The sequence below is a fragment of the Corynebacterium faecale genome, from assembly GCF_030408735.1.
Lineage (GTDB): Bacteria > Actinomycetota > Actinomycetes > Mycobacteriales > Mycobacteriaceae > Corynebacterium > Corynebacterium faecale.
This window is the reverse complement of the sequence record NZ_CP047204.1, coordinates 575503-690845: the sequence shown is the minus strand read 5'-3', so window position 1 is coordinate 690845 and position 115343 is coordinate 575503. Positions and strand designations below refer to the sequence as shown.

The 115343-nt window shown below is 60.9% G+C and carries 107 protein-coding genes (1 of these 107 running past the window's edge); 50 read left to right on the top strand and 57 right to left on the bottom strand.

Annotated elements, in window-relative coordinates; translation table 11 throughout:
* Nucleotides 1-23 precede the first annotated feature (23 nt).
* Nucleotides 24-377 (bottom strand): hypothetical protein, encoded by a 354-nt coding sequence (locus CFAEC_RS03210; protein WP_290278761.1) that lies wholly within the window; start codon nucleotides 375-377, stop codon nucleotides 24-26.
* 207 nt (nucleotides 378-584) lie between these two features.
* Between CFAEC_RS03210 and CFAEC_RS03205 the strand changes: the two genes are divergently transcribed.
* On the top strand, nucleotides 585-1355 hold the full coding sequence (locus tag CFAEC_RS03205; protein ID WP_290278759.1) for a hypothetical protein: 771 nt from the start codon (nucleotides 585-587) through the stop codon (nucleotides 1353-1355).
* Nucleotides 1356-1436: 81 nt separating this feature from the next.
* Here the strand turns inward: CFAEC_RS03205 and manA are convergent, their stop codons facing one another.
* The 4 genes from manA to CFAEC_RS03185 all read right to left on the bottom strand — a co-directional run bounded on the left by manA (nucleotide 1437) and on the right by CFAEC_RS03185 (nucleotide 5879).
* Nucleotides 1437-2621, bottom strand: a complete 1185-nt coding sequence (manA, locus tag CFAEC_RS03200; protein WP_290278757.1) for a mannose-6-phosphate isomerase, class I — start codon at nucleotides 2619-2621, stop codon at nucleotides 1437-1439.
* On the bottom strand, nucleotides 2622-3608 hold the full coding sequence (locus CFAEC_RS03195) for a MurR/RpiR family transcriptional regulator (RefSeq protein WP_290278755.1): 987 nt from the start codon (nucleotides 3606-3608) through the stop codon (nucleotides 2622-2624). It abuts the gene before it with no gap.
* Between the two features lie 196 nt (nucleotides 3609-3804).
* Complete coding sequence (locus CFAEC_RS03190) at nucleotides 3805-5181, bottom strand: phosphomannomutase/phosphoglucomutase (RefSeq protein ID WP_290278753.1); 1377 nt, start codon at nucleotides 5179-5181, stop codon at nucleotides 3805-3807.
* A gap of 302 nt (nucleotides 5182-5483) precedes the next feature.
* The gene (locus CFAEC_RS03185; RefSeq protein ID WP_290278751.1) at nucleotides 5484-5879 is read right to left on the bottom strand and encodes a DUF3499 domain-containing protein; all 396 of its coding nucleotides are present in this window, start codon (nucleotides 5877-5879) and stop codon (nucleotides 5484-5486) included.
* Nucleotides 5880-5996: 117 nt separating this feature from the next.
* Here CFAEC_RS03185 and CFAEC_RS03180 point away from each other — a divergent pair, with 117 nt between their 5' ends.
* Nucleotides 5997-6452 (top strand): metallopeptidase family protein, encoded by a 456-nt coding sequence (locus tag CFAEC_RS03180; protein ID WP_290278749.1) that lies wholly within the window; start codon nucleotides 5997-5999, stop codon nucleotides 6450-6452.
* Between the two features lie 150 nt (nucleotides 6453-6602).
* Here CFAEC_RS03180 and CFAEC_RS03175 read toward each other — a convergent pair whose 3' ends face one another.
* The 4 genes from CFAEC_RS03175 to CFAEC_RS03160 all read right to left on the bottom strand — a co-directional run bounded on the left by CFAEC_RS03175 (nucleotide 6603) and on the right by CFAEC_RS03160 (nucleotide 10366).
* Nucleotides 6603-7103, bottom strand: coding sequence for a hypothetical protein (locus CFAEC_RS03175; protein ID WP_290278748.1), 501 nt, complete (start codon nucleotides 7101-7103; stop codon nucleotides 6603-6605).
* A 179-nt stretch (nucleotides 7104-7282) separates the two neighbouring features.
* Nucleotides 7283-7531 carry a WhiB family transcriptional regulator gene (locus CFAEC_RS03170; RefSeq protein ID WP_290278747.1) on the bottom strand — a complete coding sequence of 83 codons (249 nt, stop codon included), beginning with the start codon at nucleotides 7529-7531 and terminating at the stop codon, nucleotides 7283-7285.
* Nucleotides 7532-8179: 648 nt separating this feature from the next.
* Complete coding sequence (manB, locus tag CFAEC_RS03165) at nucleotides 8180-9274, bottom strand: mannose-1-phosphate guanylyltransferase (protein WP_290278746.1); 1095 nt, start codon at nucleotides 9272-9274, stop codon at nucleotides 8180-8182.
* 180 nt (nucleotides 9275-9454) lie between these two features.
* Nucleotides 9455-10366 carry a glycosyltransferase family 2 protein gene (locus CFAEC_RS03160; RefSeq protein ID WP_290278743.1) on the bottom strand — a complete coding sequence of 304 codons (912 nt, stop codon included), beginning with the start codon at nucleotides 10364-10366 and terminating at the stop codon, nucleotides 9455-9457.
* A 167-nt stretch (nucleotides 10367-10533) separates the two neighbouring features.
* Here CFAEC_RS03160 and lcpA point away from each other — a divergent pair, with 167 nt between their 5' ends.
* On the top strand, nucleotides 10534-12096 hold the full coding sequence (lcpA, locus tag CFAEC_RS03155) for an arabinogalactan--peptidoglycan ligase LcpA (RefSeq protein WP_290278741.1): 1563 nt from the start codon (nucleotides 10534-10536) through the stop codon (nucleotides 12094-12096).
* 7 nt (nucleotides 12097-12103) lie between these two features.
* On the opposite strand, the gene CFAEC_RS03150 is transcribed toward lcpA, so the two are convergent.
* Nucleotides 12104-12718: a LysE family translocator gene (locus CFAEC_RS03150; protein WP_290278740.1), complete on the bottom strand. Its 615-nt coding sequence runs from the start codon at nucleotides 12716-12718 to the stop codon at nucleotides 12104-12106.
* A gap of 59 nt (nucleotides 12719-12777) precedes the next feature.
* Here CFAEC_RS03150 and CFAEC_RS03145 point away from each other — a divergent pair, with 59 nt between their 5' ends.
* The 8 genes from CFAEC_RS03145 to CFAEC_RS03110 all read left to right on the top strand — a co-directional run bounded on the left by CFAEC_RS03145 (nucleotide 12778) and on the right by CFAEC_RS03110 (nucleotide 20905).
* On the top strand, nucleotides 12778-13431 hold the full coding sequence (locus tag CFAEC_RS03145; protein WP_290278738.1) for a TIGR03089 family protein: 654 nt from the start codon (nucleotides 12778-12780) through the stop codon (nucleotides 13429-13431).
* A 44-nt stretch (nucleotides 13432-13475) separates the two neighbouring features.
* A complete protein-coding gene (locus CFAEC_RS03140) occupies nucleotides 13476-14480 on the top strand; it encodes an ABC transporter ATP-binding protein (RefSeq protein WP_290278737.1) in 1005 nt (334 codons plus the stop codon).
* A gap of 129 nt (nucleotides 14481-14609) precedes the next feature.
* Nucleotides 14610-15884: an ABC transporter substrate-binding protein gene (locus tag CFAEC_RS03135; protein WP_290278735.1), complete on the top strand. Its 1275-nt coding sequence runs from the start codon at nucleotides 14610-14612 to the stop codon at nucleotides 15882-15884.
* A 108-nt stretch (nucleotides 15885-15992) separates the two neighbouring features.
* A complete protein-coding gene (locus CFAEC_RS03130; RefSeq protein ID WP_290278734.1) occupies nucleotides 15993-16478 on the top strand; it encodes an SRPBCC domain-containing protein in 486 nt (161 codons plus the stop codon).
* Nucleotides 16479-16575: 97 nt separating this feature from the next.
* Nucleotides 16576-17616, top strand: a complete 1041-nt coding sequence (locus CFAEC_RS03125; protein ID WP_290278732.1) for a carbohydrate ABC transporter permease — start codon at nucleotides 16576-16578, stop codon at nucleotides 17614-17616.
* Nucleotides 17613-18449, top strand: a complete 837-nt coding sequence (locus CFAEC_RS03120) for a carbohydrate ABC transporter permease (RefSeq protein ID WP_290278730.1) — start codon at nucleotides 17613-17615, stop codon at nucleotides 18447-18449. The genes CFAEC_RS03125 and CFAEC_RS03120 overlap by 4 nt, the downstream gene beginning before the upstream one ends.
* A 24-nt stretch (nucleotides 18450-18473) precedes the next feature.
* A complete protein-coding gene (locus CFAEC_RS03115; protein ID WP_290278729.1) occupies nucleotides 18474-18686 on the top strand; it encodes a hypothetical protein in 213 nt (70 codons plus the stop codon).
* A 380-nt stretch (nucleotides 18687-19066) separates the two neighbouring features.
* Entirely contained in the window at nucleotides 19067-20905 is a 1839-nt protein-coding gene (locus CFAEC_RS03110) for a GmrSD restriction endonuclease domain-containing protein (protein ID WP_290278727.1), read from the top strand.
* Nucleotides 20906-20927: 22 nt separating this feature from the next.
* Here the strand turns inward: CFAEC_RS03110 and CFAEC_RS03105 are convergent, their stop codons facing one another.
* The 5 genes from CFAEC_RS03105 to CFAEC_RS03085 form a co-directional block, all read right to left on the bottom strand.
* Nucleotides 20928-21374, bottom strand: a complete 447-nt coding sequence (locus CFAEC_RS03105; protein WP_290278726.1) for a YdcF family protein — start codon at nucleotides 21372-21374, stop codon at nucleotides 20928-20930.
* 11 nt (nucleotides 21375-21385) lie between these two features.
* A complete protein-coding gene (purE, locus tag CFAEC_RS03100; RefSeq protein ID WP_290278724.1) occupies nucleotides 21386-21886 on the bottom strand; it encodes a 5-(carboxyamino)imidazole ribonucleotide mutase in 501 nt (166 codons plus the stop codon).
* A 138-nt stretch (nucleotides 21887-22024) separates the two neighbouring features.
* Nucleotides 22025-23263, bottom strand: a complete 1239-nt coding sequence (locus tag CFAEC_RS03095; protein ID WP_290278720.1) for a 5-(carboxyamino)imidazole ribonucleotide synthase — start codon at nucleotides 23261-23263, stop codon at nucleotides 22025-22027.
* A 35-nt stretch (nucleotides 23264-23298) separates the two neighbouring features.
* The gene (locus tag CFAEC_RS03090; protein WP_290278718.1) at nucleotides 23299-23790 is read right to left on the bottom strand and encodes a hypothetical protein; all 492 of its coding nucleotides are present in this window, start codon (nucleotides 23788-23790) and stop codon (nucleotides 23299-23301) included.
* Nucleotides 23791-23800: 10 nt separating this feature from the next.
* Entirely contained in the window at nucleotides 23801-24622 is an 822-nt protein-coding gene (locus CFAEC_RS03085; protein ID WP_290278717.1) for a biotin--[acetyl-CoA-carboxylase] ligase, read from the bottom strand.
* A gap of 491 nt (nucleotides 24623-25113) precedes the next feature.
* Here CFAEC_RS03085 and CFAEC_RS03080 point away from each other — a divergent pair, with 491 nt between their 5' ends.
* The 5 genes from CFAEC_RS03080 (at nucleotide 25114) to CFAEC_RS03060 (ending at nucleotide 30574) form a co-directional block, all read left to right on the top strand.
* The gene (locus tag CFAEC_RS03080; protein ID WP_290278715.1) at nucleotides 25114-26745 is read left to right on the top strand and encodes an acyl-CoA carboxylase subunit beta; all 1632 of its coding nucleotides are present in this window, start codon (nucleotides 25114-25116) and stop codon (nucleotides 26743-26745) included.
* A 417-nt stretch (nucleotides 26746-27162) separates the two neighbouring features.
* Nucleotides 27163-28776 (top strand): acyl-CoA carboxylase subunit beta, encoded by a 1614-nt coding sequence (locus tag CFAEC_RS03075; RefSeq protein ID WP_290278713.1) that lies wholly within the window; start codon nucleotides 27163-27165, stop codon nucleotides 28774-28776.
* 54 nt (nucleotides 28777-28830) lie between these two features.
* A complete protein-coding gene (locus CFAEC_RS03070) occupies nucleotides 28831-29070 on the top strand; it encodes an acyl-CoA carboxylase subunit epsilon (RefSeq protein WP_290278712.1) in 240 nt (79 codons plus the stop codon).
* 74 nt (nucleotides 29071-29144) lie between these two features.
* On the top strand, nucleotides 29145-29738 hold the full coding sequence (locus CFAEC_RS03065; RefSeq protein ID WP_290278711.1) for a Maf family protein: 594 nt from the start codon (nucleotides 29145-29147) through the stop codon (nucleotides 29736-29738).
* Nucleotides 29739-29752: 14 nt separating this feature from the next.
* The gene (locus tag CFAEC_RS03060; protein WP_290278709.1) at nucleotides 29753-30574 is read left to right on the top strand and encodes an endonuclease/exonuclease/phosphatase family protein; all 822 of its coding nucleotides are present in this window, start codon (nucleotides 29753-29755) and stop codon (nucleotides 30572-30574) included.
* A 22-nt stretch (nucleotides 30575-30596) separates the two neighbouring features.
* Here the strand turns inward: CFAEC_RS03060 and CFAEC_RS03055 are convergent, their stop codons facing one another.
* The gene (locus tag CFAEC_RS03055) at nucleotides 30597-32708 is read right to left on the bottom strand and encodes an acyltransferase family protein (RefSeq protein WP_290278708.1); all 2112 of its coding nucleotides are present in this window, start codon (nucleotides 32706-32708) and stop codon (nucleotides 30597-30599) included.
* Nucleotides 32709-32783: 75 nt separating this feature from the next.
* Between CFAEC_RS03055 and CFAEC_RS03050 the strand changes: the two genes are divergently transcribed.
* Nucleotides 32784-33200, top strand: a complete 417-nt coding sequence (locus tag CFAEC_RS03050) for a DUF3151 domain-containing protein (protein WP_290278706.1) — start codon at nucleotides 32784-32786, stop codon at nucleotides 33198-33200.
* A gap of 76 nt (nucleotides 33201-33276) precedes the next feature.
* On the opposite strand, the gene CFAEC_RS03045 is transcribed toward CFAEC_RS03050, so the two are convergent.
* Nucleotides 33277-34338: a Cj0069 family protein gene (locus tag CFAEC_RS03045; protein WP_290279792.1), complete on the bottom strand. Its 1062-nt coding sequence runs from the start codon at nucleotides 34336-34338 to the stop codon at nucleotides 33277-33279.
* A 352-nt stretch (nucleotides 34339-34690) separates the two neighbouring features.
* Here CFAEC_RS03045 and CFAEC_RS03040 point away from each other — a divergent pair, with 352 nt between their 5' ends.
* The 3 genes from CFAEC_RS03040 (at nucleotide 34691) to CFAEC_RS03030 (ending at nucleotide 38100) form a co-directional block, all read left to right on the top strand.
* Nucleotides 34691-35584, top strand: a complete 894-nt coding sequence (locus CFAEC_RS03040) for a sulfurtransferase (protein WP_290278704.1) — start codon at nucleotides 34691-34693, stop codon at nucleotides 35582-35584.
* A gap of 267 nt (nucleotides 35585-35851) precedes the next feature.
* Complete coding sequence (locus CFAEC_RS03035; protein ID WP_290278702.1) at nucleotides 35852-37627, top strand: acetyl/propionyl/methylcrotonyl-CoA carboxylase subunit alpha; 1776 nt, start codon at nucleotides 35852-35854, stop codon at nucleotides 37625-37627.
* Between the two features lie 95 nt (nucleotides 37628-37722).
* A complete protein-coding gene (locus tag CFAEC_RS03030; protein ID WP_290278700.1) occupies nucleotides 37723-38100 on the top strand; it encodes a hypothetical protein in 378 nt (125 codons plus the stop codon).
* Here CFAEC_RS03030 and CFAEC_RS03025 read toward each other — a convergent pair.
* The 6 genes from CFAEC_RS03025 to CFAEC_RS03000 form a co-directional block, all read right to left on the bottom strand.
* Nucleotides 38097-39245 carry a bifunctional 2-methylcitrate synthase/citrate synthase gene (locus CFAEC_RS03025; protein ID WP_290278698.1) on the bottom strand — a complete coding sequence of 383 codons (1149 nt, stop codon included), beginning with the start codon at nucleotides 39243-39245 and terminating at the stop codon, nucleotides 38097-38099. The two genes, CFAEC_RS03030 and CFAEC_RS03025, sit on opposite strands and share 4 nt — an antisense overlap.
* 18 nt (nucleotides 39246-39263) lie before the next feature.
* Nucleotides 39264-40172 carry a methylisocitrate lyase gene (gene prpB / locus CFAEC_RS03020; RefSeq protein ID WP_290278697.1) on the bottom strand — a complete coding sequence of 303 codons (909 nt, stop codon included), beginning with the start codon at nucleotides 40170-40172 and terminating at the stop codon, nucleotides 39264-39266.
* Entirely contained in the window at nucleotides 40169-41677 is a 1509-nt protein-coding gene (gene prpD / locus CFAEC_RS03015; RefSeq protein ID WP_290278695.1) for a 2-methylcitrate dehydratase PrpD, read from the bottom strand. Before prpD ends, prpB begins: the two co-directional genes overlap by 4 nt.
* Nucleotides 41678-41928: 251 nt before the next feature.
* The gene (locus CFAEC_RS03010; RefSeq protein ID WP_290278694.1) at nucleotides 41929-45348 is read right to left on the bottom strand and encodes a pyruvate carboxylase; all 3420 of its coding nucleotides are present in this window, start codon (nucleotides 45346-45348) and stop codon (nucleotides 41929-41931) included.
* A gap of 440 nt (nucleotides 45349-45788) precedes the next feature.
* The gene (locus CFAEC_RS03005) at nucleotides 45789-47198 is read right to left on the bottom strand and encodes an NAD(P)H-quinone dehydrogenase (protein WP_290278692.1); all 1410 of its coding nucleotides are present in this window, start codon (nucleotides 47196-47198) and stop codon (nucleotides 45789-45791) included.
* A 140-nt stretch (nucleotides 47199-47338) separates the two neighbouring features.
* The gene (locus CFAEC_RS03000) at nucleotides 47339-48526 is read right to left on the bottom strand and encodes a M20 family metallopeptidase (protein ID WP_290278690.1); all 1188 of its coding nucleotides are present in this window, start codon (nucleotides 48524-48526) and stop codon (nucleotides 47339-47341) included.
* 104 nt (nucleotides 48527-48630) lie between these two features.
* On the opposite strand from CFAEC_RS03000, the gene CFAEC_RS02995 reads away from it, so the two are divergent.
* Nucleotides 48631-50223, top strand: a complete 1593-nt coding sequence (locus tag CFAEC_RS02995; RefSeq protein ID WP_290278688.1) for a phospho-sugar mutase — start codon at nucleotides 48631-48633, stop codon at nucleotides 50221-50223.
* Here CFAEC_RS02995 and CFAEC_RS02990 read toward each other — a convergent pair.
* Nucleotides 50220-50660: a helix-turn-helix domain-containing protein gene (locus CFAEC_RS02990; RefSeq protein WP_290278686.1), complete on the bottom strand. Its 441-nt coding sequence runs from the start codon at nucleotides 50658-50660 to the stop codon at nucleotides 50220-50222. The two genes, CFAEC_RS02995 and CFAEC_RS02990, sit on opposite strands and share 4 nt — an antisense overlap.
* Nucleotides 50661-50724: 64 nt before the next feature.
* Nucleotides 50725-51360: a uracil phosphoribosyltransferase gene (gene upp, locus CFAEC_RS02985; RefSeq protein ID WP_290278684.1), complete on the bottom strand. Its 636-nt coding sequence runs from the start codon at nucleotides 51358-51360 to the stop codon at nucleotides 50725-50727.
* Nucleotides 51361-51477: 117 nt separating this feature from the next.
* Here upp and CFAEC_RS02980 point away from each other — a divergent pair, with 117 nt between their 5' ends.
* The 4 genes from CFAEC_RS02980 to CFAEC_RS02965 all read left to right on the top strand — a co-directional run bounded on the left by CFAEC_RS02980 (nucleotide 51478) and on the right by CFAEC_RS02965 (nucleotide 55351).
* Complete coding sequence (locus CFAEC_RS02980; RefSeq protein ID WP_290278682.1) at nucleotides 51478-51753, top strand: hypothetical protein; 276 nt, start codon at nucleotides 51478-51480, stop codon at nucleotides 51751-51753.
* On the top strand, nucleotides 51750-52694 hold the full coding sequence (locus CFAEC_RS02975) for a C40 family peptidase (protein ID WP_290278680.1): 945 nt from the start codon (nucleotides 51750-51752) through the stop codon (nucleotides 52692-52694). Before CFAEC_RS02980 ends, CFAEC_RS02975 begins: the two co-directional genes overlap by 4 nt.
* A 100-nt stretch (nucleotides 52695-52794) precedes the next feature.
* Nucleotides 52795-54024: a SatS C-terminal domain-containing protein gene (locus CFAEC_RS02970; protein WP_290278678.1), complete on the top strand. Its 1230-nt coding sequence runs from the start codon at nucleotides 52795-52797 to the stop codon at nucleotides 54022-54024.
* Between the two features lie 55 nt (nucleotides 54025-54079).
* Nucleotides 54080-55351, top strand: a complete 1272-nt coding sequence (locus CFAEC_RS02965; protein WP_290278676.1) for a D-alanyl-D-alanine carboxypeptidase family protein — start codon at nucleotides 54080-54082, stop codon at nucleotides 55349-55351.
* Here CFAEC_RS02965 and CFAEC_RS02960 read toward each other — a convergent pair.
* The 3 genes from CFAEC_RS02960 to trpS all read right to left on the bottom strand — a co-directional run bounded on the left by CFAEC_RS02960 (nucleotide 55348) and on the right by trpS (nucleotide 58571).
* On the bottom strand, nucleotides 55348-56229 hold the full coding sequence (locus CFAEC_RS02960; protein ID WP_290278674.1) for an RDD family protein: 882 nt from the start codon (nucleotides 56227-56229) through the stop codon (nucleotides 55348-55350). The genes CFAEC_RS02965 and CFAEC_RS02960 overlap by 4 nt on opposite strands.
* Nucleotides 56230-56309: 80 nt before the next feature.
* Nucleotides 56310-57395 (bottom strand): YhjD/YihY/BrkB family envelope integrity protein, encoded by a 1086-nt coding sequence (locus tag CFAEC_RS02955; RefSeq protein ID WP_290278672.1) that lies wholly within the window; start codon nucleotides 57393-57395, stop codon nucleotides 56310-56312.
* 135 nt (nucleotides 57396-57530) lie between these two features.
* A complete protein-coding gene (gene trpS, locus CFAEC_RS02950; RefSeq protein WP_290278670.1) occupies nucleotides 57531-58571 on the bottom strand; it encodes a tryptophan--tRNA ligase in 1041 nt (346 codons plus the stop codon).
* Nucleotides 58572-58774: 203 nt separating this feature from the next.
* On the opposite strand from trpS, the gene CFAEC_RS02945 reads away from it, so the two are divergent.
* The 3 genes from CFAEC_RS02945 to CFAEC_RS02935 are packed head-to-tail and all read left to right on the top strand — an operon-like array spanning nucleotide 58775 to nucleotide 61607.
* Nucleotides 58775-59761 carry a FecCD family ABC transporter permease gene (locus tag CFAEC_RS02945; RefSeq protein ID WP_290278668.1) on the top strand — a complete coding sequence of 329 codons (987 nt, stop codon included), beginning with the start codon at nucleotides 58775-58777 and terminating at the stop codon, nucleotides 59759-59761.
* Entirely contained in the window at nucleotides 59758-60564 is an 807-nt protein-coding gene (locus tag CFAEC_RS02940; protein ID WP_290278666.1) for an ABC transporter ATP-binding protein, read from the top strand. The genes CFAEC_RS02945 and CFAEC_RS02940 overlap by 4 nt, the downstream gene beginning before the upstream one ends.
* 32 nt (nucleotides 60565-60596) lie before the next feature.
* Nucleotides 60597-61607, top strand: a complete 1011-nt coding sequence (locus tag CFAEC_RS02935; RefSeq protein ID WP_290278664.1) for an ABC transporter substrate-binding protein — start codon at nucleotides 60597-60599, stop codon at nucleotides 61605-61607.
* Nucleotides 61608-61783: 176 nt separating this feature from the next.
* On the opposite strand, the gene CFAEC_RS02930 is transcribed toward CFAEC_RS02935, so the two are convergent.
* From CFAEC_RS02930 to CFAEC_RS02915, 4 genes are all read right to left on the bottom strand, one after another.
* Entirely contained in the window at nucleotides 61784-61975 is a 192-nt protein-coding gene (locus CFAEC_RS02930) for a hypothetical protein (protein ID WP_290278662.1), read from the bottom strand.
* Nucleotides 61976-62140: 165 nt separating this feature from the next.
* Complete coding sequence (locus CFAEC_RS02925) at nucleotides 62141-62809, bottom strand: trimeric intracellular cation channel family protein (protein ID WP_290278660.1); 669 nt, start codon at nucleotides 62807-62809, stop codon at nucleotides 62141-62143.
* Nucleotide 62810: 1 nt separating this feature from the next.
* Nucleotides 62811-63728 (bottom strand): exodeoxyribonuclease III, encoded by a 918-nt coding sequence (locus CFAEC_RS02920; RefSeq protein WP_290278658.1) that lies wholly within the window; start codon nucleotides 63726-63728, stop codon nucleotides 62811-62813.
* 35 nt (nucleotides 63729-63763) lie between these two features.
* Complete coding sequence (locus tag CFAEC_RS02915) at nucleotides 63764-65029, bottom strand: MFS transporter (RefSeq protein WP_290278656.1); 1266 nt, start codon at nucleotides 65027-65029, stop codon at nucleotides 63764-63766.
* A 195-nt stretch (nucleotides 65030-65224) separates the two neighbouring features.
* On the opposite strand from CFAEC_RS02915, the gene CFAEC_RS02910 reads away from it, so the two are divergent.
* From CFAEC_RS02910 to CFAEC_RS02880, 7 genes are all read left to right on the top strand, one after another.
* Complete coding sequence (locus CFAEC_RS02910; RefSeq protein WP_290278654.1) at nucleotides 65225-66271, top strand: iron-siderophore ABC transporter substrate-binding protein; 1047 nt, start codon at nucleotides 65225-65227, stop codon at nucleotides 66269-66271.
* A 6-nt stretch (nucleotides 66272-66277) separates the two neighbouring features.
* Complete coding sequence (locus CFAEC_RS02905; protein ID WP_290278651.1) at nucleotides 66278-67276, top strand: FecCD family ABC transporter permease; 999 nt, start codon at nucleotides 66278-66280, stop codon at nucleotides 67274-67276.
* Entirely contained in the window at nucleotides 67273-68298 is a 1026-nt protein-coding gene (locus CFAEC_RS02900) for a FecCD family ABC transporter permease (RefSeq protein WP_290278649.1), read from the top strand. The genes CFAEC_RS02905 and CFAEC_RS02900 overlap by 4 nt, the downstream gene beginning before the upstream one ends.
* Before the next feature lie 2 nt (nucleotides 68299-68300).
* Nucleotides 68301-69119 (top strand): ABC transporter ATP-binding protein, encoded by an 819-nt coding sequence (locus tag CFAEC_RS02895; RefSeq protein WP_290278647.1) that lies wholly within the window; start codon nucleotides 68301-68303, stop codon nucleotides 69117-69119.
* Nucleotides 69116-70039, top strand: a complete 924-nt coding sequence (locus tag CFAEC_RS02890; protein WP_290278646.1) for a siderophore-interacting protein — start codon at nucleotides 69116-69118, stop codon at nucleotides 70037-70039. Before CFAEC_RS02895 ends, CFAEC_RS02890 begins: the two co-directional genes overlap by 4 nt.
* 85 nt (nucleotides 70040-70124) lie before the next feature.
* Complete coding sequence (locus CFAEC_RS02885; RefSeq protein ID WP_290278645.1) at nucleotides 70125-72314, top strand: NADP-dependent isocitrate dehydrogenase; 2190 nt, start codon at nucleotides 70125-70127, stop codon at nucleotides 72312-72314.
* Nucleotides 72315-72407: 93 nt separating this feature from the next.
* Nucleotides 72408-73133 (top strand): hypothetical protein, encoded by a 726-nt coding sequence (locus CFAEC_RS02880; protein ID WP_290278643.1) that lies wholly within the window; start codon nucleotides 72408-72410, stop codon nucleotides 73131-73133.
* A 229-nt stretch (nucleotides 73134-73362) separates the two neighbouring features.
* Here the strand turns inward: CFAEC_RS02880 and CFAEC_RS02875 are convergent, their stop codons facing one another.
* Together CFAEC_RS02875 and CFAEC_RS02870 are read right to left on the bottom strand one after the other, a co-directional pair.
* Nucleotides 73363-73566 carry a YbdD/YjiX family protein gene (locus CFAEC_RS02875; RefSeq protein ID WP_290278640.1) on the bottom strand — a complete coding sequence of 68 codons (204 nt, stop codon included), beginning with the start codon at nucleotides 73564-73566 and terminating at the stop codon, nucleotides 73363-73365.
* Between the two features lie 13 nt (nucleotides 73567-73579).
* A complete protein-coding gene (locus CFAEC_RS02870; RefSeq protein WP_290278638.1) occupies nucleotides 73580-75772 on the bottom strand; it encodes a carbon starvation CstA family protein in 2193 nt (730 codons plus the stop codon).
* Nucleotides 75773-76223: 451 nt separating this feature from the next.
* Here CFAEC_RS02870 and CFAEC_RS02865 point away from each other — a divergent pair, with 451 nt between their 5' ends.
* Both CFAEC_RS02865 and metX read left to right on the top strand, forming a co-directional pair.
* Complete coding sequence (locus tag CFAEC_RS02865) at nucleotides 76224-77540, top strand: O-acetylhomoserine/O-acetylserine sulfhydrylase (RefSeq protein ID WP_290278637.1); 1317 nt, start codon at nucleotides 76224-76226, stop codon at nucleotides 77538-77540.
* 199 nt (nucleotides 77541-77739) lie between these two features.
* A complete protein-coding gene (gene metX / locus CFAEC_RS02860; protein ID WP_290278635.1) occupies nucleotides 77740-78873 on the top strand; it encodes a homoserine O-acetyltransferase MetX in 1134 nt (377 codons plus the stop codon).
* Nucleotides 78874-78964: 91 nt separating this feature from the next.
* Here metX and paaZ read toward each other — a convergent pair whose 3' ends face one another.
* On the bottom strand, nucleotides 78965-81082 hold the full coding sequence (gene paaZ, locus CFAEC_RS02855; RefSeq protein WP_290278633.1) for a phenylacetic acid degradation bifunctional protein PaaZ: 2118 nt from the start codon (nucleotides 81080-81082) through the stop codon (nucleotides 78965-78967).
* Between the two features lie 135 nt (nucleotides 81083-81217).
* Between paaZ and CFAEC_RS02850 the strand changes: the two genes are divergently transcribed.
* Nucleotides 81218-81610 (top strand): PaaI family thioesterase, encoded by a 393-nt coding sequence (locus tag CFAEC_RS02850; RefSeq protein WP_290278631.1) that lies wholly within the window; start codon nucleotides 81218-81220, stop codon nucleotides 81608-81610.
* Here the strand turns inward: CFAEC_RS02850 and CFAEC_RS02845 are convergent.
* The 10 genes from CFAEC_RS02845 to paaI form a co-directional block, all read right to left on the bottom strand.
* On the bottom strand, nucleotides 81607-82485 hold the full coding sequence (locus CFAEC_RS02845; protein ID WP_290278629.1) for a 3-hydroxyacyl-CoA dehydrogenase family protein: 879 nt from the start codon (nucleotides 82483-82485) through the stop codon (nucleotides 81607-81609). The two genes, CFAEC_RS02850 and CFAEC_RS02845, sit on opposite strands and share 4 nt — an antisense overlap.
* A gap of 15 nt (nucleotides 82486-82500) precedes the next feature.
* Nucleotides 82501-83292 (bottom strand): enoyl-CoA hydratase/isomerase family protein, encoded by a 792-nt coding sequence (locus tag CFAEC_RS02840; protein WP_290278627.1) that lies wholly within the window; start codon nucleotides 83290-83292, stop codon nucleotides 82501-82503.
* A 2-nt stretch (nucleotides 83293-83294) separates the two neighbouring features.
* Nucleotides 83295-84500 (bottom strand): thiolase family protein, encoded by a 1206-nt coding sequence (locus CFAEC_RS02835; RefSeq protein WP_290278626.1) that lies wholly within the window; start codon nucleotides 84498-84500, stop codon nucleotides 83295-83297.
* Nucleotides 84501-84573: 73 nt separating this feature from the next.
* A complete protein-coding gene (locus tag CFAEC_RS02830; RefSeq protein ID WP_290278624.1) occupies nucleotides 84574-85344 on the bottom strand; it encodes an enoyl-CoA hydratase/isomerase family protein in 771 nt (256 codons plus the stop codon).
* 12 nt (nucleotides 85345-85356) lie between these two features.
* Complete coding sequence (paaE, locus tag CFAEC_RS02825) at nucleotides 85357-86508, bottom strand: 1,2-phenylacetyl-CoA epoxidase subunit PaaE (protein WP_290278622.1); 1152 nt, start codon at nucleotides 86506-86508, stop codon at nucleotides 85357-85359.
* Nucleotides 86508-87050 (bottom strand): 1,2-phenylacetyl-CoA epoxidase subunit PaaD, encoded by a 543-nt coding sequence (gene paaD, locus CFAEC_RS02820; protein WP_290279791.1) that lies wholly within the window; start codon nucleotides 87048-87050, stop codon nucleotides 86508-86510. Before paaD ends, paaE begins: the two co-directional genes overlap by 1 nt.
* 67 nt (nucleotides 87051-87117) lie before the next feature.
* Nucleotides 87118-87954: a 1,2-phenylacetyl-CoA epoxidase subunit PaaC gene (gene paaC / locus CFAEC_RS02815; RefSeq protein ID WP_290278620.1), complete on the bottom strand. Its 837-nt coding sequence runs from the start codon at nucleotides 87952-87954 to the stop codon at nucleotides 87118-87120.
* Complete coding sequence (gene paaB / locus CFAEC_RS02810) at nucleotides 87951-88238, bottom strand: 1,2-phenylacetyl-CoA epoxidase subunit PaaB (protein WP_290278618.1); 288 nt, start codon at nucleotides 88236-88238, stop codon at nucleotides 87951-87953. The genes paaC and paaB overlap by 4 nt, the downstream gene beginning before the upstream one ends.
* Nucleotides 88239-88270: 32 nt before the next feature.
* On the bottom strand, nucleotides 88271-89248 hold the full coding sequence (gene paaA / locus CFAEC_RS02805) for a 1,2-phenylacetyl-CoA epoxidase subunit PaaA (protein ID WP_290278616.1): 978 nt from the start codon (nucleotides 89246-89248) through the stop codon (nucleotides 88271-88273).
* Nucleotides 89249-89478: 230 nt separating this feature from the next.
* Nucleotides 89479-89928, bottom strand: a complete 450-nt coding sequence (gene paaI / locus CFAEC_RS02800; RefSeq protein ID WP_290278615.1) for a hydroxyphenylacetyl-CoA thioesterase PaaI — start codon at nucleotides 89926-89928, stop codon at nucleotides 89479-89481.
* A 152-nt stretch (nucleotides 89929-90080) separates the two neighbouring features.
* Between paaI and CFAEC_RS02795 the strand changes: the two genes are divergently transcribed.
* The 4 genes from CFAEC_RS02795 (at nucleotide 90081) to CFAEC_RS02780 (ending at nucleotide 94968) form a co-directional block, all read left to right on the top strand.
* Nucleotides 90081-90692 (top strand): TetR/AcrR family transcriptional regulator, encoded by a 612-nt coding sequence (locus CFAEC_RS02795; protein ID WP_290278613.1) that lies wholly within the window; start codon nucleotides 90081-90083, stop codon nucleotides 90690-90692.
* 300 nt (nucleotides 90693-90992) lie between these two features.
* Complete coding sequence (locus tag CFAEC_RS02790; RefSeq protein WP_290278611.1) at nucleotides 90993-92306, top strand: AMP-binding protein; 1314 nt, start codon at nucleotides 90993-90995, stop codon at nucleotides 92304-92306.
* Between the two features lie 233 nt (nucleotides 92307-92539).
* A complete protein-coding gene (locus CFAEC_RS02785) occupies nucleotides 92540-93790 on the top strand; it encodes an MFS transporter (protein WP_435384271.1) in 1251 nt (416 codons plus the stop codon).
* A gap of 161 nt (nucleotides 93791-93951) precedes the next feature.
* Nucleotides 93952-94968 carry a DUF3500 domain-containing protein gene (locus CFAEC_RS02780; protein WP_290278607.1) on the top strand — a complete coding sequence of 339 codons (1017 nt, stop codon included), beginning with the start codon at nucleotides 93952-93954 and terminating at the stop codon, nucleotides 94966-94968.
* Nucleotides 94969-95092: 124 nt separating this feature from the next.
* On the opposite strand, the gene CFAEC_RS02775 is transcribed toward CFAEC_RS02780, so the two are convergent.
* The 3 genes from CFAEC_RS02775 to CFAEC_RS02765 form a co-directional block, all read right to left on the bottom strand.
* The gene (locus CFAEC_RS02775; RefSeq protein WP_290278605.1) at nucleotides 95093-96514 is read right to left on the bottom strand and encodes an IS1380 family transposase; all 1422 of its coding nucleotides are present in this window, start codon (nucleotides 96512-96514) and stop codon (nucleotides 95093-95095) included.
* 184 nt (nucleotides 96515-96698) lie between these two features.
* Nucleotides 96699-97010, bottom strand: a complete 312-nt coding sequence (locus tag CFAEC_RS02770) for a DUF3017 domain-containing protein (RefSeq protein WP_290279790.1) — start codon at nucleotides 97008-97010, stop codon at nucleotides 96699-96701.
* 46 nt (nucleotides 97011-97056) lie between these two features.
* Nucleotides 97057-97911 (bottom strand): bifunctional methylenetetrahydrofolate dehydrogenase/methenyltetrahydrofolate cyclohydrolase, encoded by an 855-nt coding sequence (locus tag CFAEC_RS02765; RefSeq protein WP_290278604.1) that lies wholly within the window; start codon nucleotides 97909-97911, stop codon nucleotides 97057-97059.
* Nucleotides 97912-97945: 34 nt separating this feature from the next.
* On the opposite strand from CFAEC_RS02765, the gene CFAEC_RS02760 reads away from it, so the two are divergent.
* Nucleotides 97946-98419 (top strand): tRNA (cytidine(34)-2'-O)-methyltransferase, encoded by a 474-nt coding sequence (locus tag CFAEC_RS02760; protein ID WP_290278602.1) that lies wholly within the window; start codon nucleotides 97946-97948, stop codon nucleotides 98417-98419.
* Here CFAEC_RS02760 and CFAEC_RS02755 read toward each other — a convergent pair.
* The 3 genes from CFAEC_RS02755 to CFAEC_RS02745 all read right to left on the bottom strand — a co-directional run bounded on the left by CFAEC_RS02755 (nucleotide 98416) and on the right by CFAEC_RS02745 (nucleotide 100465).
* On the bottom strand, nucleotides 98416-98901 hold the full coding sequence (locus CFAEC_RS02755) for a nucleoside deaminase (RefSeq protein WP_290278600.1): 486 nt from the start codon (nucleotides 98899-98901) through the stop codon (nucleotides 98416-98418). The genes CFAEC_RS02760 and CFAEC_RS02755 overlap by 4 nt on opposite strands.
* An 83-nt stretch (nucleotides 98902-98984) precedes the next feature.
* Nucleotides 98985-99632, bottom strand: coding sequence for a hypothetical protein (locus CFAEC_RS02750; RefSeq protein ID WP_290278598.1), 648 nt, complete (start codon nucleotides 99630-99632; stop codon nucleotides 98985-98987).
* Between the two features lie 68 nt (nucleotides 99633-99700).
* The gene (locus CFAEC_RS02745; RefSeq protein ID WP_290278595.1) at nucleotides 99701-100465 is read right to left on the bottom strand and encodes an NAD-dependent deacylase; all 765 of its coding nucleotides are present in this window, start codon (nucleotides 100463-100465) and stop codon (nucleotides 99701-99703) included.
* A gap of 171 nt (nucleotides 100466-100636) precedes the next feature.
* Between CFAEC_RS02745 and CFAEC_RS02740 the strand changes: the two genes are divergently transcribed.
* Entirely contained in the window at nucleotides 100637-101458 is an 822-nt protein-coding gene (locus CFAEC_RS02740; protein ID WP_290278593.1) for a metal-dependent hydrolase, read from the top strand.
* Nucleotides 101459-101614: 156 nt separating this feature from the next.
* Here CFAEC_RS02740 and CFAEC_RS02735 read toward each other — a convergent pair whose 3' ends face one another.
* The 4 genes from CFAEC_RS02735 to CFAEC_RS02720 all read right to left on the bottom strand — a co-directional run bounded on the left by CFAEC_RS02735 (nucleotide 101615) and on the right by CFAEC_RS02720 (nucleotide 105302).
* Nucleotides 101615-102295 (bottom strand): metal-dependent transcriptional regulator, encoded by a 681-nt coding sequence (locus CFAEC_RS02735; RefSeq protein ID WP_290278591.1) that lies wholly within the window; start codon nucleotides 102293-102295, stop codon nucleotides 101615-101617.
* 4 nt (nucleotides 102296-102299) lie between these two features.
* Nucleotides 102300-103958 carry a PH domain-containing protein gene (locus tag CFAEC_RS02730; RefSeq protein WP_435384253.1) on the bottom strand — a complete coding sequence of 553 codons (1659 nt, stop codon included), beginning with the start codon at nucleotides 103956-103958 and terminating at the stop codon, nucleotides 102300-102302.
* A complete protein-coding gene (locus CFAEC_RS02725) occupies nucleotides 103955-104404 on the bottom strand; it encodes a PH domain-containing protein (RefSeq protein ID WP_290279788.1) in 450 nt (149 codons plus the stop codon). The genes CFAEC_RS02730 and CFAEC_RS02725 overlap by 4 nt, the downstream gene beginning before the upstream one ends.
* Before the next feature lie 61 nt (nucleotides 104405-104465).
* Nucleotides 104466-105302, bottom strand: coding sequence for a glycosyltransferase family 2 protein (locus CFAEC_RS02720; RefSeq protein WP_290278589.1), 837 nt, complete (start codon nucleotides 105300-105302; stop codon nucleotides 104466-104468).
* Nucleotides 105303-105386: 84 nt separating this feature from the next.
* Here CFAEC_RS02720 and CFAEC_RS02715 point away from each other — a divergent pair, with 84 nt between their 5' ends.
* Nucleotides 105387-106814, top strand: a complete 1428-nt coding sequence (locus CFAEC_RS02715; RefSeq protein WP_290278587.1) for a cryptochrome/photolyase family protein — start codon at nucleotides 105387-105389, stop codon at nucleotides 106812-106814.
* On the opposite strand, the gene CFAEC_RS02710 is transcribed toward CFAEC_RS02715, so the two are convergent.
* Nucleotides 106807-108351: an SDR family oxidoreductase gene (locus tag CFAEC_RS02710; RefSeq protein ID WP_290278584.1), complete on the bottom strand. Its 1545-nt coding sequence runs from the start codon at nucleotides 108349-108351 to the stop codon at nucleotides 106807-106809. The genes CFAEC_RS02715 and CFAEC_RS02710 overlap by 8 nt on opposite strands.
* 203 nt (nucleotides 108352-108554) lie before the next feature.
* Here CFAEC_RS02710 and CFAEC_RS02705 point away from each other — a divergent pair, with 203 nt between their 5' ends.
* Complete coding sequence (locus tag CFAEC_RS02705; RefSeq protein ID WP_290278582.1) at nucleotides 108555-109205, top strand: lipocalin family protein; 651 nt, start codon at nucleotides 108555-108557, stop codon at nucleotides 109203-109205.
* Between the two features lie 83 nt (nucleotides 109206-109288).
* Here the strand turns inward: CFAEC_RS02705 and CFAEC_RS02700 are convergent, their stop codons facing one another.
* Nucleotides 109289-109777, bottom strand: coding sequence for a MarR family winged helix-turn-helix transcriptional regulator (locus tag CFAEC_RS02700; RefSeq protein ID WP_290278581.1), 489 nt, complete (start codon nucleotides 109775-109777; stop codon nucleotides 109289-109291).
* A gap of 311 nt (nucleotides 109778-110088) precedes the next feature.
* Between CFAEC_RS02700 and CFAEC_RS02695 the strand changes: the two genes are divergently transcribed.
* The 4 genes from CFAEC_RS02695 to CFAEC_RS02680 all read left to right on the top strand — a co-directional run.
* Entirely contained in the window at nucleotides 110089-111237 is a 1149-nt protein-coding gene (locus tag CFAEC_RS02695) for a polyprenyl synthetase family protein (protein ID WP_290278580.1), read from the top strand.
* A gap of 151 nt (nucleotides 111238-111388) precedes the next feature.
* Complete coding sequence (locus CFAEC_RS02690; RefSeq protein WP_290279787.1) at nucleotides 111389-113569, top strand: MMPL family transporter; 2181 nt, start codon at nucleotides 111389-111391, stop codon at nucleotides 113567-113569.
* Nucleotides 113566-114507: a phytoene/squalene synthase family protein gene (locus tag CFAEC_RS02685; protein ID WP_290278579.1), complete on the top strand. Its 942-nt coding sequence runs from the start codon at nucleotides 113566-113568 to the stop codon at nucleotides 114505-114507. The genes CFAEC_RS02690 and CFAEC_RS02685 overlap by 4 nt, the downstream gene beginning before the upstream one ends.
* Nucleotides 114504-115343, top strand: the 5' portion of a protein-coding gene (locus CFAEC_RS02680; RefSeq protein WP_290278578.1) for a phytoene desaturase. 792 nt of this gene lie beyond the right edge of the window; 840 of the gene's 1632 nt are visible here — the first part of the coding sequence; the start codon lies at nucleotides 114504-114506; its stop codon lies beyond the right edge, outside the window. Before CFAEC_RS02685 ends, CFAEC_RS02680 begins: the two co-directional genes overlap by 4 nt.

Sequence of the window (115343 nt, the reverse complement as noted above, 5' to 3'; positions counted from 1 at the left end):
CATCCGCAGGGAGCGTGGTGAGGTCAGCTCAAGGCTTCCAGGTAGGCCTCGAGGTCATAATCCACATCAGATTCCTCCAGTACCCGGGTTGCCGCCGCCCGGAGGGATTCAGATCCCTCTCCGATGAGGGCTCGGATGAAGGGGTAATTCTCCACCACCTCACCCGCGGAGTACGGCGCCCCGGACAGGATGGCGGCGATGGTGGCGGCTGCCTGTCCGTTGAGGTGTTCATCCTCGGTGGCCTTGTCCTGGTTGATCACCAGCAGACAGGCATCTTCGAGGGCCTCGAGAATTTCGGCATCCTCAAGTTCAGAAATCTCATCGAGGTAATCGATGTTGATCTCCTCAGTGAGGATGGCATCATCCCATGCACCCATGTCTCCCAACCTTTCCAATCATGTTTCGCAAATATTGTTTATTTCTCACGAGCTTGTTTATTTCCGCAGTTGAAAGCAAGATCCTCAGAGTTTTCCGACATTTCTATCACCTTCTACCTACGCACTAAGGCGAGAACGTGATATTGTCGTTATTAACTTGTTACCTTTAATCTTTATTTCGACCACGACGTACCGGAGGACCAGCGGATGAAATCTGAGAAGCACAGAGCTCTCACCTTCATCGTCGTTGGATGCATCGGCGCTTTAGCTCTGGGGCTCATTGTCTGGCAGGCATCCAGCCCGGACCGACCCACCCTTGATATTGCCATGCACAGCACCCCGTCGACCACCCCAGCCCCTGCACTCTATGAAAACCCAGGTGGGGGCACTGATCTGCTCCCCGCCCCCGAGCGGACCCAGAAGCCACTTGCAGCTGTGGACACCGCCGACCCCTATCTTCCACCCAATGCCTACGTACCCCCTCCGGCACAGGTGAACCCGGGCGGACCGAGCGGACCGTCAGCGCGTACGACCTCACCACAACCAGTCGGCCCCGTCGGACAGACAGTTCCGGGAACCACCGCCGCAGCTCCCGCACAAACCCCATCCGAGGAGCCCGGTGATCCCACGACATCGGCGACCCCCACCAGCTCCGAAACATCAGGCGACTCCACCACCCAGACCCCGGAACCTCCACTTCCTGATCTGCCCACCGACCCACAGGTGACGCCACCTCAAACCACGGATACCAGCGAGGACACCTCGACGACAGAGGATGTGGAGGACAGCACCATTCCACTGGTCCCCGTCGAGCCGACTCCCGAACCCACCGAGCCCGAGCAGACGACATCCGGTTCCCCGACAGAGGACACACATCAGTCCACCACACCATCGGAACCCACTCCGACAGACTTCGTCGATGAGCCCACCGCCCCGCTGAATCCTGAGACACCGGCCGATCTGACACCGGTGCCTTAAACCGGTGGCGATCCCACCAAAAAGCTGGGCCCCATGCAGTTTAAAACCGCAGGAGCCCAGCTTTTTTCAGTGCCTGTCAGCTCAGACAGTGGCGATAAACACCTCTGCACTGTCGGAGGTCAGTCCGATCACCCCATCCTCAGCGGGGATCCAGGCCGCATGACCCGCGCTGAGGTCGATGGACTGATCTCCATGTGTGAGGGTGACGGCGCCGTCGGTGCACAGGATGATCATGGGGCCATCGTGTTCAGCGGTGTGGGTGCCATCAACCCGCACCCGGTCCATGGTGAATTCGCTGACCGGGACAGGATAGTGGTGGATATTGCCGTCGGTGACAGAATCCACGACCGCGTTGCTCAACGATTTGAAGTTGAGCACCCGCACCAACTCCGGGACATCCACATGCTTGGAGGTCAACCCGCCACGGAGAACATTGTCAGAGTTGGCCATGATCTCCACACCAAGGCCTGAGATATAGGCATGGAGATTGCCTGCATCCAGGAAGATGCCGTCGCCAGGCTTGAGCTCATAGAAATTCAACAGCAGAGCACCCAGCACACCCACATCGCCGGGATAACGGTCGTGGAGCTCAATGATATGGGAGAGAATAAAGCGGAACTCCGCGTCCGCGCCGCCGCCGTCGATATAACGGTGAGCGGAGGCGAGCAGGGCGTCGAGAAGCTCATGGCGCTTGCCCACCGGAATGGTGATCCAGGTGGTGAACAGGGCCCGGAGACTCTCCTCCTCGGTGTCCACCGACAGCATGCTGAGATAATGGTCCAGCTCATGGCAGTCGATGGCATCAAAAAGTTCGAGGGTGCGCTTTAGCGGGCGGAAGCCAGCCATGGCGATAAAATCCGTGAGTGCGACGATGAGCTCAGGTTTGTGATTGGCATCCCGGTAGTTACGGTTGGGCGCATTGAAGGCGATGCTGGCGTTATTCTCGCGGGAGTAGCCGTCCTTCGCCTGCTCGAGCGAGGGATGTGCCTGGAGTGACAGCGGCGCGCCCGCAGCGAGGATCTTCATCAGGAAAGGCAGCTGTCCGTCGAACTCCCGCGCGACGCGCTCACCCAACATCTGCTGTGGGTTCTGTTCGATGAGTTGATCCAGTGCGGTGCCGTTGATCGTCGATGGGGCACCCGGATGCGCACCGAACCAGAGCTCCGCTTCAGGCCTGCCCGATGGGGACTCATGTCCGCGCAACTCGGGGATCAGGGTGCGTGAGCCCCACGGGTAGGCGCGCAGTGTGCCCTCCAACAGCTCCATTTACACATCCCTTTCTTCTACGGCATAGACAGTCGCTGACTGACCACGGACAATCAGACGCAAGGTCGAGGCAAGTGGCCCCCTGCCGTTGAAATCGCAGAACTGCGCCACGGCATCGGGGATTCCAGGCTCTTCCTCCGCCCAGACAACAGCCCTAAACGGTACCATCCGGGCATCCTCATCCAGGAACGGGTCGTGGAAGATGTCCGGTTGCGGACCACGCAGATCAGGCAATGCCATAAAAAGTTCCTCTCCGTCGAGGGCACCACAAACCAGACCACGTTTGTTCCATAAACCGGCTACGACGTTGGCGATTGCATTCCCCCACTCGGTTCGGCCGGTGTGAACAATGCGGAATCCATCTGCGACCATGCGCAACTTCCTACCCGGATTGACTAGTTCATCACGTTCCGGTGACAACGATTCAATTTCCTCATCCACCGAATCCGCTACATGCGCCATGCGGTCGGCCACGATCCTGGGATCTTCCTCCAACAGATCAAGGATCGCCGTGAGCGAAGCAATAGTCCGGGAGGGAGACGCTGCTGTCGCGGTGGGCAGCGTGGGCACCATGATCACATCTGAAGGGGCTTCCTCCACCAGGGGCCCATCGACCGGGCCGACCAGAACCGTGGTCGCACCACGTTGGGTGGCGGTGATCAACGCCTTGAGGGACTCTTCATCCCCTCCGTCATCGGTCACCACGATGACCACATCCAAAGCGCCCACATAACTGGGGAGAGCCGCAGTGATAACGAAGGGCTGCCGGAGCGGGGCATGCAGCGCCTCGACCATGCGGGCACAGCTCTGATTGATCTGGCCACTGATCAGTACCACCACGCTGCGGGGCCGGAGCCCCTCCAGCGGGGCGAGTGCTCCGGATTCGACGAAACTGCCGATCACCCGAACCTGTGCCCCCTCATAGGCCACATCATAAAATCTGACTGTTTCCTGGTTATAGGAAGAACCGTCATAGAAAGAATCCACCACTGGGAATCAATCACCCTTTCATCGTTACCTCAAGGATAAGGACTTTGATCTCTCCGGTGGTGGATACTCAGCAGGTTCAGCAGGGTTCTAGCAGAAATCCTCAAGCTTTCTGCAGCCCTTGCCTAGCCCCTTGTCTAGCCCCCGGCCTGCGAACCGGTCTACAGATCGGCCTGCGGAACAAGGCAGGAAACCGCTATGCGCGGATGATGCCCAGGATCTCCTCCACGAGGGCGTCCACTTCCTCCTGGCTGGGAGCCTCCACATTGAGACGCAGCAATGGCTCGGTGTTGGAAGCCCGGACATTGAACCACGCAGGCGTGCCCGTCAACTCCACAGTCACCCCATCCAAGCGATCGATGCTCTCGGTGCGGTCGGCGAAGGCATCCAGCACAGCCTGGGTCCGCTCCGCCTGAGCCTCGGCATTGGCCAGGCGTGAGTTGAGCTCACCGGAAGCTGCATACCGATTGTACTGCGCCATCATCTCACTCAGCGGCTGGTCCTGACCTCCCAGTGCCGCCAGGACATGCATCGCGGCGAGAATACCGGAATCGGCGTTGAAGAACTCCGTGAAGTAATAGTGCGCAGAGTGCTCGCCACCGAAGACAGCACCGTGATTGGCCATCTCATTTTTGATGAAGGAGTGACCGACCCTGGTACGCACCGCGGTGCCACCGTTTTCAGCGATGACCTCTGGCACGGACTTGGAGGTGATGAGGTTGTGGATGACCGTGGAACCGGGCTTCTGCTCGAGGTAGCGTTCCGCCACAATCGCGCAGACAGCCGATGGGCTGACCGGATCGCCGTTTTCATCCACCACGAAACAGCGGTCAGCGTCCCCGTCGAAGGCAAGTCCGATATCCGCGCCGGTCTCAACGACAAACTTCTGCAGATCAACAAGGTTCGCGGGTTCCAGTGGGTTGGCCTCGTGGTTGGGGAAGGAGCCATCCAGTTCGAAGTAGAGCGGTTCGATCTCGAGGGGCAGACCCTTGAATACCTCGGGCACGGTGAACCCACCCATGCCGTTGGCCGCGTCCACAGCCACCTTCAGGGGACGGATGTCGGACAGGTCCACCAGCTCATTGAGGTACGCGGCATAGGCGCCGAGCAGATCCTTCTCGCTGAGTGATCCCTTCTCGCCGTCATAGTCAGGCACGCCGTTGACCAGATCATCAATGATGGTGGCCAGTCCGGTTTCCTGTCCGACGGGGCGTGCTCCCTTGCGGCAGAGTTTGATGCCGTTGTATTCCGCCGGGTTGTGGGAGGCGGTGAACATCGCGCCGGCGCAGTTCAGTGTGCCGGAGGCGAAGTACAGCCCATCGGTGGAGGCAAGCCCGATGTGGACGACATTGAGCCCCTGGGCGATAGCGCCCTCGGCGAAAGCCTGGGCGAGCCCCGGGGAACTGTCACGCATATCGTGTCCGATGGCGACGGTGTCCTCGCCCTCGCTGCGCATCAGGCGGGCGAACGCGGCGCCCGTCTCGCGGATGAAGTCAGCATCCAGCTCAACACCGACGATGCCACGGACATCATATGCCTTGATCACGGCTGTTACAGATTCACGGGTACGCATAGATCCTCACCAGGTAGAGAGCAATTGATTCCCGGCAATCTTACTCCACGTGCCGTCTGTAGAGAGACATCGATTGAGATAGGACCCAGGTCCCCATCTGATCCCATCCGGTCTCAGCAGTGCTAGCCGTGACAGCAGAAGCGCCGACACATACCCTCGCCTTCTGATCATGAGACGACGACAGTATTAGATGACAGTATTAATAGCCCTCATCAGGGATCCACGAATGGACCTGAAATATTGAGCGGCGTTTCAGGCGTGTCCATCGGTCAACACCGGCACCACCTCAGCGGAGCTGAGGATTATTGGTCCTCAGGCTCCGGGACCACATAGAGATGTCCGCGGCGGTGTGCACGGTATTCGGCACGCTTCGCTGAACGGTTGACCGGATGGTTGCCACCTACCTCCTCCTCGGAGGCGACCAGGCCGCTGGCGTTGCGCCCGGCTTCACGGACGGCTTCAGCCAGTGCGGTGAGATCCTCATCATCTTCCGGGAAGATGTCATTGACGCGCAGCATCTCCCAACCGAGGGGCGCGGTGATGCGCTCGGCATGGTGCTCACAGAGATCCCAGCTGTGCGGTTCCGCAGCGGGGGCGAGCGGACCTACGACAGCAGTGGACTCTGAGTACGCGTAGGTGAGGGTGGCGACGGCAGGCTTGCCACAACCGGGGCGGGAACAACGACGGAACTGACTCACGATGTCAAAGTTTAGACCCTGGGTTGAGGTTTGGATAGTCACGACCCGCTCTTCCCCACTGGTTGTTCCGGCGTGCCATCGTTTTTCAGCAGCTCACAGGGTTTAGAATCTGGGCTTATGCATTCGAGAACTTTCCGCGACAGGCGTGGCCGTGGGCTCCGGGGACCGCTTATGCCGACAGAGGTGCCGCGACATGCTTCTCGTCGTAAAGCTTTTGACCGCGCCGTCCTGGAGGCATACGGGCCGCTCTATGCGGCCTATCGTAAAGAGCTGACCAATCTGGATATCGCGGTGGATACCGTGCCGCGCATGCGTCTGAGTGCTGACATGACGATCCTGCCCGATGAAATCACCGCGGACGGCCCCGTCCCACTGGGGCGGGTGATCCCACCGGCCGTCGACCCGCAGGGGAATCCGACTCGCGCCCGCATCGTCATCTTCCGCATGCCCATCGAGCAGCGGGTGACCAGCAGCGCTGAACGCCACGAACTTCTCACCCACGTTCTGATCTCGCTCGTGGCGAACTACCTCAACGTGGAACCGCAGGATATCGATCCCGGTTTCAACAGCTAGACAGCACCAGCTAGACAGCAACCGTTAGCCAGCAACCGTTAGACAGACAGCGCGACCCCGGGTAACAACTGCTTGTCGACGAAAAACCCGCCTCGGGTTCCACACGATGCGTGTGGCCCCTTGGCGGGAAATCTTCACTGCTGAAAGGTGTTATGCAAACAGAGCCCAGAGACCCGGCTCCACCTTTGTCAGTGGAAGCATGGAACGGGAGTCAAACAGACCGGTCATCGGGGTGAGGCACAGCTCCACCTTGGAGGAGTCGATCTTGTCATAGTCAACGCCGCCATCCGCATTCATCAGCGCGATGTAGCTGACTCCGGAAGGGACACCTTCCTCACCAAGTTCCAGGGGTGCCAGTTCACTCTCGCCGATGCCGTAACCCTCAGCGATGCTGTCCGGGGTCTCCCCCGCACAGATGATGCCAGCGGCCACATACTCCGGACCATAGATATCAGCGAAGGCGAACGCTGTGACATTGAGTCCCATGTTCTCCACCCCGAGGACATTCCGTTCGAGAGCTCCCGCGGTGGACGCGGTGGAGTTATCCCCGGCCTGCGTCATGGCTGTGGCTGCTACCAGCCCGGCTATCACGATGAGCCAGACGGCGACGATTCCGGCGACAAGGCCCTTGGCCTTTGATGAGAGGGTCACTGAGGAGCCCACCTTTCATACAGATTATTTTCAGACCCGGATTATCCTAGGCCATGATGCTGCTGAATCGCTTCCCACAGGCTGGGGGTTTAAAAGGAGAGGGCAACCCCATCTCCCGGGCACACAAAAAACGGGCCCCACACCTCAAAGAGGTCCGGAGCCCACTGAATGTTGGCTATTTAGATGATTTCACGCTTGAGCCGGCGGCGTTCGCGTTCTGAGAGGCCACCCCAGATGCCAAAACGTTCATCATGCTCGAGGGCGAACTCGAGGCAGTCATCCTGCACCGGGCATGCCTGGCAGATCCGCTTGGCTTCCCGGGTGGAACCACCCTTCTCCGGAAAAAACGCCTCCGGATCCGTCTGCGCACACAGCGCCTGTTCCTGCCATTCCTGCTCCGCAGCGCCGAACAGTTCATCCAGAGTCATTTCCAATGCGGAAAGAGTCTGTGACTTTGCGATATGCAATGCAGGCTGTTCTGCTGAATCTTTCACTCACTCGCCCCCTCTCGCATTTCAAGCCGGTCATTCCGGCCTCGGATCAAACGCATTCTAACGCTCAACCCGGTTTGGTTACACACTCCGATTACACACGTGGCAATGTTAGGCCGTCAACCGTTATTCAAAAAATCATCAAAAGCGGCGCCCGCCACTTTCACACCAGTCACATAAGCAACACCAGCCACGAAGCCCCCATCGCGGGGGTGGGCGGCGGGGGTACGAGATATGGGTATCAGGTGGGCGGATGAAACCATCCAGGCACTACATCGGCGTGTCGCACACATGTCACGGGAATAATTTGGTTTCAGGATTGTATCGGAAGCAGAAACAGCTCAACCGGGCAACAATTGACATCACGGCAGACCCCCTCGCCATCACGTACCCACCATGTCCACACCGAGCAACCAGCATCCCCAATAACAGGGCCGCCCCCTGCCCCACTACACAACCGCGCACCCCCAGGATGCCGAAGAACCCGGCACCCCCGGTGTCCTGCCTTGCCGCATGGATCACCCCGCGGGCGGACATCGTACTGGTAGCCCGCCCCTCCCCCGGCAGGCTCCAGCTCGTGAGACTTTATTGATCAGAAGAGAAGCGGATCCCGCCGTCGGGAATCACCACTCCGGGGAAGACACGCATTCCGCCTGTCAGTTCACAGCGGGCACCGATCTGGGCGCCTTCACCGATCACGCAGTTGGAGATATGGGCGTTAGCCCCGATCTTCACGCCGGAAGCAATGATGGAATTCTCGATGAACGCACCCGGTTCGATGGTGACCCCGTCGAAGACCACGGTGCCGTCGAGTCGGGACCCCGCACCGATTTCCGTACCCCGTCCCACAACGGTGCCGCCCAGTAGGATCACGCCGTCGCGGACACCAGCGGAAGGATCGACCAGTCCCTCACCCGTACGCCCATCCAGCAGCGGTGAAGGGGCGATGCCACGGACCAGGTCTCCGGAACCCCGGATGAAATCATCAGGGGTGCCCATGTCGCGCCAATAGGAGGTGTCCACGTGGCCGACAACTTTCTTGCCCTCCTGCAACAGCTGCGGAAAGGTTTCGCGCTCTACGGACACAACGCGGTCAGCGGGGATCGCCTCGATGAGTTCCTTCTGGAAGACATAACAACCCGCATTGATCTGATCCGTCGGTGGGTCTTCCGTCTTTTCCAGAAATTCCAGGACCCTGCCGTCAGCGTCGGTGGGGACACATCCGAAAGCCCGTGGATTAGGGACGCGGACCAGATGCATCGTCAGATCCGCCTCCTTCTCACGGTGGGTTTCAAGGATGTCACCCAGGTCCGCACCGGAGAGCACGTCGCCGTTGAACACGATCGCGGTGTCATGGCGCAGCTTGTCGTAGACGTTGCGGATACCACCACCGGTGCCCAGAGGCTGATCCTCCACCACGAATTCAATCTCGAGTCCAAGATCCGAGCCGTCGCCGAAGTAATCCTCGAACACCTCGGCTTTGAAGGAGGTTCCAAGCACGACGTGGGTGATGCCCGCAGCTTTGATCCTTGCCAGGAGGTGCTTCAGAAACGGGTGTCCAGCTGTCGGGAGCATGGGCTTCGGGGTGTTGTTTGTCAACGGACGGAGACGGGTTCCCTTACCTCCGACGAGGATGACCGCATCCACATCCACCGGGCTCGGACTTTCAGAACTAGACATAAATTCCTTTTTCACTCTCTGCTCAATGTGAGGACGGTGGGGCTGGGCACGTCCCCGAACCGTTTTATCAGGCACAGCTTTTACGCTATTTTCCGCGCCAAACTCTGTAAATACTAAGCCCACAATGGACCCGGATCGAACTCAGGCATGACAATCCGGTTGTGCACCCGTCGGGATATTTTAATCCCCTGACCGTGTACGTGACAGTCCTGACATGAAAATCACCAGCGCAGCCCTCGCCTTCAGCCCGACCCGGAGCGCGAGCCTGATCGGCGCCAACGCAGGACCGGACAGTCGATCGGCCTGGAAACGGTACGCGCTCTCGTGATGTGCAGGCAGCAGGATCTCCGGGTGCTTATCCGCAACATGCCCCTGGGCATGGGCGATTTCCGCGGATGGACAAAACACATTGTCATATCCGGCGCGAACCAGCCGATCGCCCAGATCAACGTCCTCCATGTACATGAAGTAGCGTTCGTCGAAACCACCGATCCGGTCGAAGGCGTCCCACCTGATCAGGAGGCAGGAACCGGAGAGCCACCCGGCAGTCCGCTCGGAGCTCATGTCCTGGTCGTTGCGGTAGGCAGTTGACCATGGGTTTGATTTCCAGATGGATCCGAACAACGCATGCCCGATGCCATTGCTCAGCGTCGGGATGGCGCGGGCGCTGGGGTACGCCGAGCCGTCCGGCTCGCGGATGAGTGGTCCGACGCTGCCTGCTGCTTGTCGACGACCCGCACACCCAATCAACTCATCAATCGACCCTTCGCCGAATACGACATCAGGATTGGACACGATGAAGTATTCGTTATCAATTTCCCCGGCCTCCCGACGCTTCTTCAGAGCCCGTGCGGCAACATTCACCCCGGTTCCATATCCGAGGTTGCCACCTGTCGGAAGGAATTCAACGTTCTCCCGCTCCAGCGCCGCTCTTTCAGGAACACCGTCGACAGAACCGTTATCCGCCATGATGACCACGGCATCACGTTCCGTGGATCCGGCGATGGAATCTAGGAAAGACGCCAGATGTTCTCCGGGGGAATACGTCACCGTGATCACGGCAATGGGTGGCTTAGGATTACTCACAGCCATCAGAGCTTAGTCGTTAGTGGCAACCGGGGGTCACCGCCACTCCCGATAGCTGTTGAGGAAATAGCCACCCGGTGGCCTAGAATCCCTAGACAGTATCTTTTATCAGGCGCCCCCTGTCCCCCACATGGGTGCCGCCCACGATCCATTTGCGAAGGGTTTGCACCGCCGTGACCGAAAAGTACCGCCCAGTTCGGGATATCCAAGCAGCTCCCGCAGCAGTACAGTCCACGAAGCAGGCCGGCCCGGTCTTCATCAGAGCTGTGGTGGCTTTCCTGTCAGTGTTGGTGTTGGCGATCTCCGGACTGGGATATTTCGCCGTGGGAAGCATCAATGATGTGGCCAATGCGGGCAATCTCACACTCGGCGGTGGTGAGGGTGTCAAGGATGGTCAGGCCCGGGATGGTGCGACCGATATCCTGCTCGTGGGTTCTGATTCCCGTTCAGATGCCCAGGGCAACACTCTCTCCGACGAGGAACTCGCCATGCTCCGTGCCGGTGATGAGGAAAATGACAACACCGACACGATCATGGTGATCCGTGTCCCCAATGACGGTTCCTCCGCCTCGGCTGTCTCCATCCCGCGTGATACTTATATCCGCGATGATGAGTACGGCAACATGAAGATCAACGGGGTGTACGGTGCCCACAAGGATGCCCGGCGCGCAGAGCTGGCGGAGCAGGGTTTCACCAATGAGTCGGAATTGGAGTCCCGTTCCAAGGAGTCCGGCCGTGAGGGTCTTATCGATGCGGTCTCCGACCTCACCGGGGTCACCGTTGACCACTATGCTGAGATCGGTCTCCTGGGCTTTGTGCTGCTCACCGATGCCGTCGGTGGCGTCGATGTGTGCCTCAATCAGGCGGTTAACGAGCCACTGTCGGGTGCGGATTTCACAGCTGGCCGTCAGACCCTGGGTGGTTCCGACGCGCTGTCGTTTGTCCGCCAACGCCACGGACTCCCGCGTGGTGATCTGGATCGTATCGTCCGCCAGCAGGCCTTCATGGCCTCATTGGTTAACCATGTCCTTTCTTCCGGCACCCTGACCAACCCGGCGAAGCTCTCCGCCCTGGCAGATGCCGTCATGCGTTCAGTGATCATCGATGAAGGCTGGGATGTCATGAGTTTCGCCACCCAGTTGCAGAACCTCGCCGGTGGCAATGTCACCTTCACCACCATTCCGGTGACCTCCATCGATGGTGTGGGTGATTATGGTGAATCTGTGGTCACCGTGGATGTCAGCCAGGTCAACGCCTTCTTTGAGGACGCCCTCGGGAACACCGAACCGGTGGAGGAGGAACGCTCCGATGAAGACCAGTCCGTTCCACAGGGGCCGAACAACGCGGACACCATGATCCATGTCCTCAACGGCTCCGGGACCGCCGGGCTGGCGGGCAACGTGGCAGCGCATCTTGAAGCCCTCGGGTACACCATTGAGGTCACCGGCAATGCTGCCGAGGGCCTGTACTTCGAATCTCAGGTGCTGGCGGCGGATTCCTCCGATCCACAGGCCCTGGCCATCGCTGAAGAACTGGGCGGGCTCCCGATTGTGGCCAATTCCTCCCTCGATGCTGACACCATCATCGTGATCCCGCACATCGATTACACCGGCCCCACCGCCGAAGTGGCGGCGTCCCCGTCGTCTGTCGGACAGCCCGGCATGGGTGCGTCCGGGGATCCGATCCTCAGCCCGGAGATCGACGCCGGTGGTGACGGACCCCGCTGCGTGAACTGACCAGTGCTCAGAACAGTCTCTCCACCAGCATGAATCCACCGATGAGGATCATGAGTCCACCGGAGAGATACGAGACGATGCGGGCGGCCCCCGGCCGTGTACGTAACAAGGCACGTGCGAAATAACCCACCGCGGAGTACACGATCACTGTGTTGATGAGATGTACAACGCCGATCACCAGCATCTGCACACCCACGGGTACCGGCATGGTGGCGTTGGTGAACTGCGGCAGGATCACCAGGATGAGAAGAAACACCTTGGGGTTGAGTCCGCTGATCGCAAACCCCTTGGCCACCTGCCCAGTCACGGAATCCCCCATGGCTGCCTCGCCCCGGCGGATCTCCGGTGGCCTACGGATCATGCCGAATCCCAGCCACATCAGGTAGAGGGAGCCCAGTACCGTCATGAGGGTCAGCAACCAGGGCAGACCGGTGATCACGATCCCGACGCCCGCGGCAACCACCAGAATCACCAGGAGGTGGCCACCCAGCATCCCCAGGATGGCCGGGATGGGTGACCTGTTCTTCAGAGCCGCGGCAATCGTATACGCCCAATCGGCCCCGGGTGTGCAGGCCAGAGCCGCTGACACTCCCCAGAAGGCGAAAACCAAACCCAGATCCATGAGGACACAGGGTAGCCCCCACGCCACACTGGTGGTGCATTTTCCCTACCCTGGGTCATATGGAACTGCTCTCCCACCTTCTTAAATCAGACCCCGCCGCGCCGCGTCTCACCGTTTATAACGAGAACACCGGTGCGCGCCTCGATTTTTCCGCCATCACCCTGGATAACTGGGCCTCCAAGGTGGGAAATATGCTGTTGGAGGAACTTGACCTGGATGAGGATTCCACGATCGCCATTGACCTGCCCATCAGTTGGCAGGCCGCAGTGATCGTGCTGGGCGCACTGGCAGCTGACGTGAACGTGGTCTTCGGGGCTCACGGGGCGGATGCCGTCTTCACTTCCCCGGATCGTTTCAGCACCAGCCGGGACAACGGTGATGTGGTTCTGGTCAGCGATGATCCCTTCGGGCGGGGTGTGGTGGAAAGCGGCGGCGAACTACCCCGTGGTGCCATTGATTTCGGCCCGACGGTCCGTTTCTACGGCGATCAGTTTTTCAATCCCACCCGCACGCTGTCTGAGATTGTCGGCGCCACGGATGCCACCCCGGGGGCCAGGGTGCTCAGCACGGGTTGGTCGGACAAGGACAGTTTCATGCGGACTGTTCTGATGCCACTGGCGGTGGGGGGTTCTGTGGTGGTGGTGTCCGGTCTGGCTGACACGGAGCGCCTGGACCAGATCGCGCAATCTGAAAAGGTCACCGCACGCATCTGACCAGTGATGCCAAAGATGGTGTGGCACTGCTAACTTCTTTAGTTATGGCCACCGTTTCCTTTGACAACGTCTCCATCCGCTACCCCGGCGCGGAGCGCCCCACCGTCCACGAGTTGGATCTTGAGATCGCCGATGGTGAATTCCTGGTTCTCGTGGGCCCGTCAGGGTGTGGTAAATCGACCACCCTGCGTGCTCTCGCAGGGTTGGAGGAGGTTGAGTCCGGCGTGATCCGGATCGATGGCCAGGATGTGACGGATCAGGAACCAGCTGACCGCGACATCGCCATGGTGTTCCAGAATTATGCGTTGTATCCGCACATGTCGGTGGCCAAGAACATGGGTTTCGCCCTGAAACTGGCCAAGCTGCCTCAGGCTGAGATTGATGCCAAAGTCAATGAAGCAGCGGATATTCTCGGTCTCACTGAATTTCTCGACCGCAAGCCAAAGGACCTCTCGGGTGGCCAGCGTCAGCGTGTGGCCATGGGGCGTGCACTCGTCCGCAACCCCAAGGTGTTCCTCATGGATGAGCCGCTGTCCAACCTGGATGCCAAGCTGCGGGTGCAGACCCGCGCGGAGGTCGCTGCACTGCAGCGCCGGTTGGGCACAACCACGGTCTATGTCACCCATGATCAGGTGGAGGCCATGACGATGGGTGATCGGGTTGCGGTTCTCAAAGACGGGTTGCTGCAGCAGGTGGCACCACCCAGAGAGCTTTACGACGCCCCGGTCAACGCCTTTGTCGCTGGCTTCATCGGGTCACCGTCGATGAATCTGTTCCCCCACGACGGCGTGACCCTGGGGGTCCGCCCCGAATCGATGGTGGTGGTCACAGGTGAGGTGCCCGCCGGATACATCGTGATGGAGGGTGTGGTGGACATCGTTGAGGAGCTGGGATCGGAATCCTATGTCTATGCCTCCATCGGTGGGGACCGCCTGGTGGCAAGATGGGCGGAGACTGTGGTCCCCGCACCCGGTGACACCATCAGCTTCGCCTTCGATCCTGCGGTGGCACACCGCTTCGATCCAACCAGTGGGGATCGCATCGGGTGACGGGTGGCGCGGGGGTGGCGTCGATAAGCACCGCCCCCGGCAACGGGGGTAATTTCTGGCAAATCAGTGCGAAATAGTGGCCAAGGTCATTAGATTTAAGTCATCTGTTGCTAAGAAAGGTGACCTTTAATGTCCACATTTTCCCGCAAGACCGGTGTATCACTGGCCGCAACCAGCCTGATCGCAGCGATCGCCCTGGCCGGTTGTGCTTCCGAGTCCGATGATGCCGAGACCACCACCACCGCAGCCTCGGGTGAAGAGGGCCGTGGCCCCATCACCTTCGCCATGGGTAAGAATGACACTGACAAGATCATCCCGGTGATCGACAAGTGGAATGAGGAGAACCCGGATGAGCAGGTGACGCTCAATGAGCTCGCCGGTGAAGCCGACGCACAGCGCGAAACCCTGGTCCAGTCACTTCAGGCGGGCAACTCCGACTATGACGTGATGGCACTCGACGTGGTCTGGACCGCGGACTTCGCTGCCAACCAGTGGCTGGCACCTCTCGAGGATGACCTCGAGGTTGACACTTCCGGACTGCTCGAGTCCACCGTCGACTCCGCAACCTACATGGGCACGCTCTACGCCCTCCCGCAGAACACGAACGGCCAGTTGCTCTTCCGCAACACCGATATCGTTCCTGAGGCACCAGAGAACTGGGCCGACCTGGTCGAGTCCTGCACCCTGGCTGAAGAGGCTGAAGTTGACTGCCTGACCACCCAGCTCAAGCAGTACGAGGGTCTGACCGTCAACGCCGTCGGTTTCATGGAAGGCTGGGGCGGCTCCGTCCTGGACGATGACGGCAACGTGGTCGTTGATTCCGATGAGGCCAAGGAAGGCCTGCAGGCGCTTGTCGACGCCTACGAGGACGGCACCATCTCCTCCGCGTCCACCGCCGCCACCGAGGAAGAGACCAACCTGGCCTTCACCGAAGGCGAGACCGCGTACGCCATCAACTGGCCCTACATGTACACCAACGCCGAGGATTCCGAAGCAACTGCCGATAATTTCCAGGTCCAGCCACTCGTGGGCAAGGACGGCGTGGGTGTATCCACCCTCGGCGGTTACAACAACGGCATCAACGTGAACTCCGAGAACAAGGCCACCGCCCGTGACTTCATCGAGTTCATCATCAACGAGGAGAACCAGACCTGGTTCGCCGACAATTCCTTCCCACCGGTACTCGCCTCCATCTACGATGACGAGGACCTGATCGAGCAGTACCCATACCTGCCCGCACTGAAGGAATCCCTGGAGAACGCCGCACCACGTCCGGTCTCCCCGTTCTACACCGCCATCTCCAAGGCCGTCCAGGACAACGCCTACGCAGCCCTCAACGGCAATGTCGATGTTGACCAGGCCACCGCCGACATGAAGGCAGCCATCGAGAACGCCTCCAGCTAGCAGGCTGATTCTCTCCACCCCTCACAATCCTCCGGTCACCTCAGGTGGCCGGAGGATTGTTGTTGTGCTGTAGTTCAGTTGTCTCGCCTTCCCTACAGAGGAGTCACCATGTCACACCAGCAATCTTCCGGCACCGTTGAAGAACTCTCATTCAGCACCTATGGCTTCATCTCCCGTTGCCCCGAACAGGTCTATGAGGCCATCGCGGATCCCCGTCAACTCTCCCGGTATTTCACCACCGGCGGTGCTCAGGGCCGCATGGAATCAGGCGCTACCCTGACGTGGGATTTCGCTGACTTCCCGGGAGCATTCCCGGTGTCCGTTGTGGAGGCTGTCCCCTCCCGCCGCCTGGTGCTGGAATGGGCAGGCACCGACACGGTGACCGACAGTGGCACCACCACCATCACCTTCATTTTCGAGGCTGCTGATGACTACACCCGGACCCGGGTCACGATCACCGGACAGGGCTGGCGACCCACACCGAACGGCTCCCTGGATGCGTTCGGCAACTGCGCGGGATGGACCGACATGCTGGCTGCCCTCAAGGTGTGGCTGGAACACGGCGTGAATCTGCGGGCGGATTTCTATAAATAGCCAGGTGACTGTTCCCTCACCAGCACCGGGGTTCTATGATCCACATAACACGATAATTACTCTGTCCATCCGTCCCCGATAAAGGAGTGCTGGGAACATGGCGAAGATGAAACAGGCGCGATCAGCCATGTGGTTGATCGCGCCTGCCATGATTGTTCTGGCGGTGGTGATCGGATATCCCATCGTTCGCGCCATCTGGTTGTCCTTCCAGGCGGACAAAGGCCTGGACCCCGCCACCGGGTTGTTCACCGACGGTGGTTTCGCCGGGTTCGAGAATTACCTCTACTGGCTCACCCAGCGCTGCATGGGCGCCGATGGCACCGTAGGCACCTGCCCACCCGGCACCCTGGCCACCGATTTCTGGCCGGCGCTGCGCATCACCCTCTTTTTCACCGTGGTCACCGTGACCTTAGAAACCATCCTGGGCATGTGCATGGCACTGATCATGAACAAGGAATTCCGTGGCCGTGCCCTGGTGCGCGCCGCGGTCCTGATCCCCTGGGCAATCCCCACCGCTGTCACCGCAAAGCTGTGGCAATTCCTCTTCGCACCCCGCGGAATCATCAATGAGTTATTCGGATTGAGCATCAGCTGGACCACCGACCCGTGGGCAGCCCGTGCTGCGGTCATCCTGGCCGATGTCTGGAAGACCACCCCGTTCATGGCTCTCCTCATCCTGGCTGGGCTTCAGATGATCCCCAAGGACACCTACGAGGCAGCGCGCGTCGACGGCGCCACCCCCTGGCAGCAGTTCACCAAGATCACACTGCCACTGGTGAAGCCCGCACTGATGGTGGCGGTGTTGTTCCGCACCCTGGACGCGCTGCGCATGTATGACCTGCCCGTGATCATGATCTCCGCGTCATCCAACTCCCCAACCGCTGTGATCTCCCAACTGGTGGTGGAGGACATGCGCCAGAACAACTTCAACTCCGCGTCGGCCCTGTCCACGCTGATCTTCCTGCTCATCTTCTTCGTGGCCTTCATGATGATCCGTTTCCTCGGGGCGGATGTCTCCGGTCGGGGCGGGGGCAGGAAATCCCGCCGAAGAAAGACCGGATCCAAGCAGCCAGAGGTCGCAACAGCAGGAGTCGGCATCACCGGTGCCGCTGTAGCAAATGAGGTGGCATCATCATGAAGAAGAAAACCAGGGCTCTGATCCTCAATTACGCAGGTGTGGTGTTCATCCTCTTCTGGGGCCTGGCCCCCTTCTACTGGATGGTGGTGACGGCACTGCGCGATTCCCGCCACACCTTCGATACCACCCCGTGGCCAACCCATGTGACCCTTCAGAATTTCCGGGATGCACTGGCCACCGACAAGGGCAATAACTTCCTGGCGGCAATCGGTAACTCGTTGATCGTCAGTCTCACCACAACCATCCTCGCCGTGGTGGTGGGTGTCTTCACCGCCTATGCGCTGGCTCGCCTGGACTTCCCCGGCAAGGGTATCGTCACCGGCATCATCCTGGCTGCATCGATGTTCCCGGGCATCGCGCTGGTGACGCCGCTGTTCCAGCTCTTCGGTGATATCGGGTGGATCGGCACCTACCAGGCGCTCATCATCCCGAATATCTCCTTCGCCTTGCCCCTGACCATCTACACCTTGGTGTCCTTCTTCCGGCAGTTGCCGTGGGAACTTGAGGAGGCCGCCCGTGTGGACGGCGCCAGCCGGGGCCAGGCGTTCAGGAAGATCCTGCTTCCCCTCGCCGCTCCAGCACTGTTCACCACCGCGATTCTGGCATTCATCGCCTCATGGAACGAGTTCATGCTGGCTCGTCAGTTGTCCACCACCGCGACTGAACCCGTCACCGTCGCCATCGCACGCTTCTCTGGACCGAGTTCCTTCGAGTACCCCTATGCCTCGGTCATGGCCGCCGGCGCGCTGGTCACCGTTCCACTGATCATCATGGTGCTCATCTTCCAGCGACGCATTGTCTCCGGCCTGACCGCAGGTGGTGTGAAGGCATAAACCCACTGACCTAGAGTGGTGGACATGAGTAACCACGACCCCCGGGACCCCTCCGAAGCGAAACGCACCAGCCTCCAGCTGGATGCCTTCATCGGATTCCTGGGGTTCTTTGCCTTCATCGCCCTCATCCAGGCAGTGATCAATGTGTTTCAGCCCGAGCCGAAGGTCTGGCCTGCGTTGCTGGCACTGGTGCTTGTCCTGGCAACAGTGAGCATGTGGCGGGCAAGACGCCAGTAGGACCGCGACGAAACCGGGGGGCGGACTCGGCCACATCACTTGCACAGGGCTTCTCTCCACTCGTAGTTTCCCCAGATAATCGGAGATTATTGGGGAATGTTGTATCTGAGTATTCTCCTTGGTGTCCACAGCACCGTGGCTGATTGTCACTCGACCCGATCATCCTTCCTATGACATTGGCGACTGCCCAGCTAATGATTCCGCTCCACTGCCATGTGTCTCTGGGATAATTAATGGGCTGCCAACGAAGAGTGGTTTCCATTTCTCCCCTGCCAGATCGTCGACCGTTCCTCCCCGTGCAGAAAACATATATGCCGAGATCTATCCGGGGATAGAGTGGGAATAGCTCGATAGATCATTCGACATACAGGAGATTAACGATGGGTTTCCAAACACCGATGTACTCGCTTCAGACGTATCTCTCGGAAACCCTGGCTGGAAAAATCCAGCTACCGGATTTCCAACGTGGTTATAAATGGGATGATGAACGAATCCGCCAACTCCTGATTACAGTTCTTCGGGGGCATCCTCTTGGAGTGGTGATGCTCCTAGAGACCGGTAATTCACAGGTTCGTTTCAAACCACGGTCAATCATGGGAGTAACTCTTGAAAAGGGAACAGAGCCCGAGAAGTTGCTACTTGATGGGCAGCAACGCCTCACCTCTCTCACCCAGGCACTAACCGGGGACGGCGTTGTCCACACAAAGAATACTTCCGGAAAACTTTTGGAGCGGAGATATTTTCTCAATATTGAAACGGCAGTGACTGATCCTTCTCGAATGGATGAAGCAGTTATTTCAATTCCTGCTGATGGCGTCATTCGAGAGAATTTTGGGCGAGATATTGTCCTCGACCTCAGCACAATTGAAAAGCAGTGTGCGGCCGGGTATTTCCCGCTCAATCTTTTGGTCGATCCGAACAATGTCGACTGGATCTTGGAGTATGGGAATTCTGAGTTCAGAAAACTTCTTAACAAGGAAATAATTCAGCCGGCCCTGAATTATAAGATTCCTGCAATCGAACTCGATCGGCATACCGATAAAGCCGCCGTAGCCACTGTCTTTGAGAAAGTAAATATCGGGGGTCTACCTCTCAATGTTTTCGAGTTATTGACTGCACTGTATGCCGGAGATGCATCTTATTACGCCCAGAGCGGTGAAGATTTCCGTCTCAACGATGACTGGAGGGAGACACAACATTTATTCGCGGAAGAACCGGTGCTAAATAAAGTGGAAAGTACCGACTTCCTTCAGGCAGCGACGATGCTCGTAACTAGGAAGAAGAATCTATCGAGCACTGCAGCTCGTCGCCCGCAGATTTCGGCTAAACGCGAAGATGTCCTGGATTTGGAGCTCAATGACTACCTCGAATTCCGAGATGCTCTCCGGGAAGCATTTCTCTGGTCGGCTAAGTTCCTAGCCGATCTGCACATCTTCAACGCTAACGACATCCCTTATCCAAAACAGCTGGTTCCGCTAGCTGCCATCCGGGTTGTCATGGGTAAGTCTGCGGAAAACCAAGGACCCACGCAGCGATTGGTCCGCTGGTTCTGGTCGGGTGTGATCGGTGAATTATACGGAGGCGCCAGTGAAACTCGTTTCGTGCGCGATCTCGAAACCGTACCCGCATGGGCCTTGGATGAGACTCAAGCTCTCCCCCGCACTGTGCTTGATGCAAATTTCGTCGAGTCTCGCCTTCACTCCATGAGAACCCGCAATTCTGCTGCTTATAAAGGGGTTTATGCGCTTATTATGGGACAGGGCGCGCGTGATTGGATGGAGGCTAAACAGCTCGGTGCCTCACAGTATTCGAATTTAGCCATCGATATCCACCATATTTTTCCAAAAAAATGGTGCTACGAGAACGGCATTGACGATGAACATAGAGAGTCCATCGTCAATAAGACTGCCATCAGTGCCCGAACCAACCGGATAATAGGCGGGGTGGCACCATCCCTGTACTTAGGAAAAATTCAGAGAGATGCCGGAATTCAGGCCGAAACGCTGAATGAGAATCTAGCTTCCCACCTAGTCGATCCCATGGCACTCCAGCATGATGACTTTGAAGGATTCTTCGCTACGCGCAGGGAAAATCTATGCCAGCTAATCGAAACCGCGATTGGGAAGACTGTCCAGCGAGATTTGAGCTTGGGGCATGCCCAAGAGGATTCCTCTAAATTTGATCTAGAAGATCTGACAGAGGATGAGCAGGACGCTTAGCAAACCAGATTCCCCCATCGGCTCAGCCCACGATCTTGCGCCACACCACCCTCAGTGCGGAATGGGGCAGCGCGATCATCTCGCGGAGAAACATCTGGGTACGCACGCTCAGCGGGGTTCTGGCGGTGATCACGGTGATCGGGATGCCGAGGTGCCAGGCCCAGAGATAGGTGCGCCAGGCGTGGAAATCGCTGGTGACCACGGTCCACTGACGGGTATCGGGCAATAGGGCGTGGGCTTTTTCCAGATTCTCATTGGTGCTGGTGGCCTGAGGTTCCTCGATGAGGTTCTGCACGCCGAGCCCACGCAGGTAATCGGCCATGGGCGCAGCCTCCCCGAGGCCACTGACCACCACGGGTGTGTGAGGGTCCCGGCCACTGAGTTCGGCGGCCCGGTCCAGGCGGGAGGCCAGCAGCGTATCCACCCGGCCATCCACTACACGGGAACCGAGCACGAGAATCGGGTTCATGGCAGGGATGTCTATCCGCCCATGAGGCGCTTCTTCAGGGCCTCATCCTTTGCTTCCACCTGGGAGGCCATGTCGGCCTGGTAGGCAGCCATCTTCTTCATGAGGGCAGGGTCACCCGCGCCGAGGATACGGACCGCGAGCAGGCCGGCGTTCTTGGCACCTCCGATGGAGACGGTCGCCACCGGGACACCGGCGGGCATCTGCACGATGGAAAGCAGCGAGTCCATGCCGTCGAGGTCCTTCAGGGCGCGGGGGATACCGATGACCGGCAGTGGGGTGGCTGCGGCGACCATGCCGGGCAGGTGGGCGGCGCCACCGGCACAGGCGATGATGACCTTGAGCCCGCGTTCCTGTGCGGAAGTGGCATAGGCCAGCATGCGCTCCGGGGTGCGGTGGGCGGACAGTACGCCCACTTCGAAGGGGATACCGAATTCGGCGAGTGCCTCGGCGGCGGGCTCGACGGTGTCCCAGTCCGAATCAGATCCCATGATGAGTCCGACGAGTGGTGCCATGATGTTTCCTCCAGGTGCGCGGCTGAGATTTTTAGTTTCCCTGTGAAAGTCTAATCGGCCCCGGCGGAGCCGACCAACAACCGTGCCATCAAGGACACGGTTGGGGAGTGCAGGGGGTGGGCGTCGATAAGCGCAGGTTTAAGCCCAGGTGGCGTGGACCAGGTAGTGGGCGGCGGCGGCGGCCTCTGCGCGGACCACCGCAGGGTCCGAGCCCACCATGTTCACGTGACCGATCTTGCGGCCAGGACGGAACCCCTTGCCGTAGAGGTGGATCTTGGCATTCGGGTAACGTGTCCACACCTCAGCCATGCGACGGGCCATGGGCTGCTCGGGGTCCACGTCGGCGGCGAGCATATTAGCCATGACGGTGACATCTGCGAGCGTCTCGGTGGAGCCGAGTGGATAATCCAGCACCGCGCGCAGGTGCTGTTCGAACTGGCTGGTCACGCAGCCGTCCTGGGTCCAGTGGCCGGTGTTGTGCGGGCGCATGGCCAGCTCATTGACAAAGATCTCCGGCTGCCCGTTGGCATCGCGGGTCTCAAACAGCTCCACGGCGAGCACCCCGGTGACACCGAGTTCCGTGGCGATGCGCTCAGCCAGCGCGCGGGTGGATTCCTGCAGCTCAACCGACAGATCGGGGGCTGGTGCCACCGCTTCGGCGCACACGCCTCCGCGCTGCACGGACTCCACCACCGGCCAGGCGGCGGTCTCACCCGACGGGGTGCGTGCGACCATGGCGGACAGCTCGCGGGACAGCGCGACCTTCTTCTCCGCCATCAGCGCGGTGCCGGCGTCAAGCAGCTTTGCGACGAGTTCCCGAAGCTCTTCCAAATCAGCCGGGAACCAGACACCATGTCCGTCATAACCGCCCCGGCGGGCCTTGAGGCACACCTGACCATCAACCGCATCGAAGAACCCTTCAGCATCCTCGACACTCTCAATCGCGGCGAAAGGCGGAACCGGCGCACCGAGTTCACGCAGTCGCTTACGCATGACCAGTTTGTCCTGGGCATTGACCAGTGCATCCGGACCCGGCTGCACATTGACGCCCTCTGAGATCAACTGGCGCAGATGCTCGGTGGGCACGTGCTCATGATCGAAGGTCATCACATCTGCACCCTTGAGGGCGCGACGGAGATCATCAATGTTGGTGTAATCACCGATCACCACATCGGCGGCCACCTGGGAAGCGGAAGCATCCCTGGCCCCGGCCAACAGGCGAACCGACTGGCCGAGCTCGATGGCCTCGGTCTGCATCATGCGGGCCAGCTGGCCATCACCGATGACGGTCACCACCGGCATACCCGGTGCATGAGCCGCCGGATTGCCATCAACGTGGGAAGGGGTTGGGCTGGTGTCTGATTCATTGGAAGTCACAACGCCTAACTATAGCCAGCGCCGACCCTGTTTCCCTACCAGTGCTGCAGATCTTTGAGCACTGACTCCACCTTGCGGACCTTGGGCACATTGTTGATCACATAGGGACGGCTCTGGCCCCCCACGCCCAGTATGAGGGTGTTGCGCCGACGCTGCACGCCCCGCATATAAGTGATCGGGATGGAGTCATACCTCGACCGGAGGCCGGATGGACGGACCAGAAGCTTCCGGTCGGTCACCGTGATCCGGAAACGGCGTTGACGCCACAGAGGAAGCCCGAAACGCCAGGCACTCAAGGCCGCCCAGATGCCAAGGATGAGTTCGCGCGTTCCCGGAGGAAAATCCGTGGCGGGTGTGTACCCGAACATGTCGGGCAGGCGGTCCATATAACCGATGCCCATCCAGCACACACCGGTGATGACAATCAGCTCCAGGACGGGAAAGAGCATGGTGGACAGCGGTGAGGTCAGGTCCACATACACCTGTTCCCCACTGTTGACCTTCCTGCTCATTGCTTTCCCCGGCATGTTTTCCACCCTACTGCAGACGCAGGTGGGTCACCTCACCGGCGTTGAGGGTGTGGGTTTCATTGTCACCGTCCCGGACGATCAACTGGCCTCCCTCGGCGATACCGACGGCCACACCGAGCAGTTCACGCTCCCCTGGAAGGATCACGCGCACATCCTGACCCAGGCTGGAACACACCGCCCGGTAATCATCCAGCCAGACCTTCTCACCGCGTTCCCAATCCGACAGCCTGCGGTGGAGATGGCCGAGCACTTTGATGAGGAAATCCGTGCGGTCAACCGGAATGCCCTCCAGTGCGAGGGAGGTTGCATGGGCCACCGGCAGCTCCTGCCCGGTGAGGTTGAGATTGACACCGATGCCGATAACCACCGCCGGGTCCGAATCCAGGGAGGCCGCCTCCACCAGGATTCCACACAGCTTTCCGCCATTGACCAGGACATCGTTCGGCCATTTCAGACCCGCGTCTGTCACACCGAGCTCTTCCAGCGTGTCCATCAGGGCGAGGCCACACGCCAGGGGGATGGTACCCAGGTGTTCCAGGTGGGAGCGGTCAGGGCGGAAAAGGAGGGAGAAGATGGCCTGCGACCCCGGCGGCGCGGTCCAGGGCCTCCCGAGACGACCTCGTCCACTGTCCTGGTAATCAGTGGTGGCCACGGTCCAATCCGGGGCACCCTCCCGATCTGCATCCAGCAGATCAGCGTTGGTGGATCCGGTTGAGGTGGAATAATCCAACCGGGCATAGGGTCCCTGCTCCACCAGTGCGGCGTGGAGACGATCCTCATCGAGTGGACGACGAGCGTGAAGGGTGCTGGCGGTGGAGTCATTGGTCATGGTGGCCAATCTAGTCGCCTGACTGACCGGCGTTCAATAACTGGCATGGGGCCCGCGAGGGCAGGACAGTGGAGGGCGGGGTGCGCGCAGGACGTGCGCAGGAGCCCTGCATGAAGGAGACCGCAGTGTGTCCCGGCGCATCCCCGCTCATCACAGGCGGTGACGGGCAGCAGCAGGTCTGCACGACCGACCACGGGCGGTTGCGCAACTCCGAGGTGCCCACATGTATCCCCCGACACAGGTTTCCCCCTTATCGGGGCAGGTCACTGCTTGAAAAACCCTCCCCCACCTGCCCACATGCGAGGTTTGAGGCGCAGAAAAGTACACACCAGCACCGCCTGCAACCGCCGACGACATGTGATCCACGCGACACGCGATAAAAAGTTTCAGGGATAAAAACTATCGATAAGCAGGGAGAACGCTAACTGTGACCTAATTCACCAGGAAATGATTGTGGACGATACCCCCGCATCCGGCTACCATTCCAAAACATGACCATTTCCTCACCTTTGATTGACGTCGCCAACCTGCCAGACATCAACACCACCGCCGGCAAGATCGCCGACCTCAAGGCCCGTCGCGCGGAAGCCCACTTCCCCATGGGCGAAAAGGCCGTAGAGAAGGTCCACGCGGCCAACCGCCTCACGGCCCGTGAGCGCCTTGACTTCCTGCTTGATGAGGGTTCCTTCATCGAGACCGACCAGCTCGCCCGCCACCGCACCACCGCCTTCGGACTCGGCACCAAACGCCCGGCCACCGACGGCATCGTCACCGGCTGGGGCACCATCGACGGCCGTGAGGTCTGCATCTTCTCCCAGGACGGCACCGTCTTCGGTGGCGCCCTCGGTGAGGTTTATGGCGAGAAGATGATCAAGATCATGGAGCTGGCCATCGATACCGGTCGCCCACTGATCGGACTCTACGAAGGTGCCGGCGCCCGCATCCAGGACGGTGCGGTCTCCCTCGACTACATCTCTCAGACCTTCTATCAGAACATCCAGGCCTCCGGTGTCATCCCTCAGATCTCCGTGATCATGGGTGCCTGTGCAGGCGGCAACGCCTACGGCCCGGCTCTGACCGACTTCGTGGTCATGGTGGACAAGACTTCCAAAATGTTCGTCACCGGCCCGGACGTGATCAAGACTGTCACCGGCGAAGAGATCACCCAGGAGGAGCTCGGCGGAGCAACGACCCACATGGTCACCGCGGGCAACTCCCACTACACCGCTGCCAGCGACGAGGAAGCCCTGGAGTGGGTCCAGGATTTGGTTTCCTTCCTGCCGTCGAACAACCGCTCCTTCGCACCAATGGAGGATTTCGACGAGGAGGAGGGCGGAATCGATGAGAACCTCACCGCCGATGACCTCAAGCTCGATGAGATCATCCCCGATTCCGCAACCGTCCCCTACGATGTCCGCGAAGTCATCCAGTGCCTGACCGATGACGGCGAGTACCTGGAGATCCAGGCTGACCGCGCCGAGAACGTGGTCATCGCCTTCGGGCGCATCGAGGGCCAGTCCGTGGGCTTCGTCGCCAACCAGCCCACCCAGTTCGCCGGCTGCCTGGACATTGATTCCTCCGAGAAGGCCGCCCGCTTCGTGCGCACCTGCGACGCTTTCAACATCCCGATCGTCATGCTGGTCGACGTCCCCGGCTTCCTCCCCGGTGCCGGACAGGAATACGGCGGCATTCTGCGCCGTGGCGCCAAGCTGCTCTACGCCTACGGCGAGGCAACCGTTCCGAAGATCACCGTGACCATGCGCAAGGCCTACGGTGGCGCCTACTGCGTCATGGGTTCCAAGGGTCTGGGTTCCGATGTGAACCTCGCCTGGCCCACCGCACAGATCGCCGTCATGGGCGCAGCCGGTGCGGTCCAGTTCATCTACCGCAAGGAACTCATGGCTGCTGACGCCAAGGGACTGGACACCGTCGCCCTGGCACAGTCCTTCGAGCGCGAGTACGAAGACCACATGCTCAACCCCTACCTGGCGGCTGAGCGCGGCCTCATCGACGCGGTCATCCTCCCGTCTGAGACCCGCGGCCAGATCGCGCGCAATCTACGACTGCTCAAGCACAAGAACGTCACCCGCCCTGCGCGCAAGCACGGCAACATGCCGCTGTAACAGCGTCAAACACACCGAACGCCCGTCCCACGTTGTGTGTGTGGGGCGGGCGTTCGCGATGTTCCCCGCGCTGTGCTTGTCGACGTACGGACAACGAACATGTATCCCCCATCTCCCCCTATCCCCTGGGGGGACCGGATCACACCGTGGTGAGCTGGGGAAATGGCGGAAAGTGAGAAGTCTGACTGGTGAAATGTGGGAAATACGGTGGCTAGTGAACTAGCATTCCGGTTAACGAAGGGTAAGAATCGCTTAACCGAGCGATATCCCAACCGGTCGTCCATTCATCCATCGCCACAATATTTTCCATCAGGGGTATCGGGTAACCGATAACACCACACCCATTGTGGCGTAAATTTCCGTGAACAAGTCCCAGCATTACTCACGAACGCACACCAGGATTTAGACTAAGAAACCATGACTGCAGCATTGACAGCACCTGATCTCACGACCACCGCCGGTAAATTGGCTGACCTCCGCGCACGCCTTTCTGAGGCACAGGCTCCCATGGGCCAGGCTTCAGTAGAGAAGGTTCACCAGGCGGGCAAGAAGACCGCCCGCGAGCGCATCGAATACCTGCTTGATGAAGGCTCCTTCGTCGAGGTCGACGCCCTCGCACGCCACCGCTCCAAAAACTTCGGCCTGGACGCCAAGCGTCCGGTCACCGATGGTGTTGTCACCGGTTACGGAACCATCGATGGCCGTAAGGTCTGCGTCTTCTCACAGGACGGCGCCGTCTTCGGCGGTGCACTTGGTGAGGTTTATGGCGAGAAGATCGTCAAGATCATGGACCTTGCCATCAAGACCGGTGTCCCACTGATCGGTATCAACGAGGGTGCCGGCGCACGTATCCAGGAGGGCGTTGTCTCCCTGGGCCTGTACTCACAGATCTTCTACCGCAACACCCAGGCTTCCGGTGTCATCCCACAGATCTCCCTGATCATGGGTGCCTGCGCCGGTGGCCACGTGTACTCCCCTGCCCTGACCGACTTCATCATCATGGTGGACAAGACCTCCAAGATGTTCATCACCGGCCCAGACGTGATCAAGACCGTCACCGGCGAAGAAGTCACCCAGGAGGAACTGGGCGGTGCATTCACCCACATGACCCAGTCCGGTACCTCCCACTACACCGCTGCGGATGATTCCGATGCTCTGGACTGGACCCGCGAGCTCGTGTCCTACCTGCCGTCCAACAACCGTGCGGAGACCCCGCGTGAGGACGCCGAGATCATGGTGGGATCCATCAAGGAGAACCTCACCGAGACCGATCTCGAGCTGGACACCCTGATTCCGGATTCCCCGAACCAGCCGTACGACATGAAGGATGTCATCACCCGCATCGTCGATGACGCCGAGTTCTTCGAGATCCAGGAAGCCTACGCAGAGAACATCCTCTGTGGCTTCGCCCGCGTTGAGGGTCGCGCCGTCGGAATTGTGGCGAACCAGCCGATGCAGTTCGCCGGCTGCCTGGACATCAAGGCATCCGAGAAGGCTGCCCGCTTCATCCGCACCTGCGATGCTTTCAACATCCCGATCATCGAGTTCGTGGACGTCCCAGGCTTCCTGCCCGGTACCAACCAGGAGTTCGACGGAATCATCCGCCGTGGCGCCAAGCTGCTCTACGCCTACGCTGAGGCAACCGTGGGTAAGATCACCGTGATCACCCGCAAGTCCTACGGTGGCGCCTACTGCGTCATGGGTTCCAAGGACATGGGCGCCGACCTGGTCTTCGCATGGCCGACCGCACAGATCGCCGTCATGGGCGCCTCCGGCGCCGTCGGCTTCATCTACCGCAACGAGCTCAAGAAGGCCCACGCCGCTGGCGATGATGTTGCCGCACTGATGAAGCAGTATGAAAAGGAGTACGAGGAGACCCTGGTCAACCCGTACATGGCTGCTGAGCGTGGTTACGTCGACGCCGTCATCCCACCATCAGAGACCCGTGGTCAGATCATCGAAGGTCTGCGACTGCTTGACCGCAAGGTGGTCAATGTCCCGGCCAAGAAGCACGGTAACATCCCGCTGTAATCTGCCCCCTTTTGGCAGGCAGACGTTCCACCCCGAATTTCTACAAGGAGAATCATGTCCGAAGAGACCACCACTGAGGCACCACAGAAGCCATTTCTTCAGGTTTTGTCCGGTAATCCGGATGCCAGCCAGGTGGCTGCCCTGACCGTCCTGTTTGCAGGTCTGGCCTCTTCGGCGGCAGCATCCCAGGACGCAGCCGAGAAGGATCGCAACAGTTGGGGAAGCCTGGAGGAGCGTCTGCAGCGCCCCACCACCTACAACCCCAACGCCTTCCAGAACGTGAGCTTCTTCTAGGGGTTTGTCTCTCCCACTAAGGCGCCGTGATCTGATCACGGCGCCTTAGTGCTTGCCTACTAGACTCGGATCCCATGCAGATCGTCCTTGCCTCCCAGTCCCCGTCCCGTCGCATGATCCTCCGCCAGGCTGGTGTGGAACCACGTGTCCAACCGGCCCATGTTGATGAGGATGCGATCATCCAGACACTTGCCGGGGCAACCCCGGAGGAGATCGTCACCGAATTGGCGTTAGCCAAGGCCCGCGCCATTGCACCTGACTTCCCGGAGGACGTGGTGATCGGCGGTGATTCCATGCTCCTGCTCAACGGTGAGCTGCAGGGCAAACCCCATACCCCGGAGGCGACGATCGAGCGGTGGCGGCAGCAACGGGGCCAGACGGCACACCTGATCACCGGACACGCAATTCTCCTCGGCACCCAGCAGGTCGTGGAGGCATCGAGCACCAGAATCCATTTCGCTGACGCCTCCGATGCCGACATCACCGCCTATGCCCACTCAGGCGAACCCCTTCAGTGCGCGGGTGCCTTCACCTTGGAGGCACTCGGCGGCTGGTTCATCGATTCCATTGAGGGGGATCCCTCCTCAGTGATCGGGTTGTCACTGCCCGTTGTCCGCAAGGCCCTCTACAGCTTCGGCTTGAACGCCAGCGACTTCTGGGCCAGCTGATGCTCCGGGGAATCGTGATTTCCCTTGCTCTGCTCTGGTTGCTCACACCGGTCATTCCCCTGGTGCATCCACTGATGATCGGGCTCCAGGCGACCGCATGGATCGCCGTGGTAATCCTGGTGCTGTTGATCCTGCCCGGGTGGAGGACACGCATCATCGCGGTGGTGGCTGTCCTGGGATTGATTGAGTTACCCCACCTGCGTACCCCACCGGAATCACCGCCGGAGGCGTCACGGGTGGTGGTGATGAACACCCAGTACCAGCGGACGGATCCCGACAAGCTGTCCGCCACCATCGCAGATCTCGGGCCCGATGTGGTCATCCTCGCCGAGACCACACGGGCAGAGGCGGATGCCGTGGCTTCGGCTTCTGATCTCACCGTCAGCGGCCCACCGATCAAGTCGGGCGGACGTGGTGTGGCAATCTTGATGCGGGAGGGAGCAAGGGTGAGACCGGAGCTGAAGGGTTCACTCCACCAGCTGCCGGTCGTCGAGAAGCAGGGTGTGACCGTGGTGGGTGTGCACACGGTGGCGCCGGTCAATGCGCGGCAGGCCGACTTCTGGCGTGCGGATTTTCAGCAGCTGAACAGCGTGGCTGAGAGAACCGGCCCGCTGATCATGGCCGGGGATTTCAATGCAGGTGTTCTCCACCCCACGATGCGTTCGCTCGGGTTGCGGGGTTGTGGCCCCGTGACACCGACGTGGCCGTCGTTCGCGGCGGTGATCCGGATTGATCACATCCTGGTCCGGGATGCCTCGTGTGGTGCCTCAGGTGCGTTCCGGGTGGCGGGAACCGATCATGTGGGGGTCTGGGCGGATGTGCTTATCAATCCTTAACATCAACCCTTGACATCAACCCTTAACGCAGCAGGATCCTGATCTGCTCCCAGAGCAGCGGCGCCAGGGACAGCGCATAGTCATCGGACATGTGGTTGCCGTCGCGGTAGACATAGATATTGCCGATCACCGGCGGGCAGAAATCATCGGTACAGAACCAGTTGGAGGTATCCACCGCCAGCATGTTGGGGCGCGCCGCGAGTTCAGCCGCAGCCGGATCCTCCGGGGAATAGATGACATCCCTGTCCAGTCCGCAGGCCACCAGGTCCTGTTCTTCATCGAAGCACTGCGACACCATCCACGGGGCACCGCCCTCCCGGATGAACCACGGATTATCCCGCAGACCCAGGAACGGGATGTTCAGCCCTCCGAGGAAGTCCCAGAAGGTCGGGTAGGAGGCCGGCACCTCATCAATACCACTGCCCTTCTCCAGGAGGGGGCGGGTGGAATTGGAGATCACCAGATCGGGCTGAACCTCAGCGAGGCGTCGGAGCATCTCCTCGTTGAACTGGGCGCATTCATCCGAGAAGATCCCGTCGAGGTCGTCCACGAACGCCGGGCAGGACTGACGGACCAGCGGGATCACCCGGAATCCGTGCTGTTTGCCCAGGGCATCAAGGGGCGCCATCCATTGCTCCGCATGGGAACCGCCCACCAGATACACCTGCCGCTCGGCCGCTATGTCACCGAAGGTGCAGAATTCCGGGTCATATCGATCCACGGCGAGTTCCCGTGGATCCTCACCGAACACGGACATGCAACCCTTGGCCCAGGCCGGTGAGACAGTGTCGGCGAGAATATAAGGGTCGGGTTGGGGTTCAGCCTCGGGTACGGCGACGCCGGCGAAGGCCAGGGCACCCGGGTAGATTCGGGGATCCAGGTTGGTGTCCTGGGATTCCAGCACACGGTTATGCAGGATCTGCGGGGTGCTGGTCATGGATAGTCCCACCACGGTCACCATCACTCCGGCCAGTGCACGCCAGCGGGCAGCCGGGTTACTGCGCAGCCCACTGATGGCCGCGGCACCCCGCGATTCACGGGATACCGGGCGTTTACCCCGCTGCTGAAGAGGCTTCTCCACAAACTTATTGGTCAGCCACGCCAACCCGACCGACACGGCGATCACGGCAGTTCCGAAAAGGACTGACACCTCATCGAGCTCAAAGTAAGCCATGCCCACGATGAGCAGGGGCCAGTGCCAAAGATAGAGCGGGTAGGCAATATCCCCGAGCCACCGCATGAACCTGGAGGACAGGAACACCGACACCCGGCCATCCCCGAGGATGATCAGGCAGGCACCGATCAGCGGATATAACGCAGGTGGGCCGGGGAAGGTCTGGGCCCCATCCAGGATCAAGCCGGTCGACAGCACCATGAACAGACCGACGAAACCGAAGATCTCGCGTGTTCTCGCCGACAGGATCACCTTCGGGGCGTACAGCACGAACAGCGCGCCCAGGCCCAGCTCCCAGAACCTGGTGAAGGTGGAATAGTAGTTCATCGGCTGATCAACGAAGTACCACAATAGTGCCAGGAAGAAGGACAGTGAGGTGAGTACCGCCAGCACCGGGGTGGCGATCCGCATGGCACTGATCTCCGGGCGGTAACGCCGGATGAGCACCACCGCGATGCTCAGTGCGATGGCGAACAGGTAGAACTGCCCCTGCACCGACATCGACCACAGGTGCTGGAAAGGACTCACCGCCGCGGAGGCCGCCCCGTAGTCAGCCCCCTGGCTCGCAAGCTCCCAGTTCTGGACATAGAAAAGACTGGCCACCACCTGATTGGCGATATGAAGTCGCTGCAGGCTGGGCACAAAAGCCAGCACCACCGCCATGGTGGCTCCGAGAACAAGCACCAGAGCAGGCAGGAGCCGCCGCAACGTGCGCCAGAACGGCCACCAGGGGTTGAGTGAGGCATTGTTCCGGTCGGCATAACGCAACTGGGAACCAAGGAAGAAATAGCCAGAGAGCAGCAGGAATACATCCACGCCACCGGATACACGGCCCACAAACACGTGGAAAATCACCACGAAGGCGATGGCGATGCCGCGCAGACCATCCAGATCAAAACGGTAGGAGGAACGGGGAACCTGAGGCAGCCTGGCCGCCTTTCGGGCAACATCCCTGTTCACTTCACAACCTCTTCCTTTGAGCATCTACAACTTCTTGATCTTCCCACATCCGATCAAATGGATAGGATGAGGGCCATGGTTCAAATTAACGATATGCTCGCGCCCCCACCTGTCAACCTGCCGGAGGATCCCGCATCCGGCGCGGATCCGACACAGACCGACACCGCTCTGCAGCACCCCGACAGCCCCCTCGTGTGGGCGGTGCGCGCAGAGGCAGCCCTGTCCTCGGCATCCACAGAGGAAGAGAAGATCACCGCCTACGCCTTCGCCCGGACAGGTTACCACCGCAGCCTCGACCGTCTGCGTGCCAACGGATGGAAGGGCTGGGGTCCTGTCCCTTACGACCACGCCCCCAACCAGGGTGTCCTCCGCGCGATCGCGTCCCTGGCGCGCGCTGCACAGCTGATCGGCGAGACCGATGAGTATGACCGCTGCCGCCAGATGCTCTCCGATGCAGATCCGGCGTCCGTGGCGATCCTGCTGGACAACTAAAAGACACGCTTATCGACGCCGCGCCTACCGCACATGGTGCGGTAGGCGCGGAGGGGTGCGTCGACAAGCGTTGTAGTTAGTGCCCTGCTGCGGTCTCCACACGCCGGATGGCTTCCTGCGCCACCAGCTGCTGGATGCCCATGTCCAACTCAGAGGTGAAACCGACGCAGGAGCAATTGATCTCACCGAGGACATATGTGTCGGTGCCGTCGGGTGCGGTATCGAGCATGAAGTCGGCGGTCCAGATCAGGGGGATGTTGTCACCACCGAGCTTCTCTGCGATGACCGGGCGGGCATCGGCGAACATGTCCACCAGGTCCTGCCAGTCCTCGGGCCGGTCATAGGTGTACTTGGCTCCGGAGAAAAGAGTCGCGGAGAAGTTGTCCTCGCCCTCGGCCGGCTTCTTGTGCACCACGAACACCGGGTGCGGTCCGACCAGGAGGATGCGGATCTCCCCTTCGACGATGCGCGGCATGAAGCGCATATCCACCAGCATGCCGTTATCACCGACGATGTACTGGTCACAGAAATCCATGAACTCACCCAACTGACGGATCTCCGTGTGGTTGTCCACCGCCTCGGTGCACTTGATTTCGGTATCCAGTGGAAGTGCGGTGCCGGGTTCCACGGAGGCGGCGAGCTTCTTGTCACGGATCTGCACACGCCAGATGCCGGTGCCGGTGGAGCCACGGTTCTGTTTGAGCACACGCTCACCATAAGACAACGAGGATGGGAAGGTCTGGTGGAAAGTCTCCACATCGTAGTAGGCGTGGGTGTCGGTGGGCACCAGATCCGTGGAGGACAACTTGACCAGCGCATCCTTTGCTCCATAGGCCATCATCTCCTCCGGGGTGGACATGCCCACCAGTCCGGCCTCGGACAGGCGGGTCAGGAGATCGAAATAACCCCGTTCACCACCTGGAATATTTCCCGGGTTCACGCGTGAGATATACCCGTCGAACCGTGCGGTGGCGTAGTCGATGATGTCCTCGGTCCACTCGGGACGGTAGTAGACCACCTCGGCCTGCCAGCCCATGGATCGGATGGATTCCACGACAGGCATGGTGTCCCGGCGGTGTCCATCCAGGTACTTGTCCGACCCGCCTTCGACTTCGAAAAAGACAATATTTCTGAACATGGTGGTGTATTTCACTTTCTCGAATGCTCCCCTGGCCGGCACGCGGCACCTGGGTGTGGCTGATCCGCGTGTCCCTGATGTGGGTTGCAACGACGCGGCCGGAAATGGGGAGGGCGGGAATCAACAGAATAGAAGAGGCGGACAACATGGGAAACCCTCACTGTGGGGTTGATTCACTTAAAACTCAGAAAGTCGGGTTTTCCCGTTGACATCAAAGAGAATAAAGCACGAACGATGAAGCGGCGGACTCAGGGATCACAGGAGTAATTAAGGACACAACCGGGTTGAACCAATATGCTGGGTAACGCAATACATCGAAGCTCCATCAAATCACGGAAGGCAGCGACCTCACATGGCAGCACCGTTCGACCCGTTCCCCCCGTTCCAGGACTACGCGCATCCCGAGAGGATCGTCTCCGCATCCTGGCTCTCCGCCCGACTGGGCTCACCGGGTCTTAAGGTTGTCGAGTCCAACGAGGATTCACTCCTGTACGACATCGGTCACCTTCCCGGAGCCGTCCGCATCGACTGGGACAAGGACCTCAATGATCCGGTGACCCGCGATTTCATCGATGGTCAGGCCTTCGCCGACCTGATGAACCGCAAGGGCATCCACCGCGATGACACCGTGGTTATCTACGGCGATAAATCCAACTGGTGGGCCGCGTTCACCCTCTGGGTTTTCGAACTCTTCGGCCATGCCGACGTCCGCCTCCTCAACGGTGGCCGCGATGCCTGGATGACGGAGGAACGCGACACCTCCTACGCCGTCCCCGATTACCCACCGACCAACTATCCGGTGGTTGAGCGTGTCGACGAAAAGCAGCGAGCCTTCGTGGCCGGGGTCCTGGACTCCCTCCAGACCCCTGGTGAAATGACGCTTGTCGACGTCCGCACCGTCAAGGAATACCGCGGCAGGGACGACCATGGCCAGACGGTCACCGGTGAGGGTGTGCTCCGCGGAGGACATATCCCCGGGGCTGTGCACCTCGACTGGGAACAGGCTGTCCTCCCGAACGGAAATTTCCGCAGTCGGAAGGAACTGGAGAAGATCTACGGTGATCTCAACCCGGCCGATGACACCGTGGTCTACTGCCGTGTCGGCGACCGCGCCGCCCACACCTGGTTCGTGCTGAAATTCCTCCTCGGTTTTGACAATGTCCGCAACTACGACGGTTCCTGGGCGGAATGGGGCAACATGGTCCGGATGCCGATCGTTCAGGGTGAGGAACCCGGTTCCCTCTGAAATCCTGTGGGATTAGGCAGGTGACCCCGGGGATAACCCCGGGGTCACTTTGCTTGGGAAATAACCATCCACTACCGTAATCCAGGGATGTTATTGGAGTCACAGGGTACACCTGAATCCTGTGTCTTTAACGTTGTTAGCGGTATTCGCTCATAGATCACCCGGCGAGTGTGCAAGAATATTGCTTATCGCAGAGACACCCGAATGAAATCAATTGACAACCGGGGGTGTCTTGTTGTGAAGAAAATCAAAACCAGGAGGGTTTTAGTGTCAGTCGAGACCAGGAAGATCACCAAGGTACTTGTAGCTAACCGTGGTGAAATCGCAATTCGCGTGTTCCGCGCAGCTCGCGATGAAGGTATCGCTTCCGTTGCTGTATACGCAGAGCCGGATGCAGACGCACCATTCGTTGACTATGCAGATGAGGCCTTCGCCCTCGGTGGCCAGACTTCCGCAGAGTCCTACCTCGTCATTGATAAAATCATTGACGCTGCCCGCAAGTCCGGTGCAGATGCAATCCACCCAGGCTACGGCTTCCTCGCAGAGAACGCTGATTTCGCCGAGGCTGTCATCAACGAGGGCCTGATCTGGATCGGCCCATCACCGGAGTCCATCCGCTCCCTCGGTGATAAGGTCACCGCACGCCACATCGCGCATGTCGCCGATGCGCCAATGGTGCCCGGCACCAAGGAGCCGGTCAAGGACGCCACTGAGGTTGTCGCCTTCGCCGAGGAGTTCGGTCTCCCGATCGCCATCAAGGCTGCCTTCGGTGGCGGCGGACGTGGCATGAAGGTTGCCTACAAGATGGAAGAGGTCGCTGACCTCTTCGAGTCCGCAACCCGTGAGGCAGTCTCTGCCTTCGGTCGCGGCGAGTGCTTCGTTGAGCGTTACCTGGATAAGGCACGCCACGTTGAGGCGCAGGTCATCGCCGATAAGCACGGCAACGTGGTTGTCGCAGGCACCCGTGACTGCTCTCTTCAGCGTCGTTTCCAGAAGCTCGTGGAAGAAGCCCCAGCCCCATTCCTCACCGATGAGCAGCGCGAGCGCATCCACTCCTCCGCAAAGGACATCTGCCGCGAGGCTGGCTACTACGGTGCCGGCACCGTGGAGTACCTGGTTGGCTCCGACGGACTGATCTCCTTCCTCGAGGTCAACACCCGCCTGCAGGTGGAGCACCCGGTCACCGAGGAGACCACCGGTCTCGACCTGGTCCGTGAGATGTTCCGCATCGCCGAGGGCGCAGAGCTGTCCATCAAGGAAGACCCGGCTCCACGTGGTCACTCCTTCGAGTTCCGCATCAACGGTGAGGACGCAGGCTCCAACTTCATGCCTGCACCGGGCAAGATCACCAAGTACCGCGAGCCATCAGGCCCGGGTGTCCGCATGGACTCCGGCGTTGTCGAAGGCTCCGAGATCTCCGGACAGTTCGACTCCATGCTGGCCAAGCTCATTGTCTGGGGACAGACCCGTGAGCAGGCACTCGAGCGTTCCCGTCGTGCACTCGGCGAGTACATCGTCGAAGGCATGCCGACCGTCATCCCATTCCACTCCCACATCGTGTCCAACCCGGCATTCGTGGGCAACGAGGACGGCTTCGAGATCTACACCAAGTGGATCGAAGAGGTCTGGGACAACCCGATCGAGCCATTCGTCGACGCCGCTGAGCTTGACGACGAAGAGAAGACCCCAGCGCAGAAGGTCATCGTTGAAATCGACGGCCGTCGCGTCGAGGTTGCCCTCCCAGGCGATCTGGCACTCGGTGGCGGCGCAGGTGCTGCCAAGAAGAAGGCTAAGAAGCGTCGCGCAGGCGGCGCCAAGGCTGGCGTCTCCGGTGATTCTGTCGCAGCTCCGATGCAGGGCACCGTGATCAAGGTCAACGTCGAGGAAGGCGCTGAGGTTGCTGAAGGCGACACCGTCGTCGTTCTCGAGGCCATGAAGATGGAGAACCCCGTCAAGGCTCACAAGTCCGGTACCGTCACCGGCCTGACCATCGCCGCTGGCGAGGGTGTAACCAAGGGCCAGGTCCTCCTGGACATCAAGTAACACTCCCCCTCTTATTTGAGTTGAAGCACCCACATCCATGTGGGTGCTTCACTCGTTTCACCCACTCACATCCCTCCGGTTGAAGGACACTGCTCATGGAACCCATGGATATCAATGGCGGGCGCTTCTATGCCCGGAAACTCACCGCAGATGACCGCATCAACGACGTGCCTGCCCTGGCTGCGGCACTGGGCAAAACAGTGACTGAGGATGATGTGACCCGCAGCCATCAGGCATGGGTTGAAGGCACCGAGTACACGTGGGCTATCTGCGAGCAGACCAATGTGGACATGCTGGCGCTGGCCCGCCTCAACCCCGGGGCTTCCACCCTGGAGATCATCCCTGTTGGCGATCTGGATACTCCGGTGCCCAATGATCCGATGCTCACCCCGGTCACCATCGCTGATGCGGTGGCACAGGGTGGGGCCACCATCCGCCGGTGGGCTTCTGGGTTCCTGGGGCTCAGCGTCTAGCGCTGTTCAATCGGCACCACCTCACGTTGTTCCACACCGCTGTAGGCGGCCAGGGGTCGGATCAGCGAGTTGTTCTCATGCTGCTCCACAATGTGGGCTGTCCATCCCGCCAGGCGCGCCAGGACGAAGAGCGGGGTGAAGAAGTCCACGGGGAAACCCAGGATGTAGTACGCGGGTCCGGCTGGGAAATCCAGATTGGGTTTGATGCCGGTGCGGTCCTCCATCACCTGCTGCATCTCCTCGTACATGTGGACCCATTTCGAGGCCCGGTGGCGCACCGCCAGGGCCCGCATGGATTTCTCCATGGAGGGCACCCGGCTGTCGCCGCTCTTGTACACACGGTGGCCGAACCCCATGATCAGGTCCTTGTTATCCAGGGCCGTGTTCACCCACTCTCCTGCCTTGGTGGGATCGTTGATCTTCAGCATGGTGTGCATGACAAACTCATTGGCACCACCGTGCAGGGGTCCCTTCAAAGCTCCGATGGCTCCGGCGATCGCCGAATACGCATCGGAGCGTGTGGAGGTGATCACCCGGGAGGTGAACGTGGAGGCGTTGAACGAGTGCTCGGCGTACAGGATGAGGGATCGTTCGAAGTCACGCACATCCTCCGGGTTGTTGGCCACCGAACCATGGTCATTACCGAACACCATGGACAGGAAGTTCTCGGCGATACCCTTGTCAGGGTTCGGGGCGATGATGTCATCTTCACGGCGGCGGCGGATATCCATGGCCACCACCATCGGCAGCTGCGCCAGGAGGTTATGGCCGATGCGCAGCACATGATCTGAGCCGGTGGTGAAGGGTTCGGGATCCTTGGTGCCCATATAGGACACGGCGGTGCGCAGCACATCCATCGGATGGCAGTCCCTCGGGAGCGAATGGATCAGGGAGATCAATCCCGCATCCAGGGAGCGGTAGGACCTACCCCGGGTGTTGAACTCCCGCAGTTGGTCGGCGGTGGGCAGCTCACCGTTCCACAGCAGGTAGATCACCTCTTCGAAGGTGCAGTTCTCCACCAGGTCCTGCACGGCATAACCGCGGTAGGTCAGGGAGTTGGTCTCGGGCATGACTTTGGAAATGGCCGTGTAGTCAGAGACCACCCCGTAGAGCCCTTTGCGGACCTCCACGTTCTTGTCATTCATCTCGGGGTTTCCTTCCTGTCAGGTTTTCGGACGGTAGGTAAAGAGGTTCTGGTCGAAGACGTTGAATTCTTCATAACGCACCAGTTCATAGAGGCGGCTGCGGTGCTGCATGCGGTCAAGCCAGCCGGCCTGGGTGCCGGAATCCGCCAGTTCCCACAGGGCCTGTTCGACGTGGCCCATGGCGATGCGCAGTGTGGTCACGGGGTAGATCACCGCGTTGTAGCCGATGTCCTGGAGCTCCCAGGCGGAGAGCAATTCGGTTTTCCCGAATTCGGTCATGTTGGCCAGCAGGGGGATATCCGGAACGGCGTGGCGGAATCGTTCGAAGTCCTCGCGGGTGTGCAGGGCTTCGGGGAAGATGACATCAGCGCCGGCTGCCGCATACTCGTGGGCCCTGTCAATGGCATCACCGATGCCCTCAACCCCAGCGGCGTCGGTGCGGGCGCAGATGACAAAGTCGGGGTCTCTACGGGCCGATACGGCTGCCCCGATTCTGCGCACCATCTGCTCGGTGGACACTACTTCCTTCCCGTCGAGGTGCCCGCAGCGTTTGGGGTTGACCTGGTCTTCCAATTGGCATCCGGCCACCCCGGCGTCCTCGAGTTCGCTGACCGTGCGGGCGGCGTTCATGGGTTCACCGAAGCCGGTGTCGGCATCAACGAGCACGGGCAGGTCGGTGGCGCGTGCGATCTGTCGGGCGCGTGCAGCCACCTCGGTCAGCGTGGTCAGTCCGATATCCGGGAGGGCGAGGTCGGCGGCGACCACAGCGCCGCTGACGTAGACCCCCTCGAAACCGGCTTCCTGGATGCTGCGCGCAACCAGGGGCGAGAAGGCTCCCGGGAGCCTCAGGATGGGTGCGGCGTGCAGCGCCGCACGGAGTGCTTTTCGACGCTCCGACGGCGTCGCATCCGTTGAGAACATGGTCATAGCAGGCCCTTTCCGATTGTTGGGGCGGTGACCAGGGTGGCGTCGTCAAGCTCAATGTTGAGAGCGCTGAGGTCAGCCAACCCGGGCAATGCCTGGGCGGCGTCGAGAAAACGGTCCTGTTCCGCCTGTGGCACGAAGCCGTGTGCCAGCGTGTGGAATTTTTCAATGTACTGTTCGCGCGCAAACGGGCGTGCCCCGAAAGGGTGCGCATCAGCCACGGCAAGCTCCCCCTCGATCACCTCACCGTTGTGCATAGTGATCACCGCCCTCGCGCCGAAGGCCTTCTCTTCGGGGTCAGTCGCGTGATAACGGCGCGTCCAGGCGGGATCCTCCACCGTCGAGATCTTCTCCCAGAGGGTAACGGTGTCGGGGCGGGTGGCGCGTTTGCGGGAATAGGAATGTTCGTGGTGCCACACGCCGTCCTCCAACGCCACGGCGAAGATATACATGATGGAGTGGTCGAGGGTCTCGCGGGAGGCCTGCGGATCCATCTTCTGCGGATCATTCGCGCCTGTGCCGATCACATGGTGGGTGTGGTGGCTGGTGTGTAGGACAATAGAGGCCACCTCGTTGATGCCGCCTGCCGCGTCCACCTGCGGTTTGAGATGACGGGCCAGATCGATCGCGGCCTGGGACTGGTATTCGGCGGAGTGTTCCTTGGTATAGGTGTCCAGGATGCCCCGCTTGGCCTCACCCGGTTCCGGCAGGGGCACGTGATAGGTATGGTCCTTCCCCGACAGCAGCCAGGCTATCACGCCGTCCTCGCCCTCCCAGATCGGCGCGGGTGCCCCCTCTCCCCGCATGGCCCGGTCCACGGACTCGATGGCCATCTTCCCGGCGAAAGCCGGGGCGAAGGCCTTCCAGGAGGAAATCTCCCCCTTGCGGGACTGCCGGGTGGCGGTGGTGGTGTGTAGTGCCTGCCCGATCGCCTGGTAGATCACCTCCGGGGGAAGATTCAGCAGGGTGCCCAGGCCCGCAGCTGCGGCGGGACCAAGGTGTGCCACGTGATCAATCTTGTGTTCATGCAGGCAGATGCCCCGAACCAGATCCACGTGGATCTCATAGGCGGTGGCCAGCGCCCGGATGAGGTCGGTACCGGTGGACTGCTGCGCCTGGGCGACTGCCAGGATCGGCGGGATATTGTCCCCCGGATGGGAGTAGTCCGCGGCGAGGAAGGTGTCATGGAAATCCAGTTCGCGCACCGCGGTGCCATTGGCCCACGCCGCCCATTCCGGTGAATAACGGCCCCCGATGCCGAACACCGTCGCGCCTTTTTCGGTGCGGGGGTGGGCCTGTGCCTGGGCGCGCGCCGTGGTCACCGGCCGCCGCAGGATGGAGGCCACCGCCACGGCTGCGTTATCAATGATCCTGTTGATGATCATCTCCTGCACCTCAGGGAGCACCTCCACCGGATCAACCGCCACCTGTGCGATCTTCCATGCCAGGTGTTCCTCGACGGGAAAGGCGTCTGCAGAAGGGTGGGTTCGGACTTCATGGATATGCATGGGGGCTCCCGGGCTGGTCTCATAAAGACCTCAAGGGGCAGTACCTCACGATCATTTCCCCTGCCCTTGAGGGTGGTGAAATTAGTTATTGTCCTCCCTCCACCCTATGCCCAAATTGTGTCACAAGCCACACCCTGGGCAGGTATTCCCGGAAGGCCCCAGCCCAGGGGGAAAGGCAGAAAAAGGACACGCCGGTTGAGGGATAGCAACCCTCAACCGGCGTGTCCTAAGGCAGGTGGTGAACCCGGTGTTTAGGAGATGACCACGATCAGGTCCCCACCTTCCACCTTGGTGGCGGCAGGGACAACCACGCGGTCGATGACTCCATCAACAGAGGCGGTGATGGTGGCTTCCATCTTCATGGCCTCGATGATGGCCACGGCATCGCCGGCCTTGACCTCATCGCCCTCGGCGACGGTCACGGTGACCACACCGGCGAACGGTGCCGCGACATGGCCCTTGTTGGTGGTGTCGGCCTTCTCCGCAGTGGCGGTGACGGACTCGACGGAACGGTCACGGACACGGATCGGACGGATCTGGCCGTTGACGTTGACCACCACGTTGCGCATGCCCTTGTCATCTGGCTCGGACACCGCATCCAGGCGGACCACCATCGGGGTGCTCTGGTGTGGCAGACGGATCAGCTCCTCCCGTCCTTCCTTCAACCCGTAGAAGAACTCACGGTCATCCAGTGCGGAGGTGTTACCGAAACGACGGCGGTGCTCGAGGAACTCCTCGGTCGGCTTCGGGAACAGCAGACGGTTGAGGGTGCCACGACGCTCGGCGGAATCATCGGAGTCCAGGTGTGCCTGCTCATGCGCTGGAATCTCCGCCAGGGGTGCCTTGCCTTCAGAGCGCCCTTCGAGTGCGCGGGTGCGCAGGGGCTCAGGCCAACCACCGGGAGGGGTGCCCAGCTCACCGCGGAGGAAGGCGATGACGGAATCGGGGATGTCGTACTTCTGCGGATCGGCGGCGAAGTCCTCCGGGCTCACACCGGCGCCGACGAGGTGCAGGGCCAGGTCACCGACCACCTTGGAAGACGGGGTGACCTTGGTCGGGCGGCCCAGCATCTCATTGACGGCCGCGTAGTAATCCTCGATGAGTTCAAAGCGGTCGGATAGCCCGAGCGCCACAGCCTGGGCCCGCAGGTTCGACAGCTGACCACCGGGGATCTCATGGCGGTAGACACGGCCGGTCGGCCCGGGAGTGCCGGCCTCGAAGGGTAGATACAGGCCACGCACGGCTTCCCAGTACGGCTCCAGGTCGGACACGGCCTCCAGGTTCAGGCCGGTATCGCGTCGGGTGTGGGCGAAGGCAGCCACCAGCGCGGACATGGACGGCTGGGAGGTGGTGCCGGACAGCGGTGCTGATGCGGCATCCACGGCATCCGCCCCGGCGTTGGCGGCAGCGAGGTAGGTGGCCAGCTGACCACCGGCGGTGTCATGGGTATGCACATGCACCGGCAGATCGAACTCGCGACGCAATGCCGTGACCAGCTTGGTGGCTGCCGCAGGACGCAGCAGTCCCGCCATGTCCTTAATCGCCAGGATGTGGGCTCCGGAATCCACGATCTGCTCGGCCAGCTTGAGGTAGTAATCCAGGGTGTAGAGCTTCTCACCCGGGTTGGACATGTCACCGGAATACGCCATGGCCACCTCGGCCACGGTGGTGCCGGTTTCCAGGACGGCCTCGATCGCGGGGCGCATCTGGGAGACGTCGTTAAGCGCATCAAAGATGCGGAAGATGTCCACGCCGGACTTGGCTGCCTCCTGCACAAACGCACGGCAGACGGAATCCGGGTACGGGGTGTAGCCAACAGTGTTGCGACCGCGCAGCAGCATCTGGATGTTCACGTTCGGCATCGCCTCACGCAGCTCATCCAGGCGTGCCCACGGATCCTCGAAGAGGAAACGCATGGCCACATCATAGGTGGCACCGCCCCAGGCCTCCACCGACAACAGCTCAGGTGTGAGCTTTGCGACGGCGCGCGCCGCAGGGGTCAGCGCGTAGGAGCGGATGCGGGTGGCCAGAAGTGACTGGTGTGCATCACGGAAAGTGGTGTCGGTGACCGCCAGGGCATCCTGTTCACGCAGGTCACGAGCAAAAGCCTCCGGGCCGAGCTGCTTCAACCGGTCACGGGAGCCACGCGGCAGTGGGATCTGATCCACCTCCGGCAGCTTCTCGATGGGACGCACCGTGTTCGGGCGCTCGCCATGAGGCTTGTTCACGGTGATATCGGCCAGGTAGTCCAGGATGCGGCCCTGTTCATCATCAGCCGGCGGCGCCTGCAGCAGGTGCTGGTGGGAGCCGATGAACCCGGTATCGATGCGCTTGGTGGTGAAGTCATCCTCGCGCAGCAGCGCACGCAGGAAACCGATGTTGGTGGCCACACCGGAGACATTGAACTCAGCCAGCGCACGTTGGGCACGCGCCACGGCGGTCTCGAAGTCGGAACCACGACAGGTCATCTTCACCAGCATGGAATCAAAGTGCGCACTGATCTCCCCGCCGAGCTGGGCGGCGCCGTCAAGTCGGACACCTGCACCACCCGGGGACCGGTAGGAGGTGATGGTGCCGGTATCAGGCCGGAAGTTATTGGATGGATCCTCGGTGGTGATACGGCACTGGAGTGCTGCACCATGGGTGGTGATCTTATCCTGGGTCAGACCCAGTTCCTTCAGGGTGGAACCGGCGGCCAGACGCATCTGCGCCTTGACCAGGTCCACCTCGGTGACCTCCTCGGTCACGGTGTGCTCGACCTGGATGCGGGGATTCATCTCGATGAAGACATGGTTTCCGGCCTCATCGACGAGGAACTCCACGGTGCCCGCACCCTGGTAACCGATCGCCTTGCAGAACTTCACGGCATCGGCGCAGATGCGGTCACGCAGCTCAGGGTCCAGGTGCTGGGCCGGGGCGATCTCCACCACCTTCTGGTGGCGGCGCTGGAGGGAGCAGTCACGCTCGTACAGGTGGACCACGTCTCCGGTGTGATCACCGAGGATCTGCACCTCAATGTGCTGGGGCTTGATCACCGCACGTTCGACATAGACGGCGCCATCGCCGAAAGCGGCGGCAGCTTCGCGGGACGCCTCCTTGGCCAGCTTGCGCAGGTCCTCGGGCTTTTCGACGAACCGCATACCGCGTCCGCCACCACCGGCAACAGCCTTGACAAAGATCGGGTAGGTCTGCCCTTCAGCGCTTGCCACGATCTCATCGATGTCAGTGCTCGGGGTCGACTCCGCCAGTACCGGAAGGCCGGCATTCTTGGCTGCGGACACCGCCTTGGATTTATCGCCCGTCAGATCCAAAACATCCGGGGTCGGGCCGATGAAGGTGATGCCATTTTCTGCGCATTCACGCGCAAGCTGGGCGTTTTCGGAAAGGAAGCCGTAACCGGGGTAGATGGCATCAGCTTTCACCTGCCTTGCGGCATCGATGATCTCATCGATATCGAGGTACGCCTTGACCGGCGACCCCTCGGTTCCAATCCGCACCGCTTCGGAGGCAAAGGAGCGGTGGAAGGAACTGCGGTCCTCCACAGGATAAATGGCCACTGTTGCGGCGCCGGTTTCATAGGCAGCACGGAATGCACGCACCGCGATTTCGCCTCGGTTGGCCACCAGAATCTTTTTGAACGCAGGCAGCGTGGAGGGAGCTGTTGTTACCACTGTTTTCTGTTCCTTTCGACAAGCAACCGCCTTGGGGGTGATGGCAGTCACTCTTTTTTAAACATCGTAACGGCACAACCTGGAAACTATGCATCAAGTTCCGTTTTAATCTTTTTTCACTGTGGGCCATCTCTCACCACCTGCGGATTCCCATTCAGTGAGACGTGAAATTATCCCCCCGAGGGCAACCCCACCACGGAGGGCTGGCACGTGGCGGGGGCATTAGACCCTGACCCGTCTGCCATCACTTAACTCACAGAAAAGCACTCCACCTGCACCCATAGCCCTTGCAGGAACTTTGCAATATTAACAATCTGGGTGCCAGACTTAGTGGATTCCCAACTGCCATCCGCGCCAGCCAGGGAGAAGAAACAAAAACGGGCACAGTCACAGATTATTCTGTGACTGTGCCCGTTTGGGACGGGTGTCTGTCCTTGTGGTTAACCCAGGTCGTCGTGTTGGACGAGCTGGCGGGCTGCCTCCGTGATGGAACCCGACAGCGACGGATACACCGCAAAGGTCTCCGCGAGGTCCGCCACCGTGAGACGGTTGGTCACCGCCACTGCGATCGGCAGGATCAGCTCAGAGGCGGTCGGAGCCACCACGACCCCACCAACGATGAGTCCGGAGTTGCGGCGACAGAACAGCTTCACAAAACCATGGCGCAGGGAACGCATCTTGGCACGTGGGTTGGTTACCAGTGGCAGCACCACGGTGCGGGCGGACACTTCTCCGGCGTCCACCTGCGCGTGGGTCACACCCACTGCTGCGATCTCCGGGCGGGTGAACACCGCGGTGGCCACGGTCTTCAGACGGATCGGGGACACACCCTCACCGAGTGCGTGATACATGGCGATACGGCCCTGCATGGCGGCCACGGAGGCCAGCGGGAACAGGTCCGTGCAGTCACCGGCGGCGTAGATACCCGCGACAGAGGTGCGGGACACGCGATCCACCTTGATGTGGCCGGATGGGGCCAGTTCCACACCGATGTTCTCCAGTCCGAGGTCCTGGGTGTTGGGGATGGAGCCGACAGTCATCAGGGCGTGGGAGCCGTAGATCTCACGACCATCAGCAGTACGCACGCACACACCACCATCTGGGGTGCGGGTGACAGAATCCACGCGTGCGTGCTTCTCCAGGGATACACCGCGTTCGGCAAGAACGGTCTCCAGGACATCAGCGGCATCGGCATCATCGTGTGGGAGGATGCGGTCTCGGGAAGCCACCATGGTGACCTTGACACCCAGTTCCGCGAAGGCGGACACGAACTCAGCGCCGGTGACACCGGAACCGACCACGATGAGGTGGCTGGGAATTTCGTCGATGTCATAGACCTGACGCCAGGTGAGGATCCGCTCCCCATCCGGCTCCGCACCCTTGAGAATGCGTGGGGTCGCACCAGATGCGACGAGCACGAGGTCACATTCAAGGACCTCCTTCTCACCACTGTTGTGCGACACCTGGACATAGTGGGTGGTCTGGTGGGTGCTGTAATCATCGAAACGGCCATAACCGTCGATCATCCGCACACCGGCGCGCTTGAGCTGGCCTGCAACATCCTCGGACTGGGCATGAGCCAGGGCCTTCACACGCTTGTTCAGCGCATCAATCTCAAGGTGCGCCTTACCCAGCCCACGGTTGAGGCCCATATCATCCGCGCGGCGGAGGTCTGTTTTTATACCGGTACCCGCGATGAATGACTTGGAGGGCACACAGTCCAGGGTGACTGCCGATCCACCGACTCCCACATCCTCGATGAGGGTGACATCAGCACCATATTTTGCACCTGCCAGTGCTGCCTCATAGCCTGCAGGGCCTCCGCCGATGATTACGATCCTCTTTGCCATAAATGGCACCTCCACACGTGTGAGCTGGGTGAATGCTACTGGAACCACTGATGTGTGATCCAAGTCTAAAACAAATGGGCCAGTCACGTGCGGGGTGGACGAGACTGGTCATTTCGAGCCAGCCCTACATACTACCCCCACTAGTGGTGAAGAAAAGCCTCAGACTTGCTGCTGTACTGCTGAACCAGACTTCCGAACAGACGCACTCCCACACCGATACAGCGTTCATCAACGTTGAGGTCTGCCTGATGCAGGTCCTGTTTCGTACCGTGACCGGACCAGCAACCCAGTCGGGCCATGGATCCGGGGACATGTTCCAGGTACCAGGAGAAATCTTCACCACCGGAGGACTGCGGGGCCTGAACCACTGACTGTGGGTCCATGTCCCTGGCGGCACTGGCCAGCAGTGCGGTCGCCACATCATCATTGAGCACCGGTGGAACACCCGGGTTGTAGATCAACTCATGCTCCACTCCGGTAGGTGCCAGAACCTGCGCCACCAGCTCACCGATCAGCGGGCGCATGCTGCGCCAGGTACCGATGTTGGCGGTGCGCAGGGTTCCACTGACCATGCCGGATTCAGGGATGGCGTTGGATGCGAAACCGGCATTGATACTTCCGAAGACCAGCACGGTTCCCGTGCGGGGGTCCACCCGGCGCGACAACAGTGCAGGCAGTTCGGTCACCAGTTTACCCAGGGCGTAGACCACGTCTTTAGCAAGGTGCGGGCGGGACGTGTGTCCGCCTTCGCCGCGGACGCGAACTTCGATGACATCGGAGGCCGAGGTGATGGCTCCGGCACGCACACCGACGCGTCCGACCTTGAGTTTGGGTTCCACATGCAGCGCGTAGATGGCGTTCACGCCCTCCAGACCACCGAACTGGATCACATCGGTGGCTCCGCCCGTCATGACCTCTTCCGCGGGCTGGAAGATGACACGGACGCCGATGGGCAGCTCAATGGTGCTGAGCGCACAGGCCAGAGCGAGTGCCACCACGGTATGGATGTCATGGCCACAGGAATGGGCGACACCCGGCACCGTGGAACTGAAATCCAGGTCGGTGGACTCAGTGAGGGGGAGGGCATCGATGTCGGCGCGGAACGCCAGCCGTTCCCCACCGGTGGGGCCGATGTCCACCATCAGGCCCGTTCCGGGGAACAACTGGGGTGTCATGCCGTGGTCGGTGAGCACTCCTGCCAGATATTCCGTGGTGGCGTATTCCATGTGGGACAGCTCCGGGTGGCTGTGCAGATGTCTGCGCCATCCGATCACTTCGTCATGATGGAGGTCCATCCATGAGGCGACCAGAGCACCAATCTCGGTCATAAGAGGGCCCTTCCTATCTCCTTGGCAGGCATATCAGCAACACCCACATCGCGGTAGAGTCGAGTCTAGTAGTGAATCCAACATGAATGAGGATCGGGGTGTCCATGGACGAGTATCGTCAACTCTCTTTCGGCACGGCAGGGATGCGGGCGCCGGTGGGTCCCGCGGCTCATCAGATGAATGTCCTCCAGGTGACCAGAACCACCGCGGGCGTGGCCAGCTGGTTGGCTACCCGTGCCGCGCGTGATCACATCCCCCACCTGGTTCCGGAGGAGGAGACCGGGATCGGCCGGGCGCTCTATCCACAGGATGGCCCCCTGCGTGTGGTCGTGGGTTATGACGCCCGTTATGGTTCCCACACCTTTGCCGCCACCACGGCAGAGGTGTTCGCAGGTGCGGGCTTTGAGGTGATGCTCCTGCCCACCCCGTCCCCCACTCCGTTGATTCCGTGGCTGGTCAGGAACCGTCGGATGGACGCCGGTGTGCAGATTACCGCATCCCACAACGGTGCCGCGGACAACGGCTACAAGGTGTTCCTGGAGAACGGTCGCCAGCTGTATTCGGAGTTGGAGTCCGAGTTGGAGGCGTTCATCGAGGCTGTGGAGGATCCCGTGAGTGTGCCCCGGGTGACGGTGCGTCCGGCCCAGGATCAGCTGCGGAGATACCTCGATGAGATCGTGGGCCTGGTTACTCCGGGACAGTCGGATCTGCTGAGGGTCAATTCTGAGCGGGCCAATCTGCGTGTCGTGTACACGGCTCTGCACGGGGTGGGTGGTCGCGCGATGTCGAACGCCTTCCAGTCCGCAGGTTTCCCGTTGACGCATTCCGTCCGGGCCCAGCAGCACCCCGATCCCACCTTCCCCACCGTCGCTTTTCCCAACCCTGAGGAGCCCTCCGCCATCGAGATGTTGCTGGAGCGTGCCGCCGAGAAGGATGCGGATATCCTCTTCGCACTCGATCCCGATGCGGACCGGTGCGCTGTGGGCATCCGCACGCCTGATGGTGGGCACCGCATGCTCTCCGGTGATGAGACGGGCACTCTGCTGGCCACCCGCATGGTTCCGGAATGGACCGGGGAGGGACATCCCCCTGTGGTAGCCACCACGGTGGTCAGTTCCCAACTTCTGCGGGTCATCTCGGAGGACAAGGGGTGGGATTATCAGGAGACCCTGACCGGTTTCAAACATCTCTCCCGCGCGGGTGATGGCCGGCCGGGAAAATTGGCCTTCGCCTATGAGGAGGCGGTGGGCACGTGCCCGGCTCCGGAGATCGTCTCCGACAAGGACGGCATCACCACGGCGTTGCTGACCGCGGCGTGGGCCGCCGAACTCAAGGCCTCCGGCGTCAGCCTGCAGGACAGGCTGGACGCCCTTTACCGGCGATACGGTTATTTCGCGTCCACGCAGGTTGCGGTCCGCACAACCAACCCCAGAGAGCTTGTCGACGCCTGGTCCACCACTCCCCCATCTGAGTTCATCGGTGTTCCCCTGACCAGTTCCTCACTTCCGGAGAATCAGGGTGTGGCCTTCACCGGTCAGCTGGGTGGGATTCAGCTGCGTGTGATCGCGCGTGTCTCCGGAACGGAGGCCAAGGCCAAGATCTACATTGAGATCGCCCAGGCCAGCTCCCATGAGGAGGCAACCCAACTGTTGTTGACGTTGCAGGACGAAGTGGAGAACTGGGGCAGAAACCTCTAGGACAGTTCGCGCCCGGGTTTCTTGTCCACCCGTTTCTTCGCGTCGGCTGCCTCGCTGCCGGGGAGGCTGCGTGGTGAGGGGAGGTTGAGGGGGACGTCGAAAAGCACTTCCTCCTGTTTGGAGGGCCAGCGCACGTCCACCGGCATGTCCTCGTCCACGCAGATGGTCTCGGGCTTCTCCCCGACCGCGGGCAGGAGTGCGGCGGGCGGAACATCGAGTGCCTGCGAGAGTTTGTACACGGTACTCAGGCGGGGATCACCTGGCTTGCCGTTGTTGTTCTCATTGCGTTCGAGATTGGAGATGGCATTGCGGCTCATCTCCACGATCTCGGCGAGTTCTTCCTGACTGTAGCCCCGGATCTTCCGGATTTCGCGCAGGCGGGTACCCAACGTATGGCCATAACTTGGCCAGTGGAGCTGATCTTTACCGGTGCGCACAAGCCCCAGAATGCACACTCAAGTTGGAATTGACCGCCAACTACAGTGTGCAGAAACCGGGGTTTTACAGGTCGATATTGCGGGGTCCATACAGTCGATCACCGGCATCACCGAGGCCGGGAACAATGTAGGCGTCCTCGTTGAGTTCGGGATCAATGGCGGCGGTGACCAGACGGCAGGGCAGGCCCGAATCCTTGAGTGCATCCACGCCCGGTTGTGCGGACACCATGCAGATCGCGGTGATATCAGTGGCACCGCGGTCAGCCAGCAGACGGATGGCGTGCAGAAGTGAACCGCCGGTGGCCAGCATCGGATCAACGAGGAACACAGCCTGGTTGCTCAAGTCCTCAGGCAGAGCCTCCAGATATGGGACCGGTTCGTGGGTTTCCTCATTGCGTGCCAGGCCGATGAAGCCGACCTGTGCATCCGGAATCATCGACAGTGCGGGGTCGATCATGCCCAGGCCTGCACGGATGATGGGGACGATGATGGGTGGGTTCTCCAGGCGGGTGCCCTCGGTGATGGCGACGGGGGTCTTGGTGTCGAAGTGCTCTACGGCCAGATCACGGGAGGCCTCATAGATGAGCATGGCGCCCAGGTCGGAGGCTGCAGCGCGGAAAGCCGCGTTGTCACTGCGCTCATCGCGCATGATGGTGAGCCTGCTTGCGACGAGGGGATGATTGACGATGGTGATGTCCATGCTCCTCATGTTAAAGCATCACCTGGACATGACAGCCCACCGAGACCCCGGGCACCGCTGACGAAGCATTTCACCCCTGCCGGGAACCTCCCGGACGCTTGCGCAGTCCTACCAGACATGAGGATAGATCTTGACCACGCCCGATCCCTTGCACACGACCTGCTCCGTCTCCACATCCCAGCCACCGCCGTCTCCATTCCGGAAAGCCAGGGTGGACGAGAATTCTATGAAGCGGTGGCGAAAGCCCTGGTCACCTACACCCACAACGCAGAGGCCCTTATCTGGACAGCCCATCAGATGGGCGACAGTGCCCTGCACACACTCACAGCGGTGGAATCAGCGGATGGCTCACTGTCAGCAGAGCTGAACAGGACAGCCGGGGTACTGACATGACCGACATGCTCGCCACTGTTCGTTTCATCCTGGGACATATGCCCGACTCCACGCCTGAGGTGATACTGCCCACCGTGCCCGATGTCAGCTCCGCACTCGCACTGGCCACGGAACTGGGAACCAGTGTAGCACCACTGCTCAACCTGAGCCGGGACCTGGACAACCACCACAGGATCATCACCGGGGTGATGTGGCAGGCAGCTCCACTGATCGATAGCGCCAGGGAGGATCTTCAGGGTCTGGCCACCGAGTTGATGCACCGGGTTCCTCCTCTCCTGCTTCTCTCCCTGTGCCCACATCCCGCCACCGCGTTGGCTGCCCGTGCAGAACTGACCACCCTGCCCTGGATTTTCATGGAGGCCGCAACAGCACGGGTCGGGGAACTTGGTGTGGCCCTGCAACCGGCAATCGGGCAGCTGGACCAGGTTATCCAACTGGCTCCCGGTGAACTCGGCCCACCGGTGCAGGCTGCTGACCTTGGGCCGGGTACTGGACCAGCTGGGGGTGCCACCGCTGAACCATCCGTTAAGCCATCCACTGAATCATCCACTGAAGCCGCGATTCAGTTCACCCAGGCCAACACCTCCAGTTCAGGGGGTGAGGCTGGCGAACGCGCCGTGGCCGCCGCCCGCAGCATGCTCGGAACCCCCTATGTCTGGGGCGGCACCACGCCGAATGGATTCGACTGCAGTGGACTCACCCAGTGGGCGTGGCAGCAGGCCGGTGTGGATATCCCCCGTACAGCCGACCAACAGGCAGTGGGCAGACAGGTCAGCTACGACGAACTTCAACCCGGGGACCTGCTCATCTGGGATGGACACGCAGCCATGTATGCGGGTGACGGGCAGATCATCGAAGCCGGCGACCCGGTCCAGATGAACCCGGTGCGCACCTCCAATATCGGAATGGCCTTCTACGGGTTCCACCGCCCCACCGGCTGAGGCGCTGACCTTGACAAATACCCCCCCTTATCCGCCCACCTGGGCCCTATAGGGTGAGACAGGTGACGGAGGAATATCACAACGGCTAGGATTTGTGAGCATGGCTGAAAAAGGAATCGTCCCCGTAAAACTCTCACTCACCGAAGGTGACTTCTACACCCTGTGGGCCCCCAGCTGGAGGGAACACGGTAGTGAATGGCAGGCGTTCCTCGGAGCAGAAGAGAACCTGTATGTGTTCAACTCCCCGGAAGAGCTGCTCGTCTTCATCGAATCAGATTCCCGGCACGACCTGACCTCCCACCCGGACTGGTCCGCCTTCAACGCCGGTGACGCCGCACGTGTGGTTCCGGATGCCAATGATGAGCATGACATCGTGGGGGCACCGGCCCTGCTTGCGGAACGTCCCTCCTACGTCAACGTCAAGACCATCTCCCGAATCTTCGCCGTGGTGCGCAGCCTGGGCAATGTCACGTCCGCGATGCCCGTCAGTGGTTTCTTCTCCTCGCATTCGGTCCTGGGCAATGTTGACCGCGGGGCAGACCATTTCTCCGGACCCAACGGCCTGGGTGAGTGGTCAGCCATCGGTCGCGCCGTACTGACCAACTGGGGCACCGTGGTGGATTCCCTTGATGAGGCCGTCACCGTCAAGGAAGGCGACCAGATCTTCACCGAGGACGCCACCACCCGTATCCGTGAGGCCCAGTCCGCACGGGAGGCAGCCCGTGAGGCCGAAGAACAGATCGCGAAGGAAGAGGCCGAAAAGGTCGACCCCTACGACACCTCCGCATGGACCGCCGCCGGCATCGATCCGATCAGGATCTCCCTCGACGGCCGTTCCGTATACACCCTGCGCACCTACATCGAAGGCCAGCCGGTATTCCTGGGAAAATTCGGCGAGATCTTCACCTTCAACAGCCAGAAGTCACTGCTGCGCTGGCTGGTCGAACACGATGACCACGATCTGGCCCGGGCCTCCACCTGGCCGGATCTCATGCTGGGCATCAATGCCGGAGAAACCGAGATCATGGTGCACCCGGACAATGTCTATTCCTTCAATGGTCTGGCCCAGGACATCAACACCTCTGTGGACGCTGTGGACACCAAGCAGATGGGCCGCGCCTATGAGCTCATGGCCGACGCCGCTGACTGGTCCGGTGATGATTCCATGAACTCCTACTTCCTGGCCAATCCACGCATGCAGGACTACATCTCCTACATGCTCGGCGCCAGTGACACCTCAGGTTATGTCCCCCACGCACCGTTCAATGACCACTCCACCTCCTGGCGCGAACTCGAGGAAATGCTGACCAAGCGCTTCTCCAAGTTCTAAAAACTCCGGTACCTGTCCCGACTGTCCATACAACGGCAGGTACTATCTAGCGTTCATGAGAACTTCCCTCGTGGCGGCAGCCACCACACTGGCACTGATATTCCCACCCGTGGCCGCCGCGCAGGAAACCTCTCCCCCACCAGTGACAGCGGAAAACGCCGAAACTGTGGAGGAGCAAGACGATGACGGGCAGCCCACCTCCCGCGAGGACGCCCCCGACACCGACAACTGCCCCTGGCTCCAAGCCCCCAGCAGTGCACGCACCACCTCCGAGGTGGTGACCCCAGGTGATCCCACCCCGACGCCTCTGCCCATCCCTGATGTCCCAGCCGGTGGCCCGCTCATGGACAACTGCGGTGTGATTGCCCCGGAGGGTTTCCAGGTCCCGGAGAACCAGACGGCCTCGGCGTGGATGGTCTTTGATGTGGATTCCGGGGAGATCCTGGCCACCAAGGATCCACACGGCCGCTACCGCCCCGCCAGCATCATCAAAGTCCTTCTTGGTCTGATCGCCATCGAGGAACTGAATCCCCAGGCCAGGGTCACCGGCACCTGGGACGCCGCCAATATCGAGGGCTCCCGCGTGGGTGTGGGTGAGGGCGGTGACTACACAGTTGATGAACTACTCCACGGATTACTGCTGGCCAGTGGCAATGACGCTGCTTATCTGCTCGCCCAGGAGCTCGGCGGGGATGAGGCCACCCTGGAGATAATCAATGAGCGGGCCCGGGAGATCGGCACCCAGAGCACCGTCGCGGCCACCTATTCAGGTCTCGACGCTCCCGGTATGTCCACCTCCGCCTACGACATGGCGCTGATCTACCAACATGCGTGGCAGAATCCCCGTTTCGCGGAGATCGTGGATACCGAATACATTGATTTCCCCGGTTGGGGCGACAATGACGGTTTCCAGGTGTGGAATGACAACGGTCTGTTCCTCAATGATCCAGATGGCATCGGTGGTAAAACCGGTTACACCGATGACGCCAACCACACCTTCGTCGGCGCACTCAATCGGGATGGCCGCCGCCTCGGCGCCGTCATCCTGGACACCACGGTGGATAAAGCCTCCCCCTGGGTTCAGGCCAGAGAGCTTATCGACGCCTCCCTGGACACCCTCCCGGGCGCCGGTGTGGGCCAGCTCGGTGAGCTGGAGGAAGAGCAACCAACCGCCACGGAACTACCCCCGACAGAACCTGCACCATCCCCCACCCCTGAGGAGGCAGACTCCGCAACGTTGGATATCGTCCGGGTCGCCCTCCCCATCACCGTGATCGTGTTGTTGCTCCTGGCTGCACTGACCTGGACCTTCCGGCAACGCCGTTAGGAGTTCTTCTTAACCACCTCGGCGTTGGCCATCTTGTCGTGACCACCGCGCATCATGTTCTCCTCCTTGATCTGGTTGCCGTAATAACCAGCCATGATGAGGGTGACCAGAGTGCCTCCGGGGATGAGGTTGGCAAACTTCCACCAGTTTCGCTTGGCCACCGCGCCTGCAGACAGTCGGGAATGGGTATTGACATCCCGGACCTCATAGCCGAAGAACTTCTTAGCCGGGGTGGCACCCATGACGCTTTCAAAACCCACCACATAGGCGATGGAGACGATCGCCGTGATGATCCAGACACTGAACTCGTTTCCGCCGAAGATTCCCGCGACGATGATGGCAGCGATACCGGCCAGAATGAGATCAAGCCACGCCATTCCAAGTCGGGCACCCGCTGTGGGACGCTGCACATTCATCGCATTGTTGGCACCGTACGGGGCCATGGCCGAATGGCTGGCGAAGTGGGAACCCGACATCGAGGACTGGACCTGGTTGTCGAAGGGGTTGTAGGTATTACTGGCGAATGCCGTGTTCGGGGCACCGAAGGAGTAACCGAAATCATTCTGGGGCTGGGGCTGCTGCCACTGCTGCTGTTGCGGAGGTGCTTCCGGGATGGTGCCGAAATTCCCGAGGTGGTGAATCTGATCCCAGGTGAGGGGCGTGCCGGTGTCTAGTTTTTCGTCGTAAAGCGCACGTTTGATGGGATCGTTGAGCACTGAGAACGCCATCACGGTCTGCGCGCGTCGGGGATCATCAGGGGTGATACCCATCTGCTCCAGGCGCAGATCCCGCGCGGAGAGAACCACTCCGAGCGCATCAGTATCATCAGTGCGATCCAGGTCGAAGGCCGAGTACAGGTTGGGCAGGTTCGTGTTCATACCCTCAAGCCTATTCCACAGGGCCCTCCCCGGGAATCGGGGAACGCCCTGACCTCACCCCTGAAGGAGCAGAGGTGCTGTTATTTCTTCTGCAGGAATGCCAGCGCACCCGCTGCGACGGCACCCACGGCCACGCCGATGCCCACGTTGCGTGCCGCATCGACCGGGGCGACCTCCGGGGACAGCTCGTTGCGGACGCGGATCACAGCCGGCTCCGGCGCGGGAACCACTGCCAGCCGCAATGATTCCTCACTGGTGGCCGACCAAGCCGAGCAGTACATGAGGATGCGCCACACCAGATAGAGCACCACCATGATGCCGATGATGGGGCCGAAGGTGGCGCCGGCGGGGTTACTCAGCGCATTGGAGGCCAGCACCGAGGCGAGCTGCTTGACCACTTCAAAGATGATCGCACCGATCAGAGCCCCCTGGATGGCGGATTTCATGGGAACCTTGGTGCGCGGCAGGAACTTGATCAACCAGAAGAACACCAGGAAATTGGCCAGGATGCCCACGACCAGTGCCACAACCCAGGTGATGATGCTGATACCTGGAACATCACCCAGTCCAACCCAGTCAAGGAGGGTCTGGGTGGCACCCGAGGCACCCACTGCGGTGATACCGAAAGCCAGGACCAGGGCGAGGAGCAGGATGACCAGAGCGATGAGGTCATTGATCTTCTTCACCACGAAATTGCCCTCGGTGGGATCAAGGGCCCACATGCGGCTCACACCGAAGCGCAAGTTATTCATCCAATTGAGACCGGCCCACAGCGCGGTGAGACCGCCGATTCCGAGAACCGTACCGCGCTGCTCGATGGCGCTTTCGACAATACTGTTGACGGTCTCGCCCACATCACCGTCGAAGGCTCCGGTGATCTCCTCCTGGACACGGGCAAGCAGATCCGGGTTGCCCGCCAGGACAAAACCCATGGTGGCGAAGGCCAACATGGCGATGGGGAAAATAGACAACACCGAAAAATAAGTGATGCCGGCGGACAGCTGGTTACCGCCTTTGGAGCCGAATCGCTCCTGCATGCGCATGATGTGATCGAACCACTCATACTTGTCACGCATCTTGTCCACGAAGCCCGGTTCATCTTCACGGATCCGCTCGATTCCGTATTCATCGGTGTTGCGATCGTCCGGCGCGGTTCTGGTGGCCATGTGTCTCGTCCTCATGAAATTCAGGGAGATCCCAGGGGATCTCAGGCGGGCTAAATCACTGTGATGTCTCCCAGGATAGGAAAATCCGGCCAGGCAGGCTTGCTGCGTGGCCGGATTGTAATAATCAACCGGTGTTTACCTGGCGCGCGGGGCCAGGAAACCGACCTTGTCATAGACCTCCGCCAGGACTCCCTCGGCAATGGACCCGGCACGTTCCGCGCCGATAGCCAGGACACGCTCGAGTTCAGCGCGGTCCCCCATGTACTCGTCATACTTGGCCTTCAGCGGGGTGGTGAACGCCTCCAATGCCTCAGCGGTGTCCACCTTGAGAGCGCCGTATCCCTTGCCCTCGTACCCGGTGACCAGCGCGTCAATGCTTTCCCCGGTCAATGCGGACTGGATGACCAGGAGGTTGGATACTCCCGGTTTGTTCTGCACATCGAAGGCGATGACACCGTCATTGTCAGTGACCGCGGACTTGATCCGCTTGGTGGAGACCTTCGGGTCGTCGAGAAGATTGATCAGCCCCTTGGGGTTGTCACCGGACTTGGACATCTTTGCGGTCGGGTTCTGCAGATCATAGATCTTGGAGGCACCCTGCGGAATGAAACCCTCCGGAACCTCGAAGACCTTGCCATAGCGGTTGTTGAAACGCTCTGCCAGGGTGCGGGTGAGCTCCAGGTGCTGCCGCTGATCCTCACCCACCGGAACCAGCTGCGGGCGGTAGAGGAGGATGTCAGCGGCCATGAGCATGGGATAGGTGAACAGTCCTGCAGAAGTGCGGTCAGCGCCCTGCTTGGTGGATTTGTCCTTGAACTGGGTCATGCGGGAAGCCTCACCAAAACCGGTGAGACAGGTCAGTACCCAGGACAGTTCCGCATGCGCGGGCACATGGGACTGGACGAAGAGAGTGGAGCGGTTCGGGTCGATGCCCAATGCCAGCAGCTGTGCGGCACCTGACACGGTGCGGGTACGAAGTTCCTCCGGGTCCTGATCCACGGTGATGGCATGGAGATCAGGGATGAAGTAGAAGGCATCAAAATTGTTCTGCAGGTCAATCCACTGCTTGACGGCACCGAGGTAATTTCCGAGGTGGTAGGAGTCCGCCGTGGGCTGGATGCCGGAGAGGACACGGGAGGAGGTCTGGGCGGTGAGATCTTTATCCTGCGAAGTCATGCTTAGACAGTCTAGTCACTACACCGCGGACTCAATGGTTGAGGGAACATTAATCTCCGCTCCTGACAACAGGGTTAAGATGACCAATGAGAGGTGATCACCCGAAAGTTTGGGGATTTGCTCATACGGTTGGTTAAGCTAAGCGGGTACTGAGCTCGAATCTATTGCCATTAAGGGATGTTGTGTCGCGAACTAGCAGCGGATTGACTACGCCGGTAGTCATCATCGGATCGATCATTCTGCTGGTCGGCTCGTTCGTGGTCTCCCTCATGCTGGGACCGGTGACCGTGCCCTTCGCTGATCTGCCCACCTCGCCGGTGGTCACAGAGATCCGCGCCCCACGCATCATCATCGCCGCGTTGGTGGGTGCCGCCCTGGCCGTGTCCGGTGCCATCATGCAGACGGTGTTCCACAACCCCCTGGCTGATCCGGGCATCGTGGGTGTGTCCTCCGGAGCTGCGGTGGCCGCGGTGCTCACCATTGTCACCGGTACCAGCTTCTTCGGTCAGTGGACAGTGCCCTTCGCCGCTTTCATGGGTGCGCTGATCACCGTGGCGGTGGTCTATCTGATCGCCAGCTCCAGGGCGATGGATGGCCGCGGTGCCGATCCCGCCACCCTGGTGCTGGTCGGCCTGGCCATCACCGCGTTTCTCGGTGCGGTGATCTCCGCAGCCACGGCCAATGCCCCGCAGGATTCGGAACTGCGTTCCGTGGCGTTCTGGCTCAACGGTGATCTGGTATCCCGCACCTGGGACCATGTGGGGGTGGCGGTGATCCCGATCATCCTGGGGCTGATCCTGGCAGTCGGTGCCTCCCGCGACCTCAACCTGATGCTGTTGGGCGAATCCACCGCACAGACCTCCGGGTTGAATGTGGGCCGTGCCCGCATCATCCTGCTTGCCCTGGCTGCTCTGCTCACGGCGACGGCGGTGGCGGTCTCCGGAACCATCACCTTCGTTGGGCTGGTGGTGCCTCACCTGATCCGCATCGTCATCGGCGCGGATCACCGGGCACTCCTGCCGGCGGCCGCGATCCTCGGTGGCACTTTCGTCATCGTCGCGGACACCGTGGCACGCCTACTCTTCTCCCCCGTGGTGCTGCAGACCGGCGTGGTGGTGGCGTTCATCGGTTCGCCGATCTTCCTCTATCTTCTGCTCACCGTGCGCAAGCGGAGAGGACTGGGGCTGTGAGCCGATCGGACAGCCTCAGCATCGAGGTGAAGAACCTGGACGTCACCTTCCCCACGCATCATGCGGTGCGGGGTGTGTCCTTCCATGCTCCTGCGGGACAGGTCACTGCGCTCATCGGCCCCAACGGGGCAGGAAAATCCACAGCGCTGTCAGCGATGGCGGGGTTGATTCCGTCCACTGGTGATGTGTACGTGGGGGGCGTGGGGGTGTCGTCGCAAAGCACCTCAGACCGCGCCCGGCTGATGTCGCTGGTGCCGCAGGACACCGAGCTGCGCATCGGTTTTGCGGCCCGCGACGTGGTCGCGATGGGGCGCTACCCACATCGCAAACGCTTCACCGCAGAGTCCGAGGAGGACCGGCGCGCCACCGAGGACGCGCTCGGGGCGATCAATGCGCTGCATATCGCCGACCAACCCGTCAACGAGCTCTCAGGTGGCCAACGCCAGCTCATCCACATCGCGCGCGCCCTGGCGCAGGACACCGCCGTGATGCTTCTCGACGAGCCGGTCTCCGCCCTCGATCTCCGCCACCAGGTGGAAGTGCTCCAACTGCTGCGCCTGCGCGCCGCCCAGGGCACAACCGTGGTGGTGGTGCTCCACGACCTCAACCACGTCGCGCGCTGGTGCGACCACGCCGTGCTGATGCAGCAGGGAGAGCTAGCCGCCGCCGGCACCGTGGCCGAGGTGCTGCAACCCAGCACGCTGTCGCGGGTCTACGGGCTGCCGATCGCGGTGGATGATGATCCGACCACCGGCAGCCTGCGCATCACCCCATTCCCCACCACCACTGACCCTCTGTTCTAACTGTTCTGTTTCTGAAAAGGATGATCTACTCCGTGAAGAAGTCTGTGAAACTCTCTACCGCCCTGCTGACCGCAGCGCTGACCGTGCCGTGGGCACTCACCGCGTGCTCACCGGCGGAGGAGAACCCTTCCAGTGCTGATAACACCACGACCACTGCAGCTGCGGAGGTGTCCGGGGAGGCCGCCGCTGATTCGGATGCCGACTACCCGCGCACCGTCACCATCGACGACCAGGAAATCACCCTGGAATCCAAGCCGATGCGTATCGCCGTGATCACCCCGGAGGCCGCTTCTCTGGTCCTGCCGCTCGCCGGCGCGGAGCGGGTGGTGGTCACCTCCGAGATGAACCCCGAGGATGAAGAGCTCTACGCTCTCGCCCAGGATGTCCCCACCCAGATCAAGCCCGGTGGTTCCCTGGATCCAGAGCAGGTGCTCGCCGCTGACCCTGATCTGGCGATCGTGAGTGCGCGCTTTGATACTGAGCAGGACACCATCACCATCCTGGAGAACTTCGGTGTGCCGGTGGTCAACTTCGACATCGATGGTTGGGGCGATATTGATTCCATCATCACCCACATGAATTATGTGGGCCAGCTGGTCGGTGCTGAAGATGAGGCGGCAGAGGCCATCGCTGAAATCCAGGAGACACGCTCCGAGGTAACCACCCCGGAGGAGGCCCCGAAGGTGCTCGCCATGATGCAGCGCGGCCCACGTCAGATGATCATGCCTGGATCTTCCATGATGAGCGGGCTGATCCGTGAAGCCGGCGGCGAGCCCCTGGTGGACTCCCTGGGCGCCACCGGCACGATCACTGCTGATCCCGAGCAGGTCCTCGCGATGAACCCCGACATCATCATCATTCAGGATTACCTGGGCAAGGGTCGCGATGACTTCGCCGACTTCCTGTCCAACCCCGCGTTGGCGGATGTCCCGGCGATCGCTGATGACAAGGTTTTCTACGCGGACACCCGCACCACCGGATTCGCCGCCGGCACCGACATCACCCAGGGCCTCCTGGAGGTCTCGGAGATGATCAACTCATAGACCCGCTGTCCCGGCGGGGCGGATCACGTCACGCCAGGGGGCAGGGGTGCGCGGTGTGACGTACATGCTGATATTGGCACCGTCTGGAAGAAACAGAAACTGCGCCGTACCTCCCGTCAAAAAAGGGGAGGTGCGGCGCAGTTTCCTATCCCGCTGTGGTGCGGGGAGACAAACTCCTAGAGCTTGCGGGAGGTGGGGGAATGGACGTCCAGGGCGACGGAAATACCCCAGGTGATGATTCCGCCGCCGACAGCGATGATCATTGCTGCGACGATAGCCATGACGGCGAATCCGACAGCTGCTGCGTACCAGATACCTGCGGCCAGAATGATGGCGCCCAGGATCAGAAGAATGAATGCCTTGCCCATGTGCAATCCTTACGTTGTGTTCCAACGGCGGGTCCAAGTGCCCCACAGTTGGTATAGCTGATACAGCCTCAAAAAAGTTCCGGATCACACCATACCCTGTCCTATCAATTACAGGGAAATGACTAAAACTCTTTAATAGTTCGAGTCAATGTGCATGCGACCAGGCTACTTCTTCTTCCAATTCCAGAATCGCCAGATCCGGTTGGTGGGATCGCGCTGGATTTCGCTTTCCTGATAATCGAAAACCGGGAGTGCCCAACCGCGCCACAGCGCAAGCAGACGGGCGGTGAACGCCACCAGAACAGAGACGACGACCGTGACATTCTCACTGGCCCCCAGGTACATCATGACGAAGTACACACACGTGGCCAGCAGCGCGATGGAAGCATAGAGTTCCTTCTGGAACACCAACGGGATGCGGTCACAGAGCAGATCACGCAGCACACCACCGAAGACACCGGTGAGCACGGATGCCACCACCGCGATGATGAACCCATACCCCATCTCCAGGGCGATCTGTGTGCCGATCACGGCAAATGCTGACAATCCCACGGCATCGAGCACCAGGAACAACACCCGGAAGTGTTCCATGAGGAATGAAATGGACACGGTCAGGATCGCCGCGCCGATGATGAGCAGTAAAAACTGCGGCTTCTCCACCCACACCAATGGATAGTGGCCCAGCAGCATGTCACGCAATGAGCCACCACCGATGGCGGTGACGCAGGCGATGACAGAGACACCGAACAGGTCCATCTTCTGCCGTCCTGCGGCGAGGGCACCTGTCATTCCTTCGGCGGTGATGCCGATTGCCCAGAGAATTGTCAGCAACATGTTAAGAGTAAATCACATTGAGCGGTGAGTGATCGGACCATCGGAGGTCATAGGCCTCTGCCTTATCCACCCAGCTACGTTCCGCGCGGTCCACCATTGCCTTAGTGGCGGCCTGGTAATCAATGCGCCAGCCGGCGTTGGTGTCGAAGGCCTTCCCGCGGTAGGTCCACCAGGTGTACGGCCCCTCCCCCTCCGGTTGCAGGCGACGTGCCACGTCGAACCACGCCGGGTCGGCGTGTGCTTGTCGACGACCCGCCGTCCCCACATATTCCACCGCCCCGAAGAAGTCTCCCCCGCCATCAACCTGGGACTCCTCATCGGGAAAGCTGCCGAATACAGAGTCCATCCAGGCACGCTCATCGGGAAGGAACCCGGATTTCTTCTGGTTGGTCTTCCAGTTCTTCAGATCCTCACGGCGGTGGCAGATGTTCCAGTCCCCGCCGATCACCATGTGACTGTGGGCGGCTGCGCGCTCTGCCAGGATGCCGGAGAACTCATCGAGGAAGTGGTATTTTTCATCCTGCTTCTCAGTGCCAGCTGAACCGGAGGGGAGGTAGAGCGAAGCCACGGTCACGGGTGCCCCCAGGGAGGTTTCCCTGATGGTGGCTTCGATGTATCTGCCCGAATCGAGGAAGGAGCCGAAACCTACGTGGACGTCGATAAGCTCGTGCCTGGACAGGATGCCCACGCCGGCCCGACCCTTGGCGGCCGCCGGCGCACCCACATAGTGCCACCCGGCATCCAGCACCGGCTGGAGTGCCTTTTCGGTGTCCTTCTCGCTCGCGCGGACCTCCTGAAGCAGGACGACATCACTGCCTGATTTCTCCAGCCAGGGGATGAACCCCAGGTTGGTTTCGCTGCGCTCTTTCACGGCTGCTCTGATGCCGTTGACGTTGACGGTGGTGATCTGGAAACTCATGTGTTTCAGCGTAGCCCGTGGGGTGGACACGATGCCTATCCGCGTCGACGCAACCACACCATCGGGAACCAGATACCGATCGACAGAACCGCCAGTACCGCACCCGCCAGGGCGGGCGCACTGTAGGAATAACCTGCGGCAATGACTGCGCCACCCATGGAGGCACCCACCGCATTACCGATGTTGAGGGCCGAATGGTTGAGGGAGGCTGCCAGGGTCTGTGCCTTGCCTGCCACATCCATGAGCCGGATCTGCAGGGAGGGCACCAGGGTGGACCCGAAGAAACCCACCAGGCCGAAGTTGATGGTGCCTGCCACCGGGTGATGCGAGGTGAAATAGAAACCGATGAGCACCACCACGATGCAGATCAGTGCCAGGAGGATGCCGCGGTCCACATTCCAGTCCGCGAGCCGTCCACCCACATAGTTGCCGATCACCATGCCCACGCCGTAGGCCATGAGCACCACCCAGATCAACGAGGCCGGAAGACCAGCCTGTTCCGTCATGGTCCAGGAGATATAGGTGTACACCGCGAACATGCCGCCGAAACCGATGGAACCGATCGCCAGGGTGAGCCAGACCTGACCACGTTTGAGAGCACTCAGCTCCGTCAGCGGACTGGTGGGCACCATCCGGGACATGTGCGGCATGAGGAACCACAGGAGAACCAGGGTGATCACGCCGATGACGGTGACCATCCCATAAGCCGCGGACCAACCGAACTGGACACCCAGCAACTGGGCGGCCGGGACACCAATGACGGTGGCCACGGAGAGACCCATGCCCACGAAGGCGACAGCTCGCCCGCGTTGCCCTTCGGGAGCCATGGAGGCTGCTGACAGACCAGCCACGGAGAAATACGCCCCATGGGGCAGGCCTGCGAGGAACCGGGCGACCAACAGCACACCATAGGAGGAATCCAGCATGGACAGGGCGTTGCCCACCACGAATGCCGCCATGAGGATCAGCAGGAGACGCCTGCGGGGAATGCGTCCGGTGAACGCTGTGATCAGCGGAGCTCCCACCACCACACCGAGTGCGTAGACGGTGATGATCCAACCGGCACGGTCCTCGGAGATGGAGAAATCATCAGCGATCATGGACAACAGGCCCATGGAGACGAACTCCGTGACACCGATGCCGAATCCGCCCAGCGCCAGGGCGGTCATGACGATGTAGCGGCGGACGTCCGAGATCTCAGTCTGGCGTGGCAGGGGGCGTCGCAGTTGGGGTGTGGTTGTACGTCCGGTCGGGTTGGCTTCTTTGACCACCTTCACGGGGGATCGTCCAGAGTCGTGCATGGAGCAAACAGTAACGGACATGGGTTCAAAGCGCTCCATCGCAGCTGGTGGTTGTGGGCATCATTCCCTCGCCGCATGGGTTGTGACCTCTGTCATTTATTTTTCCAGAACCACAATGCTACCATTGGGAACCCTAACCTAACTTAGGTTGAGCTAATATGCTTCCGTAGATCCCGAAAGTGACCCCCTTGAACCATGCGACGATCACGCATCCTCTCCGGTCTTCTGGCCGCAACCCTCACATTCACCCTGGCGGCATGTTCAGAGTCCGGATCCCCGACACCGTCGGTAACCTCAGCAACCTCTGCAACCACCTCGGATGATCAAGCCTTCCCCCTCACCATCGAGCATGCTTTCGGGGAGACCACCATCCCGACCCTCCCGGAACGGGTGGCCACCGTGGCCTGGGGCAACCATGAGGTGCCCCTCGCACTGGGGATCACCCCGGTCGGCATGGAAAAAGCCACCTGGGGTGACGATGACGGCGATGGGGTACTGCCCTGGGTTGAGGACAAGCTCAACGAGCTCGGTGGTGCCACGCCGGAGCTTTTCGACGCCACCGACAGCCTCCCCTTCGAAGCAATCGCCAACACCCAACCCGATGTGATCCTCGCGGCCTACTCGGGGCTGACCCAGGAGGATTATGATCAGCTCTCCCAGATCGCCCCGGTGGTGGCCTATCCGGACCAGGCGTGGGGAACCACCCTGGAGGATCAGATCCTCATGAATGCGACAGCTCTGGGAAAGGAGAAGGAGGGTGGGGAACTCGTCGCAAAGCTTGATGGTGAGGTCGACGCCGCGCTGAACGCCCACCCCGCACTCCGGGAAACCACGCCGGTGTTCGCGTTCTTCGATGAATCCGACCTGTCGCAGATCGGCGTGTACACCTCCGTGGATCCGCGGATGGGGTTCCTCCTGGACGCAGGAATGCAGGAGGCCTCGATCCTGGAGGGTTCTGCCGATTCCGACAGTTTCTATGAGCAGATCTCCGCGGAGAACCCTGAAGCGTTCGAGGATGTGGATCTCATCATCACCTACGGTTCCGAGGATGACACTGTGAATGCCGATTTATTGGACAAGCTCCAGGCTGACCCGTTGCTCTCACGAATCCCCGCCATCGCCGCGGGCCGGGTGGTGTTCCTGGGCGAGAATCCGACCGCCGCCTCCGCCACCCCGTCTCCCCTATCAATTTCGTGGGGTATTGATGAATACTTCGCGGAACTTGCCGAGGGACTCAACTAAACGGATATGGCCATCGCAACACTTCCCAAACAGGGGATCCTTCTGATCGCACTGGGTGCCATCCTGTTCGTGGCGTGCATCTGCTCACTGATGTTCGGTGTCCGTTCCATCAGCGGTGCTGATGCGCTCCACGCGCTGTTCGGATACGCCAACACCGCGGAGGAGGCCGCAGCCATGAAAAGGATTCCCCGGACCGTCCTCGGCATGGTCATCGGGGCGGCCCTGGCGGTGTCGGGAACCACCCTGCAGGCTGTCACGCGTAACCCACTGGCGGACCCGGGGATTTTCGGGGTGTTGTCGGGTGCATCCCTCGCGGTGGTCATCGGCATCGCCTTCTTCGGGCTGTCCGCGGCGGTGCCCACCATGGCGGTGGCGGTGTTCGGCGCGGCTATCGCGGCGGTATTCGTCTACGTCGTGGGCTCCCTGGGTGGTACCACCCCACTCAAACTCGCACTCGCGGGCGCTGCCACTGCCGCGGCACTGTCCTCCATGGTCAGCGCGGTGTTATTGCCGCGTGTGCAGGTGATGGACAGTTTCCGGTTCTGGCAGATAGGTGGGATCGGTGGGGCAGATTGGGTCCGGATCACCCTCGCCGCCCCGGCGCTGGTTGCCGGTGTGCTCATCTGCGGGGCGTGCGCCCGTGGCCTCAATGCACTGGCGCTGGGTGATGATATCGCCACCGGCCTTGGGGAGAACGTTCTGCGTACCCGGTTGGTGGCATCAGCCGGGGCCGTCATCCTGTGTGGTGTGGCCACCGCCCTGGCCGGACCGATCGCTTTCGTCGGGCTCATCATCCCGCATCTGTGTCGGCTCATCGTCGGCACAGACCACCGATGGTTGATCCCCACCTCCGCGGTGGCGGGTGCAGCGCTGCTGTTGTTCGCCGACACCGCAGGGCGGGTGATCACCCGCCCCGGGGAGATCGCCGTGGGCATCATCATGCCGCTGTTGGGGGCACCGTTATTCATCTGGATTATCCGACGACAAAAGGCGAGGGAACTGTGACCACCACTGTGCAGATCACCCGGATCCGTCACCAGACACGGACCCGGCGCGCGCTGCTCACCACGCTGCTGGCACTGATGGTGGTTGGGGTGTTCTGCGGCAGTCTGATGTGGGGCGAGGTCAGCTACTCCCCCGCCCAGGTATGGCAGGTGCTGCGCGGTGAGCAGGTCGCGGGTGCCAGCTATGCCGTGGGCGTTCTGCGTCTGCCGCGTGCGGTGATGGGTTTGGCCGCGGGACTGGGGTTCGGTGCAGCGGGTGTGATCTTTCAGACCCTGCTGCGCAATCAGCTGGCCTCCCCGGACATCATCGGTATCTCCTCTGGGGCTTCGGCAGCAGGGGTGATGTGCATTGTTTTCCTCGGCCTGGGGCAGACGATGGTGTCGGCGATCTCCCTGGTCGCGGCGCTGGGTGTGGCCCTGGTGATCTATCTGGTGTCTTATCGGGGTGGGTTCTCCGGGATGCGGTTGATTCTCACCGGTATCGGAGTGGCTGCCATGTTGAATTCTCTGGTGACGTATTCCCTGTCCAAGGCGGATACCTGGGATCTGCCCACGGCCACCCGATGGCTGACGGGTTCCCTCAACGGTGCCACGTGGGAACGGGCGTTGCCCCTGGTGGTGACGGTGATGGTCCTCCTGCCCCTCCTCATCCTCCTGCAGCGCCCCATCACCATCATGCGTCTGGGGGATCCCACCGCAATCGGCTTGGGTGTCAATGTCACGGTCATCCGCATCACGGTGATCATGGCGGCGGTGACACTCATCGCGGTCGCCACCGCGGCCTGCGGGCCAATTGCCTTCGTGGCATTTGTCTCCGGGCCACTGGCCGCCCGGTTGCTCGGTCCCGGGGCATCACTCGTATGGCCGTCCGCCCTGATCGGCGCGTTGATCGTGCTCAGCTCAGATCTGGTTGGCCAGTACCTGCTGGGGACCCGTTATCCGGTGGGTGTGATCACCGGTGCGCTCGGCGCCCCATTCCTTATATATATGCTCATCCGTTCCAACCGGGAGGTAGGACACTGACCATGACCATCAACCACACCCTCACCGCACACGGCATCACCCTCAGGTACGGGGACCGCACCGTGGCGCAGCACCTCAATCTGGATCTTCTACCCGGCAGGCTCACCTCCATCGTGGGGCCGAACGGTTGCGGAAAATCCACCACGCTGCATGCTCTGTGCAGGCTTCTGCAACCAGCAGCCGGCACGGTGCAGCTCGATGGCGTTCCCCTGGGTACCTACCGCGGCAAGGCCCTGGCCCGTATCCTCGGTCTGCTGCCCCAGTCCCCGACCGCGCCGGAGGGCATCACCGTCACGGAATTGGTGGGGCGGGGTCGACATCCCCACCAGGGGATGTTGGGCCGGTGGTCCACCCATGATTATGAGGCGGTGGCCCATGCCCTGGACATCACGGGCACCACGGATCTGGCCCAACGGTGCGTCGATGAGCTCTCCGGGGGTCAACGCCAGCGCGTGTGGATAGCCATGGCGCTTGCCCAGGAAACGGATATTCTCCTGCTGGATGAGCCCACCACCTATCTGGATATTGCCAACCAGCTTGAGGTGCTCGATCTGCTCACCGACCTCAATCATCGCCTGGGCACCACGATTGTCATGGTGCTGCATGATCTGGGGTTGGCTGCCCGCTACTCCGATCACCTCATCGCCATGAATGCGGGCCGGGTTCACGCAACCGGCACCCCTGCCGAGGTGGTCACCCCGGACACCATGTCCGAGGTCTTCGGGGTGACCGCGCAGGTGATCCCGGATCCGGTATCCGGTGCCCCGCTGGTCCTGCCCATCGGAAGACACCACACCACCCAGGAAAAGGTCAGCCCATGAACACCTCAACCAAAAGCCGCCCCAGCCACGCACCGGTGACAGCCACGGTGCTGAGCGTTGAGAAGCTCTCCCCGCATTTCATCCGCATCACCTTCGCCGCACCCGGGGTGGGTAGCTCCGGATCGGGTATTTTTGATCAGCGCATCAAATTGATCTTCCCTGCTCCCGGCCATGCACTGCCGGTTTTATCCGGCGTGAACGGGAACTGGTACGCCACCTGGTGTGCGCTGCCGGAAGCCACACGCGGGGTCATGCGTACCTATTCCATCCGCGCCTTGGATGAAACAGTCGCCCCAGTACACCTGACGGTGGATTTTGTCATTCACACCGATCCCGGTCCCGCTGCGGCGTGGGCGGAGGACGCAACGCGCGGCGATGAGATCATCATCGTGGCACCGCAGCCCGGCGCGGAGCCCTCCGGTATCGAGTTCGCCCCAGGCGATGCCACAGCGATCGTGTTGGCCGGCGATGAAACCGCTGCACCCGCCATTGCCCGCATCCTCGAAGACCTGGGGCCGGACAGCACCGGTGTCGCCTTCATTGAAATACCCACCCCAGCTGATGTGCTGCCCATCAGCACCCCATCTGGCGTGGATATCCGGTGGCTGCCGCGCCTGGGCGCGGGCCACGGTGAGCTTCTCATCCCCGCTGTGCTGGGGCACCTCGGCGTGACGCTTATCCGCGCGCACCCCACCGTCGCCGAATCCGCATCTGATCTGCTGTGGGAGACACCTGTGTTTTCGTCCATGGGTGAGGAATTAGCAGAAACCTGCTCTGACAGACACACCTACTACTGGATCGCCGGGGAGAGCGCGTTGGTGACGGGGCTCCGCAGGGCTCTGGTGAAAGAGCATGGTCTGGACCGTTCACAGGTTGCCTTCATGGGTTATTGGAAGCAGGGAGTGGCGATGAGGGGTTGATAGGGATCGCCTGAAGGCTCAGCAAGTTGGAAGACACTGTATTCTTGATAGTTGAACAAAAGAGCCCAATTTTACAAGGAGACTCATGACTAAGATCATCTGGACCCGCACCGACGAAGCCCCACTGCTCGCGACCTACTCGCTGAAGCCAGTCGTCGAGGCTTTCGCTGCTACCGCGGGTATCGAGGTCGAAACCCGCGACATCTCACTCGCAGGCCGAATCCTCGCGCAGTTCGCGGACCGCCTCACCGAAGAGCAGAAGGTTTCCGACGCCCTCACCGAACTGGGCGAGCTGGCAAAGACCCCGGAAGCGAACATCATCAAGCTTCCCAACATCTCCGCTTCCGTCCCTCAGCTCAAGGCTGCCGTCAAGGAGCTTCAGGCACAGGGATACGACCTGCCGGAGTACGAGGATGCCAAGGACAAGTACGCTGCTGCCATTGGCTCCAACGTCAACCCGGTCCTGCGCGAGGGTAACTCTGACCGCCGTGCCCCGATCGCTGTCAAGAACTTCGTGAAGAAGTTCCCACACCGCATGGGTGAGTGGTCCGCGGACTCCAAGACCAACGTTGCCACCATGGGTGCCAGCGACTTCCGTAGCAACGAGAAGTCCGTCATCCTCGATGAGGCAGACACCGTCTCCATCAAGCACATCGCAGCCGACGGCACTGAAACCGTGCTGAAAGACTCCCTGCCACTGCTCAAGGGCGAGGTCATCGACAGCACCTTCATCTCAGCCAAGGCACTGGATGCCTTCCTGGTTGAGCAGGTCAAGCGCGCCAAGGACGAGGGCATCCTCTTCTCCGCACACATGAAGGCCACCATGATGAAGGTCTCCGACCCGATCATCTTCGGCCACATCGTCCGCGCGTTCTTCACTGATGTTTTCTCACAGTACGGTGAGGAGCTGCTCGCAGCCGGCCTCAACGGTGAGAACGGCCTGGCTTCCATCTACGACGGTCTGAAGGATCTGACCAACGGTGAGGAGATCAAGGCAGCCTTTGACAAGGCCCTGGCCGATGGTCCGGACCTGGCCATGGTCAACTCCGCCCGCGGTATCACCAACCTGCACGTTCCTTCCGACGTCATCGTCGATGCCTCCATGCCTGCCATGATCCGCACCGGTGGCAAGATGTGGAACAAGAATGACGAGACCCAGGACACCCTGGCCATCATTCCTGATTCCTCCTACGCAGGTGTCTTCCAGACTGTCATCGAGGACTGCCGCAAGAACGGTGCCTTCGATCCGACCACCATGGGCACCGTCCCGAACGTCGGCCTCATGGCCCAGAAGGCTGAAGAGTACGGCTCCCACGACAAGACCTTCCGCATCGAAGCCGACGGCAAGGTGCAGATCATCGCCTCCAATGGTGATGTCCTCATCGAACACGACGTGGAAGCCGGCGACATCTGGCGTGCCTGCCAGACCAAGGATGCCCCGATCCAGGACTGGGTCAAGCTCGCCGTCAACCGCGCACGCCTCTCCGGCATGCCTGCAGTGTTCTGGCTCGATCCAGAGCGCGCACACGACCGCAACCTGATCTCCCTGGTGGAGAAGTACCTGGGTGACCACGACACCGACGGCCTGGACATCCAGATCCTCTCCCCTGTCGAGGCAACCCAGCACGCAGTTGACCGTATCCGCCGCGGCGAGGACACCATCTCCGTCACCGGTAACGTCCTGCGTGACTACAACACCGACCTGTTCCCCATCCTTGAGCTCGGCACCTCCGCCAAGATGCTGTCCGTGGTTCCACTCATGGCTGGCGGCGGACTCTTCGAGACCGGTGCCGGTGGCTCCGCCCCGAAGCACGTCGAGCAGGTCACTGAGGAAAACCACCTGCGTTGGGATTCCCTCGGTGAATTCCTGGCGCTGGCAGAATCCTTCCGCCACGAGCTCAACACCAAGGGCAACACCAAGGCCGGCATCCTGGCCGACGCCCTGGATCGTGCGACCGAAAAGCTGCTTAACGACGAAAAGTCCCCTTCCCGCAAGGTCGGCGAGATCGACAACCGTGGCTCCCACTTCTGGCTGTCCAAGTTCTGGGCTGACGAGCTGGCAGCACAGACCGAGGACACCGAGCTGGCTGAGACCTTCGCACCTGTTGCCGAGGCACTCAACGCCAAGGCCGACGAGATCGATGCCGCCCTGATCGCTGATCAGGGTCGCGCTGTTGACCTGGGTGGTTACTACGCTCCTTCCGAGGAGAAGACCTCCGAGGTCATGCGTCCGGTTGCTGCCTTCAACGAGATCATTGATTCTCTGAAGAAGTAAGCACCTCACGCCTTAGCGGCCGCGATCCCACCTGGGGTCGCGGCCGTTTGGTTTTGCTGGCATTACGGCACGGGCGTTGGGGATAATGGACAGATGATGAACCGACGTTTCCTCACCGCCCTCTCCGGCTGCCTGACCACCGCTGCGCTCCTTGTCTCCCCCGCCATCGCTGCGGCGGACACCATCTCTGCGGACACGGATCAGGAGATGTGCATCGCCAGTGAGAACGACACCTCCAGCGTTGTGACCTTCTGGGAGGACCTGGAAGAGGATGTCCGCACACAGCGTCTCGCGGAGTTGGATGAGCAGGATCCCGGGATAGGGGCGGACATTGAAGCATTCATCGCTGAATCCCCCGGAGCCCCCACCGCTGCGGAGCTACAGTTACGACTGGACGCTCTGGAGACTGGCGAGGGCCTGGCCATGTTATTACCGGAATCCACCACCGACCTCGAAGTGGTTGACCCACAGAACCAACAGAAGTTCCAGACCGATTACACCTACGATGAGGCGAAGCAGATTGTCGCGGACATCCCCGAGGATCCTGCTGTGAATGTGGCTGCCCAGTTGGATCAGGCCGCAGCGGTGAGCACCCGCCTGGCAGAGATCCGCGCAGAGGTGTTCGCGCAGCGCACAGACGAATACAGCCAAACGCAGTTCGACCTTCGGGATGATTTCCAGTCCTGCATCGATGAGATCGACGACGCCCGCCCCATTCCTGTTCAGTATCTCATCCTGGGCGGGGCGATCCTCCTCGCACTGGTTGCCCTGGCGGTTACGGCATGGACCAACTCCCGCAGGCCCAGCCGACACGGTTAATGGTCAGTTCTTCCCCTCCACGCGGTAGCACAACCTTTACCACGACATCGCACCTACGACATCAGTAGCGATGTCGTAGTTAACCTGACTGATGTCTGTGATGCGATGTCGTGGTTGGGGATTTAGGACTCGTTCGCCCCGCAGATGCCGGTGTCTGAGTCCCAGGGCAGGAATGACGAAACCTCCCCAAGGTGTCCATGAGGAGGTCGTCGCAAAGCGCACTAAGCAGCTAACAACAACGGGCGCCGGGATTGGCGTCCTGCGCGGCATAGCGGGCCCGCCAATATTCGCGTTCTGTGGGCACCGTGGCATCGGGTTGGTGAGCCTTCAGGTGCGTCACATACTTGGCATAGGCGGTGTCCCCCATCAATTCGGTGAGGTACCACCACACGTGTGCGGGGGTCTTGAGAATGGTGCGGGCCAGGCTGTTCATGGTGTCAACCAGCCTAGTGTCCGACACCGCGGTTGGCGGGAACACCGGTTGCGGCTTCGCGTTCATCCCACATGGCCTGGATCTCCTTGTCCTTCGAGGACGCAACGAAACCGGCCGGAGCGAACAGGGCGGATTCGGTATCGGGTTCCTCGGTGGTGGCGACTTCCTCACCGCGGGCACGTGCCTGGATGGATTTCACACACACGACCAGGGCGGCGATGACCACGATGAGTACGAGCACGGCGAACACGATGGAGAGCACACCCTGGATGAAGGTGTTGCGGATGACCGCATCAATGGCCTCCGGGGTGGCTGCAGCCCCGAAGGAGGTCAGCCCATCTGCCTTGGCCTCGCGGAAGTTGCTGTTCTGGGCCCAGTAACCGATGGCCGGGTTGGAGTGGAAGATCTTCTGCCAGGAGGCGGTCATGGTGACCACCACATCCCATGCCAGTGGAACAGCCGGGATCCAGGCCCACTTATACAGCCCCTTCTTCACCACCACGACCAGGATCAGTGACAGCGCCATGGCGGCGAGCAGCTGGTTGGCGATACCGAACAGTGGGAACAGCACGTTGATGCCACCGAGCGGGTCGGTGACGCCCATGAGGAGGATGGCACCCCACAGTGCACAGACCACGATGGTGGAGATCCAGTTGCCCAGGGTCCAATTCGGGTCCTTGAATTTACGCAGACCGGGGATGGAGCCGAGGGAGTCGGTCATCATGAAGCGGGCCACGCGGGTGCCGGCATCAACTGTGGTGAGGATGAACAGTGCTTCAAACATGATGGCGAAGTGGTACCAGAAGGCCTTCATGCCGGCCCCGCCGAAGATATTGGCCAGGATCTCGGACATGCCGAATGCCAGGGTCGGTGCGCCACCGGTTCGGGAGATCACGGAGGCTTCACCCACACCGTCAGCGGCGTCCTGGATCTGGTCTGCGGTCAGGTCATTGCCCGGCAGGCCGATGGAGTTGACCCAGGTTGCGGCGGCTTCCGGGGTGCCACCGGTCAGTGCGAGCGGTGCGTTCATGACGAAGTACAGGTGGCGGTCCAGGATCACTGCGGTGATCAGCGCCATGATGGCCACGAAGGATTCCATGAGCATGCCGCCGTAGCCGAGCATGCGCATCTGGGATTCCTTCTCCACCAGCTTCGGGGTGGTGCCCGAGGCGATCAGTGCGTGGAATCCGGAAAGCGCACCACAGGCGATGGTGATGAACAGGAAGGGGAAGAGACTGCCGGAGAACACCGGTCCGTTGCCGTCGGTGGCGAAGGAAGTGACAGACGGCATCTGGATTTCAGGGCGGTCGATGAGGATACCCACGGCCAGCAGCGCGATGACGCCGATCTTCATGAAGGTGGACAGGTAGTCACGTGGTGCCAGCAGCAGCCAGACCGGCAGGATGGCGGCCATGATGCCATAACCGATCAGTGCGAGAGCCAGGGTGGTCTTGGACCAGGTGAACCATTCCACACCCCAGGAGGTTTCCGCGACCCAGCCGCCGGCGACGATCGCCAACAGCAACAGTGCCACACCGATGATGGAGACCTCGGTGACTCGCCCCGGGCGCAGGTAACGCAGGTAGAGGCCCATGAACATCGCGATCGGGATGGTCATGGTGATGGAGAAGACGCCCCACGGGGAATCTGCGAGTGCGTTGACCACCACGAGTGCCAGGACGGCGATGATGATGATCATGATGGTGATGGTGGCCAGGATGCCGGCGAAACCACCGACGGTGCCCATCTCATCGCGGATCATCTGGCCGAGTGAACGACCACGTCGGCGTGTGGAGATCCACAGCACCAGGTAATCCTGGACTGCGCCGGCGAAGATCACGCCGAGGATGATCCACAGGGTTCCGGGCAGGTACCCCATCTGGGCTGCCATGACGGGGCCCACCAGGGGTCCGGCGCCGGCGATGGCGGCGAAGTGGTGTCCGAACAGCACACGGCGGTCGGTGGGGACGAAGTCCTTGGCGTCGTTGACGTATTCGGCCGGGGTTGCGCGGTTGTCCTTCGGCTTGACCACCTTGTATTCGATGAGTCGGGCGTAGAAGGAGAACGCGATGATATAGGAACCCACGGCGGCCAGAACCAGCCACACGGAGTTGATGGTCTCGCCCCGGGCGAAGGCGATGGCGCCCCAGCCGACGGCTGCCATGACGCCGAATACAAGGAGGCCCACGCGCGCGGTGGGCGACATTTTCGCGGGTTTTGCTCCCACGGGAAGGTCTGTGGCGCTACTGTAGATCAGATTGTCATCTGTTCTTGCGTCGTCTTGTTTGATTGTCACGGGACTACAAGCTTTCTCTGAATGCGGAAAACGGCGGAGGACCCAACTTGCGCACGGTATGGGGTGGCCGCGGCACAAATTGGGTGGAAAGCTGTGAGCAGGGGTTTCTGCCCGTGGTTGACCGGCTTATGGTCATCCTTTATTGAAAAATATCACCTGGGCGTGAGTTGAGCCATAGATTTGGGGAAATGGTGGTAGGGCCACACCCCCGCCCACCCCAACCGGGGCATGAACCGCTCGGTCTATTGCACTAGACCGAGCGGTTCACTAGGGTGGCTGGTACCGCCCTCTCCTGGAGAGGTGCTTATCGACGAAAAACCGATCACCCCCACCCACAACTCGCAAAAGGACACCCCCACACATGGCAACCAAATACGACAACTCCGACGTTTCCGACTGGGGCTTTGAAACCCGCTCCATCCACGCGGGCCAGCCAGTGGATTCCGACACCGGTGCCCGCAATCTCCCGATCCACCTCACCACCGCCTTCGTCTTCGATTCCGCCGAGCATGCCAAGCAGCGCTTCGCCCTGGAGAACCTCGGGCCGGTGTACTCCCGCCTGACCAACCCCACCGTCGAGGCCGTGGAGAACCGCGTGAACAACCTCGAGGGCGGCGCCTACACCGTCTTCTTCGCATCCGGCCAGGCAGCCACCACCGCCTCCATCCTCAACCTGGGTGGGGCCGGGTCCCACGTGGTGACCTCCCCACGTCTCTACGGTGGCACCGAGACCCTGTTCCTGGTCACGCTCGCACGCCTGGGCATCGAGTTCACCTTCGTGGAGAACCCGGATGATCCTGAGTCCTGGCAGGCCGCAGTCAAGGACAATACGATCGCGTTCTTCGGCGAGACCTTCGCCAACCCACAGGCTGATGTCCTGGACATCCCCGCCGTGTCCGAGGTTGCACACCGCAATAATGTGCCACTGATTGTGGACAACACCATCGCCACCGCAGCCATTGCCCGTCCGATTGAACTGGGTGCTGATATCGTCGTGGCCTCACTGACCAAGTTCTACACCGGCAACGGCTCCGCCCTCGGTGGCGCACTGGTGGACGGCGGCAAGTTTGACTGGACCGTTGAGCGCGATGGCAAGCCGGTCTTCCCAGACTTCGTCACCCCGGATCCCGCCTATCACGGCCTGAAGTACGCCGACCTGGGTGCAGCAGCCTACGGACTCAAGGCCCGCGTGGGTCTGCTCCGTGACACCGGTGCAGCCCCCTCCCCCTTCAACGCCTGGGTCACCGCGCAGGGCCTGGACACCCTCTCCCTCCGCCTGGAGCGCCATAACGAGAACGCCATCAAGGTAGCCGAGTTCCTCAACAACCATGAGAAGGTGACCAAGGTGAACTTCGCCGGTCTGCCCGATTCCCCGTGGAACGCCACCAAGGAGAAGCTGGGCCTGAAGTACACCGGCTCCGTTCTCACCTTCGAGGTCGCCGGCGACAAGGACGAGGCATGGGCGTTCATCGACGCCCTCAAGCTGCACTCCAACCTGGCCAATATCGGTGACGTGCGTTCATTGGTGGTCCACCCGGCCACCACCACCCACTCCCAGTCCGATGAAACCGGCCTCACCCGTGCCGGCATCACCCAGGGCACTGTCCGCCTGTCCGTGGGTATTGAAAACGTCGAGGACATCATCGCTGACCTGGAGCGCGGTTTCGCAGCCATCTAGGTTGCGCCGTCGCCCCAGCATGCCCTGACCGGAGAGTTCGACTTCCCCGGTCAGGGCTCTGCCATCCCCACGGTGCATGAAAGCGACGCGAAAACTAGACTAGACAGAGCTGTCCAGATACACTGGCCCACGTTCCCACCCCAGGACGGTCCACACATCCGACAGTTCTAGAAAGCTCATGACAGGCGGTAACCCCCAGATGCCCCAACTTGCTCCAGAAGGTCAGCTCCACCTGCAGCCGATAGGCGATATCAGCACTGAGGCCGGCGTGGTCATCACCGACGTGGTCATCGGTTACCACCGCTGGGGTGACTACACGGAGTTTGAGGATGGAACCACCAACGTTGTCCTCATTGAACACGCCCTGACCGGTGACTCGAACGCCGCCGACTGGTGGTGCGATCTGGTCGGCCCCGGCAAGGCTATCAACACCGATATCTTCTGTGTGATCTGCACCAATGTGCTCGGAGGGTGCAATGGTTCCACCGGCCCTTCATCGGAACATCCCGAAGGTGGGTTCTGGGGCAACCGCTTCCCTGCCACCGACATCCGTGATCAGGTCAAGGCTGAGAAACAGTTCCTGGATGCCGTCGGCATCCCCCATGTGAAAGCAGTGCTCGGTGGATCCATGGGTGGTGCCCGCACCCTGGAATGGGCGGCACTTTTTCCCGAGATGGTCGGTGCCGCCGCTGTCCTGGCTGTCTCCGCCCGGGCGAGCGCCTGGCAGATCGGCATCCAGTCCGCCCAGATCATGGCTATCGAAAATGACCACCACTGGCACGAGGGCAACTACTATGAATCCGGTTGTAACCCCTCCAAGGGGCTGGGTGCCGCCCGCCGGATCGCCCACCTCACCTACCGTGGTGAGCTGGAGATCGACGAACGCTTTGGCACCCAGGCACAGCGCGGCGAAAATCCCCTCGGTCCTTTCCGCAGCCCCGACCAGCGCTTCGCGGTGGAGTCCTACCTGGACCACCAGGCGGACAAACTGGTTCAGCGTTTCGACGCCGGATCCTATGTCACCCTCACCGATGCCCTCAACCGCCATGACATCGGCCGCGGCCGAGGAGGCCTGAACAAGGCCCTGGAGTCCATCAAGGTACCCACGCTTGTAGCCGGCGTGGACACGGATATCCTCTACCCCTATCACCAGCAGGAGCATCTCTCGCGCAACCTGGGAAATCTGCTGGCCATGGCCAAAATCGTCTCCCCGGTGGGCCACGATGCCTTCCTCACCGAATCCCGTCAGATGGATCGCATCCTGCGCAATTTCTTCAGCCTGATCTCACCCGATGAGGATAACCCCTCCACCTATATCGAGTTCTTCATCTGATCCTGCGAATGCGGATAACAAAAAACCTGATCTCCGGCCCCCATGTGGAATGGGAGGCCGGAGATCAGGTGCGGGTCACCGTACGGGATTACTACTTCTTGTAGAGGGTGTCCACCTTCTCCGCCAAGGTGAGCACGTCATAGCTGGCCACGATCTCATCGTGCTGGTTGTAGAGCACGGCATCCCAGCAGACTTCGCCATAATCATCGGTCACGCGTGGGGTGATGCGCTTGGCGGTCAGTTCGACGCGGATGGAGTCATCGTAGGTGACCGGGGTGATGAAGCGGAGGTTCTCCAGTCCGTAGTTGGCCAGGACCGGACCTGGCTCAGGCTCCACGAAGAGTCCGGCAGCCCAGCTGACCAGCAGGTAACCGTGAGCCACGCGGCGTGGGAAGAACGGATTGGCCATGGCGGCCTCTTCATCCACATGGGCGTAGAAGGTATCGCCGGTCTTCTCTGCAAATTCCAGGATCTCCTCGAGGGTGACCTTACGCAGATCCGAGGCGAACTGATCGCCGATGCGCAGAGTGGCCAGGTCCTTGCGGAAGGGGTGTGCGCCGGTGCCTGCGGTGACATCCGCGCGGGTGACCCGGTTGATCGCAGCACCACGGTGCCACTCGCCCGTGATGGCCGTGAGGTGGTCAGGGGTGCCCTGGATGGCGGTGCGCTGCATGTAGTGCTTCACTCCGCGGATGCCGCCGAGCTCTTCGCCGCCACCTGCGCGACCTGGCCCGCCGTGGATCAGGTGTGGCAGCGGGGAGCCGTGGCCGGTGGAGGTTTTGGCGTCGTCGCGGTCCAGGAAGTGCAGGCGACCGTGGTGCGCGGCGATACCCATGGCGAACTGGGTGGCCAGTGCTGGATCGTGGGTGATCACGGAGGCAACCAGGGACCCCTGTCCGCGGGCAGCGAGACGGATGGCGTCCTCGGTGTCGGTGTAACCGATGATGGATACGACCGGACCGAAGGCCTCGGTGTCGTGGACGGCATCCGCGTCAGCATCGTCGAAGGTGATGATCGTCGGTGCGAAGAACGCGCCGTCGAACTCTTCCGGGCCGCCTAGACGCACGGTGCCGCCAGCTGCAATGAGCTTATCGACGGCCTCTGCCACATCATTTCGCTGATCCACGGAGACAACCGGTCCCATGGTGGTGTTCTCATCGCGGGGGTCACCGACCACGACCTTGGAGGTAAGGCGGTCAGCAAGTGCGGACGCAACCTCGTCGACCAGACCGGCGGGGACGATCGAACGCCGAACAGCGGTGCACTTCTGGCCGGCCTTGGAGGTCAATTCGGCAAACAGGGTCTTGATATAAGCATCGAATTCCGGGGTGCCCGGGGTCGCATCTTCACCGAGGATGGCGGCATTGACAGAGTCGGCTTCGGCGCTGAAGCGCAGGCCTGCGTGCTGGACGTTCTTGTGGGCACGGAGGGTGGCCGCGGTGGTCGCGGAACCGGTGAAGGCGACGTGATCACGGTAATCCAGGTGGTCCAGCAGGTCACGGGCGGAACCGGAGATCAGCTGGATGGAGCCCTCTGGAAGGATGCCGGATTCCACCATGAGGCGCACGCAGGCCTGGGTGATATATCCGGTTGGAGTGGCGGGCTTGACGATGGTCGGCACGCCGGCGATGAAGGACGGTGCAAATTTCTCCAGCATGCCCCAGACCGGGAAGTTGAAGGCATTGATCTGAACCGCGGTGCCGGGCAGCGGGGTGTAGATGTGGGTGCCCTGGAAAGATCCATCCTTGGACAGGACCTCGGTGGGACCGTCGATGATCACATCGTTATTGGGAAGTTCGCGGCGTCCCTTGGAGGAGTAGGTGAACAGCGTGGAGAGGCCGCCATCGATATCAACCATGTTGTCCCGCTTGGTGGCACCGGACTTGAAGGACAGCTCGTAGAGCTCCTGCTTGTGCTCCCCCAGGTACAGTGCCAGTTCCTTGAGCTTGAGTGAACGCTCATGCAGGGTCAGTGCTCGCAGATTCTTCTGCCCCACATCCCGGGCATAGGCAACCGCTGCGCCGATATCCAGGCCGTCGGTGGACACCCGGGCCACGATCTCACCGGTGGAAGCATCCTCCACCTCGGCGATGCGGGTGGGGTTTTCCGGAGCTACCCATTCGCCGCTGAGATAGCTTTGAACAATGTCGACCTCGGTGCGGTCAAGGGTGGCGGTGGCGGACTGGGAGCTGGTGTTAACGGTAGTCATTGGTCCTATTTCCTTTCGGGAGAAAAGGGCCGAGCAAGTAGAAGTAACCGAACGGCCGGTCAGTAATTATTGTTAGTATAGTCACACAAGTGGAAAGGTCAACGGGACCGCCACATTTTAATCAAAGGAGCAGGCATGGAACTCTGGAAAATCGTCCTCGGTGAACTGGATGAAAAGATGGGCGTGCAGGTCATCGAGGAATCTGCGGAGAAGGTGGTGGCGACCATGCCGATTGAGGGCAACCGCCAATCACTGGGGCTCCTCCACGGGGGTGCCATGGTATCGCTGGCGGAGGCTGTGGGCAGCTGGGCCGCCGTCATCCATGCCTCCACCATGGGCAAGGTTGCCGTGGGTGTGGATATCAATGCCACCCACCATAAATCCAGTCGGGAGGGACACGTCACCGCGACGGCCACCGCCATCCGACTGGGCCGGACTATCTGTAGCCACGAGGTGATCATCACCAACGACAACGGCGATCGACTGTGTACCGCACGGATCACGAACGCCGTCGTCGATAAGCGTTAGCTGTAGTCGTAGAAACCGCGACCCGACTTGCGGCCCAGTTCACCACGCGCGACCATGTCACGCATGAGCTGCGGTGGCGCAAAGCGCTCACCGAGGGTGGATTCGAGATACTCGGCGATGCCGAGGCGCACGTCAAGGCCCACGATATCGGTGAGCTGGAGTGGGCCGACGGGGAATTTATATCCCAGGACCATAGCTTTATCAATATCTTCCGGTGAGGCCACGCCCTCCTCCACCATGCGGATCGCCTCAAGCGCGATGGCTACTCCGAGCCGGGAGGAGGCGAAACCCGGTGCATCCTTGACCACAATCGGGGTCTTGCCCAAGCCTGCCACCCACTGACGAGCCAGTTCCACCAGGGGAGCCGGGGTGGACTCCGCCACCACAACCTCCACCAGCTTGGATGCCGGAACCGGGTTGAAATAGTGCAGACCGATGACCGGATTATCCACGGACAGGGCCAGATCGCTCACCGACAGCGAGGAGGTGTTGGTGGCGATGATGGCCTCGGGTGCCGCCGCCGCAATCTTGCGGAAGGAATCCGCCTTGAGCTCAATGATCTCGGGCACGGCCTCCACCACCAGGGGGTGATCAGCGAAAGCGTTGGCGTCCGTGCTGAACGTCAGACGGGACAGCCACTCCTCCGCGGTGCCCTCGGCGCCACGTTTGATGGAGCCTTCAATGTCCTGGGTGATGCGGCCACGTGCCGCCTCGATGGCAGCGTCATTGACATCAACCACCGTGACATGGGCGCCGGCAGCCAGGAAGGAATGGGCGATGCCGCCACCCATGCGGCCCCCACCTAAAACACCCACCAGGGTGGGCACACCGGTGGCAGTGGAAGCAATGGTCAGGGTGTCTGTTGCGCTGGTCATGATGAAAACTCCTGTTTACTTGTTCTTTTTACGGTCGAGGAAGGCCTGCATCCGGTCGAACTTGGCCTCAGATTCAAAGAGGATCGCCTGCGCGATGTTGTCCACCTGCGGGTGCGCACCGGCAGGCATCGCCATGACCTGCTTGGAGATGCGCACAGCCAGGGGATCGAGTTGGGCGATACGGCCGGCGAGGGCGAGGGCGGCGTCGAGAAGCTCTGCCGGTTCATGGACCTCGGTGACCAGGTGCACGGCCAGTGCCTCATGGCCGTCCAGCACCTTGCCGGCCAGAAGAATCTCCTTGGCCACCGCCTCACCGATCAGCGCCTTGAGTCGCCACAGGCCTCCGGCAGCCGCAATGATGCCAAGGCCAGCTTCCGGCTGACCGAATTTGGCAGTCGGGGTGGAGAGACGAAAGTCGGCGGCCAGCGCCAGCTCCAGTCCCCCGCCGAGTGCATAGCCGTCCACGGCTGCGATGACCGGCGCGGGGAGCTGGGCGATGCGGTGGAAAAGCATGTTGTTGATGCCGCGGAGGGCATCGTCACGGCGGCGTTCCCGCAGCTGGCCAATGTCAGCCCCGGAGACGAAAATCCCCCTGCCATTGACCTCACACCCGGTGATGATGAGGGTCTTCGGCTGCTGTTCCAGGTAGGCACACACCTCATGGAGTTCACTGACCATGGTCTCATCGATGGCATTGCGCACCTCGGGTCGGGTCAATTCCACCAGCAGATAATCATCGGTCTCAGTGAGGGTGAGGGCCGTAAAACCCTGGTTGAGTGTGGTGTCAGTAGTAATAGCAGTGGTCATTGTTAGATCCTCTCGATTGCGATTGCGGCCCCCTGGCCGACACCGATGCACATGGTGGCCACTCCCCTGGTGCCACCTTCCTGTTCCAGGCGGTTCAGCAGCGTGATGGTGATTCGTGATCCGGAGGATCCCAGCGGGTGCCCCAGTGCGATGGCGCCACCCCAGGTGTTGACCTTGTCGGTGTCCAGACCCAGCTCCCGGATACAGGCCAGGGACTGGGTGGCGAAGGCTTCGTTGAGCTCCACCGCGTCCAGGTCACCGACAGTCCAGCCGGCGCGGTCGAGCACCTTCTGTGTTGCCGGCACCGGGCCCATGCCCATGATCTCAGGAGCCAGCCCCACGCTGGTTCCCCCGATGATCCGGGCGCGGGCCTTGAGACCAAATTTCTCGATGGCACGTTCAGAGACCACCAGGATCGCTGATGCACCATCGTTGAGTGTGGAGGAGTTGCCGGCAGTCACCACCTCACCACCTGCCACCACGGGGCGCAGTTTGCCCAGTACCTCTGCGGAGGTGCCTTCGCGGGGCCCCTCATCGGTGTCCACCACGGTGACCTGGCCTTTTCTGCCCTTCACCTCGACGGGGACAATCTCCGACTTGAAGTGGCCTGCGTTGATGGCTGCCACTGCGCGACGTTGCGATTCCACGGCGAAGGCATCAGCATCTTCGCGGTTGATGTCCTTGACGCGTGCCACTTCCTCGGCGGTCTCCGGCATGGAGAAGGTGGTCTTGTCCTGCGCGGCGAACACCGGGTTGGTGAACCGCCAGCCGATGGAGGTATCAAAGATGGCGCCTGGTTTGGCGAAAGCGGTGGCTGGTTTCTCCTGCACCCACGGGGCACGTGACATGGATTCCACGCCACCTGCCACCACGATGTCCGCGTCGCCGGCCTTGATCATGTTCGCCGCCATGGTGATGGCGGACATCCCCGATGCGCACAACCGGTTGACGGTGATGCCGGGGACAGAATCCGGATAGCCTGCGAGCAACCACGCCATGCGCGCCACATTCCGGTTCTCCTCACCGGCGCCGTTGGCATTACCGAGAATAACCTCATCCACGGCGGACGGATCAATACCGGCATCCTCGATGACGGCTTTGATGGTCAGTGCCGCGAGATCATCAGGGCGCACTGTGGACAGCGCGCCGCCATAGCGGCCAACGGGAGTGCGTCGGCCAGACACCAGGTAGGCATTGGGGGTGGTCATGGTTGTGGGGCTCCTTGAGATGGTTGTTGGTGACGCTGGGTGAAAAACTGCTTATCGACGCTTCAACTGCACACTAGCGGCCAGCGAACACCGGCAACCGCTTTTCATTGAAAGCGGCGAAACCTTCGGCATAGTCCTGCGATGAGCACAGCTGCCCCTGCGCGATATTCTCCTTCTCCATCGAGGCCCACAGCCCGATGCGTTGATCTCGGAGATCCTGGATGAGCGCGCGGCTGGTGAGAAACGCCTGGGTGGCACCGGTGGCGGCCTTCTGGGCTGCAGCACGGGTGATGTCCACCAGCTGATCAGCCGGTACCGCACGGGAGAACAGACCAGCCTGGACTGCCTCCTCCCCCGAGATCAGGTCCCCGGTGACGATGAGGTCCATGGCGCGGTGCGCTCCGAGACGCTCGAAGAAGAGTGCATGCCCACCGGAATCAAGGGTGGCCCCCAGGTTGGCGAAGGGGGATCCAAACTTCGCGTCCTCGGCGACGTAGACGACATCCGTGGCAATCGTCAACCCCAGCCCCACACCTAGACAAGCACCCTGGACGGCTGCAAAGGTGGGAGCAGGGAAGTTGCTCATCTGCTTCAACACCGGGGTGACCTTGTTGGCCAGGTAGTCGGTTGCATCATCATCAGCGGGCACAATGCCACGGATATTACGACCGGCGCAGAAACCCCTGCCTTCACCGCGGAGGATGAGGGCACGCACACCGCGGACCTCGGCCTCGGTGTAGGCGGCGGACAAATCCTTCAGATCCCCCTCGGAGAGAGCGTTCATGGCTGTGGGATTATTGAGGACTACTTCAGCGGTGTTGTTTTCAATATGAAGATTAATCACGGGAGAGAATTCCTAAGCGTCGTAGTCAACGACCAGGCTGTCGCCGGTCGGGCGGGTCTGGCAGGTCAGGACATATCCGGCCGCAACCTCATCGGCTTCCAGGGCGTAGTTCTCATCCATCTCATACTCGCCTTCAACCACCTTGGCGCGGCAGGTGCCACAGACACCGCCGGCGCAGGCGAAGGGAACGTCCGGACGTACCCGCAGGGCAGCGTTGAGGACGGATTCCTTGGCACTGACGGGAGAATCAATGGACCCGGAGAGTCCGTCGAGGGTGAAGGAGATGGTGATGTTATCCCCCTCCGGATCAGTGATCACGGGGCGGCCGGTATTACCCTGGCCCGGTCCATCACCGGGCTTACCGGTGGTGAAGAGCTCGAAGCGGACATCCTGGGCGTCCACTCCCCGGCCATCCAGTTCATCGCGGCACAACTGGACCAACTCGAAGGGGCCACAGAGGAACCATTCCTTGATGGTTGAGGTCTGCAGAACCTTGTCCAGGAGGAGTGCCAGCTTTTCGTCGTCAATGCGTCCGGAGAACAGTGGGTTGACGCGCTGCTCGCGGGAGAGCACATGGTGGACCGCGAAGCGGCTGGGGTATTTATCCTTCAGGTCGCCGATCTCCTCGGCGAACATGACATCCGCGCCGCCCTTGTTGGCGTAGACAATCTCGAAGGTGGCCTGTGGGTTCTCCGCCAGAACGGTCTGGGCAATCGCCATGATGGGCGTGATGCCGGAACCTGCTGCGATGGCCACCAGGTTGGCATTGCCTGCCTTCTCGGCGATCGCATCAGCGTCATTGAGCGAGGTGACATGGGTGCGGGAGGTGAACGCACCCTGCGGGTTCATCACCTCGAGGGTGTCTCCCACCTGGAGTGTCTCATTGGCCCAGGTGGAGAACAATCCACCGAGGTTCTTCTTCACAGCCACCCGGATGGTACCGGGGCGGGGAATATCGCAGATGGAATAGGACCGGCGAATCTCGGTGCCCTCGATCTCCGCGCGTAGGGCCACATACTGGCCGGGAACATAATCGTAATCTGCCTGGAGTTCCTCTGGAACCTCGAAGCTGACCTCGACGGAATCGTCGGTGAGTCGACGCACCTCGGAGACAGTGAGGGCGTTGAACTTTGCCTTTGGCTTGGTGAGGGTGGGAGTAGTCATTAGTGCACCTTGAAGTAGTCGAAGGGCTCGAGGCAGTCCAGGCAGTTGTGCAGAGACTTGCAGGATGTCGAGCCGAAGTGGCTGAGCTTTCGGGTATTGGTGGAGGAACACTGGGGGCAGGCGATGGCTTCTGGCATCGTGAGAGTCAGCCTGACCACGCGGTTACCACCGTCATCTGAGCGGCGGGCTGGTGGGGCGATGCCGTAGTCACGGAGCTGATCGCGGCCGTGCTCGGTCATCCAGTCTGTGCTCCAGGCCGGGTGGAGAACCAGTTCGACCGTGGAATCGGTGAATCCCGCACCCAGGAGCGCCTCCTTGACATCACTGGTGATCCGATCCATCGCCGGGCACCCGGAGTAGGTCGGGGTGATGGTGATGACCGCGGTGGTGCCCTCGAACCGGACACCACGCAGGATGCCTAAGTCCGCGATGGAAATCACCGGGATCTCCGGATCAGGAACAGTGGCGGCGATGTCCCAGAGCTGTGCTTCTGCTTCCCCGGTGGGGCGCAGTGGATGGCTCACAGGGCTCACGGTGCTCATAGGCATCACGATGTCAGAGGCGTTCACGGTTGCTCCTTATATATAGGGTGGGATTCAGGGAAAATAGTTACCAGCTGGCGCCGGGGTGGCGGCGGGCCAGGGACTGCATCTCGGCGAGGATATAACCGCGGTGTTCGCTGAATGCTCCGGTGCGCTGACCGCTGCGGGCAGACGGGGTCTGTGGAACTTCCAGGCCAGCCTCCTCCAGCACATAGGCGATGTTGCGGTCGAAATCCGCACGGAGACTGGATGGCAGCACAGCCTGGCCGGTGGCGGCGAGGGTGGTGTGCAGAGGGAGATCCTCGAACAGCTCCGCCACGTAGGGCCACATGTAGAAGAGGCCTTCGCTGATGCGCTGGTGGGATTCTTCGGTGCCCAGGCCCAGTCGCAGGGTCCACTGGTTGGCGTGGTCTGCGTGGTATTCCACTTCCCTGACAGCCTTGGCCGCGATGGCCTGGAGGGTCTCATCGGTGGAATCCTGCAGCGCGGTATAGAGGCCGAGGAAGTAATGGGACAGGATCAGCTGACGGGCGATGGTCTGGCCGAAGTCACCATTCTCGGTTTCGGTGAGGCGTGCCGAGCGGAACTCCTCCTCATCGCGGAAGTAGGCGAGGTCATCCTCGGTCTTGCCCCAGGCGGTGCCTGCGTAGCTGTAGAGGAAACGTGCATGGCCGACGAGGTCGAGGGCGATATTGCCGATCGCGATATCCTCCTCCATCTCCGGTGCACGGGAGATCCACCAGCCGAGACGCTGGGCCAACATGAGGGCATCATCAGCGAGGGTGAGTGTGTAATTGGCCACATCCTCAGATGCGACTGCTCCGGTGTTCTGGATGTCTTCTGCGGTAATTCCATCGCCCTGGGTCTGTCGGGTCGCGGAATCCACGGTTGCGTAGCTGCTCACAGGTGTGGCACCCCTTCGGCCTTGGAGTAGTAGGTGGCGTGGCGGTAGTTCTTGCCCTGGGAGGATTCAAAGAAGCCGCCCTTGGAATCAGGATCAGAGGCGACGACAACCTCGGCTGGGACGACCCAGACGGAGGTGCCCTCATTGCGGCGGGTGTACAGGTCGCGGGCGTTGCGCAGCGCCATGGTGGCATCGGCTGCGTGCAGGGAACCGGCATGGACGTGGGAGAGGCCACGGGAGGTGCGGACAAACACTTCCCACATGGGCCAGGACTGATTCGACATTTCGGGTGGTCTCCTTGAATATTGGGCGGTTGTTAGGCGGTGAGTTGGGTGGCAGCCGGGCGCTGGCGTTCTGCGTAGGCGGCGGCCGCCTCGCGGACCCACGCCCCATCGTTGAATGCTTGACGACGACGCTGCATGCGCTGCACGTTGCAGGGGCCTTCGCCCTTGATGACGGACTTGAACTCAGCCCAGTCGAGCTCGCCGTAGTCGTAGTGGCCGCGTTCCGCGTTCCACTTGAGGTCCGGATCTTCGAAGTGAAGGCCGAGTCCCTCTGCCTGCGGGACAATCATGTCCACGAAACGCTGGCGCAGTTCATCATTGGACAGACGCTTGATGTTCCAAGCCATGGACTGCCTCGAGTTCGGGGAATCATCATCCGGTGGGCCGAACATCTGCAGTGCCGGGCCGTAGAAGCGGTTGATGGCTTCCTGGGCCATCTGCTTCTGCTCCGGGGTGCCGTTGGCCAGTTCGTAGAGGATCTCCCAACCCTGACGCTGATGGAAGGATTCCTCCTTACAGACTCGAACCATGGCACGGCCATAGGGCGCATACGATGCGCGGCATAGTGGCACCTGGTTGGCGATGGCGGCCCCATCGACGAGCCAGCCGATGGCTCCGATATCCGCCCAGGTGCGTGCCGGATAGTTGAAGATAGAGGAGTACTTAGCCTTGCCGCTGAGCAGCTGGTCCACGAGTTCATCGCGACTGGTACCGAGGGTTTCCGCTGCGGAGTAGAGGTAAAGGCCGTGTCCCGCCTCGTCCTGGACTTTGGCCATGAGGATGGCCTTGCGCTTGAGGGAAGGGGCCCGGGTGATCCAGTTGGCTTCCGGCTGCATGCCGATGATCTCAGAGTGAGCATGCTGTGAGATCTGACGGGTCAGCGTCTTGCGGTAGGCGGCGGGCATCCAATCAGATGGTTCGATGCGTGAATCCTTGGCGATCAGAGCATCGAAGTGCTCCTGCGCCTGTGCTTCTTCTGCTGCGTGAAGCTCCGGGGTAGCTGTGGTCATGTGGGGTCCTCCTCGTAGATGTCGCGGTGTACCCGCAGGTTCGCCGCTCGTAGGGGCGAGGTATGTGGCTGTAGTTATGAAGTGGGTGCCGGTTCCTTATTTACTAACCGACCGCCCGGTCAGTATATGACGACAGTGTGATCTGCGTCAACCGATGCGGTGAGCCCCGGCACAGTAAGGGAGGTGCAGATTATCTAACTGCAGCTCACCCGCGGTGCCGGGGGTGATTTTTAGACCCCCTTGACCACGCGTGAAGTGCCACGGAACTCCGCCACCACGCGATCGCCGACGCGCAGTACGACATCAGTAACCCCATTCCTCCCCCACGTCTGCCGATTGACAGCCTCCGCCTCCACCAGCTCACCCACACGGGCTGGCGAGATGTAATGGATGCCCACCTGGGACGCCACGGCAGTATCCCCGGACGCATTGCATACGCCGGCAAAGATCGCGTCAGCAAAAGTGAAGAGAATTCCGCCCTGGGCGGTTCCATGGCCATTGCACATCTCCGGCCTAACGGTAAAGTGACCCCGGGCACCTTCCGTAGAAAGTTCAGTGACGGTCAAGCCAATCCCCTTGGATGCCTCATCCCGGGCATACATGGCCCGCACATGCTCAAATTCCGGCCCCGCGGCCACTCCCGGCGCGAGAACCTGTACATTTTCAACGGTCTGGGTCATGACACTCCTCCAAATAAGACGATCGTAATATTTACTTACCGAACGGACGGTAATATGGGGAGGAGTGTACGCATATTCCCCACACCCCGCGGGGAAATCACATTTGGCCATGCCACGACACCATCAGGGATGGCCACAAAAAAGGAGAAACCATGTCCCAAATATCCACCGCAACGCCGAGCACCACCCGGGGCCGGCCAGGCTATACACGTGAAGATGTCATCCGCATCGCGGTTAACCAGTTCAACACCCACGGTTATGAAGCAACATCAATGGGATCCCTCGCCACCACGCTCGGGGTCACAAAATCGGCGATCTATCACCACATCACCTCCAAGGAGGAAATTATGGTGGCCGCCACCGACCAGGCCCTGGAGTCGCTCTTTGATGTCATCGACTCCGCCCAGGAGCTGGATGGCAACGCCAAGGACCGCCTGACCGCGGCAATCGGCGGCGCAACCCTGGTGTTGTGCGAAAACCCCGAGAACGTCACCCTCTTACTACGTCTTCGTGGAAACACTGAGGTGGAGAAGCAGATCCTGGAGCGCAGGCGCGCCATCACCCGGAAACTCATCCAATTCGTGGCCGACGCCCAGGCCGAGGGCGCCGTACACTCCGATCTCGACGCCGGCATGGTCGCCCGGCTCACTTTCGGCATGATCAACTCAATCGTGGAGTGGTACCGACCAGACGGGTCCACCTCCCCGGAAGAGCTGAGCAAACTGATGCCAGACTTCGTTTTCAAGGGAATATCCACCCATTAACCCACGTCAGTCCGATGTGCACTGTCCGAACAGGGGTACATGGCGGGGGCAATAACCCCTTGGGGGTGCCCTTAAATCTTGTGTGACTCTGGAAATAGAACGCAGGTTAATGTAGCGTCCATCACATACCAACTTACCGACTGGTCAGTTGGTAATTGGGGAAACGTACTCACCCAACACTGGCCGATCCCTCGGACAGCTACCAACAGCCAGGAATACCGCAGGTCACTGCCTCGCCCGTCACCGGGCCAGGATGCGCACCACCTTAAGGACCGCGCACCGCCAGAAAGGAACAACCCAATGACTTCCGTCACTGAAATTCACTCCACCCATACCGGCCCTCAGACGGGAATTGAGTACGCATCACGCGACGAGATCACGGCGCTCCAGATCGCCAGGACCAAGAACACCCTGCGCCATGCCTACTTCAATGTCCCCCACTACCGGGCTGCATTCAATGAGGCGGGCGTTCACCCGGATGATTTCCGGGAGATGTCCGATCTTGGAAAGTTCACCTTCACCGACAAGGAGATCCTGCGGGGCGAGTATCCCTTCGGAATGTTCGCTGTTCCTCAGAGCCAGATCGTGCGTCTCCATGCATCCTCCGGCACCACCGGTCGCCCGACTGTTGTCGCCTACACCCGCAATGACATCGAGAACTGGTCCAACCTCGTTGCCCGTTCCCTGCGTGCAGGTGGTATCCGCGCCGGCGACAAGGTCCAGGTGACCTTCGGTTATGGACTGTTCACGGGTGGTCTCGGCGCCCACTACGGCGTGGAAAAGCTCGGTGCCACGGTCATCCCCACATCAGGTGGACAGACTGAACGCCAGATCCAGATCATGAAGGACTTCCAGCCGGACGCCATCCTGGGCACTCCCTCCTACATGCTGACCGTCCTGGATCGCATGCGTGCTGAAGGACTGGATCCTCGCGACAGCTCCCTCCGCGTCGGCGTCATGGGTGCCGAGCCATGGTCTGAAGGCATGCGACGGGACCTGGAGCAGGGCTTCGACATTGACGCCACAGATATCTACGGACTCTCTGAGGTCATGGGCCCGGGCGTGGCTCAGGAAAGCATCGAAACGAAGGACGGGCTGACCATCTGGGAAGATCACTTCTACCCAGAGATCATCGACCCGGTCACCGGCGAGGTGCTGCCCGATGGTTCCTACGGTGAACTGGTGCTTACCTCCCTGACCAAGGAGGCCTTCCCGGTCATCCGCTACCGCACCCATGACCTGACCCGTATCCTGCCGGGCACCGCGTTCTCCATGCGCCGTATCGACAAGATCAGTGCCCGTAATGATGACATGATCATTCTCCGTGGAGTGAACTGCTTCCCCAGCCAGTTCGAGGAGATCATTGTCGAGGATCCCGTCCTCCGTCCTCGCTACCAGTGCGTCCTCACCAAGAAGGGCCGCATGGACCACCTCACCCTCACCGTGGAACACACCCCGGGATGCAGCGCGGAGGACATCGCCATGGCCTCTGCCCGCCTGAGCAAGCAGATCAAGGACCGCATCGGCGTCTCCGTGGAAATCAATATCTGCGACCGCGTTGACAGCGGTGAGGGCAAGGCTAAGCGCCTGCTGGATCTCCGTAACGCCAACTAATTTCTCCACAGTAACTGGCAACCCGCCCCCTACCGGGTTGCTGACTCAGCGCACCTGAAAGACCTCTCCCCTACCGGTCGCACAGCCACTGTGCCCTGCAGAAAGTCCACTTGATGACAAATAACACCATCATCACAGACCAGCGCGACGCCGCTCTCGCCCCTACCAGCCCCGCCGGAACCAACTCTTCCAAGCAACTAACCCCGGAACACCGCAAGGTTCTCGCCGGCTCAATGGTGGGCACCACCATTGAATGGTTTGATTTCTTCATCTATGCCCAGGCCGCGGGTCTGATTTTTGCAACCCAGTATTTCAATCCTGCCAGCAACTCGAGTGCCTCCATCGCTCAGATCATCGCGTGGGCCTCACTGGGCATCAGCTTCCTCTTCCGACCATTCGGCGCTGTTATCGCAGGTCATCTCGGTGATCGTTTCGGCCGCAAGCCGGTACTGGTTCTCACCCTCGTGGGCATGGGTGGTGCCACTGTGGCCATGGGCCTGCTCCCCACCTACGCCCAGATCGGAATCGCCGCGCCACTGATCCTGGTGCTGCTCCGCATCCTTCAGGGAATTTCCGCCGGTGGCGAATGGGGTGGAGCAGCACTCATCGCTGTCGAACATGCACCCAAGGGCCGCCGAGGATTCTTTGGCGCATTCCCACAGGTCGGTGTGCCTGCCGGCATGCTCCTGGCCACTGTGTTCATGCTCGTGATGACCTCAGCACTCTCCCCTGCACAGTTTGAGTCCTGGGGTTGGCGCATCCCGTTCATCTCCAGTGTGGTTCTCATCGGAGTCGGTTTCTTCATCCGCCGCCTGGTTCACGAGTCCCCTGTCTTTTCTGAGATGCAGGAACTGAAGAAGCAGTCCTCCGCACCGCTGTCCGAGCTGTTCAGGAAGCATGCGAAGACGGTCATGCTTGCAGCCCTCATCTTCGCTGGTGTCAACGCCGCAGGGTACCTGGCCATCGCCTTCTTCGTCTCCTACGGCACCGGTGTACTCGGCATGGGTCGCCCCACTGTTCTGCTGCTGACCTCCCTGACCGCGGTCGCATGGATCATCGCCACCCTCTACTTCGGAGCTGCCTCCGATCGGTGGGGTCGCCGTCGGACCTTCGCCATTGGCTACCTGGCCATGATCATCTGGGCAATCCCGACCTGGCTGCTCATCGACACCGCGAACCCGCTGTTCTTCGGCATCGCCGTGGTGATCCTGGGTGTCCTGCTCGGAATCACATATGGCCCGCAGCCTGCACTCTACGCAGAGATGTTCCCCGCCAGTGTTCGTCTCTCCGGGGTATCCATCGGCTATGCAATCGGTTCCATCATCGGTGGAGCTTTCGCCCCGATGATCGCCGAGATGCTGCTGGATTCCACCGGAACGTCCATGTCCATCGGAATCTACATCGCAGTCATCTCCACCATTTCCCTCATTGCGGTGCTCGCGGTACCCAAGACCGGAATCCAGGATAGAAATCTGCACACCTGACATCAGGTGACGGGGTGCCGGCCCCGCCTCGGATAATCTGCACATAATGCCCTCCCATGACCACCGTCAGGGAGGGCATTACTGCGCAACATAACAATCCTGATACATGTTCACAGCTAATTTAACGCTTCACCCATGGTGTCGGACCTACATTGAAGGATGTGACTTTGTTGATCTCCCGCCGTGGACGCACCGCATGTGCGCTCGCCACCACACTCGCTGCTGGCAGTCTGACGTTTGCCGCCTGCAGCGTTGACCGCCCCGACGGTCAGGCGTCGGATGCGGAACCACCCAGGGTCGGGACGGTGATGGGAACGGGAACCAGCGGAGCGTCGACAAGCGCCCCACAGAGCGCAACCATGAGCCATACCGCGAGCCGGCAAACATCGCTGACAGCGCGGGCATTCATGGAGTATCTTGATGCGGAACAACAGCATCAGATCCTCAATGAAGGTCTGTTACTCAATGACCTGACCCGGGCGCAACAGGTCACCATGTTGCAGGTGTTTGAATCACTGCTTAATGAGAACTCCTACTCCACAACCAATGCGCTTCTCGGGCACATCATCAGCTCGCCAGAGGCGGAACCCCACTACCTTCACTTCTCCCGGATTCCCGCTGCGGATGAACGGTGGAAACTGACTGTGGACGGTCCCATGATCGGGTTGCACGCGCAGCTCGCGGCCAGTGGGGTGATGACACTGGAGTCCGGGCATATCGCTATGACCGGCCACGATGCGGAGAGCATCACGCAGACCACGGACCTCCGTGCCCCTGATGCCCCCGTCACTTCACTCCATGACTCAGCCGTTGATTTCTACCACAGCCTCAGCGAAGAGCAACTCCGCGCGTTGACCACACCCGGAGGCGGTGGACTCAGCGGTGCCGATCTCTCCGACTCCCAGAGAGATCTGATCACCGAAGTCACCGCGGACTGGCTCTGCCTGGGAGATGAAGGGACGTCCCCCGATAAACGGGACAGGATCGCCGATTCCATCGATGAGACGACTTTCCTGTTGTCCGAAAACCCCGCAAACCCTGATCAGGACGGCTTATCCCTCCTGATAGATGGCCCGGAGGTGTTCCTGGATATCAACGGTCACCCCGCAGACGAGGGTGCTTCCGCCGTTCACTCGGTATTCCGGGATCCAAGCTTGGCTGCAGCCCCCGCAGGGTAGTTAAACCTCGATCCACCGATGTGCCCTTGATGAGCGGTTGATTTCGGTGTCGGGCACGTCCGGAGTTTTCGAGCAGAGACAGTCCCCAGATCACGCTTTGTTCTGGTTGTTCCACGAATTGTTGTCATCTCACGCTGAAGGGGTCGGCTGGGCGGTCAGGCTGCGGGGAGTGAGTGTGGTCGAACAGCCGAGTCCACTGCGGTTCCCACCGCCAGCTTTCAGGTAAGTGCAGGACCAGCCGCCGGGCGCTGCGCGCGATCCGGGCGGGAACCGTAACGACGGCGCGCCGGATCGTCGTGGTGGTGGCCTTGGCCAGCCCGGTACCGGCGATGGCACCGGCTGTGCGGGTGAGGTTGAACGCCATCACCGCCAAGACGAGCCACGCGGCGTTGGCGGTGAACTTCCCCGACGGCAGGTGCGCCAGGGCGCTGGCCTTCACATCCGCGTTGACCTGTTCGATCACGGCGTGCTGTCGGTGGGTTTTGTCGGCGGCGACGGTGTCCAGCAGCTGAGAATCTGCGGTGGTGAACACCGCGTGGAACCGGTGCAGGTCGAACAGCCCCGGCTGATCGACATCCTTCTTGTTCAGCTCCGGAATCCGGCGCACGACCAGGCGGCCGGGCACCTGGTGGGCCTTCTTCTGGGAGCTGAACGCGATAAACGGTACTTCGGCGACCTCGGCCGAGGAGATCCAGCGCTGGGTGTCTTCGTCAAAGATCGCGTCGGTGTACTGGATCGTCTGCCACCTGTTGTCGGGAATCGTGGCGATGGCATGTTTGACGGTGCTGGTCATCCGGGCGGTGACCGACACATCCGCCCCGGCGTTGATGGCGGCACTGATACTCGGGTGGCCGTAGTACGCGGAGTCCGCGCGCAGGAGGATCTTCTGTTGCTGCAAGCCCGGCAGGCGTCGGGTGGTGGCGATCGCATCGGCGATCAGGCGCCCAGCACCGCGTGGGGACCCGCAGGAGCCACGGCGTAGTCGTTGGGCCACGACCACCGGCGCCGACTCAGGCGTGGTCACCGTGGCCAACAGGGCGTTGAGGCCCCGGACCTTGGAGTAGCCGAAGCCGGAGCCCTGCTTTTTATGGCCGTGGACTTCGATGATCGTGTCGTCGACATCGACGAAGACATAGTTACTGCTGGTAGCAGGCGCCAGGGCCGGGGCCTGTGCAGCCAGACCTACCAAGAATCGGGAGGCTATGGCGTCGAGCTGGCGGACGTGCCCGAAGGTGAACGCCCGGAGGAACGACCCCAGTGTGGACGGGGCGTAGATCCGGTCGAACAGTGTGCTCATGCCGCCGTGGCGCACAAGGTCCATGTCGTCGATGGAGTCGGCACCGGCGGTCATCCCGCCGACAAGTGTGGCGATCTTGGCCCCTGCGTTCGCGCCTTTGTCGGTCGGTACGCTCAACCGGTCCTGGGCCAGGGCAGTCAGCCCGGCTTCGTCGGCCAGGCGCATGATCGGGACCAGGCCGGCGGCCGACACGAGGTTCGGGTCGTCGAATGATGCTGACACCGCAGCAAGGGTGTGAGATAGTTGCATCTGAGAGATGCCCTCCTGAATTGGGGATACGGACCTTCGACAAGTCGTATTATCCCAGCCCAGAAGGGCATCTCTTTTATTCCCACGCCGCTGGAACCCGAACTACATCGGTGGATCCAGGTTAAAGGGATGGGCACCCAGACAGGGCGGGGATCAATGATTCCAGGTTTATCCGCCCTCTGGGTTAACTTCCCAGAGAATCGACCGACAGGGCGAGGAAACTCATCAAGGCTCCCATCACGGTGCAGTAGAAGGCATCGAAACGCCGGGATCGCACCGCCAGCAGACCCATGATGTGGGAATCACAGCTCAGACGGAGGATTGCGAGGAAGATCATCGAAGCACCAAGGGTGAACGTGGCGCGTCGCCAGTGATCTGTAAAAGCAAATAACGACGCCACAAGAACTCCCAGAAGGAACAACCAAACCCCGATCCGCTGCACGACCACAGGTAGCCGTGACCGGGAGAGTTCCCGGTCGTGGGGATTGGCCAGCATCTCGGACTGAGGGATGGGGGTGTTCACGGCAGATATCCTCGAGGCCCTAGAGTCCCGCCAGTTTTTCTGCTCGTTCAACCACGTTGTGGACGAGGAACGCGCGGGTGAGCGGGCCGACACCACCAGGGTTCGGGGACACTGACCCGGCGACCTCCCACACATCTGGGTGCACATCGCCGGCGAGCTTGCCGTCCTTACGGGAAACACCCACATCGAGGACAGCTGCGCCGGGCTTAACCATATCTGCGGTGAGCATATGCGGCTGGCCAGCGGCAGCGATGATGACGTCAGCGTCACGGGTTTCTGCAGCAAGATCCTTGGTTCCGGTATGGCACAGGGTCACAGTCGAATTCTCGGAACGGCGGGTCAGCATCAACCCGATCGGGCGGCCCACGGTGATGCCACGACCGATCACCACCACCTTTGCCCCATTGAGCTCCACACCGAAACGCCGCAGCAGGCTGATGGAACCGTTCGGGGTGCAGGGCAGGGGCGCGGGCTCATTGAGCACCAGCTTGCCCAGGTTCACCGGATGAAGACCATCGGCATCTTTAGCTGGATCAATCCGCTCCAGCACAGCATTTTCATCCAGGTGTTTCGGCAGTGGAAGCTGAACGATATAACCCGTGCAGGAGTCATCCGCGTTGAGCTCATCGATCACCGCAAAGAGTTCCTCCTGCGAAACATCCGCAGGCAGATCCCTGCGGATGGAATTCACACCGATCTGGTCACAATCACGGTGCTTCATCTTCACATAAGAATGAGAGGCCGGATCATCACCCACCAAAACAGTGGCCAGGCCCGGCACAATGCCCTTCTCCTTCAGTGCGGCGACGCGGGTCGCGAGGTCTGCGAAGATTTCATCGCGGTACAGGTTTCCGTCAAGTTTGATAGCAGTCACCTACGCCATTATTCCACGCCTTACAATCTTTCCCATGTCTGTCCCACCACTACATGTCATCTTTGACAATCCCGTCATCCCGCCCAACACCGGAAATGCCATCCGAATGTGCGCCGGAACCGGTGCCCACCTGCACTTAGTTGAACCCTTAGGCTTTGACCTGACGGAGAAACACCTCCGGCGGGCCGGCCTGGATTATCACGACCTGGCCGATGTGACCATCCATCCCACCATCGAGGATTGCTTCGCCGCACTTCCCGGGCGCATCTTCGCATTCACCACGCAGGCGTCGAAATGGTTTACATCTTTAAGCTTTCAGCCCGGCGACGCCCTGTTATTCGGTACCGAACCCACCGGATTACCCCGCGCTCATGTTGAGCATCCGCGCATCACCGACGAGGTCCGCATCCCGATGTTAGACGGGCGCCGCTCGATGAATCTCTCCAACTCCGCGGCGGTGGCCACCTATGAGGCATGGCGCCAGCTGGGCTTCCCCGGCGGAGTCTAACGTGTCAGATGCTGGAAATAGCGGTGGTGGATCTCCTTCAGATTGTCCGTCAACTGTGCAACCGGCCCTTCCACCCTCACACCGGGTGCTACCTGGTTAATGGGAAGCTTGGCCACCGGGGTGGGTTCTGCACCCCAGCCCGAGTACCACTGCCCAACCTCCTGGCCAGAGGAGATGTAGATGATGCGATTCAGGCCCACCCAGGCATGAGCAGCTGCGCACATCGGGCAGTGTTCAGTGGAGGTGTACACCACCGATCCGGCACGTTGGTCCTTGGTGAGGTTGCTGGCTGCCCATCGGGCGATCTCAAACTCAGGATGGCGGGTATTATCACCGTCCCCGTCCCGGTTGTGATCTTCAAACAGGACCTGCCCCTGCTTGGACACCAGCACCGAACCATAGGGGCTGTTGCCCTTGTCCAGGGCGGTAGCCGCCAGTGCCACGCAGCGCCGGAGATGGGTCATGTCGGTATCGGTGAACATGTGAATGCGGCTCCTTGTCTCAAAAGGGGGCTCTGGGGGTGTGCAGATCGGTGTTTAGGTCAGTGTTCAGATCAGTGTTCAGATCAGCAGGCCGCTGCGGAACCTGCTGAGGCTGCCGCGTCATCGGTGTCCCCGGATTCATCCTCCACATCCGCGGAGCACACCCCGTCGGCGGCCATGCTCAACTGGTTACGCCCCTCAGCGTAGGAGTCATACTCATCCCGATCAGCGACCTCGATCTTTCCGTCAACATAATCGAAGGTGAACACACGCAGATCCATGGTCACAACCTCGCCGGGAGCTGCGTAATGACCGAATTGGACAGTGGCCTGGTCATCGGCATCATTGCGCTCCACCAGGGGCGCGGCACCCATCTGGACAGGCTTCGGATCTGTCACCAAATCACCATCCTGGAAGAACACCACAAAACCACTGCTGTCCTGTTCACCGCCTTCAGGTTGGGTGGTACCACTGAGACCGAGCCAGCTGATGCGGTCACAAGCATCAAAGTGGTTGTCTGTGACCTCGAAGCGGAAGGGCTCGTCACCGGTGGTGGGAATCTCACCGGCATCGAGGTATTGACCGAACGCGGTGTCCTCCGGAGTCACGTCATTGCAGGCCGCCGGGTTTTCATTGGGTGGTGAACACGCCACGAGTCCTGCTGCTGCGACAGCCATCAGACCTGTCGTGCCAATGGTTTTCAGCATTCCTGCTCCGAAATTCTTTTTCATGCCCTCCATCATGCCTTCTCATCATGGCAGAGTGGTACCCCGTGGGGGTCGGCGGGCATGAACGGGCATCAAGCCCCTAATTCCCTGACCAGCGCAGGTAATGCGCTGGCTGCCGTGGTACGCCAGGAATAGCTGGCGATCTGGGTGAGGTCAGTGGCATGCGGGGTGATCTCCAGGATGGGCACCCCGCGCTGATGGGCGATCACGGGCAGGGACGCCGCCGGGTACACGATGCCGGAGGTACCCACAATCACCACCAGATCAGTGTCATTCATGCGCTGTTCCGCCAGCATCCATTCATCCTGGGGCAGCGCTTCGCCGAACCACACCACTCCCGGGCGCACTGGATTGGCGCACAAGGGACAGCTCGGCGGGGTGAGACGTTCGACGGGTTCGGTCGGGTAATCCCCGTCGTCTCTCCACGGCCGGGAGCAGACGCTACATCTGAAATGGAAGAGACTCCCATGCAGATGTGTGACGCCGGTAGACCCTGCGCGTTCATGAAGATTATCAATGTTCTGAGTAGTCACATGCACTGTGTCCACCAGATGACTGCCCTCCCAGTAGGCGATCGAACGATGACCCGCGTTGGGCTCCGCCTTCGCGGCGATCCCGGCGCGCCAGCGATACCACGCCCACATAGGCTCCGGGTCCTTCGCCCACGCTGAGATGCTCGCCATCGCCTGGGGATCCACCTTCGACCACACACCGGTGTCTTCATCACGGTAGGTCTCCAGTCCGGAATCCGCACTCATTCCGGCACCCGTGAACACCTCGATATTCCGGGCCCCACGGGCCACGCTGACCGCTTCCAGCAATGCGTGTTCGTCCATGAACCCACGCTAGTCGTTTTTCACCGGAGATTCGGCCACACCCTGTTTTTCCTGACCGAACACCTAGACGGTTTGAGGAACAAGGGGAGCGTTAAACATGCTGACTACCGTTAGGTCTAGAGTATTAGAAAAATAGTGATCGCCAGCAATTTCGAAGGAAGTGTATCGCGCATGGTTATGGGACCCACCCACGCGATGAGCGGTGCCGCGGTCGGACTCGCCGTGGCCCAACTCCTGCCCGAGCAATGGGGTGGTGTGACAACCGCAGAGGAAACCTTCATCTACGCAGGTCTCGCCGCGGGTGCCGCTCTGCTCCCAGATCTGGATTCTCCCTCCGCCACGGTGTCTCGCTCCTTTGGGCCGGTAACGCAGGTCTTTTCCCACTTCACGGAGAATATCGCCCAGACCTTTGTCAATGTCACCCGCGGGCGAAAGGACAAGCACTGCAGAAATGGTCATCGCACCGTCACCCATACTGTGTGGGCAGCGTTGGCGGCGGGCGCCGGGGCAACAGCCGTCATCGGCGCGTTCGGAAAACCAGCCGTGATCGGCCTGTTGTTCTTCTTCCTAGGCCTGGGTATCCGGGGTCTACTCCCCGAGTGGTCGAAGAAGACTGACTGGCTGATCGTTACAGGGCTTTCTGCCGCTCTGGCCTACGGGGTATGGAGTTATGTCCCAGAGGAATCCTTCGGTGTGGTTCTGGGTTCCGCCATCACGGTGGGTTGCCTGACCCATATGCTGGGAGACCTGGCCACAAAACAGGGCATTCCGGTGTTTGCTCCACTGCTGCCGTGGAAAGGAAAACGGTGGTGGAACCTGAAATTACCGAAGTTTCTCAGCATCCGCGCAAACGGCCCCGGAGATAAACTCCTGCTCATCGGTTTCACCATCGCGGTGATCACCCAGATAGGCCTGGTGGCATCTGGAAACATGCGGGATGTGATGCTGGATCTGCTGCCTTTCCAGGTGGTTGCGCAAAGCCTGGTTGGTTAACCCTGAGATCCGGTGAGGCGTTCCGGCGCGCATATCCTCAACTACGACATCGCATCACAGACATCAGTAGTGATGTCGTAGTCCAGGAGACTGATGTCTGTGATGCGATGTCGTAGTGGGGGTTTAGAACCCCATTCCCCCTCCACCTTCCCACCTTCAGTCATCTACACCTTGCACCGTGATAAGCACGAGTTGGGTCACTGCAAGGGGAAATCGCTGTCCGGTCTCCTCCACCACCACTTCGACAATTCCTGCGAAGGGTGCCTTATCCACGGTGATCTTTGAGCCCGGGACCACTCCGTGTTGTGCCAGATAGCGGAGCAATTCCGGATCGATGTCCTGCACCCGGGTGATGGTGACGGTGATCCCGGGGGCAACGGTGGCCAGGGTGGTGCGACCGAGGTCGTCGATAAGCCCGTCGGCAGTGGGGATCGGATCACCGTGCGGATCACGGCGCGGGTGGCCGAGGTGGGCGTCGATCCGGGCGATCAACCGGTCGGAGGCTGCGTGTTCCAACAGATCAGCGTCTTCATGGACTTCGTCCCAGGTGTACCCGAGCACATCATGGAGGAAGGTCTCCAGCAGCCGGTGGCGGCGGACCATCTCCAGCGCCAGTGCGCGGCCGGTGGTGGTGAGTGTGACCCCGGAATATCGTTCGTGGTGAACCAGGCCGCGGGTGGCCAGTCGCTTAATCGCCTCGGAAGCCGTGGGTGTCTTCTGATCCAGGATCTCCGCGATCTCCCCCAAAGTGGCGGGTGACCCGCCGTTGAGGTCCGTGATATCCCAGATGGTCTTCAGATAGTCCTGGGTCTTATCGGGAAGATCTGAGATGTGCATGGGATTAATCGTAGCCCGGGTCATCGGGGGAATCCCCGCCAGCCTCAGCATCCGGCCCGGCATACTCCGGCAGTGGGCGCCTACGCAGCACCTCCACCAACTGACGGCCATCCGCATAGAGCAGGTCACTTCCCTGCATGGCCACCGGACCCGGCACCAGATCCAACTGCACGGTGCTCAGCCCGAGCACGCGCTGGATGGGGCCGCGCCTCAGAGTGAGCTCCTGGATATGACTGACCTCGATCACAGCCATGCGGTGATAAAGCCTGCCGGAATGCACCACAACTGCCCGGGGCACCCCGAACTCACCAAGCAGGGTTACACCCTGCTGCCGGCGGTCCAACGGCGACACCCACTTCGCGGTGGGCGGGCTGACATAGTCCGGTCGGGTGAGGGCATCCGGTTGGGCATGGGTTGTAATCTCCCCCTCTGTCAGAGGCCCGACCACCTCCAGCAACCGCAGGGCGAGCTCTCTCGACCCCACCGGCAACAGTCGGGTCGTCCCGCCCTGCTTGGTTTCGGCACCGTATCCGGCCACCGAGACTGATACCGTCCACCAGCCGAAAGGCCGCCACAACAATGGCTGCACCACGCTGACACCGTGGATGCGCGCGAGTGGAATCGACTGCCTGCGACGATCCGCAAGACCATAGGACACATTGAGCACATCATCACGCAGCTCCGCCTGGAACTTCCAGGACTTGTCAATGAGATTCCACACGGTGGGTGCCAAGCCCGCCAGGAATGGAATCAGTGCAGTAACCCCCAGTGGTGTCAACGCGATCACCAGCAGGCCTAAGACCAACACGATGGTGCTCAGCGACAACGCTGCACTGGCCAATGTCCGGGTGATGGGGATCAGCGGCACAACCTGCTGCGCATCTGCGCCGTGCTCGCTGAGTTGATGGTGTTCGTAGGGTCCACCGTGTAAATCGCTGACGGGGTCGCTGACAGGGTCGCCGTACGGAACCCCGAACGGTGCCCCGGCCTGGCCCCCGTTCTGTTTCGCGCCGGGCCCACGGCGAGGTCCACCAGAAAGATCACCAGAGAGGTCACCCGAGAGAACCCCCGATTGTCTCTCAACCGTGCCCTCAACCGTGCCCTCAAACACTCCCCCGGCCGCACCCCCATTGCCGTCAACACTGCTGTGCCCTGCCACAGACGGGGATGTGATACCCCGGGACGCGGCAATGAGTTCTTTACGCAGTTGATTGGCCTCAGCGCGTTTGAGGAAGGCGATCTCAATGACAGAATTTCCACCCCCAGCGGTTTCCACTCGTACAGCAGCAACGCGGAAGATGCGTGCAATCACGGATTCGACCAGATCGACAGCCTGAATTCGGTCAAAACGGGCGGTGCGCAACTGGGTGTTGAGAACACCACGACGGTGCTGGATCTCCTCGTCGGTGAGACGGAATCCCGTGGCTTTCCACCAGATCCGTGACAAGAGCCAGATAACCCCACCTGCCAGGAGGAAACCACCAATGGAGGCCAGGAACGGCCAGATGGCGATGTCGTGGTCATCACTGAAAAAACCCCACATCGCCTGCCAGGAAGAGACGTTGATATTGAGGGCAAGGCCGGCAAGGATCGCCAGGATCAGGGTCCAGAACCTCAGGAGCGGAGTGAGGGGATGGACACGACGGAAATTATCGGTACTCACAGTCCGCTCATCCTCTCCCGGGCTTTGATGGCCAGACGGTCACGGAGTGCATCGGCTACCTCTGCGGGAATTCCCTGCACGGAGGAGTCACTGGAGGCTGATGCGGTGTTGAGGTTCACCGTTTTCATGCCGAGCGCCCGTTCAATGGGCCCCGCGGTGACATCTACATACTGGATACGTCCATAGGGAACCACGGTGTAGGTGTGCCACAGTCTGCCCTTGGTGATCAGTAGTTCATCACCGGTTTCCAACCACCCGAGTCTCTTCACTTGCTGTGGGATCAACCACGCCTGCCAGATCAGCAGCATCACCATGATGGCGGTGCCGATGTGGAACCACGGGCTGAACATCACACCTGGAACCGCAAAGCCGATGACACCGAGAACCAACCACGGCAAACGCCCGAGGTACCGAGCCTTGGTGAGATTCGGTGAGACTGGATTCATACCCTCGTGAGGCTCAGGTGACTGTTGGTTCATGGGCACCATTGTGCCTGCCCGCCGATGTTCAGGCGAGAGGGGGCTTGAGATCCCGGGGCAGCAGTTGTGATGGAATGATCGAGGCGTTCACCACACCACGACGCACCAGACGGATGTACACGGGTTCTAATTCCCAGGCAGAGCGGACGGTATGGAATCCGCGTGCCACCCGCGTCCAGACTTGTTTCGCACCATAGAGGGCACGCGGGTCCATCATCACGGTCAGATCTTTTTGGAACCATACGGTCTCGTGCGGGCGGACGAAGAAGGAGAAGTACATGTCCTCGTGTACGAAGGTGTTGGACAGGTCGATATCGTCTCGCACCTCCTCCCACCAGGTCCTGCTGATGGAGCAGTTGGATCCGAAGATGGGATTGTGTCCGAGTGCCTGCCGGGAGGCCCATCGGTAGGCACCGAGGTAGAAGTCAGCGATACGCTCGCCCAGCTGCCCCGGCAGGTCGAAGGATCCCACACCGGTCAGCGCCACCACGGTTTTAGACGACGCAGTCTTAGATGACGAAGTGGTGTCCAGTAATGCCCGATCCCAGGTTTCATGAATCCGGGCGAGATAGTCGGGATGGAGGGTGCAGTCGGCGTCGATACGCACAATCACCTCTCCACCTGCGGCGTTGTAGCCGGCTGCGCTCGCCCAGGTGATACCCCGGCGCGCCTCATGGACAACCGTGGCACCTGCTTCTTCGGCGATCTGGACGGAATTATCGGTGCTGCCGTTATCCACCACGATGATCTCATCGGGTGCGATGGTCTGTGCGTTGATTGATGCCAGGCAGTCACGGAGCAGCTCCGCGTCGTTGAGGCAGGGGATAACAATGGTGAGTGTGCGGTGGGGCGAGAGGGGTGTCATGACCCAGGACTTTCTACACGGTGAAGGGTGGTGCGTGAACGATACCAAGACAGTACCTGCTGGTTTATTTTAGACTCGGTGGGCATGACCTCCACACATGATTCCCCCACTGTTGTCTGGTTCCGTGACGATCTCCGCATACGTGACAACGCCGCTGTGCGATGGGCAGCTGAGCGTGGGCCGGTGATCGGCTTGTTCATTGATGAGAATCCTGGTCGTCCACTCGGGGGTGCCGCCCGGTGGTGGCGGGAGCGGAGTCTGGGGCTGCTGTACCACGATCTGGCTTCCCACGGTGTGCCGCTGTTGCGTCGTAGCGGTGATCCGGTGGCGGTGGTGGCCGAGGTCGCGACGCAGGTGGGCGCCGGCGCTGTGACCTGGAACCGGCGTTATCATCAGCCCTGGTGTGAGATTGATGCGGAGATCAAGACCCAGCTGCGTGACCAGGGATTGGAAGCACACAGCCACCCTGGTTTCCTGCTCACCGAACCTTGGGAGGTCACTAGTGGCGCGGGCACCCCGTACAAGGTTTACACGCCGTTCTCCAAGGCGGCTTTTCCCCTGGCGGAGGGTCGTGCCGAACAGGTGGGTGATCCGTTTCCTGCCGGATTGACCGGCCCCGAGACCACGGACCCCCTGGACAAACCAGAGGTCATTGATCCTTTCTGGGCCACCGAATTAGCCTCACACTGCTCTCCGGGCGAACAGGCGGCACTGGATCGTCTGGAGAAGTTCCTCGACGGCCTGCGTGAGCATGGTGGTTATGCACAGGGCCGCGATGAGATGGCGAAAGTGGTCACCAGTGGTCTGTCCCCGTACCTCCGCTTCGGCGAGATCAGTATCCATCGGGTGTGGTCCGAGGTGGCGGCGGCAGCCGATTGCGGAGATATTGAGGCCGAGGATGCACAGGTCTTTCTCAAGGAGTTGTTGTGGCGCGATTTTGCCTGGCACCGCCTCTACGCCCTGCCGCAGATGGACACCGATAATGTCCGCGCGCAGTTCAACCGCTTCGGGTGGGCATGGGATGAAGAAGAAATAACCAAGCTTATCGACGGCCGCCATCCCCTGTCCCCCACCTCTACGGATGAGTTCCATGTGGTCATGGCGGCCTGGCGCGCAGGGCGCACCGGGATCCCCCTGGTGGATGCCGGCATGAGGGAGTTGTGGGCGACCGGTTCCATGCACAACCGCAGCCGGATGGTGGTGGCGAGCTTCCTCACCAAGAATCTGCAGATCCACTGGCGTCACGGTGAAGAGTGGTTCTGGGAAACACTCGTGGATGCCGATCCCGCGTCCAACGCATTCAACTGGCAGTGGGCCGCAGGGAGTGGTGATGATGCCTCCCCCTATTTCAGAATCTTCAATCCTGAAACCCAGGCCCGCAAATTCGATCCGGAGGAGACTTATATCCGCCGGTGGATACCGGAGTACGGCACGCCCGACTACCCGGAGCCGATCGTGGATCTGAAGGAATCACGACGGGATGCACTCGAAGCCTACGATGCGATCAAGTAGTGGTCTGGATGCCCTCGCGTGCGGCCTTGAGAATATTGCGGCGCATGAACGGGAAGATCACTGAGTGGAACGGTGACACCGCCCACCAGTAGAGGTACCCCTGCAGACCCTTGGGCTCAAAAAGTGCCCGCTGGGTGTAAGTGGATCCTCCCCCGTCATTGTCCTCGACCTCCAGGATGAGCCAGGCTTTGCCATCCACCTTCATCTCGGCGGTGAGGACCAGCCGGTTGGGTGGGGTGACGTCGGTGACACGCCACCAGTCGATGCGGTCACCAAGCTTCAGCCGGCGCGGATCACGTCGTCCACCAAGTCCCGGGCCACCGATGAGGCGATCAGCGATGCCCCGGAGCCGCCACAACGCGGGAGCCGAGTACCAGCCATTGGCACCGCCGAGCCCCTCGATGATCGGCCAAACCTGCTCGGCGGTGAGGTCGGTGGTTTCTGTCCGGGTGTCCTGATAGACGGATTTTCCTGCCCACTCCGGATCTGTCGGTTGGCTGGCCCAGGCCGGGGGTGGGTCCTGTTCAGTCCAACTGCGGTCCCAGGAGGTGGGCACCCCGCGGTCTGACTCAGCGGCCAGGGCGAGTTCCACTGCTTCGCGGTAGTCGATCAACCCGCCCTCGGGGTCCGGGATGATGGACTTGATGCTGTTTTCCTCGGTGACGGCATCCTCCGCCATCGACTGTGCCAACGGGAAGGTCAACTGATAGGGCACGGGGGTTACCAGGCTGATCCAGAAGCCGGAGAGCATGTCCATCGGCAGGTTGAGTGGAACCGAATATACGCGCCGTGTGAGTCCGCGGACATCCGCATAGATGCGGAGCAGGTCGGCGAACTCATATTGGTTTCCGCACCCGATATCGCATGCTTGGTTCACTGGTTCTTCAAGATCCGCCGCGGACACCAGGTAGTGCAGTGTGTCGCGGATGGCCAGTGGTTCAATGCTGTTGGTGATCCATTGAGGCGCCACCATGAGCGGCAGACGTTCAGTGAGATGCCTGATCATCTCGAAGGAAGCGGAACCCGACCCGATGAGTGTGGCTGCACGCAGGATGAGTGACGGGGTCGCACTGTCCAGGAGTGTCCGGGCAACGTTCTCCCTGGAGCGCATATGTTTTGATAACTCGTGCATGTCACGTTGCCGCGGGTGCAGACCGGAGAGATAAACCATCTGTTTCACCCCTGCATGGTCGGCTGCCGCTGCAACATTCTCGGCAGTCCGCTTCTCCTGCTTCTCAAAGTCCACGTCCTTGCCAGACATGGAGTGCACGAGGTAGAAGGCCACATCAACGTCAGAGAACAACGCCTCCAGATCGTCCGGCTCTGAGAGATCCGCTTCCACCATCTCAACCTTGGGGTGCCAATCGAAGCGCTCGAGGCTTTCCCTCTTACGGGATGTGGCACGCACGGTGAAACCCGCGGCGAGCAACTCTGTGATGAGGCGACCACCGACATAACCTGTGGCCCCGGTAACCAGGACGCGACGACCCGGGTGCCGAGCCCGGTAATTCAGTGTGGGCTCTAGTCCGTTGTTCATGTGGGCGAGTATAGAGAAAAACCGTGTCTCTTATCACGGTGGATAAGGGCGATCAGAGTGGATCTCTGCGCATTGAGCAGCCAAAAACTCGCTCACGGAAAAATCACTCTACGCTTAATACTGTCAGCTGCACGGCCATGTACTATACTTCAGATGTTAGTAACCAAAAAGATAATATAAACTTTGAGAAAGGAAGAACGCACATGCGTCTCAGCAAAAAAATAACGGTCGCCGCACTGCTCTCCGCAGTCTCCATCTTCGGAGCATCCACCGCCCAGGCCCAGGACATCTTCGACGGGGGCCGCCTCGCAGGCAGCTCCTCCCAGGTGGCCAACCTGAGCTCCACACCAGAAAACCAGGCCCTGCCCGAGATCGACCAGAAGGTGGACCTCGAGCGCTACCAAGGCCGGTGGTACCAGGTTGCAGCGATCCCCCAGCCCTACAGCCTGCAATGCTCCAGTGACACCACCGCCGATTATGGCGTCATCGATGACAACACCATCTCCGTGGTCAACTCCTGCAACACACCCTTCGGACCCTCCGTAATCAACGGCAAGGCCGATGTCCGCTCAGACGCCTCCCTCAAGGTCACTTTCGGCGGCGTCCCATTCCAGACCGAGGGTGGCGAGCCAAACTACCGCGTGACCTACCTGGAAGATGACTACTCCCTGGCCATCGTCGGAAGCCCGAACCGCCTCTCCGGCTTCGTCCTCTCCCGTACCCCCGACCTGAGCGCTGAGGACTGGGCCAAGGTCCGCAACATCACCGAGGATCGCGGCTGGTGGTCCTGCGCATTCGTCACCGTCCCGGCGGCAGGCGGCATGAACAATCCGGCACCACTCTGCACGATCTAACACTGCAAGCAGTGAAAATGGGCCAGGCCCCGCGAGGAATTATTTCCTCGTGGGGCCTGACCCAAGTTTCACGCACCCCGCAATCAAGCGGCAGGCGGCTTCCCATCCGCCCAGGAGGCGTTGGCCAGGGACAACTCCTTGGTCATATCCTCCAGGAACCGGATGACCACCTCGCGCTCATCAGGACTAAGACGCTTGGCAGAATCAAAACGACGAGCCTGATGCCTACCCAGTGTCTGCATGGCCTCTGTACGGGTAACTTCCGTGACCTCGAGAGCAAACGCTCTGCGGTCGATGGGGTGAACCCTACGGATGATATGTTCCCCCTTTTCCAGACGGTTGAGCATCTTGGTCACCGACGCAGGCGATAACTTCAGGTGGGTGCCCAGCATTCCGGGTGTGACCATTTCACCGGTATGACCCGCCACTATCAGATAGTGGAGGGCTCTCATGTCCTGCGTACTCAGCTCCATATAACGCGCCGAAGCCTGGCCCACGGCGCGTTCAACATCCCGCAGCCCGGATAACGCCTTCATCAGACGGCCGATCTGCGCTATATCTTCCGGCGTCATATCAGAACGATCTATGAGTTCACTTCGAGGGTCACTCGACCTCACGTCATAGAGGTTGTTGAGCGATGATCCGTCCCCGCTCGTATTATCCGAATCCTGCATAGCCTTATGTTAACCCTTTTTTCTTTCAATGTCAGATAAAGTTAAGCTTTGCCAATATTAACTTTTAGGATACTATCGGTAGCGTTGCAGGTACACTTTCTTCCATACCGCCTTCAAACGGCCACGTATCCCCGCGATGTTTGTCGGACATCTTGGAAGTTAAGTGTGGTGGCACAAATGACACAGCGATTTTCGAAATGGACGACGGCATGACAATCACGACAGAGCAGTTAGCTCCCCCGGGTTTCGATTTCAATGAGGAAATCTACCGGGAACTGAATCGCACCTTCGCGTCTCTTTCTGAGCAGTGCAGGAAGTACAGCCCGGACTTCCGCGCGTGCCTTGACACCGCGTTCCAGGCACTACGTGGCGGAAAGCTCGTCCGGCCCCGCCTGGTACTGGGGCTGCACCGCACCATGATCGCCGGTTTGGCAGAGCGTGACTCACGTGACGGGCGGGATGACCCTAACAACCAGGGCGACAACCATCATGCGGCCCTGCAGATCGCCGTGGCCACGGAGCTGTTGCACTTCTCCTTCCTGGTTCATGATGATGTCATCGACGGGGATCTCTACCGCCGGGGCAAGCTGAACTTCATCGGCCAGATTCTCAAACAGCGTGATCCTGATAATCTCTCCGATTCCGGCCCCCACCCTGAACACCTGCACTGGGCACAGTCCAACGGGATCCTGATCGGGAACTTCTTCCTGGCCGCCGCCCACCAGATCTTCGCACGTCTTGATCTTCCCCATGCCGACCGTCTCCGTCTGCTGGATCTGCTCCAGCACACCATGAATGACAGCATCGTCGGGGAATTCCTGGACGTGGGCCTGAGCAGCAAGGCCATCACCCCGGATATCACCACCGCCCTGGAGATGAGTCGCCTGAAAACGGCCACCTACACCTTCGAGCTGCCTCTGCGTGCCGCCGCCATCCTGGCCGGACTGTCGGAAGAGGACGAGGTCGGGGTCGGGGAGATCGGCATCCAGCTGGGCACCGCCTATCAGCTGCAGGATGATTACCTCTCCACCTTCGGCGAGGCCGCTGAACACGGTAAGGATTCCTTCTCTGATCTTCGCGAAGGAAAAGAAACCACCATCATCGGTTTTGCCCGCGGAACAGCCCTGTGGAAGGAGATCAAGGTCAACTTCGATAACGGTGACCTGAGCACCAGTCAGGCTGAGGAGATCCGTGACCTCCTGGTTCAGTGTGGCGCGGAGGAGTATTCCAGCAGCACCATCAAGAACCATCTGGAGGCCTGCCGGGTCGGCATCAGGGAACTGAGCGACCGGGTCAACCGCGATGTGGTTGACCTTCTGCTCGCCCAGGTTGATCAGCTGGCCACCCGTCGATCCTGATAGCACTCCGCCACCATAGCCTGACGCTGTCTTAAACTTTTATCCTTCATTTCTCTTATTACGGAAGCGACGCCCCATGTCTACTCGCACCACAGCACGCCCTGCCTCTGCGCAGGGCGGGGATCAGAAGAAGTCTGGTCCTGCCCGCTGGGTGAGGATTTTTCTCCCCGCAGTCCTCATCCTCGTCTGGCTCATCGGCGCCGGAGTGGGTGGCCCCTACTTTGGCAAGGTCGGTGAGGTTTCCTCCAATGACCAGACCGCTTATCTTCCGGAGTCCTCCGATGCCACCCAGGTGCAGCAGCTGCTGGGTGAGTTCAGTGATTCTGATTCCATCCCCGCGATTGTGGTCATGGTCGGCGAGGAGCCGCTGACTGAAACAGAGATCGGCGATCTCAGCGGTATCATCGCAGGACTCTCAGACGTCGATGGCATCGCCAACGGTGTCTCCCCTGCCATTCCCTCAGAAGATGGGCTGGCACTCGAGGCATTTGTCCCGATCAGTAGCGATGCTGAGATTGCAGATGTCGTCGACAAGCTCTCTGAGACCCTGAGCTCGCAGGCGCCGGACAATGTGACCACCTATGTCACCGGACCTGCCGGTTTCAGCGCCGACCTCGGCGCCGCCTTCGCCGGCATTGACGGCCTGCTGCTGCTCGTGGCACTAGCGGCGGTATTTGTCATTCTCATCGTGGTGTACCGCTCCTTCATCCTGCCGATCGCGGTACTGGCCACCAGTATCTTCGCGCTGGCCACGGCACTGCTGGTGGTCTGGTGGCTGGCCAAGTGGGAGATCCTCCTGCTTTCCGGCCAGACCCAGGGCATCCTGTTCATCCTGGTCATCGGTGCCGCAACCGACTACTCCCTGCTCTATGTCGCCCGTTACCGCGAGGAACTTCGCCAGCACCGGGACAAGGCCGTGGCCACGTTCAAGGCGATCCGTGCCTCTGTGGAACCGATCCTGGCCTCAGGCAGCACCGTGATCGCCGGTCTGCTCTGCCTGCTGTTCAGTGACCTGAAATCCAACTCCACCCTGGGACCGGTGGCCTCCATCGGCATCATCTTCGCCATGCTGTCTGCACTCACCCTGCTGCCTGCTCTGCTGTTCGTGTTCGGCCGTGTCGCCTTCTGGCCGAAGCGCCCGAAGTACGAACCTGAAGTGGTCAGGTCAGAAAACGGCATGCCATCCAAGGGCATCTGGACCAAGGTCGCACGTCTGGTGCAGAAGCACCCCCGCGCCATCTGGGTCTCCACCCTCATCGTCCTGCTCGCAGGTGCCGCCTTCGTGCCCACCCTCAAGGCCGACGGTGTTTCACAGTCCGATCTGATCCTCGGAGCCTCCGAGGCCCGTGATGGTCAGGATGCCCTGGGCGAGCACTTCCCCGGTGGCTCCGGCAGCCCGGCCTACGTGGTCACTGAAGAAGCCAACCTGCAGCCCATTGCGGACATTCTGCTGGCCAATGACAGTTTTGACGGCATCACGGTCTCCAGCTCCGACTCCCCCGCAGGTTCCGCACCGGTGACCACTGAGGGCATCATGGCGATGGGCCCCGGCCCGGCGCCGGCACCCACCGTGGTGGACGGCCAGGTCCTGATCCAGGCCACCCTTGTCGCTGCACCGGATTCCAAGGAAGCTCAGGATTCCATCAGCGAACTGCGCCAGAACCTCGCCGATGACAACATCAATGCCCTGGTTGGTGGCGTCACCGCCACTGCCCTGGACACCAACGAGGCGTCCATCAAGGACCGCACCCTCATCATCCCGATTGTGCTGTTGGTGATCCTGCTGATCCTCATGGTGTTGCTGCGTTCCATCATCGCGCCGGTCCTGTTGGTGATCACCACGGTGATCTCCTTCGCCACCGCCCTGGGTGTCTCGGCGCTCCTGTTCAACTACGTGTTCAACTTCCCCGGCGCGGACCCGGCGGTCCCGCTGTACGGTTTCGTGTTCCTCGTGGCCCTGGGCATTGACTACAACATCTTCCTGATCACCCGAGTGCGGGAAGAGACCACCAAACATGGCACCAGGCAGGGCATTCTGCGTGGCCTGACCGTCACCGGTGGTGTGATCACCTCTGCCGGTATGGTGCTGGCCGCCACCTTCGCGGCACTGTATGTGATCCCGATTCTCTTCCTGGCGCAGATCGCCTTCATCGTGGCGTTCGGTGTGCTCATTGACACCTTCCTGGTCCGCGCATTCCTGGTCCCGGCTTTGTTCTACGATATCGGCCCAAAGGTCTGGTGGCCGTCTAAGCTTGCTACCCAGAAGCATGAAGACGAGGTTGCCCGTAATGAGGCACGCGCTGCGCAGGATGAGGAGCTCATAAAGGCATGACCCAGGGATTTCCGACAGGCGCCGGCTCACCCCGGTCTGCCTCCTTTCTCCACAGTGCGCTGGGGCTCTACAACCGGGTGGCCGTCAAGGCATCACACCAGGTGATCAAGAGATATTCCACGAGCTTCAGCATGTCCACGCTGCTTCTGTCCCCGCAGATCCGCCGTGATATCCGCAACCTGTACGCGGTGGTGCGCATCGCCGATGAGATCGTCGATGGCACCGCCGAGGCTGCGGGCTACACGCCCGCACAGCTGGAGAAGCTTCTCGACGACTACGAGGCCGCAGTCCTCGCCTCGCCCGAACAGCACTTCCACACCGATCTGGTGCTGCAGGCCTATGGAGAAACCGCTCGGCGCTGCAACTTCCAGGAGGAGCACGTGGTGGCGTTCTTCGCCTCCATGCGCCGGGATCTCACCGCCCACGAGCACGACCCGGGTAGTTTCGAGGCCTATGTCTATGGCTCTGCTGAAGTCATCGGACTACTGTGCCTGAGCGTGTTCAACCAGGGGCGTCCAGTCAGTGCCCGCCGTCAGGAAGAGATGAAAGATGGTGCCCGTGCATTGGGCGCTGCTTTTCAGAAGATCAACTTCCTGCGTGATCTGGCTGAGGATCAGCAGGACCTGGGTCGCACCTACTTCCCCGGCACCACTGCAGGTGCGTTGATGGAGAGTGAAAAGCAGCAGTTGATCGCGGATATCCGCATCGATCTGGAAGCTGCCGATCGCACCTACTCCGCGTTGCCGGTGCAGGCACGGATAGGTGTGATCGCCGCAGCCCTGCTCTTCGAGGGCCTCACCGACCGGATCGAACAGACTCCGGCGGAGAAACTACTGGAAGAACGCATCAGCATTCCCCAGCTAACCAAGCTTCAAATCCTGGGCCGGGCCACCGCCAGGGGGCTAGCCATGAGTATCTACAGAAAGAAGTCGGCATGACCGGGCACAAGAACTCCACCACCGTCACACCAGGAACAGCGGTTGTCATCGGCGCCGGTGTGGCAGGCCTTGCCACCTCCGCGCTCCTGGCCCGTGATGGCTGGGATGTCACCGTTGTGGAGAAGAACAGTGCTGTGGGCGGACGTGCCGGTTCCCTGGAGATCGACGGTTTTGATGGTTTCCGCTGGGATACCGGCCCCTCCTGGTACCTCATGCCTGAAGCCTTTGACCACTTCTTCGCCCTCTTTGGCACACGGACAGAAGACCACCTGGAACTGGTGGATCTCACCCCCGCTTACCGGGTGTTCTCCGGTGATACCTCCGTGGTTGATGTACCGACCGGACGTGAGGAGGCCGCCGCACTCTTTGAATCCATCGAACCCGGTGCCGGCGCAAAGCTGCTCACCTACCTCGATGGTGCGGAAGATGCCTACAACATTGCGATCGACCGGTTCCTCTACAACACATTCTCCCAGCTCGGCCCGCTGCTGCACAAGGATGTGCTCACCCGCGCAGGGCGGCTCGCATCGTTGCTGACCCGTTCGCTCGAATCCTATGTGAACAGCCAGTTCAAGACCCCGATCCTGCGCCAGGTACTCACCTACCCGGCGGTGTTCCTGTCCTCCCGTCCGGAGGGCACGCCGTCGATGTATCACCTGATGAGTCACACCGATCTGGTGCAGGGCGTTAAGTACCCGGTCGGTGGTTTCACCGCGGTGGTCAACGCCTTACACAACCTTGCGGTGGAGCACGGTGTGACCTTCCAGCTGTCCACGGAGGCCACCTCCATTGACACAGCGAATGTCAACGGCAAAACAGTCACCACCGGTGTGAGT

Bases quoted from the DNA above. Each gene is read 5' to 3' on its own strand.
- CFAEC_RS02905 (WP_290278651.1), top strand. From the start codon at position 66,278: ATGGCCATCGCAACACTTCCCAAACAGGGGATCCTTCTGATCGCACTG.
- CFAEC_RS02755 (WP_290278600.1), bottom strand. From the start codon at position 98,901: ATGTTCACCGATACCGACATGACCCATCTCCGGCGCTGCGTGGCACTG.
- CFAEC_RS02840 (WP_290278627.1), bottom strand. From the start codon at position 83,292: ATGACCACTGCTATTACTACTGACACCACACTCAACCAGGGTTTTACG.
- CFAEC_RS02970 (WP_290278678.1), top strand. From the start codon at position 52,795: ATGGCTGAAAAAGGAATCGTCCCCGTAAAACTCTCACTCACCGAAGGT.
- CFAEC_RS02835 (WP_290278626.1), bottom strand. From the start codon at position 84,500: ATGACCACCCCCAATGCCTACCTGGTGTCTGGCCGACGCACTCCCGTT.
- CFAEC_RS02875 (WP_290278640.1), bottom strand. From the start codon at position 73,566: ATGAACAGCCTGGCCCGCACCATTCTCAAGACCCCCGCACACGTGTGG.
- CFAEC_RS03205 (WP_290278759.1), top strand. From the start codon at position 585: ATGAAATCTGAGAAGCACAGAGCTCTCACCTTCATCGTCGTTGGATGC.
- prpD (WP_290278695.1), bottom strand. From the start codon at position 41,677: ATGCATATCCATGAAGTCCGAACCCACCCTTCTGCAGACGCCTTTCCC.
- prpB (WP_290278697.1), bottom strand. From the start codon at position 40,172: ATGACCATGTTCTCAACGGATGCGACGCCGTCGGAGCGTCGAAAAGCA.
- CFAEC_RS03140 (WP_290278737.1), top strand. From the start codon at position 13,476: ATGGCCACCGTTTCCTTTGACAACGTCTCCATCCGCTACCCCGGCGCG.
- CFAEC_RS03050 (WP_290278706.1), top strand. From the start codon at position 32,784: ATGGTTCAAATTAACGATATGCTCGCGCCCCCACCTGTCAACCTGCCG.
- CFAEC_RS03105 (WP_290278726.1), bottom strand. From the start codon at position 21,374: ATGAACCCGATTCTCGTGCTCGGTTCCCGTGTAGTGGATGGCCGGGTG.
- CFAEC_RS03040 (WP_290278704.1), top strand. From the start codon at position 34,691: ATGGCAGCACCGTTCGACCCGTTCCCCCCGTTCCAGGACTACGCGCAT.
- CFAEC_RS03045 (WP_290279792.1), bottom strand. From the start codon at position 34,338: ATGTTCAGAAATATTGTCTTTTTCGAAGTCGAAGGCGGGTCGGACAAG.
- trpS (WP_290278670.1), bottom strand. From the start codon at position 58,571: ATGACTTCGCAGGATAAAGATCTCACCGCCCAGACCTCCTCCCGTGTC.
- paaE (WP_290278622.1), bottom strand. From the start codon at position 86,508: ATGACTACTCCCACCCTCACCAAGCCAAAGGCAAAGTTCAACGCCCTC.
- CFAEC_RS02795 (WP_290278613.1), top strand. From the start codon at position 90,081: ATGTCCCAAATATCCACCGCAACGCCGAGCACCACCCGGGGCCGGCCA.
- CFAEC_RS03135 (WP_290278735.1), top strand. From the start codon at position 14,610: ATGTCCACATTTTCCCGCAAGACCGGTGTATCACTGGCCGCAACCAGC.
- CFAEC_RS03115 (WP_290278729.1), top strand. From the start codon at position 18,474: ATGAGTAACCACGACCCCCGGGACCCCTCCGAAGCGAAACGCACCAGC.
- CFAEC_RS03065 (WP_290278711.1), top strand. From the start codon at position 29,145: ATGCAGATCGTCCTTGCCTCCCAGTCCCCGTCCCGTCGCATGATCCTC.
- CFAEC_RS03030 (WP_290278700.1), top strand. From the start codon at position 37,723: ATGGAACCCATGGATATCAATGGCGGGCGCTTCTATGCCCGGAAACTC.
- CFAEC_RS02890 (WP_290278646.1), top strand. From the start codon at position 69,116: ATGAACACCTCAACCAAAAGCCGCCCCAGCCACGCACCGGTGACAGCC.
- CFAEC_RS02745 (WP_290278595.1), bottom strand. From the start codon at position 100,465: ATGGACGAACACGCATTGCTGGAAGCGGTCAGCGTGGCCCGTGGGGCC.
- CFAEC_RS02885 (WP_290278645.1), top strand. From the start codon at position 70,125: ATGACTAAGATCATCTGGACCCGCACCGACGAAGCCCCACTGCTCGCG.
- CFAEC_RS02725 (WP_290279788.1), bottom strand. From the start codon at position 104,404: ATGAATCCAGTCTCACCGAATCTCACCAAGGCTCGGTACCTCGGGCGT.
- CFAEC_RS02845 (WP_290278629.1), bottom strand. From the start codon at position 82,485: ATGACCAGCGCAACAGACACCCTGACCATTGCTTCCACTGCCACCGGT.
- CFAEC_RS02955 (WP_290278672.1), bottom strand. From the start codon at position 57,395: ATGGCCACCAGAACCGCGCCGGACGATCGCAACACCGATGAATACGGA.
- CFAEC_RS02720 (WP_290278589.1), bottom strand. From the start codon at position 105,302: ATGACACCCCTCTCGCCCCACCGCACACTCACCATTGTTATCCCCTGC.
- CFAEC_RS02865 (WP_290278637.1), top strand. From the start codon at position 76,224: ATGGCAACCAAATACGACAACTCCGACGTTTCCGACTGGGGCTTTGAA.
- CFAEC_RS03190 (WP_290278753.1), bottom strand. From the start codon at position 5,181: ATGCGTACCCGTGAATCTGTAACAGCCGTGATCAAGGCATATGATGTC.
- CFAEC_RS02735 (WP_290278591.1), bottom strand. From the start codon at position 102,295: ATGCACATCTCAGATCTTCCCGATAAGACCCAGGACTATCTGAAGACC.
- CFAEC_RS03150 (WP_290278740.1), bottom strand. From the start codon at position 12,718: ATGGATCTGGGTTTGGTTTTCGCCTTCTGGGGAGTGTCAGCGGCTCTG.
- CFAEC_RS03125 (WP_290278732.1), top strand. From the start codon at position 16,576: ATGGCGAAGATGAAACAGGCGCGATCAGCCATGTGGTTGATCGCGCCT.
- CFAEC_RS02920 (WP_290278658.1), bottom strand. From the start codon at position 63,728: ATGAGTTTCCAGATCACCACCGTCAACGTCAACGGCATCAGAGCAGCC.
- CFAEC_RS03110 (WP_290278727.1), top strand. From the start codon at position 19,067: ATGGGTTTCCAAACACCGATGTACTCGCTTCAGACGTATCTCTCGGAA.
- CFAEC_RS02775 (WP_290278605.1), bottom strand. From the start codon at position 96,514: ATGCAACTATCTCACACCCTTGCTGCGGTGTCAGCATCATTCGACGAC.
- CFAEC_RS02930 (WP_290278662.1), bottom strand. From the start codon at position 61,975: ATGGGCAAGGCATTCATTCTTCTGATCCTGGGCGCCATCATTCTGGCC.
- purE (WP_290278724.1), bottom strand. From the start codon at position 21,886: ATGGCACCACTCGTCGGACTCATCATGGGATCTGATTCGGACTGGGAC.
- CFAEC_RS02710 (WP_290278584.1), bottom strand. From the start codon at position 108,351: ATGAACAACGGACTAGAGCCCACACTGAATTACCGGGCTCGGCACCCG.
- CFAEC_RS02975 (WP_290278680.1), top strand. From the start codon at position 51,750: ATGACCGACATGCTCGCCACTGTTCGTTTCATCCTGGGACATATGCCC.
- CFAEC_RS02960 (WP_290278674.1), bottom strand. From the start codon at position 56,229: ATGAACACGAACCTGCCCAACCTGTACTCGGCCTTCGACCTGGATCGC.
- paaB (WP_290278618.1), bottom strand. From the start codon at position 88,238: ATGTCGAATCAGTCCTGGCCCATGTGGGAAGTGTTTGTCCGCACCTCC.
- CFAEC_RS02915 (WP_290278656.1), bottom strand. From the start codon at position 65,029: ATGCACGACTCTGGACGATCCCCCGTGAAGGTGGTCAAAGAAGCCAAC.
- CFAEC_RS02995 (WP_290278688.1), top strand. From the start codon at position 48,631: ATGGACGAGTATCGTCAACTCTCTTTCGGCACGGCAGGGATGCGGGCG.
- CFAEC_RS02770 (WP_290279790.1), bottom strand. From the start codon at position 97,010: ATGCTGGCCAATCCCCACGACCGGGAACTCTCCCGGTCACGGCTACCT.
- upp (WP_290278684.1), bottom strand. From the start codon at position 51,360: ATGGACATCACCATCGTCAATCATCCCCTCGTCGCAAGCAGGCTCACC.
- CFAEC_RS02965 (WP_290278676.1), top strand. From the start codon at position 54,080: ATGAGAACTTCCCTCGTGGCGGCAGCCACCACACTGGCACTGATATTC.
- CFAEC_RS02715 (WP_290278587.1), top strand. From the start codon at position 105,387: ATGACCTCCACACATGATTCCCCCACTGTTGTCTGGTTCCGTGACGAT.
- CFAEC_RS03075 (WP_290278713.1), top strand. From the start codon at position 27,163: ATGACTGCAGCATTGACAGCACCTGATCTCACGACCACCGCCGGTAAA.
- metX (WP_290278635.1), top strand. From the start codon at position 77,740: ATGCCCCAACTTGCTCCAGAAGGTCAGCTCCACCTGCAGCCGATAGGC.
- paaD (WP_290279791.1), bottom strand. From the start codon at position 87,050: ATGAGCACCGTGAGCCCTGTGAGCCATCCACTGCGCCCCACCGGGGAA.
- paaI (WP_290278615.1), bottom strand. From the start codon at position 89,928: ATGACCCAGACCGTTGAAAATGTACAGGTTCTCGCGCCGGGAGTGGCC.
- CFAEC_RS03130 (WP_290278734.1), top strand. From the start codon at position 15,993: ATGTCACACCAGCAATCTTCCGGCACCGTTGAAGAACTCTCATTCAGC.
- CFAEC_RS03085 (WP_290278717.1), bottom strand. From the start codon at position 24,622: ATGACCAATGACTCCACCGCCAGCACCCTTCACGCTCGTCGTCCACTC.
- CFAEC_RS03120 (WP_290278730.1), top strand. From the start codon at position 17,613: ATGAAGAAGAAAACCAGGGCTCTGATCCTCAATTACGCAGGTGTGGTG.
- manB (WP_290278746.1), bottom strand. From the start codon at position 9,274: ATGTCTAGTTCTGAAAGTCCGAGCCCGGTGGATGTGGATGCGGTCATC.
- CFAEC_RS02760 (WP_290278602.1), top strand. From the start codon at position 97,946: ATGTCTGTCCCACCACTACATGTCATCTTTGACAATCCCGTCATCCCG.
- CFAEC_RS03070 (WP_290278712.1), top strand. From the start codon at position 28,831: ATGTCCGAAGAGACCACCACTGAGGCACCACAGAAGCCATTTCTTCAG.
- paaZ (WP_290278633.1), bottom strand. From the start codon at position 81,082: ATGACTACCGTTAACACCAGCTCCCAGTCCGCCACCGCCACCCTTGAC.
- paaA (WP_290278616.1), bottom strand. From the start codon at position 89,248: ATGACCACAGCTACCCCGGAGCTTCACGCAGCAGAAGAAGCACAGGCG.
- CFAEC_RS03080 (WP_290278715.1), top strand. From the start codon at position 25,114: ATGACCATTTCCTCACCTTTGATTGACGTCGCCAACCTGCCAGACATC.
- CFAEC_RS02685 (WP_290278579.1), top strand. From the start codon at position 113,566: ATGACCCAGGGATTTCCGACAGGCGCCGGCTCACCCCGGTCTGCCTCC.
- CFAEC_RS03180 (WP_290278749.1), top strand. From the start codon at position 5,997: ATGCATTCGAGAACTTTCCGCGACAGGCGTGGCCGTGGGCTCCGGGGA.
- CFAEC_RS02700 (WP_290278581.1), bottom strand. From the start codon at position 109,777: ATGACGCCGGAAGATATAGCGCAGATCGGCCGTCTGATGAAGGCGTTA.
- CFAEC_RS02895 (WP_290278647.1), top strand. From the start codon at position 68,301: ATGACCATCAACCACACCCTCACCGCACACGGCATCACCCTCAGGTAC.
- CFAEC_RS02785 (WP_435384271.1), top strand. From the start codon at position 92,540: ATGGTGGGCACCACCATTGAATGGTTTGATTTCTTCATCTATGCCCAG.
- CFAEC_RS03025 (WP_290278698.1), bottom strand. From the start codon at position 39,245: ATGAATGACAAGAACGTGGAGGTCCGCAAAGGGCTCTACGGGGTGGTC.
- CFAEC_RS02695 (WP_290278580.1), top strand. From the start codon at position 110,089: ATGACAATCACGACAGAGCAGTTAGCTCCCCCGGGTTTCGATTTCAAT.
- CFAEC_RS03170 (WP_290278747.1), bottom strand. From the start codon at position 7,531: ATGACTCTGGATGAACTGTTCGGCGCTGCGGAGCAGGAATGGCAGGAA.
- CFAEC_RS02980 (WP_290278682.1), top strand. From the start codon at position 51,478: ATGAGGATAGATCTTGACCACGCCCGATCCCTTGCACACGACCTGCTC.
- CFAEC_RS03210 (WP_290278761.1), bottom strand. From the start codon at position 377: ATGGGTGCATGGGATGATGCCATCCTCACTGAGGAGATCAACATCGAT.
- CFAEC_RS03000 (WP_290278690.1), bottom strand. From the start codon at position 48,526: ATGACCGAGATTGGTGCTCTGGTCGCCTCATGGATGGACCTCCATCAT.
- CFAEC_RS02880 (WP_290278643.1), top strand. From the start codon at position 72,408: ATGATGAACCGACGTTTCCTCACCGCCCTCTCCGGCTGCCTGACCACC.
- CFAEC_RS03145 (WP_290278738.1), top strand. From the start codon at position 12,778: ATGGAACTGCTCTCCCACCTTCTTAAATCAGACCCCGCCGCGCCGCGT.
- manA (WP_290278757.1), bottom strand. From the start codon at position 2,621: ATGGAGCTGTTGGAGGGCACACTGCGCGCCTACCCGTGGGGCTCACGC.
- CFAEC_RS02750 (WP_290278598.1), bottom strand. From the start codon at position 99,632: ATGAAAAAGAATTTCGGAGCAGGAATGCTGAAAACCATTGGCACGACA.
- CFAEC_RS02850 (WP_290278631.1), top strand. From the start codon at position 81,218: ATGGAACTCTGGAAAATCGTCCTCGGTGAACTGGATGAAAAGATGGGC.
- CFAEC_RS03160 (WP_290278743.1), bottom strand. From the start codon at position 10,366: ATGGCTGTGAGTAATCCTAAGCCACCCATTGCCGTGATCACGGTGACG.
- CFAEC_RS03005 (WP_290278692.1), bottom strand. From the start codon at position 47,198: ATGGCAAAGAGGATCGTAATCATCGGCGGAGGCCCTGCAGGCTATGAG.
- CFAEC_RS02925 (WP_290278660.1), bottom strand. From the start codon at position 62,809: ATGTTGCTGACAATTCTCTGGGCAATCGGCATCACCGCCGAAGGAATG.
- CFAEC_RS02740 (WP_290278593.1), top strand. From the start codon at position 100,637: ATGGTTATGGGACCCACCCACGCGATGAGCGGTGCCGCGGTCGGACTC.
- CFAEC_RS02705 (WP_290278582.1), top strand. From the start codon at position 108,555: ATGCGTCTCAGCAAAAAAATAACGGTCGCCGCACTGCTCTCCGCAGTC.
- CFAEC_RS03090 (WP_290278718.1), bottom strand. From the start codon at position 23,790: ATGCCGGGGAAAGCAATGAGCAGGAAGGTCAACAGTGGGGAACAGGTG.
- CFAEC_RS02870 (WP_290278638.1), bottom strand. From the start codon at position 75,772: ATGTCGCCCACCGCGCGCGTGGGCCTCCTTGTATTCGGCGTCATGGCA.
- CFAEC_RS02790 (WP_290278611.1), top strand. From the start codon at position 90,993: ATGACTTCCGTCACTGAAATTCACTCCACCCATACCGGCCCTCAGACG.
- CFAEC_RS02910 (WP_290278654.1), top strand. From the start codon at position 65,225: ATGCGACGATCACGCATCCTCTCCGGTCTTCTGGCCGCAACCCTCACA.